At 46.5% G+C, this 115,343-nt stretch carries 96 protein-coding genes, 1 pseudogene, 1 riboswitch and 1 other annotated feature (1 of these 99 cut by a window edge); of the genes and pseudogenes, 31 read left to right on the top strand and 66 right to left on the bottom strand.

Translation table 11 applies throughout. The annotated features are described in order from the left end of the window. Positions 1–102: 102 nt before the first annotated feature. The 3 genes from sdhB to MKY73_RS04260 all read right to left on the bottom strand — a co-directional run bounded on the left by sdhB (position 103) and on the right by MKY73_RS04260 (position 3,795). A complete protein-coding gene (gene sdhB / locus MKY73_RS04270) occupies positions 103–867 on the bottom strand; it encodes a succinate dehydrogenase iron-sulfur subunit (protein ID WP_339237426.1) in 765 nt (254 codons plus the stop codon). A gap of 472 nt (positions 868–1,339) precedes the next feature. Next, positions 1,340–3,082 carry a succinate dehydrogenase flavoprotein subunit gene (gene sdhA, locus MKY73_RS04265; protein ID WP_253440597.1) on the bottom strand — a complete coding sequence of 581 codons (1,743 nt, stop codon included), beginning with the start codon at positions 3,080–3,082 and terminating at the stop codon, positions 1,340–1,342. Between the two features lie 44 nt (positions 3,083–3,126). Beyond that, a complete protein-coding gene (locus MKY73_RS04260) occupies positions 3,127–3,795 on the bottom strand; it encodes a succinate dehydrogenase cytochrome b558 subunit (protein ID WP_315937826.1) in 669 nt (222 codons plus the stop codon). Between the two features lie 295 nt (positions 3,796–4,090). On the opposite strand from MKY73_RS04260, the gene MKY73_RS04255 reads away from it, so the two are divergent. Then, positions 4,091–5,014, top strand: coding sequence for a LysR family transcriptional regulator (locus MKY73_RS04255; protein WP_339237432.1), 924 nt, complete (start codon positions 4,091–4,093; stop codon positions 5,012–5,014). A gap of 59 nt (positions 5,015–5,073) precedes the next feature. Here MKY73_RS04255 and MKY73_RS04250 read toward each other — a convergent pair whose 3' ends face one another. Both MKY73_RS04250 and MKY73_RS04245 read right to left on the bottom strand, forming a co-directional pair. Beyond that, the gene (locus MKY73_RS04250; protein WP_091020848.1) at positions 5,074–5,745 is read right to left on the bottom strand and encodes a TrkA family potassium uptake protein; all 672 of its coding nucleotides are present in this window, start codon (positions 5,743–5,745) and stop codon (positions 5,074–5,076) included. A gap of 49 nt (positions 5,746–5,794) precedes the next feature. Continuing rightward, on the bottom strand, positions 5,795–7,135 hold the full coding sequence (locus MKY73_RS04245) for a TrkH family potassium uptake protein (RefSeq protein WP_339237436.1): 1,341 nt from the start codon (positions 7,133–7,135) through the stop codon (positions 5,795–5,797). Positions 7,136–7,636: 501 nt separating this feature from the next. Between MKY73_RS04245 and MKY73_RS04240 the strand changes: the two genes are divergently transcribed. Then, positions 7,637–9,334 carry a type II CAAX endopeptidase family protein gene (locus tag MKY73_RS04240; RefSeq protein WP_339237439.1) on the top strand — a complete coding sequence of 566 codons (1,698 nt, stop codon included), beginning with the start codon at positions 7,637–7,639 and terminating at the stop codon, positions 9,332–9,334. On the opposite strand, the gene uvrC is transcribed toward MKY73_RS04240, so the two are convergent. Continuing rightward, complete coding sequence (gene uvrC / locus MKY73_RS04235; protein WP_339305819.1) at positions 9,303–11,390, bottom strand: excinuclease ABC subunit UvrC; 2,088 nt, start codon at positions 11,388–11,390, stop codon at positions 9,303–9,305. The genes MKY73_RS04240 and uvrC overlap by 32 nt on opposite strands. Positions 11,391–11,694: 304 nt before the next feature. Further along, a complete protein-coding gene (gene trxA / locus MKY73_RS04230; protein ID WP_036605788.1) occupies positions 11,695–12,012 on the bottom strand; it encodes a thioredoxin in 318 nt (105 codons plus the stop codon). A 265-nt stretch (positions 12,013–12,277) separates the two neighbouring features. On the opposite strand from trxA, the gene MKY73_RS04225 reads away from it, so the two are divergent. Next, positions 12,278–12,433, top strand: a complete 156-nt coding sequence (locus tag MKY73_RS04225; protein WP_017692450.1) for a hypothetical protein — start codon at positions 12,278–12,280, stop codon at positions 12,431–12,433. Positions 12,434–12,557: 124 nt separating this feature from the next. On the opposite strand, the gene dnaI is transcribed toward MKY73_RS04225, so the two are convergent. The 11 genes from dnaI to MKY73_RS04170 all read right to left on the bottom strand — a co-directional run bounded on the left by dnaI (position 12,558) and on the right by MKY73_RS04170 (position 33,920). After that, positions 12,558–13,508 (bottom strand): primosomal protein DnaI, encoded by a 951-nt coding sequence (dnaI, locus tag MKY73_RS04220; protein WP_253440604.1) that lies wholly within the window; start codon positions 13,506–13,508, stop codon positions 12,558–12,560. Between the two features lie 251 nt (positions 13,509–13,759). Then, positions 13,760–16,555, bottom strand: a complete 2,796-nt coding sequence (locus MKY73_RS04215) for an alpha-mannosidase (protein WP_339305817.1) — start codon at positions 16,553–16,555, stop codon at positions 13,760–13,762. Continuing rightward, the gene (locus tag MKY73_RS04210) at positions 16,552–19,731 is read right to left on the bottom strand and encodes a beta-galactosidase (RefSeq protein WP_339305815.1); all 3,180 of its coding nucleotides are present in this window, start codon (positions 19,729–19,731) and stop codon (positions 16,552–16,554) included. The genes MKY73_RS04215 and MKY73_RS04210 overlap by 4 nt, the downstream gene beginning before the upstream one ends. Continuing rightward, entirely contained in the window at positions 19,728–21,047 is a 1,320-nt protein-coding gene (locus MKY73_RS04205) for a glycoside hydrolase family 125 protein (protein ID WP_339257206.1), read from the bottom strand. Before MKY73_RS04205 ends, MKY73_RS04210 begins: the two co-directional genes overlap by 4 nt. 254 nt (positions 21,048–21,301) lie before the next feature. After that, entirely contained in the window at positions 21,302–24,511 is a 3,210-nt protein-coding gene (locus MKY73_RS04200) for an alpha-mannosidase (RefSeq protein ID WP_339305813.1), read from the bottom strand. 4 nt (positions 24,512–24,515) lie between these two features. Next, positions 24,516–26,870, bottom strand: coding sequence for a glycoside hydrolase family 3 N-terminal domain-containing protein (locus tag MKY73_RS04195; protein WP_339308480.1), 2,355 nt, complete (start codon positions 26,868–26,870; stop codon positions 24,516–24,518). Positions 26,871–26,906: 36 nt separating this feature from the next. Next, positions 26,907–27,827: a carbohydrate ABC transporter permease gene (locus MKY73_RS04190; protein WP_062837930.1), complete on the bottom strand. Its 921-nt coding sequence runs from the start codon at positions 27,825–27,827 to the stop codon at positions 26,907–26,909. A gap of 23 nt (positions 27,828–27,850) precedes the next feature. Further along, positions 27,851–28,780, bottom strand: a complete 930-nt coding sequence (locus MKY73_RS04185) for an ABC transporter permease subunit (protein WP_339237455.1) — start codon at positions 28,778–28,780, stop codon at positions 27,851–27,853. A gap of 77 nt (positions 28,781–28,857) precedes the next feature. Continuing rightward, positions 28,858–30,330 (bottom strand): ABC transporter substrate-binding protein, encoded by a 1,473-nt coding sequence (locus MKY73_RS04180; RefSeq protein WP_339305811.1) that lies wholly within the window; start codon positions 30,328–30,330, stop codon positions 28,858–28,860. 280 nt (positions 30,331–30,610) lie between these two features. After that, a complete protein-coding gene (locus MKY73_RS04175; protein WP_339305809.1) occupies positions 30,611–32,131 on the bottom strand; it encodes a response regulator transcription factor in 1,521 nt (506 codons plus the stop codon). Position 32,132: 1 nt separating this feature from the next. Next, positions 32,133–33,920, bottom strand: coding sequence for a sensor histidine kinase (locus MKY73_RS04170; protein WP_339261513.1), 1,788 nt, complete (start codon positions 33,918–33,920; stop codon positions 32,133–32,135). A 254-nt stretch (positions 33,921–34,174) separates the two neighbouring features. Between MKY73_RS04170 and MKY73_RS04165 the strand changes: the two genes are divergently transcribed. Further along, positions 34,175–36,991: an endo-beta-N-acetylglucosaminidase gene (locus MKY73_RS04165; RefSeq protein WP_339305807.1), complete on the top strand. Its 2,817-nt coding sequence runs from the start codon at positions 34,175–34,177 to the stop codon at positions 36,989–36,991. A gap of 144 nt (positions 36,992–37,135) precedes the next feature. Here the strand turns inward: MKY73_RS04165 and MKY73_RS04160 are convergent, their stop codons facing one another. Continuing rightward, the gene (locus MKY73_RS04160) at positions 37,136–38,710 is read right to left on the bottom strand and encodes a class I adenylate-forming enzyme family protein (RefSeq protein ID WP_339305805.1); all 1,575 of its coding nucleotides are present in this window, start codon (positions 38,708–38,710) and stop codon (positions 37,136–37,138) included. Positions 38,711–39,166: 456 nt separating this feature from the next. Here MKY73_RS04160 and MKY73_RS04155 point away from each other — a divergent pair, with 456 nt between their 5' ends. After that, positions 39,167–40,813 (top strand): RNA polymerase sigma factor, encoded by a 1,647-nt coding sequence (locus tag MKY73_RS04155; protein ID WP_339305803.1) that lies wholly within the window; start codon positions 39,167–39,169, stop codon positions 40,811–40,813. Between the two features lie 276 nt (positions 40,814–41,089). Here MKY73_RS04155 and MKY73_RS04150 read toward each other — a convergent pair whose 3' ends face one another. From MKY73_RS04150 to MKY73_RS04140, 3 genes and pseudogenes are all read right to left on the bottom strand, one after another. Continuing rightward, positions 41,090–41,599 carry a helix-turn-helix domain-containing protein gene (locus MKY73_RS04150; protein ID WP_339305801.1) on the bottom strand — a complete coding sequence of 170 codons (510 nt, stop codon included), beginning with the start codon at positions 41,597–41,599 and terminating at the stop codon, positions 41,090–41,092. Between the two features lie 396 nt (positions 41,600–41,995). Further along, positions 41,996–42,613, bottom strand: a pseudogene (locus MKY73_RS04145) (cyanophycinase). A gap of 202 nt (positions 42,614–42,815) precedes the next feature. Beyond that, a complete protein-coding gene (locus MKY73_RS04140; protein WP_339305799.1) occupies positions 42,816–44,042 on the bottom strand; it encodes a sigma-70 family RNA polymerase sigma factor in 1,227 nt (408 codons plus the stop codon). Between the two features lie 284 nt (positions 44,043–44,326). On the opposite strand from MKY73_RS04140, the gene MKY73_RS04135 reads away from it, so the two are divergent. The 3 genes from MKY73_RS04135 to MKY73_RS04125 all read left to right on the top strand — a co-directional run bounded on the left by MKY73_RS04135 (position 44,327) and on the right by MKY73_RS04125 (position 47,325). Beyond that, positions 44,327–45,133 (top strand): hypothetical protein, encoded by an 807-nt coding sequence (locus MKY73_RS04135; RefSeq protein WP_339305797.1) that lies wholly within the window; start codon positions 44,327–44,329, stop codon positions 45,131–45,133. Between the two features lie 226 nt (positions 45,134–45,359). Further along, positions 45,360–46,748, top strand: a complete 1,389-nt coding sequence (locus tag MKY73_RS04130; protein WP_339305795.1) for an N-acetylmuramoyl-L-alanine amidase family protein — start codon at positions 45,360–45,362, stop codon at positions 46,746–46,748. Between the two features lie 31 nt (positions 46,749–46,779). Then, entirely contained in the window at positions 46,780–47,325 is a 546-nt protein-coding gene (locus MKY73_RS04125; protein WP_339305793.1) for a GerMN domain-containing protein, read from the top strand. 120 nt (positions 47,326–47,445) lie between these two features. Here the strand turns inward: MKY73_RS04125 and MKY73_RS04120 are convergent, their stop codons facing one another. Beyond that, the gene (locus tag MKY73_RS04120; protein WP_339305791.1) at positions 47,446–48,981 is read right to left on the bottom strand and encodes a helicase DnaB; all 1,536 of its coding nucleotides are present in this window, start codon (positions 48,979–48,981) and stop codon (positions 47,446–47,448) included. A 385-nt stretch (positions 48,982–49,366) separates the two neighbouring features. Next, on the bottom strand, positions 49,367–49,660 hold the full coding sequence (locus tag MKY73_RS04115; protein ID WP_339237474.1) for a YuiB family protein: 294 nt from the start codon (positions 49,658–49,660) through the stop codon (positions 49,367–49,369). 266 nt (positions 49,661–49,926) lie between these two features. Between MKY73_RS04115 and hemQ the strand changes: the two genes are divergently transcribed. Continuing rightward, positions 49,927–50,673, top strand: a complete 747-nt coding sequence (gene hemQ / locus MKY73_RS04110) for a hydrogen peroxide-dependent heme synthase (protein WP_062837936.1) — start codon at positions 49,927–49,929, stop codon at positions 50,671–50,673. 293 nt (positions 50,674–50,966) lie between these two features. Here the strand turns inward: hemQ and MKY73_RS04105 are convergent, their stop codons facing one another. Both MKY73_RS04105 and MKY73_RS04100 read right to left on the bottom strand, forming a co-directional pair. After that, entirely contained in the window at positions 50,967–51,221 is a 255-nt protein-coding gene (locus MKY73_RS04105; protein ID WP_339305789.1) for a hypothetical protein, read from the bottom strand. After that, positions 51,218–52,411, bottom strand: coding sequence for an NAD(P)/FAD-dependent oxidoreductase (locus tag MKY73_RS04100; protein WP_036605766.1), 1,194 nt, complete (start codon positions 52,409–52,411; stop codon positions 51,218–51,220). Before MKY73_RS04100 ends, MKY73_RS04105 begins: the two co-directional genes overlap by 4 nt. 539 nt (positions 52,412–52,950) lie before the next feature. On the opposite strand from MKY73_RS04100, the gene MKY73_RS04095 reads away from it, so the two are divergent. Next, entirely contained in the window at positions 52,951–53,952 is a 1,002-nt protein-coding gene (locus MKY73_RS04095; RefSeq protein ID WP_339305787.1) for an NAD(P)/FAD-dependent oxidoreductase, read from the top strand. Between the two features lie 80 nt (positions 53,953–54,032). Continuing rightward, positions 54,033–54,284, top strand: coding sequence for a hypothetical protein (locus tag MKY73_RS04090; protein WP_339237478.1), 252 nt, complete (start codon positions 54,033–54,035; stop codon positions 54,282–54,284). A gap of 21 nt (positions 54,285–54,305) precedes the next feature. Here the strand turns inward: MKY73_RS04090 and MKY73_RS04085 are convergent, their stop codons facing one another. Together MKY73_RS04085 and MKY73_RS04080 are read right to left on the bottom strand one after the other, a co-directional pair. Then, positions 54,306–54,449: a sporulation histidine kinase inhibitor Sda gene (locus MKY73_RS04085; RefSeq protein ID WP_017692430.1), complete on the bottom strand. Its 144-nt coding sequence runs from the start codon at positions 54,447–54,449 to the stop codon at positions 54,306–54,308. A gap of 355 nt (positions 54,450–54,804) precedes the next feature. Continuing rightward, on the bottom strand, positions 54,805–55,464 hold the full coding sequence (locus tag MKY73_RS04080; protein WP_339237480.1) for a YheC/YheD family protein: 660 nt from the start codon (positions 55,462–55,464) through the stop codon (positions 54,805–54,807). Positions 55,465–55,701: 237 nt separating this feature from the next. On the opposite strand from MKY73_RS04080, the gene MKY73_RS04075 reads away from it, so the two are divergent. Together MKY73_RS04075 and MKY73_RS04070 are read left to right on the top strand one after the other, a co-directional pair. Next, complete coding sequence (locus tag MKY73_RS04075; RefSeq protein ID WP_062837940.1) at positions 55,702–55,956, top strand: hypothetical protein; 255 nt, start codon at positions 55,702–55,704, stop codon at positions 55,954–55,956. Positions 55,957–55,982: 26 nt separating this feature from the next. Beyond that, positions 55,983–57,512, top strand: a complete 1,530-nt coding sequence (locus MKY73_RS04070; protein WP_339305786.1) for a Ppx/GppA phosphatase family protein — start codon at positions 55,983–55,985, stop codon at positions 57,510–57,512. On the opposite strand, the gene ppk1 is transcribed toward MKY73_RS04070, so the two are convergent. Then, positions 57,472–59,553 carry a polyphosphate kinase 1 gene (ppk1, locus tag MKY73_RS04065; protein WP_339305785.1) on the bottom strand — a complete coding sequence of 694 codons (2,082 nt, stop codon included), beginning with the start codon at positions 59,551–59,553 and terminating at the stop codon, positions 57,472–57,474. The two genes, MKY73_RS04070 and ppk1, sit on opposite strands and share 41 nt — an antisense overlap. A gap of 248 nt (positions 59,554–59,801) precedes the next feature. On the opposite strand from ppk1, the gene MKY73_RS04060 reads away from it, so the two are divergent. The 3 genes from MKY73_RS04060 to MKY73_RS04050 all read left to right on the top strand — a co-directional run bounded on the left by MKY73_RS04060 (position 59,802) and on the right by MKY73_RS04050 (position 62,434). Then, positions 59,802–60,029 carry a hypothetical protein gene (locus tag MKY73_RS04060; RefSeq protein ID WP_017692425.1) on the top strand — a complete coding sequence of 76 codons (228 nt, stop codon included), beginning with the start codon at positions 59,802–59,804 and terminating at the stop codon, positions 60,027–60,029. Between the two features lie 383 nt (positions 60,030–60,412). Next, a complete protein-coding gene (locus MKY73_RS04055; protein ID WP_339308478.1) occupies positions 60,413–61,426 on the top strand; it encodes a glycosyl hydrolase 53 family protein in 1,014 nt (337 codons plus the stop codon). Between the two features lie 513 nt (positions 61,427–61,939). After that, on the top strand, positions 61,940–62,434 hold the full coding sequence (locus tag MKY73_RS04050) for a hypothetical protein (protein ID WP_339305783.1): 495 nt from the start codon (positions 61,940–61,942) through the stop codon (positions 62,432–62,434). Between the two features lie 292 nt (positions 62,435–62,726). Here MKY73_RS04050 and MKY73_RS04045 read toward each other — a convergent pair whose 3' ends face one another. The 8 genes from MKY73_RS04045 to MKY73_RS04010 all read right to left on the bottom strand — a co-directional run bounded on the left by MKY73_RS04045 (position 62,727) and on the right by MKY73_RS04010 (position 72,931). Beyond that, positions 62,727–64,004 carry an MFS transporter gene (locus MKY73_RS04045; RefSeq protein ID WP_339237492.1) on the bottom strand — a complete coding sequence of 426 codons (1,278 nt, stop codon included), beginning with the start codon at positions 64,002–64,004 and terminating at the stop codon, positions 62,727–62,729. A gap of 76 nt (positions 64,005–64,080) precedes the next feature. Further along, the gene (locus tag MKY73_RS04040) at positions 64,081–64,533 is read right to left on the bottom strand and encodes an NUDIX domain-containing protein (protein ID WP_339305782.1); all 453 of its coding nucleotides are present in this window, start codon (positions 64,531–64,533) and stop codon (positions 64,081–64,083) included. 230 nt (positions 64,534–64,763) lie between these two features. Beyond that, the gene (rarD, locus tag MKY73_RS04035) at positions 64,764–65,642 is read right to left on the bottom strand and encodes an EamA family transporter RarD (protein WP_339305781.1); all 879 of its coding nucleotides are present in this window, start codon (positions 65,640–65,642) and stop codon (positions 64,764–64,766) included. Between the two features lie 149 nt (positions 65,643–65,791). Next, entirely contained in the window at positions 65,792–66,370 is a 579-nt protein-coding gene (locus tag MKY73_RS04030) for a hypothetical protein (protein WP_339305780.1), read from the bottom strand. 173 nt (positions 66,371–66,543) lie between these two features. Further along, on the bottom strand, positions 66,544–66,849 hold the full coding sequence (locus MKY73_RS04025) for an effector binding domain-containing protein (RefSeq protein ID WP_339305778.1): 306 nt from the start codon (positions 66,847–66,849) through the stop codon (positions 66,544–66,546). 405 nt (positions 66,850–67,254) lie between these two features. Further along, the gene (locus MKY73_RS04020) at positions 67,255–67,896 is read right to left on the bottom strand and encodes an NAD(P)-dependent oxidoreductase (RefSeq protein ID WP_339305777.1); all 642 of its coding nucleotides are present in this window, start codon (positions 67,894–67,896) and stop codon (positions 67,255–67,257) included. A 291-nt stretch (positions 67,897–68,187) separates the two neighbouring features. Beyond that, on the bottom strand, positions 68,188–72,090 hold the full coding sequence (locus MKY73_RS04015; protein WP_339305776.1) for a carbohydrate binding domain-containing protein: 3,903 nt from the start codon (positions 72,088–72,090) through the stop codon (positions 68,188–68,190). Positions 72,091–72,574: 484 nt separating this feature from the next. After that, positions 72,575–72,931 (bottom strand): iron-sulfur cluster assembly accessory protein, encoded by a 357-nt coding sequence (locus tag MKY73_RS04010; protein ID WP_253440679.1) that lies wholly within the window; start codon positions 72,929–72,931, stop codon positions 72,575–72,577. A gap of 549 nt (positions 72,932–73,480) precedes the next feature. Between MKY73_RS04010 and mqnE the strand changes: the two genes are divergently transcribed. Then, positions 73,481–74,587 (top strand): aminofutalosine synthase MqnE, encoded by a 1,107-nt coding sequence (mqnE, locus tag MKY73_RS04005; RefSeq protein WP_091020813.1) that lies wholly within the window; start codon positions 73,481–73,483, stop codon positions 74,585–74,587. A 237-nt stretch (positions 74,588–74,824) separates the two neighbouring features. Continuing rightward, positions 74,825–75,886: an NAD(P)/FAD-dependent oxidoreductase gene (locus MKY73_RS04000; protein WP_253440680.1), complete on the top strand. Its 1,062-nt coding sequence runs from the start codon at positions 74,825–74,827 to the stop codon at positions 75,884–75,886. Here the strand turns inward: MKY73_RS04000 and MKY73_RS03995 are convergent. Beyond that, on the bottom strand, positions 75,883–76,137 hold the full coding sequence (locus MKY73_RS03995; protein ID WP_339305774.1) for a YuzB family protein: 255 nt from the start codon (positions 76,135–76,137) through the stop codon (positions 75,883–75,885). The two genes, MKY73_RS04000 and MKY73_RS03995, sit on opposite strands and share 4 nt — an antisense overlap. Positions 76,138–76,217: 80 nt before the next feature. On the opposite strand from MKY73_RS03995, the gene MKY73_RS03990 reads away from it, so the two are divergent. Next, a complete protein-coding gene (locus MKY73_RS03990; RefSeq protein WP_062837977.1) occupies positions 76,218–76,463 on the top strand; it encodes a NifU family protein in 246 nt (81 codons plus the stop codon). Between the two features lie 144 nt (positions 76,464–76,607). On the opposite strand, the gene MKY73_RS03985 is transcribed toward MKY73_RS03990, so the two are convergent. Further along, entirely contained in the window at positions 76,608–77,387 is a 780-nt protein-coding gene (locus tag MKY73_RS03985) for an SDR family oxidoreductase (RefSeq protein WP_339237523.1), read from the bottom strand. A 233-nt stretch (positions 77,388–77,620) separates the two neighbouring features. Between MKY73_RS03985 and MKY73_RS03980 the strand changes: the two genes are divergently transcribed. Next, positions 77,621–78,559, top strand: a complete 939-nt coding sequence (locus MKY73_RS03980) for a DUF2167 domain-containing protein (RefSeq protein WP_339305773.1) — start codon at positions 77,621–77,623, stop codon at positions 78,557–78,559. A 178-nt stretch (positions 78,560–78,737) separates the two neighbouring features. Here the strand turns inward: MKY73_RS03980 and MKY73_RS03975 are convergent, their stop codons facing one another. The 6 genes from MKY73_RS03975 to MKY73_RS03950 all read right to left on the bottom strand — a co-directional run bounded on the left by MKY73_RS03975 (position 78,738) and on the right by MKY73_RS03950 (position 84,358). Continuing rightward, positions 78,738–79,577 (bottom strand): MetQ/NlpA family ABC transporter substrate-binding protein, encoded by an 840-nt coding sequence (locus MKY73_RS03975; RefSeq protein WP_339305771.1) that lies wholly within the window; start codon positions 79,575–79,577, stop codon positions 78,738–78,740. Between the two features lie 75 nt (positions 79,578–79,652). Continuing rightward, positions 79,653–80,312 (bottom strand): methionine ABC transporter permease, encoded by a 660-nt coding sequence (locus MKY73_RS03970; protein ID WP_339305769.1) that lies wholly within the window; start codon positions 80,310–80,312, stop codon positions 79,653–79,655. Next, the gene (locus MKY73_RS03965; protein WP_339305768.1) at positions 80,313–81,347 is read right to left on the bottom strand and encodes a methionine ABC transporter ATP-binding protein; all 1,035 of its coding nucleotides are present in this window, start codon (positions 81,345–81,347) and stop codon (positions 80,313–80,315) included. A gap of 126 nt (positions 81,348–81,473) precedes the next feature. Further along, positions 81,474–81,615: riboswitch (SAM riboswitch) on the bottom strand. Between the two features lie 138 nt (positions 81,616–81,753). Further along, positions 81,754–82,470: a Cthe_2314 family HEPN domain-containing protein gene (locus MKY73_RS03960; protein WP_253440686.1), complete on the bottom strand. Its 717-nt coding sequence runs from the start codon at positions 82,468–82,470 to the stop codon at positions 81,754–81,756. Between the two features lie 194 nt (positions 82,471–82,664). Further along, positions 82,665–83,603, bottom strand: coding sequence for a heme A synthase (locus MKY73_RS03955; protein WP_339237535.1), 939 nt, complete (start codon positions 83,601–83,603; stop codon positions 82,665–82,667). 410 nt (positions 83,604–84,013) lie between these two features. Further along, positions 84,014–84,358, bottom strand: coding sequence for a thioredoxin family protein (locus MKY73_RS03950; RefSeq protein WP_017692403.1), 345 nt, complete (start codon positions 84,356–84,358; stop codon positions 84,014–84,016). Positions 84,359–84,500: 142 nt separating this feature from the next. Here MKY73_RS03950 and MKY73_RS03945 point away from each other — a divergent pair, with 142 nt between their 5' ends. Further along, entirely contained in the window at positions 84,501–85,787 is a 1,287-nt protein-coding gene (locus MKY73_RS03945; RefSeq protein WP_339305767.1) for a DUF2515 family protein, read from the top strand. Positions 85,788–86,013: 226 nt separating this feature from the next. Here MKY73_RS03945 and MKY73_RS03940 read toward each other — a convergent pair whose 3' ends face one another. The 11 genes from MKY73_RS03940 to MKY73_RS03890 all read right to left on the bottom strand — a co-directional run bounded on the left by MKY73_RS03940 (position 86,014) and on the right by MKY73_RS03890 (position 99,350). Further along, positions 86,014–87,642, bottom strand: a complete 1,629-nt coding sequence (locus MKY73_RS03940; RefSeq protein ID WP_339305765.1) for a polysaccharide biosynthesis protein — start codon at positions 87,640–87,642, stop codon at positions 86,014–86,016. 61 nt (positions 87,643–87,703) lie between these two features. Beyond that, the gene (locus MKY73_RS03935; RefSeq protein ID WP_047841365.1) at positions 87,704–88,144 is read right to left on the bottom strand and encodes a DUF456 domain-containing protein; all 441 of its coding nucleotides are present in this window, start codon (positions 88,142–88,144) and stop codon (positions 87,704–87,706) included. A 54-nt stretch (positions 88,145–88,198) separates the two neighbouring features. Further along, a complete protein-coding gene (locus tag MKY73_RS03930; RefSeq protein WP_339237542.1) occupies positions 88,199–88,948 on the bottom strand; it encodes a Cof-type HAD-IIB family hydrolase in 750 nt (249 codons plus the stop codon). Between the two features lie 397 nt (positions 88,949–89,345). Beyond that, the gene (locus tag MKY73_RS03925) at positions 89,346–90,218 is read right to left on the bottom strand and encodes a metal ABC transporter permease (protein WP_339305763.1); all 873 of its coding nucleotides are present in this window, start codon (positions 90,216–90,218) and stop codon (positions 89,346–89,348) included. After that, positions 90,218–91,177, bottom strand: coding sequence for a metal ABC transporter permease (locus tag MKY73_RS03920; protein WP_339305761.1), 960 nt, complete (start codon positions 91,175–91,177; stop codon positions 90,218–90,220). Before MKY73_RS03920 ends, MKY73_RS03925 begins: the two co-directional genes overlap by 1 nt. A 3-nt stretch (positions 91,178–91,180) precedes the next feature. Next, positions 91,181–92,002 (bottom strand): metal ABC transporter ATP-binding protein, encoded by an 822-nt coding sequence (locus MKY73_RS03915; RefSeq protein WP_339305759.1) that lies wholly within the window; start codon positions 92,000–92,002, stop codon positions 91,181–91,183. 31 nt (positions 92,003–92,033) lie between these two features. Next, positions 92,034–92,978, bottom strand: coding sequence for a zinc ABC transporter substrate-binding protein (locus MKY73_RS03910; protein WP_339308476.1), 945 nt, complete (start codon positions 92,976–92,978; stop codon positions 92,034–92,036). 237 nt (positions 92,979–93,215) lie between these two features. Beyond that, a complete protein-coding gene (locus MKY73_RS03905) occupies positions 93,216–95,165 on the bottom strand; it encodes a penicillin-binding protein 2 (RefSeq protein ID WP_339308474.1) in 1,950 nt (649 codons plus the stop codon). A 396-nt stretch (positions 95,166–95,561) separates the two neighbouring features. After that, the gene (locus tag MKY73_RS03900) at positions 95,562–97,598 is read right to left on the bottom strand and encodes a penicillin-binding transpeptidase domain-containing protein (protein WP_339305757.1); all 2,037 of its coding nucleotides are present in this window, start codon (positions 97,596–97,598) and stop codon (positions 95,562–95,564) included. 105 nt (positions 97,599–97,703) lie between these two features. Then, on the bottom strand, positions 97,704–98,849 hold the full coding sequence (locus MKY73_RS03895) for a transglutaminase domain-containing protein (protein WP_339305755.1): 1,146 nt from the start codon (positions 98,847–98,849) through the stop codon (positions 97,704–97,706). A gap of 18 nt (positions 98,850–98,867) precedes the next feature. Further along, positions 98,868–99,350: an ATPase gene (locus tag MKY73_RS03890; protein ID WP_339305754.1), complete on the bottom strand. Its 483-nt coding sequence runs from the start codon at positions 99,348–99,350 to the stop codon at positions 98,868–98,870. 188 nt (positions 99,351–99,538) lie between these two features. Between MKY73_RS03890 and MKY73_RS03885 the strand changes: the two genes are divergently transcribed. Both MKY73_RS03885 and MKY73_RS03880 read left to right on the top strand, forming a co-directional pair. Beyond that, positions 99,539–100,714 (top strand): MFS transporter, encoded by a 1,176-nt coding sequence (locus MKY73_RS03885; protein WP_339305752.1) that lies wholly within the window; start codon positions 99,539–99,541, stop codon positions 100,712–100,714. Between the two features lie 520 nt (positions 100,715–101,234). Next, positions 101,235–101,582, top strand: coding sequence for a toprim domain-containing protein (locus MKY73_RS03880; RefSeq protein WP_192135859.1), 348 nt, complete (start codon positions 101,235–101,237; stop codon positions 101,580–101,582). A 79-nt stretch (positions 101,583–101,661) separates the two neighbouring features. On the opposite strand, the gene MKY73_RS03875 is transcribed toward MKY73_RS03880, so the two are convergent. Further along, positions 101,662–102,273: an SCO family protein gene (locus MKY73_RS03875; RefSeq protein ID WP_339305750.1), complete on the bottom strand. Its 612-nt coding sequence runs from the start codon at positions 102,271–102,273 to the stop codon at positions 101,662–101,664. A 423-nt stretch (positions 102,274–102,696) separates the two neighbouring features. Here MKY73_RS03875 and MKY73_RS03870 point away from each other — a divergent pair, with 423 nt between their 5' ends. Beyond that, entirely contained in the window at positions 102,697–103,677 is a 981-nt protein-coding gene (locus tag MKY73_RS03870; protein WP_339305748.1) for a metal-dependent hydrolase, read from the top strand. A gap of 114 nt (positions 103,678–103,791) precedes the next feature. Here MKY73_RS03870 and MKY73_RS03865 read toward each other — a convergent pair whose 3' ends face one another. After that, positions 103,792–104,010, bottom strand: coding sequence for an alpha/beta-type small acid-soluble spore protein (locus MKY73_RS03865; protein WP_024634589.1), 219 nt, complete (start codon positions 104,008–104,010; stop codon positions 103,792–103,794). 120 nt (positions 104,011–104,130) lie between these two features. Between MKY73_RS03865 and MKY73_RS03860 the strand changes: the two genes are divergently transcribed. Next, entirely contained in the window at positions 104,131–104,331 is a 201-nt protein-coding gene (locus tag MKY73_RS03860) for a hypothetical protein (RefSeq protein ID WP_253440716.1), read from the top strand. 115 nt (positions 104,332–104,446) lie between these two features. On the opposite strand, the gene trpS is transcribed toward MKY73_RS03860, so the two are convergent. Further along, positions 104,447–105,439 carry a tryptophan--tRNA ligase gene (trpS, locus tag MKY73_RS03855; RefSeq protein ID WP_339305746.1) on the bottom strand — a complete coding sequence of 331 codons (993 nt, stop codon included), beginning with the start codon at positions 105,437–105,439 and terminating at the stop codon, positions 104,447–104,449. 74 nt (positions 105,440–105,513) lie between these two features. Beyond that, positions 105,514–105,781, bottom strand: a binding site (T-box leader). Positions 105,782–106,026: 245 nt separating this feature from the next. Between trpS and MKY73_RS03850 the strand changes: the two genes are divergently transcribed. After that, on the top strand, positions 106,027–107,001 hold the full coding sequence (locus MKY73_RS03850; RefSeq protein WP_339305745.1) for an aldose 1-epimerase: 975 nt from the start codon (positions 106,027–106,029) through the stop codon (positions 106,999–107,001). 201 nt (positions 107,002–107,202) lie between these two features. Continuing rightward, a complete protein-coding gene (locus MKY73_RS03845) occupies positions 107,203–107,436 on the top strand; it encodes an alpha/beta-type small acid-soluble spore protein (protein WP_017692382.1) in 234 nt (77 codons plus the stop codon). 78 nt (positions 107,437–107,514) lie between these two features. Here MKY73_RS03845 and MKY73_RS03840 read toward each other — a convergent pair whose 3' ends face one another. Together MKY73_RS03840 and MKY73_RS03835 are read right to left on the bottom strand one after the other, a co-directional pair. Then, positions 107,515–107,928 carry an O-methyltransferase gene (locus MKY73_RS03840; protein WP_339308473.1) on the bottom strand — a complete coding sequence of 138 codons (414 nt, stop codon included), beginning with the start codon at positions 107,926–107,928 and terminating at the stop codon, positions 107,515–107,517. 284 nt (positions 107,929–108,212) lie between these two features. Beyond that, entirely contained in the window at positions 108,213–110,012 is a 1,800-nt protein-coding gene (locus MKY73_RS03835; RefSeq protein WP_339305743.1) for a M3 family oligoendopeptidase, read from the bottom strand. Between the two features lie 118 nt (positions 110,013–110,130). Here MKY73_RS03835 and MKY73_RS03830 point away from each other — a divergent pair, with 118 nt between their 5' ends. Further along, positions 110,131–110,301, top strand: a complete 171-nt coding sequence (locus MKY73_RS03830) for a YycC family protein (protein WP_339305741.1) — start codon at positions 110,131–110,133, stop codon at positions 110,299–110,301. Further along, positions 110,298–110,531, top strand: a complete 234-nt coding sequence (locus MKY73_RS03825) for a hypothetical protein (protein ID WP_062324061.1) — start codon at positions 110,298–110,300, stop codon at positions 110,529–110,531. Before MKY73_RS03830 ends, MKY73_RS03825 begins: the two co-directional genes overlap by 4 nt. Before the next feature lie 12 nt (positions 110,532–110,543). On the opposite strand, the gene MKY73_RS03820 is transcribed toward MKY73_RS03825, so the two are convergent. The 3 genes from MKY73_RS03820 to MKY73_RS03810 form a co-directional block, all read right to left on the bottom strand. Further along, the gene (locus tag MKY73_RS03820) at positions 110,544–111,275 is read right to left on the bottom strand and encodes a DUF2225 domain-containing protein (RefSeq protein WP_339237587.1); all 732 of its coding nucleotides are present in this window, start codon (positions 111,273–111,275) and stop codon (positions 110,544–110,546) included. Positions 111,276–111,318: 43 nt separating this feature from the next. Then, positions 111,319–111,696, bottom strand: a complete 378-nt coding sequence (locus MKY73_RS03815) for a globin (RefSeq protein ID WP_036605723.1) — start codon at positions 111,694–111,696, stop codon at positions 111,319–111,321. A gap of 244 nt (positions 111,697–111,940) precedes the next feature. Beyond that, positions 111,941–112,105 carry a hypothetical protein gene (locus MKY73_RS03810; protein WP_253440723.1) on the bottom strand — a complete coding sequence of 55 codons (165 nt, stop codon included), beginning with the start codon at positions 112,103–112,105 and terminating at the stop codon, positions 111,941–111,943. 152 nt (positions 112,106–112,257) lie between these two features. Between MKY73_RS03810 and ylbJ the strand changes: the two genes are divergently transcribed. Next, on the top strand, positions 112,258–113,511 hold the full coding sequence (gene ylbJ, locus MKY73_RS03805; protein ID WP_339305740.1) for a sporulation integral membrane protein YlbJ: 1,254 nt from the start codon (positions 112,258–112,260) through the stop codon (positions 113,509–113,511). A 104-nt stretch (positions 113,512–113,615) separates the two neighbouring features. After that, positions 113,616–114,419: an NAD kinase gene (locus MKY73_RS03800; RefSeq protein WP_036673293.1), complete on the top strand. Its 804-nt coding sequence runs from the start codon at positions 113,616–113,618 to the stop codon at positions 114,417–114,419. 28 nt (positions 114,420–114,447) lie between these two features. On the opposite strand, the gene MKY73_RS03795 is transcribed toward MKY73_RS03800, so the two are convergent. Both MKY73_RS03795 and lipA read right to left on the bottom strand, forming a co-directional pair. Beyond that, positions 114,448–114,867 (bottom strand): YutD family protein, encoded by a 420-nt coding sequence (locus tag MKY73_RS03795; protein ID WP_339305738.1) that lies wholly within the window; start codon positions 114,865–114,867, stop codon positions 114,448–114,450. A 14-nt stretch (positions 114,868–114,881) separates the two neighbouring features. Continuing rightward, on the bottom strand, positions 114,882–115,343 hold the 3' portion of the coding sequence (gene lipA, locus MKY73_RS03790; RefSeq protein ID WP_253440726.1) for a lipoyl synthase. 438 nt of this gene lie beyond the right edge of the window; 462 of the gene's 900 nt are visible here — the last part of the coding sequence; its start codon lies beyond the right edge, outside the window; its stop codon occupies positions 114,882–114,884.

The following is a 115,343-nucleotide window of genomic DNA, read 5'->3' as shown; positions in this document are numbered from 1 at the left end:
TGCTTCAGCACAAAAAGAAGCCGGGATCTCCGGCATGTTGCTGCACGGGACCACGACTTCTACTATGTTGCAGATTACACGTCTGCACCTGTTATGACGAGATTATACACCCAACCAGCGTTTGAACATATGCTTGGTTGTTTGTTTGTTCATTTCCGCAATGGAAGTTGTCAATGGAATGCCTTTTGGACAGGATTGCACGCAGTTCTGTGAGTTACCACAGCCCTCAATGCCTCCGTCTTCCATCAACGCTTCCAGACGATCGTCGGCGTTCATCTCCCCTGTTGGGTGAGCATTGAACAGGCGCACTTGGGACAGTGCTGCTGGACCGATAAAGTCTGTTTTCTCATTAACGTTCGGGCATGCCTCAAGACATACACCACATGTCATACATTTGGACAGCTCGTATGCCCACTGACGCTTCTTCTCAGGCATCCGTGGACCTGGACCGAGGTCATAGGTACCATCGATTGGAATCCATGCTTTTACGCGTTTCAGGGCGCCAAACATCCGGCTACGGTCGATGACCAGGTCACGAACCACCGGGAAGGTCTTCATCGGTTCGATACGAACGGGCTGTTCGAGCTTGTCGATCAGGGCTGCACATGCTTGACGTGGCTTGCCGTTGATAACCATGGAGCAGGCACCACAGACTTCTTCGAGACAGTTGGAATCCCAGCATACAGGAGCAATGGATTTGCCATCTGTATTAACCGGATTACGCTGAATCTCCATCAGGGCGCTGATCACATTCATGTTGGGACGGTACGGTAGCTCAAATTCTTCGTTGTACGAAGATGACTCCGGGCTGTCTTGACGGGTGATGATAAACTTGACGGTTTTGTTGGCTGTAGCTTGTTCCGCCATATCGTTGTCCCCTCCTCTGGTGACGATGATTGTATTGCTGATGCGCAAAATGTTTTGGTGCACGGGAGACGCTTCGTCAGCAGAATGCCCCTCTGATCGCTGTTATCCCCGGATTTTTTTGATCAACCCTTCACAGGGTTAAAATCCGGTGATAAAGGCGAGCGCTTCGCTTCTTCTGGGCATTTCCGCTTCCTCCGCTACGTCGTGCACTGAGTCACTTTGCTGGAAACTGCATTCCACTCATGCTGGATTGACGTAATTTTTAGAATTTCAAGCCTCACAAATATGTTGCTTGTTTGTGAACAGGCTTTTCGTTTTATCTGCTGCGTTGTGCACACAGGGTACCTTTGCTGAGAACCTTCACTCCCTCACGTTGATGACAGTAACTTTGAAGAAGGCTCTGCTTCTCCAAAGTTCTCCTGCCTTCTGTTCAGGTGTTTAACTATTCATTACATGAATAGTATGGTACTTCTTAATCCTTGGAGTAATCCCGGATACGTGGTGGGATCAGGGATACGTCTACTGGTTCGTACGAGATTTTCGGGCCTTCCTTCGACCAGCTTGCGATGGTCGTTTTCAGGAACTCTTCGTCATTACGTTCCGTGAATTCCGGTTTGTAATGCGCGCCGCGGCTTTCGTTACGGAGCAGAGCGCCGAGAGTCATTGCTTCTGCCAGTTCAATCATGTTCCACAATTGACGGGTAAACGCTGCACCCGGATTGTTCCAACCAGAGCTATCGTACATGTTGATTTTGCCATAACGCTCTTTCAATTCCTTGATCTTGCCAATCGTGGCTTCAAGCTTGTCGTTGTAACGTACAACCGTCATGTTGGCTGTCATCCACTCGCCAAGCTCTTTATGAATAACATAGGCATTTTCTGTACCCTGCATTTTCATGATGCCTTCGTATTTATCGCTTTGTTGTTTGGTGTGTTTCTCAAATACGGAAGAAGGGATATCCGCGGACGATTTTTTGAGTCCTTTGATATATTCAGCCGCTTTTGGTCCAGCCACCATACCACCATAGATCGCGGATACCAATGAGTTGGCACCCAGACGGTTTGCACCATGGTATTGATATTCACATTCACCAGCTGCGAACAGCCCCGGAATGTTGGTCATTTGGTTGTAATCTACCCACATGCCGCCCATGGAATAATGGACTGCCGGGAAGATTTTCATTGGGATTTTACGCGGGTCATCGCCCATGAACTTCTCATAGATCTCAATGATTCCGCCCAGTTTAACGTCCAGTTCCTTCGGATCTTTATGAGACAAGTCGAGATAAACCATGTTCTCGCCGTTCACGCCCAGCCCCATATCGACGCAGACGCTGAAGATCTCACGTGTTGCAATATCACGCGGAACCAGGTTTCCGTAGGAAGGATACTTTTCTTCGAGGAAGTACCAAGGCTTGCCATCTTTGTACGTCCAGATCCGTCCACCTTCACCACGCGCGGATTCAGACATGAGACGCAGCTTGTCATCCCCTGGAATGGCTGTTGGGTGAATCTGAATGAACTCCCCGTTAGCGTAATTTACACCTTGCTGATACACTGCACTTGCCGCTGTACCTGTGTTAATGACTGAGTTAGTCGTTTTACCGAAGATGATACCCGGACCACCACTCGCCAGAATAACCGCTTCTGCCGGGAAGGTCTGTACCTTCATCGTTTTCAGATCCTGAGCTACAATCCCGCGACATACGCCTTCATCATCCAAAACGGCCTGCAGGAACTCCCAGTTTTCATATTTCGTAACCAGGCCCGCTGCTTCCCAGCGACGTACCTGCTCGTCTAATGCATAGAGTAATTGTTGTCCTGTTGTCGCTCCGGCAAATGCGGTACGGTGATGCTTCGTGCCCCCGAAACGACGGAAATCAAGCAACCCTTCCGGTGTCCGGTTGAACATTACGCCCATACGGTCCATCAGGTGAATGATGCCAGGTGCTGCTTCGCACATCGCTTTAACCGGAGGTTGGTTCGCAAGGAAGTCACCGCCGTATACCGTATCGTCAAAGTGTACCCATGGGGAGTCACCCTCACCCTTGGTATTTACCGCTCCGTTAATGCCGCCTTGTGCGCATACAGAGTGGGATCGTTTAACAGGAACCAGTGAAAATAAATGAACATGGACTCCGGCTTCAGCCGATTTGATCGCTGCCATCAAGCCCGCGAGACCGCCGCCCACAATAATTACATTCGTTGATGCCATTGATGTTCACTCCCTTATAAGTCAGCATTTAACTCGATAAATGCTTAGATTAGAACTGTTTTTACTACGTCAACCATTGAAGTTACTGCTTGGAAATCCATGCTCCGGAAAGCGAACAAGGAAGCAATAAACATAATGGAGATAATACCGAACAAGCTCATGCATACATAAGAAGACACACGCTGCGCACGCGGACCCACGGTAATCCCCCAGCTAACAAGAAACGACCACAGACCGTTGGCAAAGTGATAGGATGCCGCAACTACACTGATCAGATATAGAATAAATGTTACCGGGTTCATCACGATATCGTGAATAACACCGCCTAGCTGTTCGTGGGTGACTGTACCCAACGCAACCTGCACCCGCGTCTCCCATACATGCCAGATAACGAATACAAACGTAATGACACCACTGACACGCTGCAACGTATAACGCCAGTTGCGCTCATTGCCATAACGTCCCACGTTAGGCTTGGCCTGATATGCAATATACAGACCGTATACACCGTGATAGAACAACGGTAACCAGATAAGGAGCGTTTCCAAAACAATAACCAGTGGCAGACTGTTCAAGAATGCAACAGCACCGTCAAAAGCTTCTTTGCCGCCTTCAACTGCCGAGAAGTTCGTCACCAAATGCTCAACAAAAAACAAACTGAGCGGAATGACGCCAAGCAAGGAGTGCAGCTTTCTGGAGTAAAACCCTTTCATAAAATGTCGATCCCCTTTCGCTAAATACAACGTTTTCATAAATAATTTTACTTATCATGACACGAAACCTTTTCCATGAAAAGGTTCGAAAAATTGTTCCGTTTTCCCCAGGTGTGAACAACTTGTGTCACGCTTCATGTTACTCCTTTTTTTCTTATAAGGGAATTGCAATATAATTATTAAATGTTATAACCTATAGGTATAAGTAGTGAAACATTGGGTTTACAGGCCATACAACATGGAAAACGATTAATCAAGGGCAAGTATCACACTCATGGAAAAGAGGTCATTGTTCATGTTCGAGGAGTTAAATGCATTTGCAGCGGTTGTGGAGCAGTCCAGCCTGAACCGTGCATCCAAGTTACTGAACTTGTCCCAACCCGCACTCTCACGCAAAATATCCAAATTGGAGGATGAACTCGGGGTTGCTCTCTTCCACCGCCGCGGCAAACGACTGGAGTTAACCAGTGTGGGCCAGTTCGCCTATACCTTCGCGGTTGAACAGAAGCAGCAGCAACAGAAATTCCTCACCATGCTCGCCCAGTATAAAGACGAAGAACAGAGCACCATTACACTCGGAGCCAGTCTAACGACGCTTCAAACCACGTTGCCACCTCTCGTCAATGCCTTTATGGAGAAACATCCAAATGCCGAACTGAAACTGTTGACGGGAAAAACACATGAGATTGTCTCGTTTGTGCGTGACAAAAAAGCCGATGTGGGCATTGTTGCCTCCTCCATCAGTGAAGTGGGGCTTAACTGTGTGCCGCTCTTTGATGATCACCTGGAACTGGTTGTGCCGCTCACACACCCCCTGTCCGGTAAGGAAGCCGGGATGGAGCACTTGCAGGATCTGCCGATGATCACGTTCTCCAAAGGTACCTGGTATCGCAAATTGACGGACGACCTCTTCCAGCGCTGTGCCGTAATGCCGGATATTCGCATGGAGATTGATTCCTTCGAAGCGATCATCCGACTTCTGCCTTCCGCCAAAGCTGCTGCACTATTGCCCAAGTCATACCTTCGTCCGCAATTGCTCGCGGACAATGATCTTGTTTCTGTTCATTTGCCACAATTACAGCAGACCCGAAGAACAACCTGCATGATCTATGGGGATAAAGAGGGCCTCAGCGAGACATCCAGACAATGGGTCAAGGAGACGGTTGCACTCTTTACAGCAAAGGCGCCATTGCCCTCACGGAGGACTACGACGCCTTAGCTTTGATCTGAATGAGCCAGGCTCCAACGTCTGGCTTCCATTTTAACTCATGATGATTATCAGCTCTCCTGGCTAATAACCTCTTCTTCAAATCGGTCGATATCTGCATTATTACCAATAATGACCATGATATCCCCCATCTGAAGCGAGTCTAGTGCTGTCGGAGCAATAATGACCCCGGCTTCTTTCTGTAGCGCCACAATGCTGCAACCAAAGCGTACACGTGCATTCAGGGTTGATAATGTTTTGTTGTGCAGACAGGCGGGAACCTTCATCTCGACAATACTGTAATCATTGGATAATTCAATGTAATCCAGCAAGTTCGGGGTAACCAGCTGATGGGCAACCCGAATACCCATATCCCGCTCGGGATAAACCACACGATCAATCCCCAGCTTATCCAGTGCTCTTCCGTGAAGAACGGATATGGCCTTGGCTACGACCGTCTTGACGCCCAGCTCTTTTAACAGAATGGCGGTGAGAATGCTCGTCTGAATATCATCCCCGATGGCTACGATACCACAATCAAAATTGCGAATACCCAGAGAGCGCAACACTTCCTCATCAGTCGCATCGGCTACAACGGCATGGGTAACCAATTCACTCATGTCTTCGACGACTTCTTCATTTTTATCGATACCGAGTACCTCGTAGCCCAGTTCCATTAATTCCTGTGCCAGACTGGAGCCAAAACGCCCAAGCCCAATCACCGCAAACTGCTGTGTTTTCATTGTTCTTCACGAACCCCTTATCCAAATCAAATTCATAACTCACCAAATTTTATCCAATAATCATTTTGCCTTCCGGATACCTGTATAACTCCTTACCCTTTTTCTGCCCAAGTGCATACGCTAATGTAATAGGTCCAAGCCTTCCTGCAAACATCGTAAAACAGATCAGGAGCTTACCCAGAGTGGTCAGCTTCAGCGTCAGTCCGAGCGATAATCCCACGGTGCCAAAGGCTGATGTTGTTTCAAATAGGATCATCATAAAACTGGCTTCTTCTGTGGTGCTCAGCACCATTGTTACGGCTATGATGAACAAGAGCGCCAGTAATGTAATGGTAAGCGCCTTGAAAATCCGTTCCTGTACGAGACGATAGCGGAAAAACACGATATCTTCACGTCCACGCATCATCGCAATGACCGCTCCAGCCATAATCATAAATGTCGTTGTTTTGATCCCGCCTCCGGTAGAGCCCGGTGATGCCCCAATGAACATCAGGATGATCATAAAGAACTGCGTTGCCTGTCTGAGCCCGGCAATGTCTACCGTATTGGCTCCTGCTGTTCGCGGCGTAACGGACTGGAAGAATGAACCGAGAATTTTGCCACCCCAGTTCAGGCCACCGAGTGTCCGCGGATTGCTGAATTCGAATACGAAAATGACAAGTGCACCAAACACAATCAACAATCCAGTCATTAACAGGACAACTTTGGAGTGCAGAGACAGCTTCCGCGTTTTGCGGTAATCCACCAGGTCTGACAGCACCACAAAACCGATACCACCAGAAACAATCAGGAACATCGCTGTAAAATTCACCAGCGGGTCATATACAAACCCAGTGAAACTGCGAAAATCCCCAAACATATCGAATCCGGCATTGTTGAACATAGAGATGGCATGCCAATATCCATAATAGATCGCCTGTCCGACCGGCATGTCAAATGACCAGCGAATCGCAAATAACGTGCCACATATGCCTTCGATAATAAGCGAGTAGATCACAACTTTGCGAATTAGCCGGACAATGCCCTCCATCGTGCTCTGATTCATCGCTTCCTGCAGAATCAGCCGTTCTCTAAGCGAAATCCGCCGTTTGAACGCAATGGCAACCAATGTAGACATCGTCATGAAGCCCAGTCCGCCAATCTGAATCAGGATCGCAATGACAACCTGACCCAGCACTGAAAAATGAGTTCCAGTATCCACCACAACCAAACCCGTGACACAAACGGCCGAAGTTGCTGTAAAGAGCGCATCAATAAACGCAAGACTGTCGCCGCTACGGCTGGATGCCGGAAGCATTAATAGCAATGTGCCTACCAAAATGATGCCAGCAAACCCTAATACAAGAATACGGGGTGGCGATAATCGCATCCATTGAACATTCAGTTTCACTTGAGTATCTTCCACCTCTTCTGCAATGAAAATAACTCCACACCCGTGGAGCCTTCTTCATCTGAAATGCTGTTGCCAAACGTTAAACATGTATGAATCAGATTAAAACGACATATATAATGAAGTTGGAATATATTCTATTCGTTCCCTTGTTGGGCGAAAGACATGCGAATCGTTGCACATTTGCTTCAAAATTATAAGCGCTGCGGCGTTTGTAGACAAAACGGTTTTTGTGTAAATAGCATCGAATTCAGCCAAAAAGGGAAAAACTCAGATATGGCGACGAATGAATCAGATTCTTTCGATCCTTTTCATTCATTTTCAAGGATTTACACCAGTTTTCGTTACATCATTGGCATTCGGTGTATGGCCTGTGCTATGTTAACTTTAATATCCATCTTAGTGCGCGTTCAAAAAGGGCGGTTTTCAGTACCAAGAAGATGGGATGAAGCTAGAAACTTTTTGAACAACCTCTATTAGATTAAGGAGGAACAACATTACATGAATCCCTTAGGGCAGCCTTTGCTACTCAAGGCTAACTTCAAGCGTCTGGGGTTGCTTGCGGCGATTGGCCTGATTCTATTTTTTGTATTTCAGATCTTTCCTGCTACCTCATCGCAAACAACCGAAATTTCGTCCACGTCCTTCATAAGCAAGGAGCAGGCGACGCAAGCCGCACGATCATTCGCAGCTTCTGTGGATGACTATACCTTGCCAAATGATGGTGGAAAACCCTTGGTAACCTACCAGACACATTCCGATATCTACGGGTATATGGCCAAAACCAAACAACTTGATACCTATAACCAGAAATGGGAAACAAGCTATCCTTACGATGTATACCGCGTTCGTTTGCCTGACCAGGACAGAGGCGGTTATCTTCATGTTGACGTACATATGAAAACAGGAAAAGTGGTCGGCTTCAAACGGGAACTGCCTTCTTCCCTCTACACCGCCATTGAGGCGGAGCAGAGCACCGGGAAAGTGACCACATCGCAAGTACTTGCCGAAGGCAATATGTCACTGGACGAGAAAGAACAGTTGGCGGCTGGCGTTCTGACCGAATTCGGTTATGAAGTGCCCACACTTCAACTGGATACTCGCGATGGTGAAGCGGGACTGAAGTATACAGATCCTGCAAAAGTCATTGGAGATTCCAAGCTTGAACTGAATTTTACGTTTGAAGATGGTGCCGTACGATCATTCGATCCTGGCTTCTCGGTCCCTGAATCCCATACCGACTATGTAAAAGCTCAAACGCGCCAAGCCAACTGGATGACGTATGGTGGCTATGCATTCCTGACCTTTGTTCTGGGCGTGCTCGCCATCATCTATAGCATTCTGACCCGAGCACATACGTCCTTCAAACGCGGGATCATTCTCTCGCTGGTGTATTTCGCAGCATCGGTTATTGGTACGCTGAACATGATTCCACTCTTTCAGGCACAAGGGCTCTCCAGCTTCATGTTAGCGTTCCTGATGTTATTGCAGACAGGTATTACGCTGGTCATGAGTGCAACTATCTATCTGTCCCTCGTTGCCGGTGACGGCATGTGGCGTAAAATAGGTCTGAATCCTTGGCCTCGTGCCAAAGAACCGGGATACGGAAAATATGTACTTCACAGTATGTTTGCCGGTTACCTGTGGGCATTCATTCTGTTGGGTGTTCAATCCATCCTGTTCTTCATTCTGGAGCGAAGCATCGGCACATGGTCAACGACGTCAGCAGATCAATCTACATTTAACATGACCTATGCCTGGCTCTTCCCGATCATGGCATGGATGGCCGGTATTGGTGAAGAAGCCGTCTATCGACTGTTCGGCATTCGCATGATGCAGAAGATTGTGCGTAACACGTTTATTGCCTGTCTGATCCCAACGATCATTTGGGCACTTGGACATACGTTATATCCGATCTACCCGGTAATTACTCGGCCCATTGAGCTGATGGTCATTGGATTGCTGTTCAGTCTGATCATGCTGCGTCACGGCTTCATTGCCGTTGTATTCGCCCATGTGATCTTCGACAGCTTACTGATGGGACTCAGCCTGGTCTTTATGGGAGATGCCCTGAATATGGCTGCCGGACTCTTCTGGATTGTACTCCCGGCCATCGTTGGATATCTGGTCTACAAATTCAATCCAAAACAAAAAGAGAAGCCGTATGTTACGACTCCTCATCCCGAAGTGCTGCAATAATCTGATTTGCCAACTTGTCACCAATAGATAGAGGCCGGAAGTCTTCGACGCTGGCCTCTTTTATTTTGCGCAAAGAGCCAAAATGCTTCAACAGCAGTTTACGCCGCTTCTCTCCGATCCCCGGAATGGCATCCAAACGTGATGTCACCATTGATTTGCCACGCTGTTCCCGATGGAACGAGATCGCAAAACGGTGGACCTCTTCCTGTATCCGCTGCAACAGGTAGAATTCCTGACTATCCCGAGGCAGGGAGATGACTTCTGGTGGATTACCGATCATCAACTGTGAAGTCTTATGCTTCGCATCCTTCACCAATCCGCATACCGGAATAAACAGCCCCAGCTCATTTTCCAATATATCGACCGCAGCCGAGATCTGCCCTTTACCACCATCGACCACAATCAGGTCAGGCTGGGTCAGGTTTTCTTTTAATACCCGCTCGTAACGGCGACGAATGACTTCCCGCATGGTTTCATAATCATCCGGTCCTTCAACTGAACGGACCTTGTATTTCCGATATTCCTTCTTATCCGGTTTACCATCCGTAAATACGATCATGGCAGATACCGGGTTCGTACCCTGGATGTTCGAGTTATCAAACGCTTCAATACGGTGAAGCTGATCCAGTCCAATAAAACGTCCCAGTCCTTCAGCAGCTTTGGATGTCCGTTCTTCATTTCGCTCAATCAGGCGGAACTTCTCTTCCAATGCTACACGTGCGTTATCCACAGCCATGGTGATCATCTGGCGTTTCAATCCACGTTGCGGGATAAGCACTTTGATCTCCAACCACTCCTGTAAAGCAGCAGCAACCTGAGTCGGGTCTTCCAGACCTGCTGGGAACTTTTCAATTGAAGCAGTTGTATCTGTTGTAAGAGCATCCTCTTGCATACTGTCAGGCTGTTCACCTTCTGACTCAGTGGAACTTCCATAAGCTGCACGGGTCTCAGCAACCAGTGGCTGGTTAGCGGTACTTTGCTCCGCTTGTTGCGCCTGATCAAATTCTACCGTAACTGCGGCAGGCACCGATCCATCAGCACCAGAACTCGTATCCGTACTGTCATCACCGGTCGGCATATCTTTGGGCATTTCCGGCAACAAAATTTCTTGTGGCAATGCCGGATTATCACTGTAATATTGCGTAACGTAGGACATGAAGTCACTATACGCCTCACCGTAAAACGGGAAAGTGGATACGTGACGTTCAATCATTTTACCCTGACGCATATATAGAATCTGGACACACATCCAGCCTTTATCAATGGCAAACCCAAATACATCCCGGTCTCTGGCATCGGCCATCGTAATTTTCTGTTTTTCCATCATCGCATCGATGGCGATCACCTGGTCGCGCAGTTCCTTGGCCCGTTCAAAATAAAGATCCTCCGCGGCCTCCTGCATCTTGCGCTGCAAGTCCTTCTTGATCTCTTCGTGACCACCGCTTAGAAATGAACCAATCTCTTGTGAAATCTGGTCATACTGCTCCTTCTCCACTTCCTTCACACAAGGGGCAAGACATTGTCCCATGTGATAGTACAGGCACACTTCTTTGGGCATTACACCACATTTGCGCAATGGATACATACGATCAAGCAATTTTTTCGTTTGGTGTGCCGCATACGAGTTCGGATAAGGTCCGAAGTATTTGGCTTTATCTTTCAGCACACGCCGGGTTACTTCCAACCGGGGGTGCTTTTCATTTGTAATTTTAAGATACGGAAATGTCTTGTCATCCTTGAGTAACACGTTGTAACGCGGCATATGTTTCTTGATCAGGTTACACTCCAGAATGAGTGCTTCCATGTTGCTGCCCGTCACGATATATTCGAAATCACGGATTTCGGACACCAGACGCTGAGTCTTTCCGTTATGACTGCCGATAAAATAAGAGCGTACGCGGTTCTTCAGCACTTTGGCCTTACCGACATAGATAATCGTGCCTTCACTGTTCTTCATCAGGTAACATCCAGACATATCTGGCAGCAAAGCGAGCTTGTGCCGAATCTGCACCAATGCCTTCTCCTGATCCTGCAAATCATTCATGAATTGATCCATAATTCGGTGAATCCTCCTTCCCGAAAAAGCTGAAATCCTCACCTTACATGAAATACTCCGATGACAGAATGATCTTTCAATCGCTGTTATCCCCAGATTTTTTCGATTCCCTTTTTTAAAAGGGAAAATCCGGTGATAAAGGCGAACGCTTCGCTTCTACAGCTCATTTCTGTCCTCTCCGTTAACATGTAAATTTCCAGTTTCATTTTATAAAAAATATATACTTTATATTGTCCTATATAAAGGTATTCGACGCAAAACGCCCCCGGTATGTAAACCGGAGGCGTATGTTTAAGCCTGTAACTTATTGGTGTTTTTCAATAATTCCTTTGAGCGCATCTTTCGAGTTCAGACCAACCACTTTATCTACCGGTTGACCATCTTTGAAGAAGATCAAAGTTGGAATGCTCATTACGCCAAAGCGGGAAGCAGATTCCGGATTTTCATCCACGTTAACTTTAGCAATTTTCACTGCATCGCCAACTTCTGTGGACAGCTCTTCCAGGATTGGAGCGAGCATTTTACAAGGACCACACCAAGGCGCCCAGAAATCAACAAGAACCGTTCCTTCGCCTTCTACTTCAGCGTTGAAGGATTGATCGGATACGTTAACAATAGCCATGAAATTGTCCTCCTTATATATACTTACGGTTTTATTTTAACCTGTAACGTCGTGAACGACACTTCCAGTATAACACAGGTACATTAAACTTGTGAATTGAACGCTGCAATGTTCATCTTCCCAACATCAAATCTTCACAATTACAGGATGTGGCATACCCACTGCAAAATCTTTACAAACGCTTTCTTTTCCAAGTATACTAAAATTACTCCGGGTTTGCAGCCGCTTCAGGCCAAGCTGTCATTCCCCATAAGGAGGCAATAACATGGATGCAAATGTGCGGATCAGCGACCCGCGTGAACATGTGAACGAGGAACCCCGCAACGATCTATTTGATCTGATCGCGGGTGTTGCCGGCATGGCCGGCCTGATGACAGTGATCTTTTTCGGTATGGTCATCTTCAAATTCCTCACCGAATAGGTTACTCAGGCTCACGCAGGACCAGAAAAGCCCGGTTTTCGCACAATGCGAAAGCCAGGCTTTTTTTGGGACTACTTATAATGTAAAAAGTACATTTTGCCGATCAGACCAAAAGAATTACCGGTTAACGTTTGCCGCGCTGATTCTCACCCCGAACGGAGATGACATCCACGAATGGACGAATCCGGTCCATGAGACGCTGGCCTTTATTCATTTCCTCGCCATCCCGATTGGTGAAGCTAAGATGTTTTTCAAGCCCATCCAGATTGTAATTGGACGTGTAGAACGTTGGTTTGCGATTCATCCGATAGTTCAGAATAGACCCCATCACATGATCCCGAACCCAAGGGTTCAGATTCTCTGCCCCGATATCATCAAAGATGAGCAGATCACAACTTTTCAGAACATCCGTCATTTCCTTCAGCTTCTGCCCTTCACTGATCATGGATTTCAGATCCTCCACAAAGTCAGGCATGTAGATAATGACACCCGTGTGGCCTGCCACCGCCAGTTCATGCAGCAGATAACACATCAAAAACGTCTTGCCTGTTCCGAATGTCCCTTCCAGGAACAGTCCTTGCGGAGATAATCCGTTCTCCTTGGTCTCCCTAATATAACGAAGCACCTGATTCACTGCCGGAGCACGCATCCGATCCTTGCCCATGATCTCCACATCGTTATATCCGGCACTTAGCGCACGCTCATCCACATAGAAACTGCGAATGCGTTGCTTAATGATATGTTCATTTTGCCGGGCGACATGTTTGGAACAAGGTGCTTTTATATCTATAATTTCGGGTTTACCGTTAAAATGTTCTACTTCCAGTTTGCAAAAGTGGCCCTGAAAATCGTTAGGACAGTTGTCGAGTCCCGGACAATTCGCACAGTTCTTTGAGTCTTTGGCGTACTGAAACAGCTTGCTCAGATCGGTCATGAGCTGTGCATCTTGCAGTTCAGGATGACCTGCACGGAATTCGCGTACGTACGGATTTTCCATCAATTCCGCCGCAATCCGCCGCGATTGCTCACGAAAGGCAGGGTTCAGCTGCTGAAGCAGTCCTCCCAAGGATTCCATGGCTTCAAGCCCCCTTAATGTTTCAATATAGAATGAACAATTGAAGTGCTCCCTAGCCATGTTGATGGCATAGGAACTTTCAATCGTTTGCAATTCTACTGTTCATTCTATAGAAAAACAACCAATAACTCAACAGATACATCTGGTAAATAGCGTCCCTCTTCCACCACCATAGGTAATACCTGATTCATCGCATACTAGTAGTCCTGTACCTTTTAGTGCATGTCCAGAAATCTGTTTTTCAACCTCGATTAGCGGCGCAAGCCGACAGTGATGATCTCACATGAATCAGCCTGTATGTTCCATTCCTTACTGGCAAATGATAATGTTGATGCCTCTTCTATGCTGTGGGTATGGAGCCTTTCGCCCTCTTCCTCCAATATGTTGCTCTTATATGCCAATTCGAATGGTTGTGGATTTGCTTGCGATGCAGCAAGCTTCAAGTTAACGGACTCGGTGATCATATTGTACCAACGGAGCATCACATCACCGGAGTCTTCATTCACCTTGAGTGAAGAAAAAGCCAAGCCGTCTCCTTGCCATGCCAATGGTGTGCTGCTAGGTGGCAGATAACCGGGATGTACTTCCGTCTGTGCCAATGTCCATGGAACTTGGAACTGGTAGGCCTCCTTATATGCACCTGACGCTGCAACATTGCCATCGTGAGGAATAACCTCGATCTGAAATGTATGTTCACCAAGGCATTGTGCTTCCGGTGTCGGGAACAATCCCCAGTCTCCAAGTTCGCCCACAGCACGAAGCAACGTAACGGCGATGGTGTTTCGTCCATCCTGAAGAACTTCATATTCGTTCAGACCCAGATTGGCTACGACCAATCCCGCATCTTTTTCACTCACATCCACAAAACTCTGTTGATGTTGTGTATTGCTTGGATTTTGCCACTCCGGTGCAGGTGTGTTATCACGTGTCGCAATTTCAAACATGGAGTCCACATGATGAACAGCAGATACAAGATCTGTTGGGAAGAGTGCGCGCACCCGATGATCCTTCGCCTGATTGTTGAAGGTGGTTTCCATTTGCACTCCTTTTCCACTACGGCTTAATGATATAACCGTACGGATCTGGAGAGGAATCATTTTAGTTGAACGCTGGGCTTTGCGATGTGGATAATAAATCAGTTCTCTCTGTTCCTTGTCCAGCGTTTCATCCGCTGACTCCGGTATTTCCCAATGATGAATCACTTCGAACGAGGCCGAGTAGGATGTATCCTCAAGAACCCGAATCTCTGCTTGAAGGTCGCGTGTTGTTCGCGCCACTTCGTTCTCTGGCTGCTTGAACATGTATTCATTGCCGATATCGCCCACATTTTCGTACACGCCAAGGTCTTTGTAAGTCCGGCCTGTCCGTTTATCCGTGAGGGTGAATGAACCATTGTTCGCTATCGTGACGATCATATGTTGATTTTCCATGCCACGTTCACCACGCAACAAGGTAGTCGTTTGTGATGGAATACCACTCGTTGCGGCATCCGCAAAGTTGACCAATGCATACGTCTTCAGACCAAATGCAGCTACATTCTCTGTTTCAAAACGAATACGAACACGCCGACAGCTATACGGCTGGCGGAAGCGATCATCCGGCAGATCATAGCCGAATTGCAGACCCAGATCTTCCACCGTACATGGAATCGGTGTACCCTCTTCATCTACAAGGATACGATCTGACAGGTCAATAGCTTTCATCTGCACCGCCATCTCTTCGAGCGTATATCCTTCCCGGAAATATAACCGAGCCGCATCCAGTTCCATCTGAACCACACCGCTGCGTTCCCAGCCCGTTGTATTAAATACCACAACAGGTCGAGCACTTTCGCCATAACGTGCAAAGATGGAGGTATCCACAGCTGTGGCAATCTGATTGGTGCTGTCCTCAATTAATGCTTCTGCCACATGGCGGCTCTTATCAAATCGCGTCACCATCTCACGATGCACCTCATCCACACTGCATCCACAGATGCTGTCATGCGGGTGATTCTGCATAAGCGTTTTCCAGGCATATGTCAGCTGATCATGTGGATAGGCATGTCCAAGCAGGTAGGCGCAGGATGCCAGGGGTTCAGCCACCTTTTCCAGCATGGTCTGGCCTAACTGGTTCATCTGTTTCAGATACACACGAGCCGAGGCAGTGTTCACCAGGGTCCCCCAGCCATCGGTACGCTGGCTGCGCAGTTCTCCTTTGACCGTGGACAACTCATGTTCAGCCGATGCTCTCAGGGCAGTGAGATAATCCGGAAAGTTCGAGTGAACGAACTCGATATCGGGATATAATTGCTCAGCCATACGAATCGCTTCTGGCAGGTCTCGCTGAATCGGCTGGTGATCACATCCGTTCATGTATAACAACTCATTCGTGGATGCATATTTCTCCGCGTCGGCAAGCTTGGTTTCCCAGAATTTTCGGGCTGAAGCCTCATCTACTGGAACTTCATTCCCGTTGGAATACCAGTTGGCAAACAATACGCCGAGCACTTTCGATCCGTCTGGCCCTTCCCACATCAGCTCCGAGAAGCTTGATTCATATCCGGCATCCGATACCGTATTGTTGAAGCCCGTAGGCTTCACACCCCGGCCAAAGAACACATTATCAATACCCGATTGCTGCATCAGCTGCGGGGTCTGTCCGACCAATCCGAATGTATCGGGAAAATAACCAATTTTCGAAGGGGTACCATAACGCTTGGCGTCCTTATGTCCAACCTGCATGTTGCGCACATTGGCTTCTCCACTCGTCAGAAATGCATCCTGCAAAATGTACCACGGCCCAATCACTATCCGCCCATTGCGGATATGCTTCTCCAGTCGTTCCTTCTGCTCCGGGCGAACCTGAAGATAGTCATCGATAATTATCGTTTGTCCATCCAAATAAAAGCTTTTATAGTCTGATCCTTCATCCAGCTGATCCAACAGTGAATCGACGAGCTGAACGAGCCGCATATGATGCTTCTCATACGGCAAGTACCATTCCCGATCCCAGTGGGTATGCGAAATAATGTGCGCTCTCTTCGACTTGTTTGTCCGGTTGATCATCGTGTTACGCCACCTCTTTCCTCATGTTGTACAATCTCAACCTCATCCGGGCGATACACGCCATTCAGCATTCCGAAAGCATCTGTGGCAAATAACACGGAACGATTTTTCTCCAATTGGAACGCATACGATACACCTGTACGTCGATCTCTCACATGAACTTCATGGTTCAAGGCAAACTCCGATACGAATACATACAGATTTCCTTTTGGAAAACTCAGCTTCCGTCCGTAGATTCCAGCGATATCCCCACCGGATATCCATTCCAGCTCCTGTTCGACGCCCGAAATTTCAGTGGCATAACGATACAAGTCAGCAAGTGGTTCATCCCGTCCGTTTAACTCGAGCGGTAGTGGGGTCCAGATTAATTTCCCTTTACCCAAAGGCAAAACGGTTACTTCATCTGGTGTACCCTTATCCCCATGAAGCAACGTCTCCTTCGCCACCTCGGCGATCCGACGTCGTCCATAGGTCACCCGGTGATTCACGCCGTTAATATTCAGCAGCTCTTCCCGCTGCACGTTACCCAGACTGCGTTGGCCGACGATATGATCTGCCCGGTCACTTGCTTTCCAGTACGCATCCAATCCCAGTGGCCCTGTAATGAGCAGGCTTGTGCCTTCCTTCTCTGCAAACGTGAGCAATTGATGCAGTGCGTCGCTGTCCATATTATGTGGACTCGGCACGATAACCAGCTTCGGTGGCTGCTGCTCCAACGCTTCCAGATGATATTCGGATAACGCACGGAATGGCAGTTTCAGATCATAAGACATTACACGGGTCAGCTTCGTTGTGGCATCATAGGCCAAGGCACGATTGGAGAAATCATTGGAATACGGGAACACCACTGCAATATCCTCCAGCTCACGGTCTTCAAAGAGATCACGAATGCCATGCATGAATCGGCCAAAATCATAAGACACATCCGCCTCCGGCTTCTCCGTGCCATCTGCACGCAGCGCTCCGATATGAGACTCATTAGCATTATCCATATAGAAGTTCGTGTTCCAGATCCATTGCACTGCTCCTGCGCCGCCTGTCGAAAAAGCATAGGCGTACTTGCGTTCGAGAATGCCGCGAAGCTCTTCTTCCGTACGTTTGGCTCGTCCATCCGGGGTTTCCACATACATGATGCCCGTCTCCTGAATGAGATTGGGCTTATGTGGCGTTTTGGCGAAAATGCCGTCCCAGATCAGATCATCGTTTAACCACCAGGAATGCACTGTTGTATAATCCACTTCACCTTCATAGAAGAACGGCGAAGGACGCTGCGCACCAAGGGCTTCATCTTGCCCCACAGTGACCAGATGATCGGGAACTAGATCCTTGATCGTACCTACAAGCTCTCTTGCCCAAACATTGTGCATCTCCATGGAGAAGAGACAATAATCGAGCCAGCGTGTTCCTTTTTTGGCCTTGTGCATGTCCTGTACATCAAAATTAATCTCTTCCGGCTCAGGGATGAACGCGGCTGCAAAGTCGGGAAGTTGCTTCGGTGACATGTTCCATGCCTCCTGCAATGCTTCTATCGTCTCATGGCGCTGCTGAAGCCACTCGACAAAGGCTTTCAGTTCATACGTATCCTTCGCCGAGCGTGGGCCAGCCGAGAAGATACGCACCGGATCAAACATCGACGGCTCATTAATCAGATCCCAATCCACATGTGTTGTATGCGTGTGACGACTAACGATGCTGCGGATGAAACGTTTCTGTGCTTCGACACTTTGCGGGTCCAAATACGGATTCGTCCCTTCCCATGTCTCCGGTGTAAAGGAGAAGAAGGTAAACGTGACCTGCAAGCCATGCCGCTTCGCTGTTAACAGGAAAGCATCAATGGCACGCAGCACGTCCTCAGCCATGTGACCGTCCACCTGCATCATATTGCGATAAGCGGTCCAGATTCCCGTCCGAATCCAGTTGATCCCGGCTTTCGCCATCTGTGCCATGTCGCGATCCCAGACATCCGCGTTCGGCAGAAACAGAAATTTCCGTGCCACATCCGAGGTCATGTAGGTCATACCCACAACAGGGAGAGGTCGTCCATCTTTCACAAAATAATCTCTGCTGCGGGTAATTACTTCCCCTTCTGCCAGCAATACGGCATCCTGTCCCCAGAAGCCTTGCCGAAGGATTCGAACTTCCCCATCAGGTGCCTGTGCACGGCACACAATCCGATACAATCCACTTTCAATGGAAACCGGGAGAAGTATGCGTTCGAAACGTTGTTCACCTGAAAGTTCCATCTCCAGTCGATGGCTCCATACCTTTTCTGCCATGCCATTAACGCGATTCTCATGCTCCACTGTTATGTCGAATGTCCACAGCTCAGATGCTGTACGCCTTTTGCCTGTACGCTGTACAATCTGGCCTTGAAGTGTGAGTACTGCCCGCTCATCTGGCTCATACGAGGCATAATTCGTTTTCAGAGATAACTCGGTTACACCTTGCGCACAGAACTGTGCCCACTTCACGATCTCGGCAGCACCATCCTGCTCCCAGAATGAAGGGGTCAACGGTAGATGTACAAACATCCAGCGCGAACCAACGAAAGTCCCGCGGGAGTTTTCCCATAGGACGATTGGGGCAGCAATGCTGCGATCATCCTTGTTGATCCCGCGAAGCAAAGAGTGAATCTGTGTACTCATCGTGCCTGCAGAACCCATCTGGTGTGGCAAATCACTGTTTTTGGTCGTATGCGGAACCAGATTCCATGTATCTGAAATCTCGAAAAGTCCTTCTTTGCCGGCCAGAAGCGGGATCTGTTCAGATGAAGTGAATGATTGCACACCGTCAGCAGATACGTTTAACGCCTCATGAATATAGAGCTCCTGGTGATAGGCGGTCTGCTCGGACTCTACAACCCATGTCCCATTCTCATATCGAACCGGACGTTTGAAAGGCGCACCACCAACACTGATCAAGCTTCCACCCTGATGCAGATAAGCTGCAATCTCCGTCCAGGCGGACTTGGGGAAATAGGGTGCATGCAGATTGATGAAACATCCTTCACCAGCCGTCGCTTTCAACGCCTCTGCAAGTTCATCAGCGTTTACAACAGTAATCTCTTCGACTGCTTCCCACGTATCCAGAGCCTCCTGAGTTGGCAAAGCACCAGTTACGGCAAACGCAGGGTCAGCGAAGATAATCAGCTTTTGATCCTTAGGTTGGATACTCATAATAGGCCATCCTTCATGGATGTATAGACCAACTGGGAGAACAGGCTGTTGGACCATGCAAACCATTTTCGTGTAAAGATCGTTGGATCATCGGCGTGGAAGCCTTCATGCATATATCCGGTATCTGCATCTGTCGCTTCGAGCATGCGGATAATCTCCAGTTTCTCCTCGGCAGACTGCGCAGTCAGTCCCTGCATGGACAATCCCATATGCCAGATATAATTCGGCGGGGTGTGCGGGCTACCGATCCCTTTGGCAACCTTGCCCTCATAGTAGAATGGATTCTCTTTGCTCAGAGCAAAGCGGCGCGTATTCTGATAGATTGGATCATCCGCTGTGACATAACCCAGATAGGGGATGGACATGAGTCCCGGTGTACCTGCATCGTCCATGAGACAGTGGTTGCCATAACCGTCCGTCTCGTACGCATAGATCGGTCCAAATTCCGGATGACGATAAATACCATACAGCTGAATGCCATGATCCACGTCCTGCTCCAGATCCTTCAATTCCTGCAAAAGTTCCATATCCCGGAACACCCACTCGGCAAACTCCTGCATCTGACGCAGAGCAACAACCGCAAACATGTTGCCAGGAATGTTGTAGTGGAAGTCACACGCATCATCACTGGAACGGAAACCGGACCAGATCATACCTGTGTAGTTGACTGGCATGCCTTTTCCGTGATTACGCAAGGAATCTGTCGGGATACCGTTATTGCGAGTGAAGCGATACGGAGATTGTTCCATATGATGCTGTTCGACTTTGAACAGATCCACAATTTTACGCATCGCTGCCTTGAAACTGGAATCAAAAATGTCAGTCAGCTCGGTTTCCTTCCAATACAGATAGGCCAGGCGCACAACGAAGCATAATGAGTCAATCTCGAATTTGCGTTCCCACACCCAAGGTGACATGTCGGTCTCGTCCGTGGTGTTCCAGTGCCAGTCATTGGCCGTCTCATTGAAGGCATTGGCATATGGATCGATATGAACATACTGGATATGACGTTTGATCAGCCCGCCGATGATGCGTTGCAGGTCCTCGTCTTCTTTTGCAAACGGAATGTAGTGTACCACCTGCTCCACCGAATCACGCAGCCAGGAAGCCGGAATATCTCCCGTGATGACAAAAGTGGTACCGTCCTCCATCAACTTGGTGGTTGTTTCGATGGTATTGGGGAAGCAGTTTTTGAATAATTGTAGCAGCTTTGGCCTGTGAGCCAGTTTCTGTTCTGCTTCTTCGAGCACGGCCTGAATGGATTGTGGCAAAGCAACAGGCGGCATGGGTATTTTGGGTAATCTAAACTGTTCCATGGATGAGTGCAACTCCTTAAACAAATTGAATGGTGTAGCTATAAAAGATAAACCCATTGACTGGACACTCGGACACTACGATTGCAGTACCATTTTCCGATCGCTGTTATCCCCAGATTTTTTGATTCCCTTTTTTAAAGGGTAAAATCCGGGGATAAAGGCGAACGCTTCGCTTCTCCATCTGGTTCTGCACTCTCCGTTATGTGTACATGTTTAAGTTCATCTTATATAGCTCAAAAATATTTCAAAAAGGTTTACCGCAGTAGCACGGTTTGTATTTGGTAGGGTTTAAAAGATAGTGTAATCTGGCCGTTGGTGTGGGCCAGTGGTTGGATTGGTTCTTCCAGTGCGTTGGAGTGATAGGCTTGCTCGAACGCATGTGGCCATTGCAATGTGATGTTTTCGCGTTTGCCTGACGACTCATAAAAACGCAGCACGGTGCCGTGTCCATCCTCTGCCAGTTTGACGGTATCCAGAATGACATGCTGGCTTTCGAAGTTAATCCATGAGCCAGTTGCTGGACGTGGGTGTGTAACAGTTACTGTTGCATCTGCGGTTGCTCCAGACTCTGCGCTTAGTTGTGATTGATCCTTCTGTTGCGCCTGTTCCATCGGTTGTGCTTGTTGGGGCTGTTGTGTTTGCTCTACTTGTTGCACGACCACTTCCGTGTTCAGTTCAGCTGCCTGACGTACGGTGTGTGCGTTTCTCCAGTCTCCGTCATGCGGGTACAGGGAATATGTGAATTCATGTTCTCCCAGATCAGCTGTGCGGTCAGGCCATTTTGGGGCACGCAACAAGGACAAACGAATCGTGCTGCCTTGCACGTCATAACCGTATTTGCAATCATTGAGCAAGCTCACGCCGTATCCATATTCGGATACATCCGCGAAGCGATGTCCACAGACCTCATACTGGGCTTGTTCCCAACTTGTGTTGCGATGTGTTGTACGTTCCAGTGCGCCAAATGGAATCTCAAATGTCGCTTTGGAGGTCACCACATCAATAGGGAATCCAACTTTCAGAAGCTTGTGATCTTCATTCCAGTTCACCTGTGTCTGGAAGTCGATTCGCCGTGAGTCATGATAAAAGACGATATCTTGTGTGATCATCGATTGATGAAGTTTCCAGCGGAAGCGCAGGACATCCTTCGTTGTACCTGCCAGCACCAGCTTTTTCTCCAACAGCTCCACTTCACCAGCAATCTGTTCCTCATAACGACTGTCGATATCCCATGCATCCCAGAGTGTCGGACGGTCATGGAAGAAATGAAGCTGATTGCCTCGTTCACCCGGCTTCAGCATCTCGCGCTCCGCGGTCTTATCCCACAGACGGGTGATCTCCCCGCGTTCGTTGAAGTGTATATGATAAAGAGCGGTATCCCATGTATCATTAAAGGTTGGTTGTGCGGCAAGGTTAGTCATTTCCCGTACATTCGTTTCCCTTGTGTTTTCCCGTACCAGCCAGATCGTTTTATATCCAAACGCCGGAATGTCTGTCACGAGAATAGACATGCTGCCATCCTCCCGATCCATCCGCAGGCGTTGGCCTTCTTCATCGACGCCATAGCGATCCAAGCCATCCTGCACAGAAAGTTGAACGACTGCACTCCGTTTCCAGCCCAGGCTGTTGAATACAACATAGGCTACTGAACCTTCTGGTCCCTCGGTGTTGATCCCCGTTGTCAATGCTGTAATGCCTTGATGCAATCCGGTTCTACCTAATTCAAATACCTGTACATATTCCTCATTCGAAGTCACGTAGGACTCCGTAATCGCCGATCCCGGTATAATATCGTGGAATTGATTTAGCAAAATCAGCTTCCAACCATCATGCAGTGCCGCACGCACTTCAGCTTCTGCATCAGCCTCCATATCCGGTTGAGCGAGTGTATTCCATAGCTCAGCTTCTCGATACAGAACCTCCGCTTTCCGATTGTTGCGCTTATTGCGCGCATGTGTCGTGTAGGTTCCCCGATGTAATTCCAGATACAGATCACCATGCCACTTCGGAAGTACAGGTTGCTCCTTTTCAATTCCGGCAAAGAAAGCTCCGGCTGTGCTATAACGGCTTGCAGGCTGTCCAACCATCAGTTCTGCGCGATCCATATACTCCAGCATCTCGCGTGTTACCCCGCCGCCACCATCTCCGTGTCCATATAGAAGCATATGCTCCGGATGGGCTGCTTTCTCACGGTAGGACTGCCAGTGATCGTGGATATCTTTTGGCAAGGTGTTCTCATTAACACCATGATTGAGGTAAGACAGAATGGGTGTGCCGTCAATCCCCACCCAGTGAAACAGATCATATGGAAACACATTGGTGTCATTCCATCCGAGCTTCGTGGTCATGAAATACTCCACATTGCCATGCTTCAAAATCTGCGGCAGTGAGGCACAGTACCCGAATGTATCTGGCAGCCATTCAATCTGTGATGTCTTGCCGAATTCCTCCATATAGAAACGCTGACCATACAACATCTGGCGAATCAGGGACTCCCCGCTCGGAATGTTCAAATCCGGCTCAACCCACATGCCGCCAACCAGTTCCCAACGTCCTTCAGCAATCCGCTGCTTCACGCGTGCGTACAATTCGGGATCATGTTCCTTCAGGAATGCATATAACAAGGGTTGGCTCTGGGAATAAACATAGTCCGGATATTCATTCATAAGTGCATCCACGGTGGAAAAGGTACGACTCGTCTTGCGCACCGTCTCACGAACAGGCCACAACCACGCAATATCAATGTGGGACTGTCCCACCATATGCTCCAGACCCTCCGCGTTACCGCCAATCTCACGTACATGATGCTTCAGATTATGCTCAATCTGTCGAATACCTTCTCCCTGCTGAATCTCTTCTGCCGACATGCCTACAAATTGATCCATTGCACGATACAACAGTTCTAGTAGACGTACCCGCCTGAAGTCACTTTCTGGCAGCAGCACAGCCGAATCACGCACAATAATGACGGTGTACATGAGACTGCGAACGGCTTCATTTGGTCTTACCAGCAGGCTCGTAATCGATGTGATCGGCGGCTGAATAACCGCCTGTTGATTCAAGGGGTCCACAGGTTCAGGTACTGGATCGAACATCTCAATCTCAAGTTCTGGGTTGGTCCCGACTTTGGACGGATCAAGTGTGACGTAGGTATGATTGCGGTCCAATCCCTGGTAGGAGTGTCCATTCACCCGCAGTAAACCTTCTCCCCCCGTTTCAAATACAAGCCCATAAGGCGCTTGCTGCCATGTAGCAGGGATCTCCAATCGTGTTCTGAAGAAATACGTCGTCCCCTGTTTGCTCGGAAAACGCTCATAATCTTGCCCTTCCGGGTACTCACCCTGATCCTCATACTGTCCTGGAACATTGTAATAAGCACGGGTAATGTCCCAGCTGCGCAGCTGCAATTGCTCCAGCCACTGATGTTCGGACAACTCGCGAATCAATCGTCTGATACGTTCCACAGTCTTACGCCTCCCTTACGGTCAGTTCGGTCATATGCGTATCGTTTACGCTGCTGCCGATATGAATATGGAATTGTCCTGGTTCAACGACAGGCTTCAAATCACGACCAATATACTGCAACTGCTCCGCTCCGATTCGGAACTCCACGGTCTGTGTCTCTCCAGGCTCCAGGTTCACTTTCGCAAACCCCTTCAGTTCCTTGGCGGGACGAGTCAGTGAGCTAACCACGTCCGAGATGTACATCTGTACAACTTCTGCACCTGCATAAGGGCCGGTGTTGGTCACATTCACAGACACCGTGACTGAATCCCCCGCTGTCATGGATGCATCACTCAGCTGCGGTTCACTGTACTCAAATGTGGTATAACTCAGTCCGTATCCAAATGCATAACGTGGCTCCAAATCCTCTTCGAGGTAACGCTTGCCTCGGGAACGCTTGCCGTTGTAATAGATCGGTAATTGGCCGACATGCTTCGGAATGGAGATCGTCAATTTGCCTGACGGATTCACATCACCGAATAGAATATCTGCAATGGCATGTCCGCCCTCTTGACCCGGATACCACGCCTCCAGAATTGCATCGGCATGTTCATCCACCCAAGGTTCCGTGATGGGACGACCATTAATGTAGACAACGACAAGCTTCTTGCCGAGCTTGTGAATCTCCTGAATGAGTTCCAACTGTACTCCGGCAAGACCCAGCGTCATCCGGTCAATCCCTTCACCGCACTCCATATCGTTCCATGAGTGATCCGATACATTGGAAGCGCCCGTCTTCAGATCAATTGTTCCTTCTCCAAAGTCACGCGCACTGGAGCCGCCAACCACCATAATGACGGTATCTGCCTGACTGGCAACTTCGATAGCCCGCTCAAATCCTTCTTTTGAATCACCTTTAATCCGGCATCCTGGTGCATAGAGAACCTGATCTACACTGCTGCCATCAGTCACAAAACCAACAGAACTCTTCTCCGTTTGCACATCCATACGATTAGCCAGCTTACTGCGAATGCCATCCAGTACCGTCGCCACTTTCGACTTCGGTTGCGGAGACGTGTAATCACCCAGCTGATTGTAGGCCTGATCGGCATTGGGGCCAATGACGGCAATCCGGCCCAAATTCCCTATCGATAAAGGCAGCGTGTCGGCCTCATTTTTGAGAAGCACAACGCCTTCTGCCGCCAACTGGCGTGCGAGCTGAACATGCTGCTCACTGCCAATCACTTCTGCTGCCCGATCAGCATCCACATAAGGCTGTTCGAATAAGCCCAATTTGAACTTCAACCCCAGCACGCGAGAGACAGCCTGATCCAGAACCTGCACATCAAGCTTGCCTTCTGCCACCGCCTGCACCAGATATTGCCCGAACATCTCACCGGACATTTCCATATCGATGCCTGCCTCAATCGCCTGCACCGATGCATCCAGTCCATCCGTCGCGACATCATGCCCACTAGCCAACATGTTGATCGCGCCACAATCCGTAATAACCAGACCATCAAAGCCCCAATCTTTACGCAAAACATCTTCCAGCAGTTCGGTATTTACCGTACAAGGTGTGCCATCAATTTCGTTATACGCCGGCATGATGGAAGCTGCACCTGCTTCTACAGCTTTACGGAATGGATACAGATCCACTTCCAGCAGTTCACGCCAGCCCATATGTACAGGCCCTGCATTGCGTCCACCTTCCGAGCTGCCGTAACCGACAAAATGTTTTAGCGTAGCAGCAACTGCATCCTCCCGATCCAGACTTTCACCTTGAAGTCCTTCCACGGAAGCAACTGCCAGTTCTCCAATGAGAAACGGATCTTCACCGAAACATTCCTCCGTACGCCCCCAGCGCGGATCACGCACAACATCCAGTACCGGCGAATAGGTGACTGCACCGCCTTGGGCACGTGTCTCCTTTGCTACCGCTTGGCACATCTCCCGGTATAAATCCACATTCCATGTGCTCCCCAGTAAAAGGGGAACGGGATAGACCGTCCCGTCAATGGCCATATGACCATGTGAGCACTCCTCCCCAATCAGGATGGGAATGCCCAGTCTGGAATGCTCTACCGCATAACGTTGAATCAGGTTAACCGCCTCAGCGCCTTCTCTCGCAGATAGTCCATTTTCCAGTGTAACGCCAGTCCAGGGATCTGCCCGAAGTGCACCATAGAGGGAGCCAATGCCGCCATTCTCCACTTGCTGCTTAAAGGATTCATTTAATGTGATGTTCCCCTGATCATTCGTATAGGTCTGCCAGCCAAATGGCTGCGTAAGTTGGCCTACCTTTTCTTCTGTAGTCATCAGGCTCAGCAGGTGTTGTACCCGTTCCTCTACGGATTTACTCTGGTCCTTGTAAGTCATCAATCTGCATCTCTCCAATCCTATAGCAAGATCCGTTTATTCTTTGACTGCGCCCACCGTCAGACCCTGTACGAAGTAACGTTGGAAGAACGGATAAGCGAATATAATCGGCAACGTGGCAAGCACAACCATCGCCATTCGGGATGTATCCTGCGGAATGGACTGCATGGCTGCCAGACTCATCGAACTGTTAGCAGAGTTCTGCTGGATGAACTGGATACTCGACTCAATCCGCATCAGCATCGATTGCAGGGGTACCAGATTGGGATTATCGATGTATAACAGCGCATTGAACCAATCATTCCAGTAACCGAGTGTACTGAACAACCCGATGGTTGCCAGTCCCGGCAAGGAGAGTGGAATTACGATTTTCATAAAGGTATAGAATTCTCCGGCACCATCAATTTTCGCCGATTCAATGACTGCATCCGGCACACTGGTGGAGTAGAATGTACGCAGGATCATGATGTAGAAGGCATTCATCGCCAGCGGCAGAATCAGTGCCCATAACGTATCTTTCAGTCCAAGCAGCTGGGATACAACCATATAGGTTGGAATCATCCCGCCGTTAAACAACATGGTCAGAATCGCAAAGATGGAGAAAAATCTCCGATATCTGAAGCTCTTTCGGGAGATCGCATACGCATATAGCGACATGAGAATCAGACTGATGATGGTACCAAGTACCGTCACCAAAATGGTAACTCCATACGCCCGCAGCAGCGTATCCCCGCTCTGCCAGACAAACTGATATGCCGCGAGACTCCATTCTGCCGGAATCAGACGATATCCATCACGGGCCAGTGCTTTCTCGTCCGTAAACGAGATGATGACTACAAATATAAAAGGAAATACACAGATCAGAGCGAATAGACCGGCGATGATGTTCATGATTACGTTCCAGCCGCTGGATACGTGGTGGAAGTCGCGTTTTTTAACAAGCCCTGCTTGAGCCATGGTGGTTCACTCCTTTCCCTGTCCTAGAATAGGCTGCTGTCTTTATCTACTTTGCGCACAACATAGTTGGAAATAATAACGAGTACAAAGCCTACGACGGATTGATACAATCCCGCAGCTGTGCTCATGCCAATTTCACCACTTGTTTTCAATCCACGATATACGTACGTATCAATAACATTGGTAACGGAATAGAGCGTACCCGAATCCCTTGGCACCTGATAGAACAGTCCAAAGTCGGCATAGAAAATGCGGCCTACGGCCAGCAAGGTCATGATTGTAATGATGGGTGATAATAACGGAATCGTAATATTGCGAATTTGCTGCCATTTGCTTGCCCCATCGATCATGGCTGCTTCGTAGAGCGATTTATCAATCCCCAGAATGGAAGCCAGATAGACAACGCTGCTATAACCAATCGTTTTCCATAACGCTACGAATACGAGAATATACGGCCAATATTTTGCCTCGGAGTACCACTGAATCGGTTCCATCCCGAACCAGCCGATAATCTGATTCAACATCCCGCGGTCCATGCTCAAGAAGCTGAAAGCGAAGTAACCAACGATAACCCAGGATAGAAAATACGGCAGAAACATGCCGGTTTGATACAGTTTGGCGAGTCGTTTGTTAACCAGTTCCGAGAGCAGGATTGCCAGTGCCACAGCGAATACCAGTCCCAGGAAGATGATGGCGATGTTATAAAAGAGGGTGTTGCGTGTAATGAGCCATGCATCACTTGTGCTGAACAGGAATTTGAAATTGTCCCAGCCTACCCATTCGCTCTTCATCAGACTTGCCCAGAACCCCTCACGGCTGAACCGATATTCCTTAAAGGCAGCCACTGTACCCACAAGAGGCAAGTAGGAGAAGAAGAAGAACCAGATGGCGCCTGGCAGCACCATGAACAGCATGACCCGGTTTCTAATCAGGTTTTTCAAAAATGTAGTCATTGTGGAGTTCCTCCTTCAGGCTTGAATGAAAAAGGACCGGACGCGATAAGCAGCCGCCCGATCCTTACGATGTACTGTTACTTGTTTTCCGCTCTCCAGGCATCCAGCTGGCTTTGGGCTTCCGCCATTACTTTCTCCAGTCCGGCTTGATTGAACTTCTCAATCACTTGATCCAGATTGGCTGCCGGGTCCAGTGTACCTGTCATCAGTGCTGCCCAATACTGCTCTTTCACGTTCTGTACCGCCGTCAGTTCAGCAGATACATTGCTTGAATCAAAGTTAAAGCTGAGGATCGGGGAATTGGTACCTTCAGCGTTAAACTTCTTGAACTCATCCCATTTGTTGTCCGGGTCATTGCTGTTCAGATAGAGCAGCATGTTATTCCCAAGGGAGTATGAAGGCATATCGTAGTTTTTCGATTCAGGCAGATTTTCCATATGCGTGTCATCCACTTTTTTGTAGTGTGTGCCCTCGATACCGGAGTCCACCATATTGCGCAGCACAGGATCTGTATTCAGCAGGTTCAGGAACTCCATCGCTTTTTCTGGATATTCCGAGTTAGCCGAGATCGCCATAATGGAACCTTGTACAGATGTATTCGTTATAATGGCGTCACTTGCAGGTGTTGAAACAACTTGATAACCGTAACTTGCAGACCATTGGTTGTCCGCGAGCGGCTGTGTCTGTGCACGATCCAGGAACCAGTTGCCCGATGTTGTCAGGTCGTTCGTGGAACCTGTTGTAGCTGCTTCTGCCGATACATAACCGGCTTTGTAATATTTGTGCATCGTCGTAAGTGCTTCTTTCATTTCAGGTGTTTCCAATATGTTCACGAGCTTATAGTCCGTTGTATCCAGCTTGATTGCCATCGGCAGATTCTGAATGACATAGTCATACGGCACGTAAGGAACATAGTTTTTATCCATGGCAAAAGGTGTTACACTTGCCTCGTTTTCCTTGATCGTTTTCAGCAAAGGCTCCAGACTGTCTAACGTACGGACACCAGAGGTGTCCAGCTTGTATTTATCAACCAGCATTTGGTTAAAGCGCCATACCTCTTGTTGAGGCAGCTCTTTGTTGGCTGGAATTCCGTAATTGTGTCCGTCTACCTTCGAACCGCTGAGGAATGCAGGATCAATGGTCTTGGTGAGATCCTGACCGTATTCAGCAAGCAGGTCATCCAGTTCAAGGAATGCACCTTTTCTGGCATTTTGTACATAATCGAATCCACCGGAAGAGGTGAACAGAATGTCCATTGGCTCACCGGATGCTACGTTAACCTGCATCTTCTGCGGGTAGTCACCCCAGTCAACCATCTTCATCGTTACCGTGGCATTAATTTTCTCTTTGGTATACTTGCTGACTTCTTCCATCACTTTGTTGACGTCTTTCTGAGGGGTACCGATGGTATACCAGATCAACTCTACCGCGTCGTCTCCAGCTCCCCCGGATTCCGAAGCATCTTTGCTTCCTCCACAGGCACTAAGAACAAGTGTAACGGCCATTAACAATGCAAGAACGAGTGAGAAGCGTTTTCTTTGTTTACTCATTTCTTTGATCCTCCCTTTTCGTGTTCCCTTAGGCACTACTTACTAACTGCTTTAACCTTATCGAATGAAAGCATTTACAAAAAGAAGATAAACTTAAGTTTTCGAGGTACAAATTAAAGAGAAATCGTCCTTGGACAACTATTTTGTACCTGTTTAAATAAATCGCTTACATGAAAGAGACATGCCGGGTAACATATGGCATGCTCTTCATGCTGCCATTCCTGTTCCCGATATGTCTCTTGGATCTCCGTCCGTACAGTTGAATCTCCCCGTCACCGAATTAACCAAACACCTTGAAATCCGTCGGTGAAATTCCCACATATTTGCGGAACTGTTTATAGAAATACCCTGTCTCCCAATACCCCACATTTCGGGCGATCTCATGTACCTTCAGATTGGTATTCCGCAGCTGTTCCTTCGCACGTTCAATCCGGTATTTATTGATGTATTCGGCAAACGTTTCTCCAGTCTCCTTATGGAACAATTGTCCCAAATACACCGGATGCAGATGATAGTGGGCACCCAGCAGCTTCAGGGAAAGTTCTTCTGCGTAGTGTTTGTCGATATGCTGAAGGACTTGGTTCACAATTGGATTCTTCATATCCTGCAATAGGGATTGAATCGTCTGCGCCGCAACTTGCTGAAGCGCCCGCACGAGTTCATCAAAAGTGCCACTGTCCAGCACAAGTTGAAGCCCTTGTTGGTATATGGCAGACTCATCCGAGTGTTTGATGCTCTCCAGTTCCATTTTGAAGCGAATCACCACTTCCAATGCGGTATTCTGTAGCTCCCCAGGTGTAAGTCCATTGCGATGCTGTTCAAAATCCATACGAATCCGTTCCGCAAGTTGTTCTGTATTCCGGGACAGAATCAGTTTCGTGTAATCCCTCCAGTCAATGAAGAAGGACGCTGCCGAGTTGCCGCAACGATCCAGGATGGCATGGTCGATGACTTTCAGATCGGGATAGATCATCACGTATTGGAGCGCCTTTTTTGCCTCTTCATAACTGGCCGGCGCATGGTAAATCCCCTTCATCAACCTGCCCGCCCCAATACGTACCGCAGGATGTGTTACTGAGATGGCATCGGATAAAGCCTGAAGGCCCTCCACTAACTTCTGTTCCTCATCCTCGTTACCGTCGACATTGGCAACAATGACGAGATCACCATCGATGTCATGAAAGACATTCAGATGGGACTTGTCCTTCAGCATCTCCTCCACACGTTCAAACATGCCGAATGTTTGCCCTTTGTCTTTGTCACGCAATATAGCGACAGCCACATCCGAGGCTTCCAGAGAAAGGTTCATAAACCGGGCACGTTCCTCAAATTCGGTAGCTGCAATCTGTCCCGTAAGCCATCGATGAAGAATGTTATCTTTCAGAATCTGAATGCCATACGCATCATCGGCTTGAGGTGTCACTGTATGATCCAGCTTGGACGCTGTATTGCTCAGCGTGGATTCCAGTTCCTCCACATTAATCGGTTTGAGCAAATAGTTTTCGATCCCCAGCTGCATGCCTTCCTTCAGATATTCGAACTCATTGAAACCACTCAGGATAATGACTTTCATCTCAGGTTGCACTCGCCTTGCTTCCCGAATCAGGTCAAGACCATTCATGAGTGGCATGGATATATCCGTGATCAGGATGTCCACAGGCTGAGAGGAGAGCGCTTGTAACGCTGCCTGCCCATTACCTGCATGGCTCACAATTTCCATACCAAATGAAGACCAATCCACAATATCGTATAACCCTTCAATGATGAACGGCTCATCGTCTACAATAAACACCTTGTACATGTTAAACTCCCGTCCCTTCTGTATGTGGATAACGCACCCTGATCCGTGTTCCCTCACCGAGGGTGCTCTCTATGGTGATACCGAACTCCGGCCCATACAGGAAGCGCAATCGACTATGAACACTGCGCAGTCCGAACATCTGACCAGACTCTTCTGGACGTTCCAGTTCTTCAAGGATCTCCGTCAGACGTGCAGGATCAATGCCTTTGCCATTATCTTTGATCTCCACCTGCATGACATTATCCGTCTCTTCCACAACAATCGATAATCGGTTATCCGAACGTTCCGTCTGAATGCCGTGCACGACATAATTCTCAATGATGGGTTGCAGCGAAAGTTTGACCACAGGGTGTTGATAATAAGCAGCATCGATCTGGATTGTATATATGAAAATATCCTTGTAGCGGATTCGGAATAACTCCAGATACAAGCGGCATGCTTCCATCTCATCCTTCAGCGTGTAATTCTTCTTCTGCTGTACCAGGCTCTTGAACAATACGGATAGGCTATAGATCATCTCGCCGACATCTCTCGCCCCCTGGGATATGGCCCTCATTCGAATCACTTCAAGCGTATTGTAGAGAAAGTGAGGATTGATACGTGCCTGTAACGCGACCAGTTCGGTCTCCTTCTGTTTGATCTCGGCTTTGTAGACGCGTTCAATGTAAAGATTCAGCTCATCCAGCATGTCGTTGAAGCTATGCGAGATCTGCCCCAGTTCATCATCGCGTGCATCGTCAATGCGAGCTGTCAGGTTGCCGTATTTTACTTTTTGGGTAAAGCGAATGATTCGACGGGTTCGTTTGGCAAAGTTAATAATGAAAAATGCCGGAACCAACACGGCAAACAGAATACACACGATACTGATGGAGATGATGGTATTACGAATCCCCGCATAGGTCTCAGCCATCTCTTCCACCGGAACAGTACCAATAACCACATAACCCTGATCCGCGGAGACAAACTTGTTCACATACATGTTCTGCTCCTTTTTCATCGAATCCATATCCGTCTGATCAAACAGGGAATCGGCCACATTCACGTAAGGGTACTTTTTCCCGTAATACTGATTGTTGGAGTCGAACAGAACTGTTCCTTTGGCTGATAACACCACGATTTCTCCCTTCAGGTTACTCTCGTAGTTATCCAGTGCATTCCCGATTCCCTCCGAGTCAAAAAACACCAGAAACTGCCCCAGATTACGAAGCGTCTGTGTATTATTTATCGGTACGCGGATCGAATAGAGCGCAGGGTCCCATTGATTGATCTCTTTGCGAATCCAGTAATTGGGTGCACTGATATTCGGCGTTTCCATCGCCATCACGTCCGGTATATAGGAATGAGCTACATTGGTGTCCAGCTTGCGGAACTGCTTGTGTTGATTAAAGGCAGACAGATCCTGCTGCTCAGCGCTATACAACATGAGTTGGTTAATCTGCGAATTACGATCCATAATGTTCTGAAAATGTTTCAACACATCGGCCGAATAGTCGTCCTGATTGGCGTAATATCCATTCGTCATGTGCTGAACATATTCAGCGTAGGAGTGGTTCATCAGATACGTAATGTTGGCGGAGAGTGCCTCATTCTGATGCATGTCCCTCACCATGTTTTGTACTGATTCATACTGCTGATGAATATAACGATCCACATGTTCCATCGCTGCTTTCTGGATCGCCAGTTCCCGGCGAATCGTAGAGTCGGACACCGTTAAAAAGATGATATAAGACAATGTAATGATCGTGACAATCGATATCATCGAGAAGGTCAGGAGCATTTTCATAAACATATTATTTTTGAAGAAATTATTGTAAACGCTAACAATTTTCAAGTCGCATGTTCCCTCCGATGCTGTTTTCCTAACTTGAATTATATCATCAGGCTTCTGACATTAACTTGTCACCTGTAACTTTTCTTTAGTTTGTACTCGCGTTTCTTTAATTTCACCCTATTTAAAAACGCTTTCATCCACTATCGTTAACCATAAGTTTAGCTTTGTGTAAAAGAATGCCAACCATTCATTCCACTTGAAGGAGGAACATCATGACACGCAAACTCAAACCGAAAGGCATCATTCCCAAGGTCACTGCCATGGTATTGACTACGGCATTGCTTGGACAAGTTGTTGCGTCATCCGTTTATGCAGGAGACACGCTCCCTTACACAGGTGAAAGCGCCAAAGGGGTGAATCAGCCCTATCAGCACGGGTATACCTCAGCCCAGATTCTGAACTGGACACCTGAAAGTGACATTCATGGTGATCTGCTTCGTGCCCATGTCCCCTTGCAGCCCCGTAATGAACCGTTCGCTGCCACGCAGGCTTATCCTGAGCTCAGTCCAGACACCCAGCTATTTACGATGAGTGGCGATTACGGCAATGCATTCTTCGATAGCACACCTTATACCAATGAATTCAGCCAATATCTCTTTAATTATTGGCAGTATACAGACTACTACAGCTATTGGCATGGCATGGCTTCTGCCGGAGTACCGGAGGAATTATACGATCCCAGTAAGGAGTGGACGGAGAAATACTTCGAGTTTGGCATTTTGAATATCCCGAATCCGGCCTATACCAACGCAGCCCACAAAAATGGCGTCAAGTCCATTGCCAACATCTTTTTCTCGGACAATGACCGTGGCCCTCAGACCTATAAACAAATGCTGATTCAGGATGAAAACGGCAATTTCCCTGTAGCCGAGAAACTTGCCGAGATGGCAGAATACTACAACTACGATGGATACTTCTTCAATCAGGAAGAGGTTGCCCGGGGTGTAGCCCCTGAGGATATCGCTTCCTACAAGAAATTCATGAAATATCTAAGAGATCAAGGCCTGTACGTTCAGTGGTATGATTCCACCATCAATACAACAGGCAAGATTCAATACCAGAACCAATTTAACGGCCTTAATAGCCCCTTTGTACAGGATTCCGTTCTCGGCAGAGTCTCGGATTCCATCTTCCTGAACTACGTATGGAACCACAAGATGCTACGCGATTCCCGCGACCATGCCCTCAGTCTGGGACTTGATCCACTGGAAACCGTATTTGCAGGTGTTGAAGGTGGTCATGACAGATTCGGCCGCTGGAAGCAATCCTACGACCTGCGCCATAACCTGGATGAGAACGGTCAGCCCATGAATAGTATCGCGACGCTGGGTGCAGATTTCACCCACAATGCCCTGGATGAAGAGATGGGTGATGGCAGCACCAATCACCGAGCCGAGGATGAGTATCAATGGATGACCTTTGTTCGCGATCGTGCTTGGTGGTCTGGTCCAAATCAGGACCCTACGGATGCGCGTCGTAACGCTTCTGCCAATCTGTCGGATGTGTATGCTTCTGGCGCAAACTGGGATGGGATTGCTGCATATCTTACCGAGCGATCCGTCATCAACGGCTCGAATTTTGCGACAAACTTCAATACAGGTCACGGCCTGAAATATTATGAAGACGGCGCTGTATCGAACGACAAGGAATGGTCCAATATCAACATTCAGGATATCCCTGTTACCTGGCAATGGTGGATGGATAGCGAAGGCGACAAGCTGAGTGTCGATTTTGATTATGGCCCATCTTATGAGAAAGGCGCAAGGTACAACTACGATTCCATTGGCGCATTCCAGGGCGGCAGCTCACTCGTGGTAAACGGTACACTGAACGCGGAGAACTTCCTGCGCCTGTACAAGACCAACCTGTCCGTCAACGGACAATCCACACTGGAGCTGACGTATAACAAACCGTCCACCAGCGATGCTTCTTCTCTGCATGTTGGTTTAATCTTCGAAGATGATCCGTCTAACGTGGTCAACGTAAATGTGCCTAATTCAGGCCAGCATACGAAAGGCTGGAAGACAGCTACATTGGATCTGAGTGCATATCAAGGAAAGACGATTGCCGCTATGGGATTATCTTTTGACCCGAACGGTAAAATCATTGAGAACTATCAGATGAATATTGGTGAGATTCGTATGTTCGACGGTTCTGCGGCTGTACCGGATGCACCTACCGGATTCCATATTGCCAAAGCACTGACCAACACCAATGAACTGGTTGTTGCATGGGACATGAAGGACTATTCAGAGGTCAAACAATACAATTTGTATGAAAATGGTGCCTATGTTGGCGGTGTGTATGATTCCACTTTTTATATTAAATCGCTAAAACAGCCTTCTGGAGAAATGTCCATACGTGCTGTTGGTGCAGATGGTACCGAAAGTGAAGCAACCGTCCTGCCTTATGATCTGAATGCAGCCGTTCAGAATATTGATGTGAAATTCAAAAAGAATGGCGATGCCATTGTAAGCTGGAACAACCCGAAGAAAGCAAAAGATACAGGTAAAGACAAAGATAAGAATACGGATAAAGATAAAAATAAAGACAAAGGTAAAGGCAACGAGTCCATTCAGCTCACACTAGAAACCGAATACACGAAAGAACCTTTTAGCAAGTCACTTCAAGTCAAAAAAGGAAAACAATCTGCCCTCCTGACTGGACTTCCGACCAATGGTGAGCATTATGTGCTGAATATCGCCATTGGCGGGCAGAATCCGGTTACCCATACCGGACAACTCGCAGATCTTCAGATTACACCATACGCCAAGGATAAGGTCACGGTAAAAGATGGGAAATATACACTTGCCCTGCCGGATCTGGAGGATTGGTACAAGATCTATGTATATGAAAATGGGGTGGCACGCGAGTTCGGCGTCACTTACGTTTCGCAGAAATTCCCGTATATCATTCGGGGAAGAACAAAGCTGAGTGAACTGACCTTCACACCAGCGTCCAGCAACAGCTCTTTGAAGCTGATCATTGAGGATTATGCAGGCAATCAGGCCACTACGATTTTGAGGTAATTATAATTTCGTGCACGCCTGTATGCTAGTTGAGATACGTACAGCCCTTTACTTCCCAAAGGAAGTTGAAGGGCTGTTTGTTCCTATAGGAACGCGCCCACCAGCTGAACATTCATTGCTTTTGAACCAACGTATTTCTTTTGATTACACTCCGTTGGACAACATTAAGGATAGATACTTGCGTAACTGCTTTTTATCTATTTTATCCACGGCCGTTCTGGGCAAAGTATCCACAACGAACAGTTGAGTCGGCCATTTGTACGGAGCAAGATATGGCTCACAAAAAGCTCGTAACTGTGTCAGATCCAAGCTGTCACCTTCCCGTAATACTATGAAAGCAACGAGTTCCTCTCCTTCGTCAGGAAGAGGAAGTCCGATTACGGCCGCCTCGCTTACTGCCTCATGAGTCATAATGACATGCTCCACTTCGGCACAGAACACATTGGAACCGCCCACAATGACCATATCCTTCAAGCGATCAAACAAATACAGGTAACCTTCTTCATCCAGGCAACCGACATCCCCAGTTCGAATCCAGCCATTTTGCATGGTCTCGGCAGAAGCCTCCAATTGACGCCAATATCCCATCATGATCTGTGCACCTCGAACAACGATTTCTCCAGCTTCACCCGTCATTGTCTCACTTCCGTCCGTATCTAATATCCGAACTTCGAAGGCCTGCTCACCCTGAACAGCCAGGTCGGCTGGACGACCTACGGATCGAAGGCGATGAGAATTCCCCATATGCTGAGCAGGAAAAAGACGGCTTATGGACATCCCGCATTCTGCTTGTGAGTAGTTATTCACAATAGTAGCATCAGGAAATTGCGATACAACCTCCTGTAGTGTATCCGGGGAAATAATGGACCCTCCGCAGCCAAGAAGCGTTAGGCTCTTCAAGTTTCTCACTCCTACGGCTGCCTCGCGGGTAAAATCCCGAAGCAGTTGGCCTACGGTACTGAGTTGCGTAATCTGATCACGTTCAACAGTTTCCATAATGCGGTGTACATCCGCCGGGTATTCATCTAGGAATACAAGACAGCCCCCAGCAGCCATGGTCGCCCACAACTGGAACTGACCCACCAGATGGGATAAGTTAAGCACCAACACACGACGACTGAGATCATGACCGAAGCCTGCAGAAGGCGTAAGTTGATTCCAAGCAGCCATACCACGATGCGAATGCATGACCCCTTTGGGTCGACCGGTTGTCCCACCCGTATAAATCAGGACTGCCGTATCGTCTACACTTGGTTTGAGTTGGTCTTTTGGAAAGAACTCAGGTTCATGCTGCAAAAGAGCAGCGAGCGAACTGTTATTCGTCCCTTCTTCTTCTGTCGTGAACAGTTTTGGACGATACCCAAGAAGCTTTACCGTGGCGATCGCTGCGTTAGCATGTTGGTCATCATGAATAATCATATGTGGTTCTGCATCCTGTAATATGGCAGCGAGTTCAGGCACTGTTAGCATAGGAGACGGTACGAGCGGTATCGCACCGATCCCAACTGCTGCATAAAACGCAACAACGAGCTGGGGATCTGGATCACCTAAAAGGGCAAAGCGATCACCAGCCCGGAGTCCTTCAACATATAGAGCATGACTCAGTCTTTCAACTTGACCGTTAAGCTCCCCATAACTCATCGTTTGCCCATGTCGCATTAACGCAGGTTGCTCAGGGTACAGACTTGCTGCAATTGGCAATCGTTCGGATAGAAGCAAGCAATTACCCCCAACATTTATATTTCCATTTTCTCCGTTAAGAAAACTATGGAATAAAAAGAGAGTAGCATATATCTGGAATAATAAGTAATCACTATCCCCTATTAAAATCATAAATTCTTCTGATATTACATTTCTATCAACCCTGGTTAAGTACGGAACGAAGGCGTACCCCAAGTACCCGAAGAAGAACTTTGGCTCGTGCTCTCTAGTTTGTGTCCTCCCATAGTTGGACGAAAAAAAGTTTCTTTATATACTAAAAGTGAGAACTTTACATCTAAAGTAATCTTCAACTTGTTTAACTCTTTTCCAATGACCTACTTATGATGTTTGTAATTATACGTGCATGAGTGATCCGGTAGGACGTCCAATTTTTTAAAAAATAATCCCAACCTTTATTTCGCCTGGCACACTATATAATTGTCAGGAATTACAGATGCAACTATGGAGGAAACAATGGATTCAATCAGTACAAACGGAAAAGAAGCCGCAGAAGCGATTCGGAGCTATGTGAAACCGATTTTCGGTTTTGCGTTAAACCGGGTCAAGCACCGGGCCGAAGCGGAGGATCTGGCTCAGGAGATTATGCTGCAGTTGTTAAAATCCTTCTCTGGGCTGCGGGACATTAGAAGCCTTGACGCTTACGTCTGGACGGTTGCTCGATACACTTGGGTGAATTGGTTGAAAAAGCGCGAGCACGCTCCCCAAGTGATCGAAATCAACGGTATGTCTGAACTGTCTGCCGCCCCTTCCCGGGAGCCGCTTGACCGGTTGCTGGCAACCGAAGCTTCACGCGAGCTGCGCCGAGAAGTCGCGTTTCTGTCCGACATTCATCGTCGAATCGTGGTGATGCACTACTACGACGAGCTTAAAATCGGCGATATCGCGATTGCTCTGGACATTCCTGTAGGCACGGTGAAGTGGCATTTGAGCGAGGCTAAAAAGAAGTTACGGAAAGGGATGAAACGTATGCGTGCAACAGGAACTTTAAGTGTCAATCCGGTCAGCATGGGGGAAATGGGCCATTCGGGTTCAGCCGGCAGACTGGGCGAAACCAACGATTTTCTTGGACGCGCCTTGGCGCAAAATATCGTTTACGCGGCTTATCACAAGGCGCGTACCGTACATCAAATCGCGGAGGAGCTCGGAATGCCGCCGTCTTTGCTGGAAGGCGAAGTTCAACATTTGGCCGATTACAATTTTCTCATCCAAACCTCTCCCGGCAAATATCAAAGCAATACCATCATCTGGGACCTCTTCGAGTTGGCCGTAGCCGGTCATCAATTCTGGCAAGATTGCGCCGCCGAAGTGGCCGATGTTCATTTCGACGCGTTAATGGAAGTTCGCCGGCAAGTCGAGGATAGCGGAGTGTACGTTCCAGACGGCGACTATAACTTCCTGCTCTGGACCTTGCTGCCCAAGAACATCGAGGAGCAATCTTGGCGGAGCATGCCGGCTGGTGAAAACTTCGATGCGGTCGCACCAATACGAAAGGACGGAGGTCAATATATTGCCTATGCGGCGTTAAATCGGAGCCACTATGCCGATCCGGGTTTTGATATGAGTAGTTACGTCACCTTCGGTCCGTCGCTTCGCTACGTCGAAGACTCTCCTTTATACTTGTGGCAATTCAATACGTACTGGAGCGACCGCCAGATGGATTGGCGTTTCCTGGAATATCGGAATGTCGAGATTTGTCACGCGTTCCAACAAGGGGAACTGCCCGACAACGAAGAGAACGCTGAGCAATATTCGTTCCTGCTGGAGAAGGGGTACATCCGCAAGACGAAGGAGGGGTACAAGTTCAATGCGGTTTGGATGGACTCTCCGCAAACGTTGGAGCGGTTGAACAAAGCAATGCCGGATTTGTCCGCTCTGTATGCGCCTGCTGTCGGCAAGCTCTACGACAAAATGCTCAACCTGTTCTTGCAAAATCAGCCGAAGCATCTGGAGCCGCAGCTTGCTTACATGGTGAGAGGCAACACCGGCGGAGGCCGGCTTGTCGCTTATATTTTGAAGCATTTGACCGATAACGGGAAGCTGAAACCACCGTTGCCGCACCAGCAGAAGACGATTTCAACCTGGATGGGACCGGTCAAGTAAGTCGGTTCGGAGGTGTATACGAAGAATAGTCATTCCCGGGCAGTGGCCATTTTTACACAAAACTCTGTCTGTCAAACGAAGTGATTAGGACATCTCTATTTCACCAGGCCTCCTCCTGAACGTATGGAAATGATTAAAAACTACCCATGACGCATGTGCGTCATGGGTAGTTTTTAATCGCAATCGTATCAGCCAGAATTATCCTCTACCTTACGTTTTTTATCTTTCATGTTGTCATTAAGCTAACGTTTCCCGTTGATTAAGAAGAGTCAAACTTTATGGTTCTGTATTTTCAGTACCTTCAGAAAAAATAAAAGTTACCTCTAAATCATTATCGCCTCTAATTTCATCTATAGCTTTTGAAATCATATGGGAGTACCTCTGATATAACCAGTCTGTGGCAAACGGATCTTGACCTGAAATAATGAGAGTGTTGTCAATTTGAATTGCTGTAGTACTTGTAAACCACCTATCAAAGCTTGGCTGAGAGATTTGGTCTTTTATTTTTTCTAGAACTGATTTCCAAATGTCATCCTTGTTATTAAGTATATTCGTTTTACTTGTATGAGCACCATTCTCTTCTGGAGTTAGGAAATAATCGACTGTATTATTAAATATCTTAGCTAATCGAACTAATATATCAATATCAGGTAAACTTATACCTCTCTCCCACTTTGAAACAGCCTGATGACTAACTTTTAAAACCTCACCAAGTTGTGTTTGCGTCATGGATAACTCTTTACGGTTTCTTGCTATAATCTCCCCGACCCGCTTAATATTTATCATTGGTTCACCTCCTAAAATGAATAGTAATTCAGGAACTTATTTATGTATATCAAATTGTGGTTGAAAAATACTCTTCAAATTGCAACTTATAGTTTCATTAAACTAGCCTGCCCGTTAGCTTAATGAGGAACTCATCATCCTAACATAATTTTCGTCTTCTCTACTTTCTGTAAAGGTATACCAATAAGGATCGTTAGCATTTGTGCATCGATCCCTATTGTCAGTCCGTTAGTTGAAATAAGCAACTGATCCCTTTGATACCCTGCCGAATATAAGTCCTAGGGATATTAAGCTTGCATCTTTTTACAAACAGTATTCCAATCATTGAAAGGAGACCTGTCTTGATTTTATACATCATAAGGAATCACTTATGTAACTCACAGCCACTCTCCCTAATTAGAGCGTCTCAACCAACTTCTGAATCTTGGAGTGGGAAATTAAATATACAGGACCTATTATTTCTATTTTGCCGTCCTTTACACGTATAGCACTCTCCTGTAATCCCGCATAAACATCAATATCCTCGGACAAGGGGAGCAGGTAGCCTTGAACCAGCGCATCGTAGTCGAGTCTGGCATGAGATTCGTAGGCAAAATGTCCAAAGCCTATACCATCATAAATTGTATTTGTTTCAACCTTATGGCCAGCGTTTTTCGAGGATAACCATTTTGCTGCCATGTTTAACGCACCAGCGCTGGCCCCCAGGATAACGGCATTGCTATTCTTAATCGCATTCGATAATTCATAATCCAACAAAAAATCGTTCTGCAATACAGGATCTCCACCGCATAAAAAAATGACAGAAGCGTTCTGAATGAATCGCTGAGCATCTTCTTTCTGCATGCGGTAATCAATGAAATGATATTCATCAAAAATAATGTTAGCCTGATTCAACCAAGTCCATTCAGTAATCTCATCCATGTTAATTGGCTCATCTTTATAACCAGACGGATCAGCACTAATCATGACAAGTGATTTTCTGTCTTGTATATCCTACTGCAAACAATGGACCAGTTTCTCTGGGAAAAAATGATTAAACCAACTGAAATATGTCGAACCTCAATCTTTCGAATTTCCCAATCAATACTTCTGTAATCCTCTTTTTATATGCAGTATACAAAATAATCCAATTTATTAATAGAGTACATTTACCATAGCTATAACACGTTAAAAAAAGCCCGGTCCTTCCCCCGGGCAACATACACTTTTGTATGGGTTACTTACTTATAAATTCCACCATCTTCTGATGCAATTCCTCCTCAGAACATTGAAAAATGCCATTAAAATCCTGAGGGTTACGGATCAATTTGTTTAATTGGTCTATTCCATATTGTTGAACAACAAACTCTACGAATAGGAACGAAAACTGAAAACCCTTCATCGTTTCGAAATCCCAGGTATCATTGTCTAATTGTTCGAACGTTGGGATCTCTAAATTTTGGATAGCTTCTTCTGTCGTACCTTCAATAAAGTCCTGAGTCATGCCCTTGGCTTCATATCCACCAATCCCTTGCCTTATCCATTTTGGAGCCTTCGGATTGATTTCACTTATAAGCCACATGGTGAACAAATGAACCGTACCTTTAAGAATCGATTGATAGGTATGCTCCGGTCCTGGATTTAGTGGAGAGACAATTTTAAGAATACTTCCTTCATAGGTACCCATGAACCAATTCGGAGCATCTGCTTCTCCGACCGCTTGGTGAAACGATGGAATATCAGGATATACTTCAATCGTTACTTTTCGCGATGGATGATAATTGTACTTTAGCGAGATTCGTTCAATATGTTCACTTAGTTCATTGAACAAATCATGGTGTACTTTATTATTGGGCTGATTGTTCAATCCCTTGCTTTCACCCTTATTAACAATTGAAATCAAGTCTTCAATAGACATAATCGTAACGCCTCCCCATTCTTTCATTTCCTGCTTAAGTTTTTCCAAAGCTCTGTAGAGTCTGTTCTTTACCGCACTTTCACGCATCCCTACGATCTTAGAAATTTCAAGCAATGTGCAGTCCACAAAAAAGCGTAATGCAATGATTTCTTGGTCGGTCTCATTTAACTTTTCCAGCGCAACTCCGATATCAATTCGAAAATCAACATATTTCGTAAATTCAAGGGAGATCGATTGTGATTCATATCCCGTAAAATCAAACGGCGTTTCTTTTTTACGCGATAACCTTCGATATTCGTTTTTCACTGTATTCTGAGCAATCTTGAATATCCACGTAAATAAATTTGATCTGCCTTTGAATCGGTGAAGATTCTCGACAGCTTTTAAAAACACCTGTTGAGTCAAATCATCTGCAACCATCGGATTCAATTTCAGCGAAAAGTACGTGCAAATCCTTTGACGATACAGCTCATAGGTGCTTTCAAAGTTAGTGATACTTTCCTGTTTATCCGGATAAACAGGTTTTGTGTCATGAGCTCCTGACATGGTGAGAACCTCCTCTTGATTTACAATGAATTAGACACCAGAGAGAGTCAGAAAGCCACATAAAATAAAAAAATATGTATTCGTCCTTTTAGGCTTGTTATTTACAGGACTAATCAGCCGTTTTAAAACCTCACTTCAAATCATCTCTAAAATTTCATATCTTTACAAATTAATCATGATAAGCAAAGATTGGAGTAGCCTACGAGCCATTTGTTTTCATCTGTCACAACGATCTGGAGGAAATCACATCAGGTAACCGCCTCCCAACTGAAGGAGTGATAATCATGAAATACATCCATGCTTTTTTATCAAGCATCATTGTTTTAGGTAGCTTAGGCACGTTATCCACTGCATCATCTTCGTTTCATACTTCTGATGAAGTAGCACACATTGCTGCTAAAACAACTTCTGTGAACGCTTCGACATACCAGAATATACCTAAGTTCAAAAAAACGATAGCCTCAAACAAAATGGTCTGGAAAGGTGACAACACCACTATAACTGCAAATACTGTAGAGCAGGATGCTGCTGCCGACTTTGAACACAACATGATTGACACGATCACAGTTGCTCATGGTAAACAAAAACACATCCTGCATACGGAAGACTTTGGAGTGAAATTAATCGATATCACAAGTGTTGCTGAATCTCCATCTAATAGCTGGATTGCTATCCGAGCAGAAAAAACTGCCGGCAGCAATCTTATTCTTGTGAACGTTAAAACAGGAAAGTACATCATCTTAAACGAACGTCTTGAAAACGCAGGTAAACAAGATGTCGAAACCATTACATCTTATAATTGGTCACCAAAAGAAGACATCATTGCATTTGCTTATGGAAATACGGAGAAGAGCATTTTAGCAATATACGATACAAAGAAAGACCGTTTAGTTCATCTCCCTCGGGCTACCAACTATGTTAGCACAGGTTTAATTTTATGGCATAAGGACGGAAAAAGTATGGATTACATTAGTGAGTATCCTTCAGATCAATGGATTCTTTTCAGATACGATACCACAAGCAAAAAAGTTAAACCTGTAAAAAAAATGACTCGGAAAGAATCTCAGCAGTGGTTTAAATTAGATAAATAACATCATTATTTAACTCCCTTCCCTTGTCCCCTACCTACTGACAACAGTTCTCTTGTCCATATTTTGTAGTAAACCGATTTCTTTTACGACTTTCATGTCGTTTGTAGCGTTCATATTAGTGAACAGAATATTATAGTACATTTGGGTTTTCATCAAAGAAACAGGAGGTGATTGGTTTTCCCCTGTTAGAAGTCTAGTGCTACGCAAATTATAACCGAGGTGTAAAATGAAGAAATTTATCATCCTGTTACTATTCAGTACGCTGCTACTCTTGCTAATTCCCATGCACACCCATGCAGCTACGAATCAAACTAAAATTATTTTAGATGGCCAGGAGCTAGTTTTACCCCATGATATTGAAGTCGTTAATGTACGAAACAATATTATGATTCCGATTCGGGTAGTCGCTGAGAATTTAAAATTCAACGTGAAGTGGGATCAAAAAACACAAAATGTAAATATCGAACAAGCTTCCAATGCAATTTCCTTGACCGTTGGGAAGGATCAAGCTACAGTCCAGAACAACACCGTCCAACTTAATATTTCTCCACAAATGATCAAGAATACGGTTTTTGTTCCCCTACGTTTTGTTAGTGAAGAGATGGGTCTGAGAGTGGGCTGGAATAACAAAGACAAGATTGTTACGCTAACCAGCAATAATGGTTCACAACCAGCTTCACCCTCTCATGGAAATGATGCAGGCACTAACCTGGTTCATGATATAACGTATGCCAATAATCAACTCGTCGTCTCATTGGACCGTGAAGTTGCTCCAGTCATATCCACACTTAAAAATCCCGAACGAATTATTTTGGATTTCCCATCCACCAATTTCGGAAATATGGGACAGGTCCCCTCTGGAGGATCCATGGGAAGACTGGATGTTAACGAATTCCCAAGTGTTACTGATATACGTTATTCTCTTTTCAAAAATGATCCTCCTCAGGTTCGAATTGTAATCGAATTAAACAATATAAATTCGGTGAATTACACACAACAGACAATCGCCGGCAAATTTATCCTTGATCTAAGTATGGCTAATGAACCTGCACCTGCACCTCCTGTGAACAGCGGCAAAAAAATAGTTGTTATTGATCCGGGACATGGAGGAAGTGATCCAGGTACAATAAGTTTTACCAAAAAGCAGGAGAAGCATTTTGCCCTTGCTTTAGGGCTAAAAGTGCAGGCTCTTTTGGAAAAGGAACCTGACATCGAACTAATAATGACTCGGGAAACAGATATCTACCCTACACGACCGGAACGTGTCAAACTTGCCAACGATCTCAATGCAGATGTGTTTGTATCTATACACGGTAACAGCGTCCCTGCTGCTCCTCAGATATCGGGAACGGAAACGTATTATTACCAACGGGAGAGCAGTAAAGCACTAGCGACCCTCATTCATAAAAATCTGATCGATGCCTTGGGATTTAAAGATCGTGGCGTTAAGAACGGAAACTACCAGGTCATTCGAGAAACTACAATGTCTGCCGTTCTTCTAGAAATCGGATTCTTAAGCAACCAGATGGAAGAAGAGGCCATGATGTCAGAAAGCAATCAAAATAAAGCAGCACAGGCCATTGTGGATGGGATAAAAGAGTATTTGAAGCTATAGGGCAGTGAATAATTCAAGAGGATGTGCTTCTATGAAAAAAAGAATCTATGTGGCTATCGCAATATGTGCAATAAGCATACTAGCGATAGGGTGCGGTAGCAAACCTACTTCTACTGGTCCAGTGCAGGGTTCCGATCCTGTAAATACGACACCAGCGCCAACAGCTAACCCAAGCGAAGAAAATGGAGAATCTCAAGAAATTGAGGTTTTTTACGCAGATGATCAATTATTACAAGTAGAGCAACGTAAGAAGGAAATTACATTCAAAGATGACTCCGAAAAATACAGTAAGACGTATGCAGCACTTCAAAGTAGTGATCAAACCGAACTAATTCCATTGTGGAGTAATATTGAACTCCTTTCTGCTGCTTTTGATCAAGGGAAATTAACGCTGGATGTGCATATTCCGGATGAAGCAAGATTAGGGTCTGGCGGAGAGCTTTTAGCGATCGATGCTTTGAAAGGAACCTTTTTTCAGTTTGACGAAGTAACCAGTATTGATTTGCTTGTTGATGGAGATGCAACTGACAGTTTAATGGGTCATGTAGAATTAGAACATCCACTAACCCGTGAATAGATCCATCCGATGGAACATACAAAGCATGATTTAAAAATAAGAGCCATTCGCATTAATACGTTGCGAATGGCTCTTATTCCTTCGGTAAAAGTGGACTTGCACTTCTTCTTGGTCAGGGAGTTATGAAGTTCCTTTTTGTTTACTCGCCTGCATCTGCTGGGCAAATCTCATCATCTCTTCGAACTCTTCCTCAGATACGGCATCCCCATCGTTGCTTATGTCTTGTACAATCGGAATTTCGGGCTTAGCTTTGGTTCCTTTGCCGTATGTACGGGTACGGGTTCCAGCTGCACCAGCAGCCTGTTTACCTTTGACCTTGGCCTGATCACGGATATATTGAACTGCTTTCTCATATGAGTTCACCTGTTTAAGCAACATGTTGGAGGCAATGGCCTCAACGAAGTTACGGTTAATCCGCTGCTCTCCGCCAGATACAAGTAATGCCATCAGATAATGAATCAATACATTGATGACTTCACCAGGTAACTTGTAGCTCAGATCAATTTTCTCAAAAATATCAATCAGATTGTCTGGTACTGCACCTGGGAAAAACGTCTGCAACAGGCGGGTATACGGCTCGTTACGCAACATCATATTGTATTGATGAATATCACACTTCGTCATGAATTGCGGGGGTACTTCGACGTAATACTCCATCTGTACCCCATGCTCAACAGGTGGTTCACCGGAGTCTTCTTTCCGCTCTGGCTCCTCCATATGCTGCCTCAGTGCCACAACCTTGGCTGCCTGTACAGTCTGTTGCTCATGGCGCTTCTTCGTCTGTCTGAACTGCATGCTCGCTTTATGCTGAAGATCATCCAGAATCAGCTGGCCCTGTGGAGTGAAGATATCATCTTCATCCAACAGACGGCATACATCCTGCACACTAAGATTGAACTTGTTCACTACGTAATTCACAATGCCCAGTTGTTCATGATCGAACCGCAACTGCTCTACATGACGGCGATTGACCGACTCGCGCGGGAAACGCAAAATAATGTCGGCATAGTTCAAACTGTTTTCTTCCGCTGCATCGTTCGTGCCTGTCCGCTGGGCTGTGGTTGATACTTCCGACAATGCTTGCTCCAACTCGTAATCAATCACATGGGTATTCAATTCAAATATATCGTAAAAGGGAACGGAAATATTCTCTTTGTTGGCTGCCGGATATGGCGCGTCCCCGTTTTCCACTGCAGAGAAACCCGAACGCAGGGAAAGGACGGCGAATTTGCCTATCTTGTCACGAAGCAGCAGTGTCAAATGCTGTGTCCGGAAAAACTCTACCGGAGAGAGCGGCGGTTGCAGCTCATATTCGTAGATGTAATCATCATTCTCCGGTATATATAGCCGTGAAGTCTGAAGTAGTCCCACCGCTTCAAGCTTGGATGCCTGCTCCACCAGATATTTACGCCCTTTCTCGCTTGGCTCCAGGCCAAGCGTCATGAACAGCCTTCGTTGCTGCTCCAGCGGCGAATAACCGACCTGTTCACCGGGAAGATGCTGAAACAACAGCCGATACAAGCCAACCGCAAAAGCACCTACCATGGGCTGATATGCTCCTGTAAGCATACGGTCATCCAGGGCGCTAAGTCCAAACTCCCTGTATACGCAGTAGCGATGATGTTCAGTATAATGGTGCAGATTCTTCATGCGCATAGCCTGATCTCCTTCTCCCCAAATGTGTGTTTATCTATTCTATCATAAATGTCTGATCCTCAAATGTTCAAAAACAGGTAAAAAGAGGGCCTGTTCTCGCTCCGTTTCGTCCTAGGTCGACATCATTCACGTTTTCGCCGAATTCAGCAAATTTCTAAAATAAAAATGTCGAGTGCCGCTAGAATACTATAAAAGCTGTAGCCGCAGAATACAAGGGATTCTCTAAAGAGAATGTTCTCCAAATGTATATGAAGTACAAGTGTACAATAAACCTTCTGATATAAGTGAACAGCAAAAAAGCCTTCCCTTTGTACTCGTAAGCGTTTACGACAAAGACAAGACTTTTACGCGATTACAGTGGCATGTGTTACCTCGTTCCAACAATCTAAAACATTTTGTACCCACCCAAACGTAACTTCTGGATCGTCCAGCCACTGATTACCGCACCAGCCAGTCCAGCGATGCCCGTCATATAGTCCACAAGCTGGAAAGAACTCAGATGTGACATCAGAGACGACGAATGATCCCATAGAGAGTATACAACAACAGGCAGAATTACAATGATGAACAGATAGGAAGGAAACCAGGTGGTCTTCATCAGCATGTTCAGAATGAAACCGATACCAAACATCATAACGAAAAATAATACCATTAATACCAACACAGGTATAAATTGCATCGGGCGACATTCACCTCTTCTTTCACACTTTCGGGTTTCACTTCTGGATAGTAGTTAGTGTACCGCAAAAAATGTGGCGAAGCAACGAACTTTCTGGACAAATTTCCCTATATTTATGTACTGTTCATTTGCCCTTCTCCTTCATGTTGGGATACAATGTAAACGATAAAGCACTCACCCGTCCCTTAGTGCGTGTTCAAAAAGTAAACTTTTGAACAACCTCTTATAGGGATTTGGAAATATACCTTGCAGGAGGAACACAACCAATGAACGAAGCCGCATCAACACTGGAGGGCTGGTATGCCCTGCATGATTTTCGCTCGATTAACTGGGCCGCCTGGAAAGCAGCAGATGATGAAGAACGTGCTGTAGCACTGGACGAGCTTCAGGAATTCTGGAAAGAATGGAAAGAAGTCGAGGACTCATCCAAAGGAAGTACCGTTGTATATACGGTTGTAGGTCAAAAAGCCGATCTCGTCATGATGCACCTGCGTGAAACGCTGGAAGATCTGAAGGCTGTTGAGAACGCGTTTAACAAAACGATGTTTGCCCAGTACACAACGAAGTCTTATTCTTACGTCAGTGTAGTGGAACTGAGCAACTACCTTGGCAAAGAAGGCGAAGACCCAATGCAGAATCCGGAGATTATCGCCCGTCTGAAACCTGTTCTGCCACAGCGGCAATACATCTGCTTCTATCCGATGAACAAAAAACGTGAGCTGAATGACAACTGGTACATGCTGTCCATGGATGAGCGTCGTACGATGATGCGCAGTCACGGCATGATTGGTCGCAGCTATGCGGGTAAAGTAAAACAGATTATTACCGGCTCTGTCGGTTTCGACGATTGGGAATGGGGCGTAACGCTGTTTGCGGATGATGCACTTCAGTTCAAGAAACTCGTCTATGAGATGCGTTTCGATGAAGTTAGCGCCCGTTATGGCGAATTCGGTTCGTTCTATGTGGGAAGTCTGTTGAACGAAGGAACTTTGGAAGACATGCTTAAGCTGTAAAATAGTACACCATACACAAAAGCACCGCGACATCTCCTGTAAAGGATATTGTCAGCGGTGCTTTATTATCTATGAATATTCTACTACCTCAAGCTTGATTTAGATCTATATTGTTTGAACTATTTATTTACACAAAAACGGAAAGGACAGAAAAAACCTGAAAAAGCGAAGCGTTCGCCTAAAAGCTTTCTGAAAGAAAGCTGCATCGGAAGCATATGCTATCACCGGATTTTCCCTTTAACAAAAGGGAATCAAAAAAATCTGGGGATAACAGCGATTGAAAGGTTATGTCTCTAATCCTCGTCCTCTTCATCAACAGCTTTCAGTGATTCGAGGAATTCGGCTGTTGCCCGGTCACGGTCACGACCCTTCTCTTTAAGCCGCTCAATCGCGGGCATAATGAGAATATCCACTTCTTTCTGCACGATGTAGGCCAGATCATATTGATCCTGTTCCTCCAGATAACAACCGACCTGCATCAGGGCGTTGTACCGATCCAGTTCGTCACGCGTTAATAACCCCCGGACCTGAACACTGCAATGTCTCATCCAAAAAACCGCCCTTTCTTCAGGACTAGCGGAATACCACCAATAATGAACAGATAACGCAGATCAACCAGCTTCTTCAATTGAGCCGCTTTCCAGCCCTTGTACTTCTTGCCGCCTACAACAGCAATCGCTTCACCTTTACCCAATGAGGCAACCGTGCCTTTGCTCGTAAATACAAAAGGCTGTGGCTGTTTCTTGCGAATGGATGCCACGACGTTCTTCGCGCAGTTCACACCCTGCTGCATCGCAATCTGGGCTGTTGGCGGATAAGGCCGTCCTTCCGCGTTGAAGACAAGTGAATTATCACCAATGACATAAACATGTTCATGTCCAGGGGCACGCAGATAATCATCTACCTTCACACGTCCACGCATCACTTCAAGACCTGCCTGTTCCAGCAGTGAGTTACCACGAATACCACCGGTCCACACCACTGTGGCAGCATCGAGCTTTTCTCCCTCTCCCACAATAACCCCATCCGGGAGACATTGCTTGATTGGAACACCGATTTTGAAGGTGACGCCCTTCTTCTTCAGCACGTTCATCGCATGTTCAACCAGTTCCGGGTCAAATCCAGGCAAGGCCGAAGGCGCTGCTTCTACATTATAGATGTGCACATGTTTTGGATTCACGTCGAATTCCTTGCACAGTTGTGGAATACGATCTGCAAGTTCAGCTACGAATTCAACACCACTGAAACCTGCTCCACCTACAACAAAACGAATACGATTTCGTTTGTTATCGTTTTTGTACATCGCAAATTGATATTCGATGTGTTCTCGGATCAGTCTAACCGAGTTAATGCTGCGGATTGTCATGGCGTGATCCAGCATACCTGGAATACCGAAGGTCTCAGGCTCACCGCCTAGTCCAATAATCAGGTAATCATAGGATAACGTGCCGTCCTCCAGAATAATCTTCCGATCCTGCAGACGAATCTCCTTCACGGAAGACTTGACCAGATCAATCTTGAACTCATCAATCAGCTTCGATATAGGGACTCTTGCATGCTCAATGGTATCCGTGCCGGCTGCCGGCATATGTAGATGTGTAGTAATATAATGATAATCATGCCGGTTCACCAATGTGACGTCGGCCTCGTTATAGTTCAATTCCTTCTGCAGCCGCTGGGCTGTCAGAATCCCGCCATAGCCCGCGCCGAGGATGACGATTTTGGGAATACTGCTCATGTCTATACCCCTTCCGGTTTCACTTGCATCAGCCCAATCTTGGTTGAGATGCAAAATGCACATACTTACAAATATTGATGAGGTCTTGCCCATTATGACGACAAATGTTAACTTCGCGAATTTATTTAAACGTTTGCATCAATTTCATAGCTCATTCCATTGATTCGTTTGCACGCAAGTTAGCGATTCAAGTTGTGAAATTAACCACAAGATTCTACAAAACACGGGATCTGTGCTCATATTACATATTGACTCTAAATTAGACAAAAAAACACATAGTACAGGTCAAGGATATCTGTATTTGTAGCAAAGATCAAGGTTTTTTTTGTTATTTTTCATAACCTTTCATTTCCAATTTCATCCTATTCTCATCTGATCTTCATCAATTATTCTCAGATTCGTGATACAGCTAACTTTGCAACCCTGAATACACCGTTTATAATAGGAAAGACAGTTCAGCACCCATGCCGGTTATGATCCGTAGCCTGCACATTTTTCCTGTTAACTACCTATTAAAATATGAAAGGTGTTGTTGATTCTTGACTGCACAGAATTCCAGTCATGATATGACTGATTTACTTATTATCGGTGGAGGCCCTGCGGGTCTGTTCGCCGCATTTTACGGTGGGATGCGTCAGGCATCCGTTACACTGGTTGAAAGTATGCCACAGCTTGGCGGACAACTTGCCGCTCTTTACCCGGAGAAATACATCTATGATGTCGCCGGATTCCCGAAAGTTACAGCTCAGGAACTGGTGAATAACCTGATTGAGCAAATGAGTCATTTTAACCCGAACATCCGCCTTGAAGAAAAGGTTGTATCGGTGGAGAAAAAGGATGAGCAACATTTCATCGTGAAGACGGATGAGAATGAATATCATGCCAAAGCTGTCATCATTACAGCTGGTGTAGGTGCATTCGAACCACGTCGCCTGGAGCTTGAAGGTGCTGCCAAGTTCGAGAAGAGCAACCTGCACTACTTTATCAGTGATCTGAATGCCTTCGCGGGCAAAAAAGTACTGATCAGCGGCGGCGGTGACTCCGCGGTAGACTGGGCACTCATGCTCGAGCCCATCGCTGAGCAAGTGACGCTGATCCATCGCCGGGACAAGTTCCGTGCGCATGAGCACAGTGTCGAAAATCTGATGAATTCCAAGGTGAATGTCGTTACACCGACCGAAATCACGGAACTTCATGGGGATGACACCATTACCAAGGTAACCCTTGCCCATGTAAAAACCAAAGAAACTCAGGAAATCGAAGTGGATGACGTAATTGTTAACTTCGGATTTGTCTCTTCTCTCGGACCCATTGCCGAGTGGGGCATCGAAATTGACAGCAATTCCATCGTTGTGGATTCCCGCATGGAAACATCCATTCCTGGAATCTTCGCTGCCGGTGATATCACCACATACCCGGGTAAACTGAAGCTGATCGCTGTCGGATTTGGCGAAGCTCCAACAGCCGTCAACAATGCGAAAGTATACTTCGATCCAGACGCCAAGTTGTCCCCAGGACACAGCAGTAACATGAAACGCTAGTTTCGCTGTATTAACTAACATATATTGATACAAAAAAGGGTATCTTACTCCTGAATGAATCCAGATCAGGAGGGATACCCTTGTCTTATATATGCCCGCTGTGTAACGGTCTGGTTGTACCGGAGCAGGCTTGCCCCCACTGCCTTCAGGGACTGTTAGAATGCGGCAAATTGGACGACTACACCGGACCATACAGCCCCTACGTATTCCAATCTTCCTCTGACACGGCAGACGAAGTCGAAAACGTTTGCAATCATGTGTTGTACTGTCCACATTGTCAGACGAGCACGCCATGGCCTGTCTCACTATGGGACTTGTCCGGAAACCTGTAACATTGCCTGCAATGAGGATCTCTAGTGAAGAATGGCAGATACGTCGGTACCCAGTTTGCGCTTATGGATTTCTGCCAACAGCAGTGCGATGAAATCTCGTTCGAGATTCAACTCAATCGCTTTATGGTAGGAATCCAACAACATCTCATCGGATAACATAGCCATTTCCCGCCACAACCTTTCCTTTTTTTTCCTCAAAACTATCATATCAGAGTTTCATATAGAGAACAAGCGTTCTTGTTATCCACAACGTTATGTGGAAATCCTGTGCATAGTTTGTTGATAAATGGAAAAAATGTAGAGTAATCAACGTGTATAGTGTGGACAATATTTATGCACAGGCATGTTGTACTACGGTCAGAACGTTTATCTGCGTATTTTTTTTGGAATAAATTCATAGTTTCAAGACTTGTTGCGAGTAAATTACCCGGTAATGTAAAATTTCAAACCTTTTTCATACTGTTTTCTTCTATATATTATCGGTTTTTCTTGGATTTTCTTGAGCTTTCCCATTCATTTTCTATTGGGGTCTCGTATTCACTTCCAGAATCCAGATCTTGCCTGAATAATCCAGTCCATAATCGAATCCAAGCTGACCAACACCAGGGAACTGACGTTCCATAATGTATGTGCATGTCAGTGTAAGTGAACGCATCTCCCTGCGTTTGTGTCGACCAGATATATGGGGCAGGGATAAACCGAGAGCTTGCCTTCCTGATAACATGGTGCCACCCTTACTCAGATTCGTTACACAGAGCCCGGGACGAGCGAGTCGTCCAACCAAGGAACGGAATACCCAGCCTCGGTCTGTTTTGACAACTTTGACTCTGTAATCAACAGGTCTCCCTTGAATCGTTGCCAGATGAATGCCTTGCTGAATCAAGTACCTGCGTCTAGCCTTTACACGCACCAGAGAGCGATACATCTGGCTGAAACTGGCGAAAGAACGTGTCGTTTTCATATGGGTGTATCGATAAGCCCCACCGCTCGCCGATACCCGAATAACACCATAGCCTCCGCCACCTACAATAGGTTTGACGTACACCATTCCATAACGACTGAGCATGTGCAGCAGATTCCCTGAGTTGAACGCCTTGGTCTGTGGAATATGGACAGCAGCTACGGGGTATTTCATCAGTGCCGCTGTCTTCCGCCACTTGCTTGCAAGCTGTCTCGACATGGGTTGATCTCCTTCCCTAGAACAATAGTCCTTCCTTATACATACTCAACAGTAGCCTTGCTTTCTTGGATGTCTGTCCACGGCAGGGGCCCCTTTTCCATGAAACTTGTCCCAGGGTGATGGCGGAAACGGGAACAAGCGCCCGGTTTGCTTTTCAAACAAGTCAATCTGTCGTATGCTACTAAGGAACGGCTTGGAAGGGCTTAAATACGAGGATCTAAGGAGCGTTTAGAACAAATGGAAGCATTTTTCAAATCACTTTATGGCGTAGCCTATTTTGCAATGTCGATCGTTCTGGTAGCCGTTACGGTACTTCTCTTTGTCACAGGTATTCGACTGTTTATTCAAAAGCGCAATCGCGGCTTTGCCGTGAGTTGTCTTATATTTGCCTGTTTCATCGTCTTTATCATTGTTGTTATGTTAACTACGCCCTTCTCTGCCACACCGCCGGGTTCACCGGAAGCCATGGCTGCCCTTCTTCACTTCGGGTAGTTGAACCTCTGTAGAAGGAGATGCTTATGACACGTACTAATGAAACCATAGGAATTATTGATATCGGCTCGAACTCCATTCGTCTGGTTATCTATGAACTGGATCAGGATGCAGCCTATCGCATCATTCATGAAGACAAATACGCTGCTCGTCTGAGCAGCGTTGTTGAACCGGATGGAACCATCCTACGTCATTCTCTGGATAAAGCCATCACCATCTTGCGTCAATTCAAAGCGACCTGTGAAGCGTATCAGACCAAACTGATCCGTGCAGCAGCTACGGCAGCCATTCGTAATGCAAGCAATGTTCTGCAGATTATCGAATGGCTGGAGACAGAGACGGGTCTTACCATTGAATGTGTATCCGGCGATCGGGAGGCCTATTATGGTTTCCTTGGTGTCACTCAATCCATTGATCTGGCAGACGGTTACGTCGTAGATATTGGAGGTGGCAGCACGGAAATCACAGTCTTTCGGGATCGGAAGAGGTTACATAGCATTTCCCTTCCCATTGGTGCAGTGAATTCACATGCCCGTTATGGGGGGGAAGATCAGTGGACCGAAGCGAATGCAAATGCGCTGTGTAACGAAGTCATTGAAGCTCTCCGTGGACAGGATTGGATTCGTGAGCATCCAGACCTGCCACTCATCGGACTTGGCGGCACCATGCGTACACTCGCCAAAGTGGAACAGAAACGTACCCAGTATTCGCTGCCCGTCACTCATCATTATGAGATCAGCGAGCAAGCAATGGAGAACATCGCTCGCTCCCTGCCACATCTCACTTCGGCACAACGCAAAAAGGTGCCAGGGCTCGCTAAAGATCGCGCAGATATCATTGTGCCCGGTGTACTGATCCTGCGAACCGTCTTCCAGTTAATACAGGGAGATCGTTATGTGGTTAGTGGTGCAGGTCTGCGAGACGGGTTGCTGCGTGATTACTTGGCTGGAGGTAAGCCGGTCGTTCCGGACGCGCTGAAGGACAGCATCCGCAACTTTATCCATTTTGGTCCGCCTATTCCAGAGAAACGTCTGCAACGGATTCATCAGGATGCGGTTACCCTGTATACTGCACTAGAAGGTACTGCTCCTGATGAAGCAGATGCCCGAATCCTCTATGCTTCCTCCATGTTACATATGGCAGGCAAGCAGATTAACTATTTCCGTTATGCACAACACTCGGCCTATTGGATTATGAATGCAAGCATCTATGGACTTTCTCACCGGGAGACGATCCTTAGTGCCAGTGCGGCCGATTATCATCCCAAAAAAAGAACGCCCCAGCTGCTGAATAAGCACCGGGACATTCTGAAAAACTCGGATGAGCGACATGCTCATCGTATAGGATCTTTGCTGCGCGTAGCCGAAGCGATTAATCGATCCGAGAGCATCGCTGCGATTGAAGCAACCAAAGAAAACGACTCGCTGCAGGTGCAGTTCACCTGTACAGCCGAGCCGTTACTGGAACTTGATGGCCTGGAAGAGGCCGTCAAGGATCTAAAGGAAGCCTGGGGAATTACGTTATCGTACTCCATTCAGCAGGTTTCCAAGGGATAATTCCCATAGCCTCCGTCTGACTTCTCAGCGGGGGCTTTTCATTTTTTACAAATACATAATTGCCACCAGGCATAAGCTCTCTGGCTTTGACATTATCCTTCAGGGACAGATTAAGAATATCGACCAGCATCTTCTTCAGCTCTGGATCGAAAACGGGACACATCAGTTCAATTCTTCGATTGAGGTTACGTGTCATCCAGTCTGCACTGGAGATGAATACATCCGGGTTGCCGCTATTTTCAAAATAAAACAACCGTGAATGCTCCAGAAAACGATCCACAATGCTAATGACCCGAATATTCTCACTGAGCCCCTCGACCCCCGGACGCAGGCAGCATACGCCACGTACGATCAGATCAATCTGCACACCGGCCTGAGAAGCCTCGTACAACTCATCAATCATATCCTGATGGGATAAGGAATTGATCTTGGCAATGATTCTGGAAGGTTTGCCTTTCAGCGCGTGTTCCGTCTCTCGACGAATCAGTGCGAACAACTCTTCCTTCATACCATCCGGAGCTACACGGAACGCCTGCAATGCCTTCGGACCGGAATATCCGGTAATCTCATTGAACAACTCGGAGGCATCTTCCCCAATAATCGGATTGGAGGTGAACAGACCTACGTCCGTATACACTTTGGCTGTACTCTCATTGTAGTTACCGGTTCCTACATGAACATATCGTCTCAACCCCTGCTGTTCCCGGCGTACGACAAGAATGATTTTGGCATGTGTCTTGAGTCCAACCAGTCCATAAACCACGTGACAACCGGCCTTCTCCAGTTTACGTGCCCAAGCAATGTTACGCTCCTCATCAAACCGGGCTTTCAGTTCCACTACCACCGTGACCTGCTTACCACTCTCAGCCGCAAGTGCAAGTGCCGGAATAAGGCGTGAATCGCCATTGACCCGATATAGTGTCATCTTGATGGCCAGAACTCTTGGATCTTCCGAAGCCTCCAATATAAAATCAGTGACCGGTTCAAACGATTCATACGGATGATGCACCAGTACATCGCGTTTGCGCAGCAGCTCAAAGTGACTTTCTCTTGGCAGAAACTCCGGTGGATAGACTGGCTTTACCGGACTGTATTTCAGATGTGAGAAACTTTCCAGACTGTCCACGAATCCAGCCAGAAAACTCAGATCGAGTGGTCCATCAATCTCGTACACCGGGTCCTGGATTTCGAATTCCTCCTGCAAATCCAATAAGGCATCCGGACGAAAATCCTTGCAGACCTCCAGTCGAACAGGAGCACCTCTGCGTCTGCGCCGTAATTCTTTTTCAATCGCTTCAAGCAGATCTTCCGCTTCCTCTTCATTAATGAACAGATCCGCATTGCGGGTCACCCGGAATTCCTGTGCAGCAAGCGAGATATAACCGCTGAAGAGTGTATGAATATGATGTTTGATGAGGTCTTCAATCAGGATGAACGTTTTCTTTTTGCTATTCGCCCGAATGGGAGCCTGAACTACCCGCGGAAGATTGGAAGGTACCTGGACAATGGCCATAAACGGCTCGCCCTCTTGCTCCCCTTCCTTCTGCAGCATTACGGACAGATAGACCGACTTGTTGTGCACCAATGGGAACGGACGACTCTGGTCAATCGCCATCGGTGTGAGTACCGGGAAAATAATATCATGAAAGTACTGGTCCATTGCGCGCTGTTGTGTCACATTAAGATCTGTATATTCCTGAATGTTTACGCCTTTTTTGGCGAGTAGACGAATCAGTTCACGATACGTTTTATATTGTTCGGCGACCATGCCCCCGGTTCGTTTGATCAATCTGCGGTACAATCCCGAAGGCGTGTATCCTGTAAAATCCTTTTGCGTGAATCCCGCCTTGATCTTCTCTTTCGTCTCTGCCACCCTTACACTGACGAACTCATCCAGATTACTAGCGACAATACCGAGAAATCTCATGCGTTCCAGCAGAGGCGTTGTTGGATCCTGGGCCTCCTGAAGTACGCGCCGATTAAATTCAACCCAACTCAAATCACGATTAACGTAGTTGCCTGTTTTGACGTCTCTATGCATGTATGGCCTCCGAATGTGTTGCATATCTATTCTTCGTTAGAAGTTCTCCTATAATTGTACTATTCGTAATCAACATCAAGCGTCAGCGCAGTGTAAACGCTACGTAAAATTTATGTAAATGATACCTCATGGCCGCAACTTTTTCCATCCCTTTACAAAGGTCAATAGACAGAGTAAAGTGAAGTACAGTGTGATTTGGTCCGGTTGCTAGTTCTCATTCCAAATATATCTGATTAAAGGAGTATATAATGAAATCCAACAAACCTAGAACGTTACAAAAAAATATAGAATTTTTCACGGCGGCACTATCGCAATGTATGGTAAGCGCATGGCAGGAAGACCCGGCTGGCGTCTATTGTGAGGTCGGTTGTGGCATTGTAGAGCGGATCAGTGAAGACAGTGTACGCATCCGAAACAATGACGGAACGAAGAGTCATTATGCACGAGATATCACGATGTTCCAGACTGAAAAATAATTTTGCATCAATACGTAAAAAAGACTAGCTTTCCGAAACAAGGTGTTGTATACTCTTGCCACAAGGAAAGGAGGTGCGTCAACATTTCTAATGTCATGTTGAACGTGTCCCTTACCCGATCCACTAGCTCAAATTAAATGAGTCTGGTGGAGGCGCGGGATACGGATCAATGTTTCAAAAAGCGCCACGGGTAGAAAAGCCGTCTTCGGACGGCTTTTTGTTTTGTCTTTTTCTGTAGAGAGGTTGAGAAAACACCCAAAATATTGGAAATAGACCCTTTAGCAGTGTAAACCAGGATGGCTATAATGAAGATGCAACTCAACCCAAATCCGAGGAGGCATCTTGTAATGTTCAGAAATGTAAGGGGTTTCAAGACATCCATCATGTTGGCTTTTGTTTTGTTATTCACCTCCATCCTGTTGCCCGCAGGTCAGCATGCCAGCGCAGCACCAAGTTTCGCCAAAGGAGCCGACATCAGTTGGGTTCCCGGAATGGAAGCCCAAGGCTACAAATGGAAAGATAAAAACGGGGTACAGCGCGACATCATTGATATTTTGAAAAACGACTATCAAATCAACTCCGTTCGCATTCGTGTATTCGTTAATCCGTCGAATGATTATGGGAACGGTTACATGAATAAGGATCGTGCCGCTGCACTCGCACAACGTGCCAAGAATGCCGGCATGAGTGTAATGCTCACCCTGCACTACAGCGATTCCTGGGCAGACCCTGGTCAACAGACCAAACCAGCTGCCTGGAAAAACTACACGTTCCAACAGCTCATGGATGCGGTATGGAATCACACACGTGATGTCATGACGGCGATGCAAAGCAAAGGCGTTACCCCGGACTGGGTACAGATCGGGAATGAAACAAGCAACGGCATGTTATGGGAAGATGGTAAAGCATCCACCAACATGAAAAACTATGCATGGCTGGTGAACACAGGCCATAACGCAGTGAAATCCCTGAGCAGCGGCACTAAAACCATTGTGCATCTGGCCGGTGGAGATGATAACGCCCTGTATGTATGGAATATTGGTGGTCTGATCAATAACGGAGCTAACTTTGACATGATCGCCATGTCCCTCTATCCTTCCGCTTCCGGCTGGAACACCGCTGTTACAAATACGGTAAACAACGCCAAGGATATGATCAACCGTTATGGTAAAGAGATCATCATCTCCGAAATTGGCATGGACAATAATCAGGCTGCAGCTGGTAAAAGTTTTGTTGCCGCGATGAAAAACCAAATCCGCAATTTGCCGAATGGCAAAGGTAGAGGTGTATTCTACTGGGAGCCTCAGGCTACACCAGGATACAACGGCGGCTATGGCAAAGGCGCATGGCAGTCCAACATGATGCCAACGGCGGTCATGGAAGGATTTATTGACTAGGTACGGTGGGTAGAAATGTTTTGGTGGGCAGCGTGGTAGGCGTTCCGGTGGAGGATCGTTCTTATGATCGCTGTTGTATCCTATTTTCTTGAACAACTTTTTATAAGTTGAAATTAGGATACAAAGGCGCAGTGTATGCTTACGATGTAGCTTTCTTGCAGAAAGCTTTTAGCTTCGCTTCTTCAGAATCGATTTCTCCCCCTCCACTACGTTGCTGCTCCTTGAGAAACTTCTAAAACCGTGTGTAGGCAAATGGATTAAGTAGTAAGGTAAAACAAGGGCTGAAGGCGCTATTCCCGGTGGGAGTGGCGCCTTTTTGTGATGAAGGGCGTTAAGGGTGCAGCGTGGTAGGCGTTCCTGGGGCAAATCGGGCACTTCTCAAGCGGGTTGCGGTCAATCGAGAGGTGCACTACTCGGGCTGGAGACTGATGTTCTTTTGGCTTACATATGAATATAATAAGTATATTGAGATAACACATAGGATCAACTTCTTATTGGAGCGGGGGAAAATGGATGAGTTTTTTAAAAGGGATGGGGCAGTTGGCTGGGGAAGTTACCGGGAAAGTATTGGGAGGCAGTGTGCGGGTTGTGGGTGAACTTGCAGGAAGTCCTTTTATCAAAGAAATTGGGAACGGCGTAGAGAAAGCTACGATCAATACAGGAAAAACCGTTGGGCAACTGGCTAGCGGGACATATGATCTGGCCAGTGGTGCAATTCGAAAAGACGATACCGCCATAGACGCAGGGCTTGCCGATATTGGAGGTGCCGTAACCACTACTGCAAAAGGTGTAGCGATATCAGCCAAGTATGTATATAACAGTGGTAAAGATGTTGTTGTGGGCATGAAAGAGGAAGATAAGGACAGAGTCAAACTTGGTGCCAAGAATCTTTTAGCTGCTGCTGCGGTAACAACACTCGCTGTCGGTGTCATTGATGCAGTTGATGGGCCTGAAGGTATGGAAGAGGTGGATATTTCGGAGTCTGTGGTTTCCACGGATATCAGCTAAACCTTTCTTACTGGCCCCGAGATATAAGCGGCATACCAGCCGCTGTCTTAATACGACCATGGCCCACCGTTTAGAAAAAAAAACGCATATTGTTTGGCTACATACTAAAAAACTGATTCCAAATATCAATATCTTAGAATCAGCTTTTTACGACATTCCGTATTATTCTCGAAAATTCATACATGTCGAATCCGCTGGACCTGGATTCCATTTATCAAATAATCTCATAATTCATACTAGTTACTTATTTATAAAATTTCGTTTATAGAAAAGTTTTATCTAATCCCCTCAACTAATCCACCGTAGCTTCAGAAGTGGCCTTGTGCCGAAAAGCCTGGTAATTCAGCAACCCCACAACGATGGCTAATATAGTCAATCCGGACGCAAACAGGTAGAGGTTCACAATGCCTATATATTCGGCGAGCACAGCCATACCGAGCAAGGAAATGCAAAATATCAAATGCATAAGAGATGCCTGGGCAGACAATACCTTGGGCAGCAAATGTTTGGTCACTCCACTCTGAATCAAGGCACGGCGATTAATCATGGAAAGCTCTGCGAACGGCCCCATCAGCATAACGAATATGAGAGCAATGAAAGGCTCTGTGTTCAGTGCATAAAATGCAGTCAGTACGCCATAACCGGCCATACCAATCATCATCACGGCGAAATAACGGTTGCCAATCCTTCGTGCCAGAGCAATCACCAGCAAGCCTCCAGCTATGGTTCCAGCAAAATAAGCAGCATTGATGAATCCCCACCATTGCTCCCCTTGTCCCAGTGCGACTTGAACAAAAGCCAAGGTAAAGGCACCTACCCAGATTGAACCGCCAAGCATGTCGATCATATCCATAAACGTAAGCACTCGTAGACGAGGAACATTCCATATTATTTTCCAGCCTTCGGTTAAGGTATGCCACCTGCTTGTTTTAAGTATAGGCAAGACATCAGAAGATATGTGCAACTCCTTTGCTCCAGTTTGCTTCTCCGTTGGTTCATAGACCCCAAGCGTAAATGCCGCAGCCAAACCATAAATAACTGCTGTTAACAGTAGCGTCGGGCTAGCCCCAATCAAGGCGACCACAACACCGCTTAGACCCCAACCTGCAAACTGTACAACCTGATCACTGACACTCATAAGTCCGTTCGCCTTAAGAAGACCTTGCTCGTGTGTCACGAGACGTGGAATAAGGGCATTCCGAGCCGGCGTTGTCCAGCCGTCGAGAAAGGACATGACAAATACAAGTGAAAATACGAACACCAGGGATGCCGCCTCTCCGGTGAGCTTCAAATAAATAGCCAGCCAAGCGAACAGCAGAAATTGCCCTGTTTGTGACAGCAGAAGAAGCCTCGACAACTTGAAACGTTGAATCAGCAAAGGGGCAATCAGACTGCTGAGCATCTGTGCCCCGCTGCGCATCAGCGGCAAAAGTGCCGCTGATATAAGCGAATCGGTCCGGTTAAGCACCATTACCGTAAGTGCCATAATATATAGTACATCGGCTGCATTCGCAGCCGTTTGCGTGGTCCAGAGAAAATAGAAAGGACGCGTTAAATAGGATGATTTCATGAACAATCGCCCACCGTTTCATAGCAAGTAAGGAAACAAAATTACAGTCTATCGAAAACCATTTCTATAAGCCATGTTACAGCTGGTCGTGGAATAGATTTAAGGAATATTCTTTTTGGGAGACTACATGTTCCATAATTTGTCGCATGACTCCCGGATCTCGTAACTTTAGCAAGTTCGGATTCAACAAATCCTCAGGAACTACCCACATCGAATCCATGATCTCCGTTGTATCTAATCGAAGAGAACTACCAACAATTGTACCCTTGAAGTGGAATAAAACAACTTGACGATTGGTACTGCTAATAAAATTGTAAACCCCTGTAGTAGCTGTAAGTCTAACATCAAAACCTGTTTCTTCCTTGACTTCTCTTCGTGCTGCTTCCAAAATATCTTCACCATGTTCGACTCTACCTGAAGGGAAATTCCATGTGTGTCTAACCGATTCCTTGTTTTCCTTAATTATAAGTATCTTATCGTTATGTATTATAGAAACACTCACAACCATTACAATCCCGTTTTGTGTCATTCGTTCGGACCCCCATAGCTGAAAATAGTCACTTCATCAATTAGAACATACGTTCCTGTTTTTGTAAATAAATAATTCATATCTCATTACACTGAGCTGCACGTTTGGTTAAACCAAAGCATAAAAGCAGCCGACCTCATTGATCGACCGCCTTCTTGTGTGTTCGAATTCCTTTCCATCCTTTGGAGTGAACGCCATTAGAACTTCATATGTTACAAGGATACCTATGTTCAGCTTACCTTAGCAAGTCGCGTGGCACGCATCGATGCGGTTGCATATACGATAAGCGCAATCCAGATCAGTGCGAAACCAACGAGCAGAACTGGCGAGACCGTTTCCTTGAACACAAACACGCTTAGAATCAGCATGATTGTCGGCCCAATATACTGTACAAATCCGAGTGTGGACAACGACATCCGAGCTGCCGCCCGTGCAAAGAACAACAGCGGCAGCGCCGTCACCACGCCGGCTAGAAGTAATTCGATGAACATGGGTGCAGGCAGCGTCCAAGCCGTTGCTTTTCCCACTATGGCCAAGTAGATCCAGTAGCCGAGTGCAATGGGCAGAACTACAGCGGTCTCCGAAAATAAGCCCACAGAAGCGTCTTGCTTAATCTTCTTCTTCGCCAGACCGTACAAACCGAACGACACAGCCAAGGAAATCGCAACCCATGGGAAACGCCCGTAGTCGATGGCAATGATAAGCACCGCGACACCAGCGATGGCAATCGCGAGCCATTGTCCACGGTTTGGCTTTTCATGAAGGAAGACAACCGCCAGCAGCACATTCAGTAACGGGTTCAAATAATAGCCCAGACTTGTCTCAACGACATGACCGTTGTTAACTGCCCAGATGAAAATCAGCCAATTAATAGCAATTAATAGTCCACTCGCAGTAAGGGACAGCAGGGTCGAACGACTGGTCAAAATGCGCTTCATGTCACCCCAACGACGTTGGACCGCAACGAAAATCCCCATAAAGACAAATGACCAGACGACCCGGTGCGATAAAATCTCACCTGCCGGTACATTTTCAAACAACTTCCAATACAGCGGGAGAACCCCCCACATGATATACGCAATGATTGCGTTGATTAATCCATTATTCATAACGATATCCCCTCTTATTGCTCTAATGTCTCAACGGATTATACGCCTCCATCCTCGTTTTAGTAAAGGGGTAATAGGTACTGCTGGAAGCCACGCTCTCGTTCAACTGACTTTTCTTTGAGCAAAAGTTTCACTTTAATACAGCGAGATTATACTTTGCCCTTTTTCTTTCTTACAATCATAAAGAGGATAAAAATCGCTGCTAATACGACTATACCTACGATATACATATCAATATCTTGCTCAAACACAAACCACATTTTGTGCTCTAAGTTTACTTGTTGTTTGGGTGGATATCCTTCCCCGAATAGTTCAGTTGCTTGATTGATATTGTTCATTTCGATGGTCGAACTGCACGGACTACTGCTTAACTCGCCATTCGCCTCACTAAAGTAGATTAAGTATTTGTTGCTTTCCTTGAAATCAAACCCCCAAGTATAGTTCGTTGCGATCATTAGTTGAGAGTCAACTTCAGTATTCCAACTCCTCTCAGCTTCCACTAAAATATATCTGAATTTCTCTTTTGTGCCCGTAAACCCCTCTTGCTTTAAGTCCACCTTTATTTGCTTTACTTCTCCATAAACAGCACCCGTATTTCTTTCTAACTCTTCTTGGGGACTTCCCGATTCGGCACATGACAAAGCGTTAATATCTTGCGCATTTGAGATACAAAACACGACAGAGAAACAAATTATTAACGCAAGTATACGAATCCTCAGTTTTCCCACCTTCTTCTCATGAAATTATTTGTACATCTGTATTGACCTGTTTAAAAGGGATAATGTTGCATTTTCCCTGGCTTTTAGGCTAACGAAAAAAAGAAGCAACCAATCGGACACCGATGGTTACTCCATTTAACTCTATAAAGTTATTATTCAATAATAATCTAAATGAAATAAAACTAGGATATTTTTCTTACAGCAAACCATAACTCAACAAAATTCAGTCCATCTTTACCACCAGTAATTTCAAATTCCATTCCATCGACCTGTTCATATCCTGTCGTAGGAAGCCATTCAGAAAAGAATCTTCGATATAAAGATTGAATGGTTTCATCGAATTTATCCCATGGAAAGGGATCAGACGAAAAGATCGCCCACGTATGTGCTGGTATTGTTATATTTGTGTAACCATTGGCTTTACTTGTCTCACCTTTAAATGCACACAACATGTATGGGAAAGTATTCTCTCCCGTATGTCTGTCCATTCTTATTTTTCGGATAGAGAGAATGGATGGGAATTTGATTCATCGCATTTTTAACGTTTGGATATTGGGATAACCCTGAACCACTCGATTCACTAATCATTAAAACCACAAAGATCAATAGTATAACTCCATTAGAATACATCTTCACAACTGTTCACTCCCTCATACTTTTGAACTCGCAGAAATTCCAATGAAGAGAAGATGGTTTTCATATAACCACATTCCAATTCCATATTTAGAATAATATAACATAGATTTAAAGGCATAGTTGGACATTGAACGATAATAATCTAAACCTGCCTAACCTTTATTGCAGAACATCCCTCTTCGATAACCTAAAAAAAACAGACACCGATCTGTGAAGATCAGCGTCCGTTTATATGTTCCATATTATATTTAAAACTGTTATTTCACTTCGCCAACAACGGTAAAGCGCTCGTTTTGGTGTTGTGGATTCTCGATCTCATCCACCAAAGCAATCGCATAGTCAGCATAGCTGATGTAGCTGTTTCCTTCACTGTTCACGAGAATAACGTCGTTACCTGCTTGATATTTGCCTGTGCGTACACCTTCTGGATTAAAGAATCCAGCCGGGCTCAGGAATGTCCATTGGATACCTGAGGATGCTTGCAGATCCAGCAAGTTTTGGCCTTGGTTCGTTGCAGTTGCTTTGTAAGCATCAGGGAATCCAGGGGATTCAAAGACACGCAATGTTTTGGACTCATCTGTGAACAGGCTTCCTGCTCCACCTACGACGATCAGACGAGTATTTGGGGCATCCTTCAGGATGTTGATCAACGCTTGTCCTACTTCCACATGCAGGTTCTCTTTCCCCGCTGGGGCACCAAAAGCATTTACAACCACATCAAACGTTTTAAGATCTTCAGCTGTAAGATCGAATACATCTTTCTCCAGCGTATTCAGGCTTTTATCTTCCAATTTGGATGCATTACGAACGATTGCCGTCACTTTATGCCCTCTGTCTGCTGCTTCTTTCAAAATCACACTTCCTGCTTTGCCTGTTGCACCAATGATTGCAATGTTCATCGTAATCTCTCCTTTAAATTATCGATATTGTTTATGTTTGAACTTCATGTTGTAACTATAATAGTTACAAATAAGTTTGTCAACTAGTACTCGCCTTCTCTCTTTACCTCTCCGAAAAAGATTGTGCATTTGGAATGGGCTTTATTCTGACTACGTTGCTCATCCCATCTATAATTAAGTAAAGCCCTGTTCACTTATTAGCTGAACAAGGCTCTCCAAACTACGACTATGAATCCAGGCATCGTGAAGTCTATATCGATGTGTGATTAATAAAATATCCGCTCTGACACGTTATGCGCTCAGAGGTCCCCAACTTAACAGTGACGCATTCTTAAATTGAATGGAATGAAATGCTGTCGGGATCTCGATGACATCCGTACTGGTTACATTTCCTGGTGCTCCAGAAGTTATTATACCTGCATGGTATGTGCTCACGCCCAAAGGGAAGATGTAATTTCGTCCTCCGTTGTTGTCCCACGTGCCGCTGCGATTGTTAAATACCGCTTCCAGGCCCGCAGCTGTACCCACATCAATGGTTATCTTGTTATACCCTGCTAGCTCGGAGGATGGAATAGCAACTCCTGGTGGCGTCGTCCATGTGCCGCCTGTCGGGCGGTAATGGATATTAGGTTGAGCGTAACCCTGCTTGTAGTAGATGGTTACACTATTGCTTATCGGTGCAGCATCGGTTGTTACACTCAATTCGGCACTTGCATCCGATTTGTTCTGTGCTGCATCAAAGGCCCTGACTGTATAAACATAAGTCGTTGATGCCTTCAGGCTATTATCCGTAAATGCAGGTGCAGCACTCGTTCCGATTTTAACACCGTCACGGAATATTTCGTATCCGAGTACGCCTACACTATCCGTCGACGGAGTCCAAGCTAACGCTACACGATCAGCCGCTTTGGAGGTAACTGTCAGATCCGTTGGCACGCTTGGTGGAGTTACATCCACTTGAGGTGCTCCTGGAGTGACGACTCCTGCATTGTAGGTACTCGCCCCTAATGGAAACTGATAATTCTTGCCCCCATTGTTATCCCACGTACCACTACCATTGTTGAATACAGCTTCCAGCCCCGTCGCTGTACCCACGTTGATTGTCATCTTAGTGTACCCCGGCATCTCAGCTGCTGGCATCTTCACACCCGGAGATGTCGTCCATGTACCACCCGTCGGACGATAGTGAATATACGGTGTGGCATATCCTAGTTTGTAATAGACCGTTACGATATTGCCCTCTTTTGTTTTCACTGTAAGGGGTTCGCTGGCTGGTGAGACATTGCCTGCCGCGTCTACCGCCTTGATCGTATACACGTAATTCGTTGCCGGTGCAAGGGATTCATCCGTGTACGTAAGTTTTGTGGATTCCCCCACTTTACTGTCATCCCGATAGATCTCATACCTTGCTACACCGTAATTATCCTGACTGGCCGACCATCCGAGTGTCACGGAGGATGAAGTTGAATTTTGCACAACTACATTTGCCGGTGCGGATGGTGGTTCGTTATCTGCCGCTAAAGTTTGCACTTGTACAGGCGAACTGACGGTGGAGACGTTATTCGCCTTGTCTCTGGCCTTGATACTGTAAGCATAGGTTTTCTCGGGCTCAAGTCCCGTATCGGTGTATTCTGTCGTCTGGGAACTTCCCACTTTGGTTCCATCACGATAAATGTCATAACCTTCTACACCCACGTTATCTGTAGAGGCAGTCCATTGCAGCGTGACACTGCGATCCGTCACACGTACAGCCTTGACACCTGTCGGTGCCGACGGCGGTGTCTGATCGACCACCAGGAACGGGTGCGTGCCCTGGATTGTTCCATTCGCATCCTCCACAATTTTACCGGAGGCGTCCTTTTTATATTTTCCTGTACCCACATATACCGTCTGGATCTCACTGCGGGTAACGTTGCCATTGGTATCAACAGCCTCAATATAATAATCCACCAGTTGATCCCGGAAATCGTTGAAATACGTGTAATACATATCCCCGATCTCCTGAGCCGGTACACGTTTGAACATATCTGTGCTGCTTGGCTGCCAGGCCACACCGTTCATATCCGATTTAAGATCACGTTTCGTCATCGGATATTCTTGCCAGCTACTCACTTTTGTCGGATCGATGTTGGATACCCCTTTGGCCTTGAGCCCAGCAGGATCGTACACACGGAAGGTGTTGTCCTTGGCATCTGCCAGCTTATCCCGATGAGTCCGTACCTTCACCTTAATATCATTCACACCGTTAACATCATAAGCATAGGTATAAATGCCGAACGTATTGTCAAAATAATGAAGTGTCCATCCTTCCGCCTTGCTGACATTGGCGCTTCCAGGATTATATGGATAACGCTGCGGCCACCATATCGATGGTCCGGTACGGTCCTTCGCGAGTTGACTACTTACATAAGGCTTGGAAAAGAAGAGCGACTGATTGAAAGATAACGTCGGCTTTACCCCATCATCCACATTCTCATCATAATAACCAAACCCGGAATCCAGTGCAGGCAGGAGGAAATACCAACTTAACTCTGCCGGGTTCGCACCTCCCTTATAATTATTAGCAGGATCTCCTTTTACCGGGTAAGCCATCATCCAAGGATTAAGCTGATTGCCCTCATAAGTGATCTCACGGTCTAGTGCCGTCGTTGGCTTCCAATGGTTCGGATTGCTGTCCAGCCAAATCTGTTCAGCTGTCTTGGCATAATTCAGCGCAGCTTGCTCAAGCGCAAAATTACGCTCCAGATAATGGTATCCATATTCAAACGATACGGTCATCCCTTCCTGTACACCATCGAGATTTTTCTTCGGCTCCAGATTAAGGCCTGTAGCCTTGTTGAACGCTTCAAACTGCCCTTTCCAGATTCCAAATGGAAGACGCCAGTGATACCATGTCGGATCTGATGAGGAGTCCCGCGTATCGATCCACGAACCGTCTTGAACATGCACTATATCGTCGGCTTTTGGTGTGTTAGTCCGCAAGTATTCATTGATACTCTCTCCCTTCACACCCGGCTGAGCATAAGTCACATTTCCTGCATTGCGCCAAGTATCCTCTGATCCTGCACGTCCTGAAGAATTATCCCCATCATGAGCAATCACGAAGAACTGCTTCTGATCAACCATTCCTTCAAAAGGCTTCAGCGCATCTGCCTTGACTGAACCCTGATACCCTTCTTCCCACGACTCTGCCTGGGCCACAGGGATACCAACAATCTTCTTCTCAGCACCAGTTTCAGGATTCACATGACGCACCCAATGAGGCGTAGAAGCAAATGGATATTTGTTATGAACCACCTGTTTCTCATTGAACATGGGAGAAGATACCCACGAACCCACATTGCTCGTATTCTGCAAATCCGCTCGGTTTGGCGGTGACACCATCGTATCTTTGCCCGGATCGTTCAGTAGCGGATAGTCCTGGAGAGTTCGCGAAAAATGATTATTTCCAATTACGGACCACTCAATGCCGAGTTGATCCAAGACCGGGATAATCCGTTCCGAGAAACCCAGCTCGGTGGGGAAAAAACCTTTGGACGATTTAAAGCTGTCTCCCAGAAAAAAAGGTTGTGCCAGCACAGCATTCTGGTAGATCAAATCCTTTAGCAAATATTCGTTGCCAGCCAATGGCCCCATGGAATGGTGTCCTGAGAAGTGAATGAGATCCATCGTCCGTTCTCCATTCGTTGTTTTGAGGTTATTGTAAGCATTCTTCCATGGCGCACCCCAATCTTTATTGTTGTAACCGTTTACATTATTGGTAAACATAAAACTGTTCACATTGTTCAATACCGACCCTGACATGGTTACCTGCATCCCTGCAGCAGGGTGGTTGTTCCTCAGGTCACCAGCAACTTGCCATGGCCAGTTCAGATAAGCACCTGTCTTTGCATGGTGACTATAATACGCCACGAGATCATCATGTGGCATAGGCGCTCCCCCGGGTAAAAAGTATGGATATCCTGCCGGAGGGTTATTTTTCAGATCGATGACTTGCCCATCATATGTGTAGCGGATTGGGGACCCTACAGGTGCAGAAGCATACTTGGATGTGTCGTAGTAGGCCCAGAAATTGGGCATATGGTTATGATACACATGAGAAGCCGAAATTTCGGCATAAGCCGCTGTATTTTGGGTAGAAATAATCATCGATAATACCAACAGGAATGCGCCGAGCTTGCGCTTAAGATCCATGTTCTTCCTCCCTTATTTGCTCCCCTATGGGAAACAAGAATTCTCGTTATTTGCCTAAGCACTCTAACCCATTTAACGTTTTAGCATGTTCTGGACTCAAAACACTTTAATTCGTATCTCTACAACTCCCCCTCCTTCCCTCTACCCTGTTGTTTCGTGTTCTGTGCTGTTTGAATTTAGTGTTTTTTGTGCAAACGTTTGTACAAAAGAGGATATCCTAGAGATTTCATTAGGTTACCTGAACTGTAAAACCGCTTTTTTAGCAGGAATACTGTGCCCTTATTATTGCAAACGTTTGCACAAATAATATACTTGCTATTGGAACAAAATGTCAATACTGAAGATACGTGATTTTATACCCTCTATATCTTGGAATCGGTAAATTAGAGAACGCAGCTCCCCTGCCATAATGTCAAAAAAAAACACAATCCCAAGCGAATGTCCTTCGCTGGAACTGTGCCTTATCATTGCAATCAATTTTATATTAACAATCCTTATCCGGCACACCCGCATCTTCCTTCGTACGGAAAGAAGATCCACAGCCACAAGTGGCTACCGCGTTCGGGTTATGAATGGTGAACCCACCCGACATACCGGACTCTTCAAAATCAATTTCAAGTCCATTCAGATATTTCAGGTTTTCCTTCTCGACTACAACCTTCATGTTCTGAATATCCATATACAGGTCCTCATCGGACTCTTTATCATCAAAGCCCATGGCGTACGAAAATCCGGTGCAACCGCCCGGTGCTACGCCAAGACGCAGGAACATACCAGGTGTCTCTTGCTGTGCAAGCATCTCTTTCAATCTGTCAGCAGCCGTTTCGCTGATGTTAATCATGCCAGGTCACTCTCCTTTTTCATATAAAATCATGTTCAAAAAGTTAGGCTGAATCCCATATTCGATGCTGAGATGCCGCTAGGCATCCTTCGTAATCAAAAGCGTACTTTTTGAACAACCTTTCATTAACTCTTCTTTAAATTATACTCCACCCCGTCAAGGGTCTCAAGTCATGTTTGCCTCTTTCCGCGTTCCCCCTATACTCCTTTTTCTTCCCAGTGTATTGAACCCCTGGGACACGAGGTTTATAATGAATAGGTGGTCGCACTGAAATGTCGTTATTTTGTCATGACTTATGCAGACGATGGTCATAATTGGAGTTGTAATTTTTTTCACATTTCGAGACTGCAACGCAGTCCCCAATGCATATATGAGTCAACAGACTCCATTTTTTGAAAAAATTTAGCTTTCATATGCAGCACACGCTGCACCGGGTAAATAAGAGTTAGTCCAACTAAGAAGGCGGCAGTTGACCGCATCTTTTCTATGTAGTTCTGTATGCAGATCCTACACACGACTCAAATCCGGTTAAGAACAGGAGGAAACAATATGTCTACATTGGTAACACCGTTCACAGACAAAAGAATGGCTGAAATCGTCGAGAAAGTGCAGAACGGCGTAAGGCTGAGCGTAGAAGACGGCGTATATCTGTATGAAACAGATGATCTGCTGACTTTGGGCCAGCTGGCCAATGAGGCCAACCTGCGGAAGAATGGCAAGAAAGTATATTTCATCGAGAACATGAGTCTTTACTTTACAAACGTATGCGAAGCCCACTGCGCTTTTTGTAATTTCCGCAAAGACCAGGGTGAAGAAGGCTCTTATACATTATCCGGTCAGGAAATGATCGATTATGTGGAACAGCATATTCATCCGGGCGTACGTGAGTTCCATATCGTAGGCGGACATAACAACCATGTTCCTTTTCAATATTATGTCGATTCCCTGCGCGCTTTAAACGAGAAATATCCGGATGTTACACTGAAAGCTTACACTGCAGCCGAGATTGATTTCTTCACCCGAATTAGCGGACTCAGCATCAGAGAAGTTCTGCAAGAGCTGCAAAAAGCAGGTCTGAAAACATTGACTGGTGGCGGCGCTGAGATTCTGTCCGATGAATATCGCAAAAAAATGCGTGTAGACAAAGCCAACGTGGACCGTTATCTTGAGGTGCACCGCACAGCTCATGAGCTCGGCATGCGTACACATACGACGATGTTGTATGGATCGATCGAATCCTATGAGGATCGCGTTAACCATATGGTGCAGATTCGTGAATTGCAAGACGAGACCAACGGATTTATGGTCTTTATCCCTCTTTCCATGCAGCCAAAAAGTAAAAACGCGAGCATTATGCGTCGTAACTCGGCTTATGAGGATCTCAAAACAATTGCGATTAGCCGTCTGATGCTGGATAACATCGATCATATCAAAGCATACTTCATTAACATCGGCCCACAGCTGACTCAAGTCGCTCTTGGTTTCGGTGCTTCGGATGCACACGGTACGATCGTTCGGGAACGGATTAGTCATGCGGCAGGTGCACTCACACCTGAAGGCCTTACACGCAAAGAGCTTATATGGCTCATTAAGGGTGCAGGACGTATTCCGGTAGAACGTGATACGTTCTACAATGAAATTCAAGTGTACGAATAAGATATAAATACAAAATACAATCAATATTGCACCCGCACCACTCCAGAACGCAGCTTTCATGATAGGGAGACGTTTGAATTCGAGTGGTGCAAACTGCTGAATAATATCTTTAATTTTCAATGCCTACTTTTCAACTAATCAAATCCTAACAAAAGGAGCAGCTATGTTTTTTTGCATAGCTGCTCCACAGTTTACAGCCCCATTTCAGTGGGACTGATGCAGAAAGGAAGCCGAGTCATGAAAAATTTTGTCATTCTTGGAGGCGGTTATGGCGGCCTCACCATCATCAAGGAACTTCTGGAAGGTAAGATTCCATCCGATACACAGATTATTTTGGTGGACCGCAGCCCCTTTCAGGGATTAAAGACCGAATATTACGCACTCGCAGCAGGAACCGTATCCGATTATGACCTGCGTATCCAATTTCCAGTGAACGATAAAGTCACTTACCGTTATGGAGAAGTTACTTCAATTGACCTGGAACAGCGTCAGATTGAATTTGAAGGCCAAGACCCGCTTGAATACGATAAACTTGTTATTGGACTGGGTTGTACAGACCGTTTCCACAACACACCAGGCGCTGAAGACTACAGCTGTACCATTCAGAGCTTTAGCAAAACACGCGAGACTTACCTGCGACTTAATGAAGTCAAAGCCTATGGCAATGTGCACATTGTAGGCGGTGGATTAAGTGGTGTCGAGATGGCAGCCGAACTTCGTGAGAGCAGACCGGATCTGAACATCAGCATTCTGGATCGTGGTGAACGTGTATTATCCGCTTTCCCGCAACGTCTGTCCGTGTATGTACATGAATGGTTTAACGAACATCAGGTAGAGACACGTGGACATATCGCCATTTCGCGTGTTGAGCCCAATGCCATCTATAACCGGGATGAACAGATTCTAACGGATGCTGTCGTCTGGACGGCAGGCATTCAGCCTGTAAAAGTGGTACAGGATCTGGACGTGACCAAAGACCCTCAAGGTCGTGTCGTCCTGAATGAATACTACCAAATCCCGGAATATACCGATGTATATGTGGTTGGTGACTGTGCCAGTGTACCGTATGCACCTAGCGGTCAAGCTGCGGAAGTACAGGGTGAGCAGATCGCCCATATTCAGCATGCCCTCTGGAAAGGCGAAAAGCCCAATCCACATCCACTCAAGCTTCGTGGCACACTGGGTGCACTCGGCAAGAAGTCCGGGTTTGGGCTGATGGGCAAAACGTCCATGATGGGACGTGTACCTCGTATTTTGAAAAGTGGTGTGCTCTGGATGTCCAAGCGCCATCTCGGTTAGTCGAGATCGAGCTCATCCCAGACATCGGCTTCGGCAATTTTGGCCAGAATGGCGTCATATAGATCTTCCACTTTGTCCGTGATGACTACCTCACCATTCACCAGTGCAAATGGAGTCATAGAACATTGGCCGCAGTTGGTGAGGCAGCCGTATTCAATCACGTCATAGTCTGGATTTTCTTCCAGTTGATCCATGACTTCATCTGTGCCAAAATGCATATTGTTGGCACAAAATTCAATAATCGGTCTCATGTAGGTTCACCTGCTTTGTTTGACCATTTTAATTTATGGCCATTTGTAATATAATATAATAAGGAAAGGAGTTGAAAAATATGAGCGAAAACGCACAAGACACCATGTATGATGAGGTATCTGATGTTCTTGACAAGCTTCGTCCGTTCCTGCAACGCGATGGCGGTGACGTGGAACTGGTTGACGTGGAAGACGGCATCATTAAGCTGAAACTGGTCGGTGCCTGCGGCAGTTGCCCAAGCTCCACCATTACCTTAAAAGCCGGGATTGAACGTGCCCTTCTCGAAGAAGTTGAGGGTGTACAAGAAGTCGTACAAGTATTCTAATCAATCCTTCACGAAATAAACCTCAAGAGCCTTTCGCTTCGCATGAAGCGGAGGGCTCTTTTTTTGTGCGCATATTCAGCCTGTCCATTTCATCTGTCCCTAGACCAGCATCAACTTCTTCAACGTCCAGTCCTATAACTCACCTTAAGTATCCTCACGCTGTATGGTCGGACGAATCGGATCAAGCCCTCCAGATACATCCATAATGTTACCTGTTATAAAATCAGAATGATCAAGGCATAGATACGTAATCACTCGTGCGATATCTTCACCGCTGCCAGGACGTCCTCTTGGCGTTTCCTCGTCGGTGATGCCTGCCATTTCATCAATCGTTTTCTCTTTGTTGGCACCGCGAATATCTCCCGGGCATACCATGTTGACCGTAATTCCATAAGGAGCTTCCTCAACAGCGAGTGTCTTTGTAAAAGAGACCAGACCTACCTTGGCAGCCGCATATACGGCGCGATGTGGCCAAGATCTCGCCTCTCCAGCATGACTGAAGCCAAAATGGATAATACGTCCCCATTGCTTGCGTCTCATCTCTGGCAATACACGCTGATCCAGCAACATCGGTCCCAGCAGATTTCCCTGCACGAGCATCTGGACCTCGGCTTCAGAATAATCCGCAAATAATCGTCGTTCACGGACAAATGGACCCGCGTTATTCACCAAAATATCAATGCTGCCCAGGTTGTCTTCCACCTGTTCAACCAATGAAGAGATATCTTCTACCTTCGATATATCCGCCTGGATAGCAATGCACCGCACACCCTTGGCTGTAATCTGAGCCCTTAAAGCCTCAGCTTCTGCTCTGCTGTGTACATAGTTGAGGGCAATATGACACCCCTGATCCGCCAGACTGAGGGCCGTCATTTTACCAAGACCTTTGGCACTTCCCGTTATGAGGGCAATCTTTCCCTTCACGTTCATCCCCCTCTTCAAAGAGCAGTCACTATCCAGTATAAAAGATTTATCGTCCTCCTACAACTCGCTTATCCACAAGGGATTATCCACCTTTAATTCCAAATATATCTTGATCGGAATCGAATACCTATGGTACTGTCGAGGATATAACCCGAAAGGACCTCTACTTGAATATGAAGAACAAACGATGGATATCATTTCTTACACTTTTAATGGTGAGTTTATTCACAGTCTTGAGTAGCTCACAGGTATCAGCAGAAAGTGAGACGTATCAATCACCCGATGAGTATGATTGGATTATTGGCCCCGCATCTGTAACGCTCGATGGCAAAGCCACACTGAAAGTCCCTGAAAGTCATTCCTTTCTGGATAAGGCCAACACCCAACGCTCAATACTTAACAGCGGTGGAAAGCCTAACGGGAATGAAATTGGAAGCCTAACCAGCAATAGTGAATACGGCTCGTGGTATGTTGTATTTGAATACGTGAAGACAGGTCATATTCATGATGATGATCAAAATTTGAATGGCGAAGAACTGTTAAGCAGTTATATCCGAGGAACAGAAGAAGAGAACAGAGAGCTCGATCCCGAATACAGAACGTACATAACAGGTTGGGAAATTGAACCAGCATACGATAAGACCAAACATCAGTTGGTCTACTCCCTAGGTTTCAAGAATGCTGATCAGCAAGCCATGGTGAATTACAATGTAAAACTCCTGACACGCGAAGGGTACATCACAGCCATTCTGGTTATTGATACGGCCAACTTTCAACAGAGCCGCCAGGCATTCGAGGAAACCGTCCTTAATCAACTTCACATCAATGCAGGACATACCTACGAGGAATATAATGCATCGACTGACAAAACTTCGACCATAGGGCTCAACAGCCTTCTAATGGGCGGAATCGGGTATACGGCTTCCCAGAAATTCAGTGCTCTTCTTTTGCTCAAAAAAGGATGGGCCTTGATCCTGGTTGTTGTCCTTGGACTAATCGGTTGGATCAGATACAAAATCAAAAGCTCAAATGCAGAAGAAGAAACACTATCTCCCTCCGAGAGGACGTACCTGCAGGAAGCAGATGAACAACAGTATGCTGATCAAAATGAATTATCTTACTACCGCCAATCTGGACATCACTCCAATGCTGATACATCAGAGAAACTTTGACCTATGTTGTGACTTATGTTGATCCATGCTTCAGCATAGACTTAGGGAGTGGCTGTTCAAAAATTGCACCTCGCTACAAGCGCTAATAACGCAAAAAGAGGATGTCCTTCCGTCATATTCATGACTTATGGGACATCCTCTTCTTATCAGCTCACGTCAACTCATACATATCGTTAAATTATTCAGTTGCAGCTTCAACTGCACCTTTATAACGCTCTTTGATAAATGTTTTCACTTCTTCGGAGTGCAGGGCAGCAGCCAGTTTCTGAATTGCATCGGAATCCTTGTTGTCCTCACGGGAAACGAGGATGTTCGCGTATGGGTTACCTTGCAGATCTTCGATCAGCAAAGCATCATTCGCCGGATTCAGGTTCGCTTCAAGCGCATAGTTGGCGTTGATGAATACCAGATCCGCTTCATCCAATTGACGAGGCATCATGGCTGCATCCAGCTCGATGATATTCAGGTTCTTCGGATTGGCTGTGATATCTTGAATTGTAGATGTGATATTTGTATTGTCTTTCAGCGTAATAATGCCTTCCTTCGCGAGCAACAACAGTGCACGTCCACCATTGGATGGGTCATTTGGAATGGCTACTTTTGCGCCATCAGCTAATTCATCCAAAGATTTAATCTTTTTGGAGTATCCGCCAAAAGGTTCAACATGAACAGGTGTTACAGCAACGAGGTTGAATCCACGTTCTTTATTCTCTGTGTCCAAGTAAGGCTGGTGCTGGAAGAAGTTTGCATCCAATTTTTTATCAGCAAGTTGCTGGTTGGGTTGTACATAATCATTGAACGTAACGACTTGCAGACGAATGCCTTGTGCTTCCAGTTCAGGTTTGATGCTTTCCAGAATCTCTGCGTGTGGTGTAGGTGAAGCTCCCACTTTCAATTCAACCGTGCGTGGTGCACCTGCTGAATTGTCTGCACCGCTATCGGCATCCTTGTTGTTCCCGCAAGCTGCGAGAACTGCAATCAACATAAGACTAAGTAGAGCGAATGACCATTTTTTCATGTGTAAAACCCCTTCTCTAATCATTTTTTTCATGTGGCGTTCGAATGACTGCACAGCCATCATGTTATCTATGTGTTATTTCCTGGTGAAAAATGTGACCAAGCGATCTCCAGCCATCTGGAGAATTTGCACGAGAATGACCATAAACACAACGGAAATGATCATAACCTCATATTGATAACGGAAGTATCCATAGTTAATTGCCAGCGTTCCCAGTCCTCCACCACCAACCATGCCCGCCATTGCCGTATAAGAGACGAGCGTAACGATGGTAATGGTAATCCCAGCGAGCAGACCAGGCAGTGCCTCAGGCAACAACACCCGTCTTACAATCTGTCCGGTCGATGCGCCCATGGCCTGAGCTGCTTCTATAACCCCACGATCCACTTCACGCAAAGTAGTTTCCACTAATCGGGCGAAGTAAGGAGCGGCTGAAATAACCAAAGGAGGTATAACACCTAACACACCTGTAGCTGTACCGACGAGTGAACGAGTAAATGGAATAAGAGCAACAATCAAAATGATAAATGGAACTGATCGCAAAATATTTACAATCAAGGACAATATAATGTACACCGTCCGTGACTTGATCGAAGCAGATCGGGCTGTCATAAACAGCAGAACTCCGAGTGGTAAACCAAAGATAACGGTGAATAGGCCTGATACACCCAAAATTTGCAGTGTCTCTATGGAAGCTTTACCAACCTCTTCCCAACGAACTGTTGAAAAATCCATCTAACGAAGCACCTCCACATCAAGTCCGTCAGCGGTCAATTCGGATATCGTCCGATCAATCGCATTGGAATCACCTTCGAACCGAACGGTCAGTTGTCCATAAGGAACCTGTTTAATCGTAGAGATCGTTCCTTGCAGGATGGCAAAATCCACACCCGTCTTACGAACCGTTCTGGACAAAATCGCTTCATATGTTTTGTTCCCCAGAAAGGATATCTTCACAAGTTTCGAAGCAACACCTGCCTGCAATTCAATGCCTGCATTCGCCAGAGCGGTCTCTTCCAGAGCCAGTCCAGCTTCATGGTCACGCATCATGAAGTCCCGCGTAATCGCATGCTGCGGTTTCAGGAACACTTCGGTTACAGGTCCCTGTTCCACAATGCCACCTTGATGAATGACAGCCACCTTGTCACATATGTTTTGAATGACATGCATCTCATGTGTAATCAGCACAATCGTAAGGTTGTACTTTTCGTTAATGTCGAGCAATAACTTCAGAATTGAATTTGTCGTCTGCGGATCAAGTGCTGAAGTAGCCTCATCACATAGAAGTACATTCGGATCACTCGCAAGTGCTCTCGCAATCCCCACACGTTGTTTCTGTCCACCTGACAATTGAGCTGGATATTTGTTGCTATGGTTCTCCAGACCAACGAGATTGAGCATTTCCTTCACTTTGCGATCAATGGCATCCTTGGGTGTATCCACAAGCTTTAGAGGAAAAGCCACATTATCATATACCGTTGCAGAGGATAACAGATTGAAGTGTTGAAAAATCATCCCGATCTTGCGTCTCTGTTGCTGCAATTCGGTTTTGCTCAGTTCAGTCAGATTGATCCCGTCAACCCATACTTCACCCTCCGTAGGCCGCTCCAGCAAATTAATACAGCGAATCAGTGTACTTTTACCCGCTCCGGAATGCCCAATAACGCCGTAGATTTCACCCTTTTGGATGTTCAAATTCAACTCGGATAACGCTGTTGTAGACTTTTTTCCTTTGCCGTACGTTTTGGTTAATCCTTTTAATTCAATCAATCGCACTTGCCCCTTTCCAACCACCTACATGTATCTTTACCCGATCTAAAGGAAAACTCCCCTTAAAGTACAAAAAAAGAGCCCTTTGCAGAAACAAAGAGGGCTCTTCACGTGAAAGAATATACCTTCTCATCTGCCAAAATCGTGCCTTGCACCATTTTGTAGGAATTAGCACCTAACATTTATAACGAATGATACATGTATCATGTCATTACAAATCGGTTGCCGGGCTTCATCGGGCCTGTCCCTCCGCCGCTCTCGATAAGAAATATGTTATTGTAGGATTTTATAAGTTCATGTAGTTCATGCTTTATAATGTGAATGTAACTTTTGAGAAATATCAGTTCTTTCTTCGTCATTGTAACACTCTAATTGAAACTCAGTATATTCCAAGTATTCCGATTTGTCAAAGGGAATTATTTCTTTGCCATATTTTATTGATATAACGATAAGAGGCTGTTAACGTTTCACAGACCATATCCACGCCCTGACGCATTTCCTGCACATGCTGATTCAGATCCTCCAACTTTACTTTACCTTGCAAGGTCTGGTGTAACTGCCACAGGTCATCGTGCATTTCTGAGTTCATGTAGTGAATTTCCATATTACGTCGTTTGCGCAGCTTGCTCATCGGCTCCCGGTATGAGTCCTTGATCTGAATTAATTTCAACGCAAGATCATGATGCTCCCTCGCATAATCGAACTGCCTTAACACCGTAAAATAAGAAAAATGCGCTTTTGTATTTGAAGTATTCAACTGGAATATTTCATTCAATACGGTACCGACTTTATCCAGAATGGCAAAGCAGCGGATGAAGCCATCTTTGTAGAAATACACATATCGGGCATACTCGGCTTTTTCAGTCGGCGTCATGTCGTCCGTTGAGCCTGCAACGACCTTTTTGCGAAAATGAGCTGCAGCGAAGCTGCTTTGCTCCAGTTCATCCAGTGAGGAGATGAGTCCCTGAGTCCACACATACAGTTTCCGATAGTCATGCGTGGGATCATGATCCACATGCATTTGCCGCTGAAAGAGCTCAAGTGTATGCGCCATGGAGTCCATCGCTTCCTTCAATTTACCTTCGTTTATACGCGGTTTTTCCCCCAACAACGTTCGCAGCATATTTAACCTCCTCTTTTCCGAATCAACAAGAATTCATCACCGTAAAACTTCATCCATTCCGTGTAATTGCTGCTTGCCATAGGTTGCCCTGATCCCCCTGACATCAAACAAAGTCCACCTGTCCAATGATGTACATCACTGGATGGTGGACTTTCATATTAGGCCGAGTACCTTCAAGAGAACTGTATCTGTATCTAGAACCGATTAACCGGTCGATGCAGCTTGTACACCAGGAAACTCATATACGTCAAAACCCCGAACAATATGGCGATATCCAGCATATGAGCGAGCGCTACGAACATGTATACTTCCGGGCGGTTCATTGTCACCATCATGAAAATACCAATAACGACTTGCATCAGGATGAGAACAACGGATACCACGCCAAGGGTACGCATTTCCTTGTTGTCTGGATGATTACGGTAAGCGAAATGACCCAGAATTGCAATAACAATGACGAGCGACGCTGCTGCTGCACGGTGAGCAAAAGCAACCGCTACCCCTCCTGAAAGCTCAGGAATAATCTGCCCGTTACAGAGCGGAAATCCGGAACATCCGCCAGCAGAATTCGTGTGGCTCACAAATGCACCTGTGTATACCACGAGATATGTGTAAATGGTGGAGAACCAGACCAGATTCCTGAATTTTTTGCTCACCCGAGGGTATTTATTCAGTCGCTCCAATCCGCCATCTTTTGCCTCCTGCCTTATGCCCAGCGCCATCATCAGGGAACTGGCAAAAGCAATCAGTGCAAAGCCGAAATGCAGTGCCATGACTGCTGAAGATTGGGAGAAGACAACAGCAAAAGCCCCCATAATTCCCTGCACGATAACAAATACCAGGGTTAAGAAAGAGAACAATTGCAGGTCACGACGTGACTTGCCAAACAGCAGAAAAGCAACAAACGAGGCAATGGACAACAATCCAGCCAGTGCGCTTACAGCGCGATGGGAATATTCAATAAGTGAAGCCACAGTATGTGCCGGAACGAGTTTCCCGTTACATAAAGGCCATTCCGTTCCGCAACCAAGGCCCGATTCCGTTTTGGTTACGATGCCTCCACCAAAAGTGGCCAGAAACATGACAAGACAGGTTAATACGGTTAACCATTTAAACAAAGTTAAGTGTTTCAATTTTTTCTCACCCGCTGTTGGTTTAAGATGGCGAAGAATATTCTCCGCTTGTTTCGATACTTTGACACTTATTTCACAACTAAATTCATTATACCGGATAAAATGTTCATTGACGCCCGCGCTTTGTGACAAAATGTTAACGTCTGATGAAATAATGACCCATAGGTCACTGGGGATATGTAATTGAGGGATATGCCAGTTGAATTGTGTCTTAAACTGAATCCTAAACACACAAACGCCATTTCCCTATTTCAAGAGAAATGGCATTTTTTTTAGTATACCCTTTTACGACATGAACCTGTCATACTTTTATATAAGTTCTTTCAACATTTACACAATAACAGCGATCGGAAGGTTATTCTGTCATCGGAGTGTCTGTGTGAATATTCATCATTTGAACTTATATAACATCATTTATGAATCGTGTTGTACACCTCAACTGCGCGATCCAGGAACTGCTCAATCTCTTCTCTCGACTTGCGCAGCTTGTTCACGTACCGTACGAGTTCGCGCCCATCTGTATACGCCACAAAGCTCGGAATGCCAAGAATATTCTGCTCTTCACTGACCGTTCCAACCTGATCCACGTCGACCTCAATCAAAGTCAGTTCACGTGCATATTTCTCTTCAACCTCAGGCATAAACGGATCGATGTATTTGCAGTCACCACACCAGTCTGCCTTGAATACGGCAATCGTCAAACGTGGGGATTGGATGGCTACATCAAAAGCCGGTTTGGAAGTAATCTGTTCCATTCGGTTCATCTCCCTTTCTGTACCTTGTCTTATCCTAAGTGAAGCAAATTGGCGAGTGGAAGTCAAATAATCAGCGCATACTTAGAATAAACCACATAGTCTGTGAATTTAAACCCAGAACATCATGAAAGGGTGTCACATCATGACTTCCACCCGAACCGATTCTTCCAGTGAACAGCATCACGGGTCCCTACTGCAGATGGTTCGTTCCATTCCGGGAGCTGCCCGGGAAATCTGGCGTGGTAAACAAGCGGCTTGGCAAGCTTCAGCACAGCTTCGTCACCCTTTGCGTAACATCGCGTGGGATACCGATACGGCAGCTGCCTTGCAGTCTGAGGTGGAGCGTTTGCTGCCTGCCAGCAACAAATCATTTGCACGCACGGATCAGGTTCAAAGCGCACTCGTCTGCGAAGAAGATTGCATCATTCTGGAAGAGATAAAAACACTGACCCAGGAGCACAATCGGAGTAATATCACCCGCACGGCAGCCTATCTGGAATGTTATGAGCAATATCCTGAACTGCATTGGGCACTGCTGGCCCATATGGTCTCTCGCAACGGTGGATATCATATGACAGATCTTCAGAGTGATTTGATGCATAATCTGCAGAATCAGAGCGATCGCGAGCATATGTATCGGCTGCTGGAGCGATGCAATGCACTCATTTTCCAGGATGCCTATCCCCAGCTTCAGCTGTATATGCACAGTCGCCGGATTGGACGAAGCTGTTTTCATCTCTTGTCGCACTTTCACGTATCGGCGTTCATGACGCCGTTTTGGGAACGCTTTTGGCTGGAACGGTGCAGCTCACTGCTCAGTGTAGCATTAATTATTAATGAGCAGAACTATATCGAGAGCCGGGTGGTGCAGCATCCTTATTTTCAAAAAGAAGTACTCTCCAAACCCGCATTCCATCTGCACAATCTGGCGGGGCTTAATCATATCGTCTTTCCTCTTGGGCGGGGAGCAGGACTCGCAGGGCGCGTTATTGAACATTTTGGCAAGCTGGATGAGCGGATCTTGTTTGGCAAAGGCCTATATGCTCTGTTGTTTGGGATGGAGCAAGTCCACACACAAGTGTTGGCATTCGCACGTTCGGTTCCCCATCGTGGCTCGCGGGCTGAGTATTGGCCTGGCCTGTTTACCGATCGTGAAGATGAGGCTGGTGATCATGCATTATATGCTCAGGCGTTACTTGACGAAGAATGGCTTCCAGAAGGGCAACGATTATACAGTCCTGAACTGCTCTCCGTATGGGGAGATACGCCTTATGAACCGATCACCAGACATGACTGGCTACAGACTCGGGATTGTCTCGGTTATCTGACAGCACCACGTCGGCCCTGGCTGTTTGAGATGAGTCACGAACACCGGTATGGCATGCTGAAAACAGCACTGGCTCATGATGCGAAAGCCATCACACACTAATGCTGAGGATCTGATGTGGCAGGCAAAGCTAAGCTGGATGATTGAATTTCCCAATGTACCGCTAATTCTCGCTTGCTGGGCTAATATTCAACGCAGTCACGCAGCTCGCCTTAGCGATATAAAAAGCCCTGTCCGCTTAACAGCAGACAGAGCTTTTATCCATGAACTTTTATCATTTATCCGATGTTCACAACATATTGGAGCTTGAATGATGCTCCGTGTATTCTTAACCTCTTTGCCCGGCTCCACGTTGAAGACGCATAAGTGGACGGAGAATTTTTTGCAGAATACGGGGGTAACTGCCCAGCTCGTCCTTGCGTAATACACGCAGCACAACCATGAGAACCAGATACACCACCACAACAAGCACACCAACCACAAGGCAGGTAAGCAAGAAGGATACACGCGCTGGCAGGAACAGTCCAAAGATCGTATTCCCAATCCAGTTCGTTGCAAATCCTACACCTGCTGCAAGCAACACTGTAATGATAAACCCTTTCCAACGATCTCCCATGATGGAGAAATCAACGATTTTGCGAAGGACCCGCAGATTCAGGTACGTGATGACCAGGAAACAAAGGGCCGTTGCAATAATGATGCCGTAAATGCCAAAGATCGGCGCCAGAATCAGACTTGCGATCAGTTTGACTACAACACCTGCTGCCACACTAATCATCGTAATCCGTGGTTTCCCTACCCCAAGCAAAATGGAGTTGGTGGTCATCATTGTAATCTGGAAAATAGTACCGAATGTCAGCAAGGCAATAATCGGCGTTCCATCCAGATTGGTAAACAGCAATCCGTTGACCGAATATGCTGCCGCACAAAGTGCAATGACAATCGGCATACCTGTCAGAATCGAAATACGCATCGCAAGTGTAACCTGACTCTTCAGATGCGCTTCATCCTTGCGGGCAAATGCTGCCGATATGACTGGCACCAACGATTGACTTAAAGCGATCGCCAGAATCGGAGGGATACCCGCAATACTTTGGGCCTTAGCACCCAAGATCGCAAGAACGCCCGTCGCTTCTTCGAGTCCAATCTGGCCACTGAGCAGCGGAACCACAAGGGATGAATCGATGAAGTTAATGGCTGGAACTGCAAGTGAGGACAGCACAATGGGAATAGACAGCTTGAAGATATCGCTGTAGATACCTCGCATCGGTAGCTGCTTTGCAGGCTCGTAATTCAATTGGGCCGCACGGTCGCTACGACGCAGCTTCAAGGTGAAGTATAGCATGACACCAAAGGCACCCACACTTCCCAATACCCCACCAAATGAGGCACCCGCAGCAATCGTTTGGTCATCGTAATTCCATTGCAGCATGACATAAGCCACGATAATGGCTGTACCTACACGGGCGAACTGTTCCACAATCTGCGAAATGCCACCCGCTGTCATGTTGCCTCTTCCCTGGAAATATCCACGCATCATTGCAATGGCCGGGAACAGCAGCAAGGCTGGAGCCAAGGCGCGAATGGCGCTGACCGATGCCGGTACTTTGGAGACATACGTGGCATAATAAGGTGCAGCGAACCACAATAAAGCAGACATGACTACCCCGGCGACAGCCGCAAAGATCAGGGCTGCACGATAGATCTGTTGAGCTTCACCCGCGCGTCCGAGCGCATAGCGTTCCGATACCATTTTGCTAAGTGTACTCGGTATGCCCGCCGTTGCTACAGTTAACAGCATTAAATATACCGTATTGGAGATGGTAAACGATGCGTTACCGACATCTCCGAGGATATGCTCCAGTGGCACCCGTTGAACCAACCCGAGTACTCTCGCGATTAGCGCAGCGGCTGCCAGAATGAGCGTACCCCTAATGAATGTTTCTTTCTTAGACAAACGAATTCCCCTTCTTTCCTCCACACCGGACGTGCATCCCGTTGAAGCTAATCCTGAACGTTTAGGCGAATCTTACCACCCAGATAATAAAGAGAACAATCATGACGATTTGCAAAATAATTTTCATCACCGTACTCGTAAATAGTCCCACGACGGAACCAAATCCAACTTTCGATGCTTTGGAAGGTGAAGACCCTCCGATCAGTTCCCCGATAAAAGCACCGATAAATGGTCCCAACACCAGTCCGAATGCCGGAATGACAAATGGGCCAATGATAACACCAATGGTACTCAGCGTGGTCGATAACTTGGAGCCACCGAACTTCTTCACACCCCATGCGCTGACGACATAATCAGCCACAAACAACACAACCACAATCAGAATCTGGATGATCCAGAACCATACACCGAACGGATCAAAGCTGAAGAACCAGCCGTAGACCAGAAACGCGAAGAAAATCGCTACAGCACCAGGCAGTATGGGATATACCGTTCCGGCCATCCCCACTGCAAACAGCAGCACAATTAAAATCCAGGCAACGGTTGCGAGCAAAGGTTACTCCCCCTTCAAAATATGTTCACGAATCACTTCGACGATGCCGTCTTCATTGTTACTCGCTACGATCAGATCAGCCGCTTCCTTCACCTGCTCTTGCGCATTACCCATAGCTACACCCAAACCTACCGCCTCAATGACAGCCAGATCGTTCAAGCTGTCTCCGACAGCAACAACTTCGGACATCTCGATGCCCAGCAGCTTGCAGACTTCCGCTACACCACTAGCTTTGGATATACCTGCAGGGTTGATCTCAATATTAACGGGTGAGGAATTCGTCATTTGCAGACCACCCATTTGTTGCAGTTCCATCATGATCTGGTGACGAACTTCATCCACTTCGGTATTGAAGCCGAATTTCAACCATTCCAGACCTTCAATATTGTCCGTCCAACGGTCACGATTGAACAGCTCTTCCACGGAGTATGCCCAGTACCAGCTGTTATATTTCTCACCGATCTCCTGCATTCTGCGAATCAATGCCGGGTCCATCAGATGACGCATATGCAGATCATGCGGAGCTTTCCAGACCTCACTGCCGTTAACAGTAACCATCGGTGTCTCCAGCCCAAGTTGCACCGCATAAGGCATCGCGTGGAAAACGGCTCTTCCCGTGGATAGGCACACATGTACACCCCGACGAATGGCAATCTGAATCCACTTGGCGGTCTCCTGCGTAATTTCATGATTATCATTAAGCAATGTTCCATCCATATCCAATGCAAGCAATTTGTATTTCAGTTCACTCATACAGTAGTTCCTCCTAGGTTGTCTCTCTCCAAGTTGAACTCATGGATATCCATTCAGGCATTAAAGGGAGCCCTTTCCGTTCCACAATGGTTCTCCAGATCAACTTAAAGGTTCTCTTTATCTATTGGTAAACATTCTTTCACAACAAGATCGCCCGGCTTCCGTAAAAACGGACGCTCCGGACGTCACAGCTAACGACATTTTACCACAGATCATCTGTATGCAACAAAATAACCCGTAATCAGCAGGATGACGCTACAATATCATTTTATATTACATTTCTTATATCCGGTTGCCCTTTGTAAAGTCATACGTCCAGACACGCAAAAAACCGCCTGCATTGCAGACGGCTTCTTGTAATTTTGTTTATTCACCTATAATTCACTTTAACCTTCAATTACCGTGCTGCGAATTTGCGACGAGCGTAACGGAATACAATGCCATGTTTTGGGGACAGCAGCAGTGCGAGAACAAACAAAACCCCAGCAAATGCCACCATGCAGCCCGCGATGGAAGCATCCAGGGCGTATGCCATGATGTAACCTCCAACCGAGGAAGCTGCTCCGATCAAAACGGCATACAGAATCATTTTACCCAGACGATCTGTGAGCAGGTACGCCGTCGCCGCAGGCACAATCAGCATGCCCACCACGAGGATTGAACCCACACTTTCAAATGAAGCTACGGATGTCATGGAAACGAGTCCCATGAGCAGATAGTGGAACAGCACTACTGGAATGCCACAGGCAGCAGCCAGCGCCGGATCGAAGGCACACAACTTGAACTGTTTGTAGAACAGCCCAATGACGACGAGGATAACGAGTAACGTGATACCAAGCATCCAGACTGCCCTCGGCCCCACATCAGTGCCCCCAAGGGTTAGCGTATCCCACTGTACATAAGCGATCTCACCGAACAAGACACAGTCCAGATCCAGATCGATGTGCTGAGCGTTTAGACTAATCAGAATGACACCTACGGCGAAGAGTGCTGTGAACACAATTCCGATCGAGGCATCAGACGAGAGTCCACCTGCCTGTAAACTCTGTATGAAGAACACCGTAAGTAATCCAAACACCGTTGCACCGAGCAGCATCCACAACGAATCTCTGGAACCGCTCCACAGGAAAGCAATCGCAATACCAGGGAGAACCGCATGGCTGATCGCATCACCGACCAGAGCCATTCGCCGCAGAATCAGAAAACAACCGAGGATGGCGCAGGCAGAAGAAACCAGTACGGCCGTCAAGATAATCCAAAACGTTGCCATTACATCTCCCCCCGTTCCTGCTGATTCCGCTGTGTGGCGAGAGTCTGAAGTGTAGCCCGCTCTTCACGCATATATGCGGACTTCGCCTGAATACTGCGTAACCGCCTGGCTAATAATCCACGACGCGGTGCGAGCAAGGCTGATCCGGCAAACAACGCCGTAGCCGCAAGAACAGTTACAGGACCTGTCGGCAGATTAGGAACAAGCGTGCTGAAGATGGTTCCTGTCGCTCCACTCAATGCACCAAATATGCCTGCCAACACCACCATCAGTGCGAGTGAGTCGGTCCAGCAACGTGCCGCTGCTGCCGGAGTTACCAGCAAGGCTGCAACAAGCACCACACCAACCGCCTGAATCCCGGCCACCACCGCGATTACCGTCAAGAGCAGAATAAGCTGCTCCAACATGGCAACTGGCAGTCCCATACCTCGTGCAAATCCCGGGTCAAAACTCACCAGTTTGAATTCCTTGAACCAGGCCAGACAGGCAATCAGCAATACGAGACATACACCACCCATGACATACACATCCGTCATGACCATGGATGCCGCCTGCCCAAACAAATATTTATCAAGTCCGCTTTGACTTCCGCTCGCTCCATGCTGGATGCGCGTCAGCATCACTACACCAATCCCGAAAAATACGGTCAATACAATGCCCATCGCCGCATCCTGTTTGATCCGGGAGTAGCGTGTAATCCACGAAATTCCGAAGGTAGCGACAATACCGGCCACCAGAGCACCGAACAGGAATAAACCTACGGACTTCGTTTCCGTCAACATAAATGCAATACAGATCCCAGGCAGCGCAGCATGGGCAAGGGTGTCCCCCATCAGACTCTGCTTGCGAAGGAAGGTGAAGGAGCCAATAATTCCACTGCTGAATCCAAGCAGCAGACAGCCAAGCAATATCCAACGGGTATTGGGGTCGGACAAGATGGCAATGATCCAGTTCCACATGTACTACACCTTGCCTTTCTCCGTCCGGCTTCCGATCATGGCAATCCGGCCTCCGTACGTCTCTTGCAGTGTATCCGGTACAAATACTTCACTTGTCGGCCCACCTGCCACCAGTCGTCCATTAAGCAACAGCACATGGTCGAAGTACTCCTCAACTGTTGCCAGATCATGGTGAACAACCAGTACCGTCTTACCTTGTTTCTTCAACTGTTCCAACAGGGAAATGATCGCTTTCTCCGTGGTTGCATCCACACCTGCAAACGGCTCATCCATGAAATACAGATCTGCGTCTTGCACGAGTGCCCGCGCCAGAAAGACACGCTGCTGCTGTCCACCGGACAACTGACTGATCTGACGGTACATGTAATCGCCCATGCCAACTTGTTCCAGGCAGTGTGCTGCCAGGTCTCTCTCCTTTTTCCCCGGACGACGGAACCAGCCCAGATGACCATACCGTCCCATCATCACTACATCGAGTGCATGCGTAGGGAAATCCCAGTCGACCGATTCCCGTTGGGGTACATATCCAATACGACGCCGTTGTTCCCGGTAAGATTGTCCGAAGATCCGTACCTCACCGTGCATCTTCGGTACCAGTCCCAGAACGGCTTTGATCAGGGTCGATTTCCCTGCACCATTCGGTCCGAGAATTCCGATAAGCTGCCCTTCCGGGATGTCGAAGGAAACGCTGCTAAGCACCGGCTTTTTGTGATACGCAACGGCCAAATCCCTCACACTAAGAGGAGCTGATGTAGGCAGCGTTCCCTGCAAGTGGCTGTTGTTCAGATTCGAAGGGGTTTGTTGCGATAAAATAGTATCATTCATAATCCTGTAACTCCTCTCTTCATAGGATTCATTATTTCAAGGCTTCTACAATCGTCTCAACATTGTGGCGAATCATACCGATATATGTGCCTTCTTCCGTTCCTTCAGCCCCCATGGCATCCGAGAACAGTTCTCCACCAATGCTGACCGTATGCCCTTTTTGAGCCGCTCCGGCAATAATGGCTTCCATCGCTTTGGCAGGCACACTCGATTCAACAAAAACGGCTTTGATCTGGTTATCCACGAGATAATCTCTCAGTTCGCTAACATCTTTTGCACCGTATTCGGCTGCTGTACTAATGCCCTGAAGCCCCATCACTTTCATGCCATAAGCCTGACCGAAATATCCAAATGCATCATGTGCCGTGACCAATACCCGGCTTGCTTCTGGAATCTCCAGAATCTTCTCACGTACCTCGGTATCCAGATCTTTGAGCTTCGCCAGGTATGTCTCTGCCTGAGCCTTGTATTCTTCCGCATGATCCGGGTCCGCCTCCACGAGCGTATCGCGCACGGCCTCTGCCGCATGCATCCAGTGGCTGACGTTAAACCAGACGTGTGGGTCATATTCCGTGCCGCCTGTGTCTTTGCCTGAGTGTAACTCCTCGACTGGAATGGTCTCTGTAACAGCTGTAACCAGCTTGCTTGAGGACATTTTCTCCAAAATGTCTGTCATTTTGCCTTCGAGATGCAGTCCATTATAAAAAATGACTTTTGCTTGTTCCAGCTTGCGAATATCACCTTGGGATGCCTTGTACAAGTGGGGGTCAACGCCCGGGCCCATGAGCCCGGTAACCTCAACATATGCTCCGCCTACCTCACGTGCTACGTCAGCGATCATGCCCGTTGTAGCGGTTACTTGCAGCTTGCCGTTGTTGCTCGTCTCCGCATCACTTGAACATGCTGAAAGTACGACAACCAGCACCAGAGCCGCTAGCGTGATGACTCCCCTCTGAATACTCCTCATCTTCACCATTAACAATTCAATCGTCCCCTTTCCCTCTCCTAAAAGTATTGTCCACATCTAATTTTGTTGTACAAGGTATTAAGTTTTAATCAAGACTAATAATGTTTCCCTTGTGCAAATTTTATCCGAAGCCAAAAAAAAAGGCAAGGGATTATTTCCCCTGCCTGTCCAAATGTACATTTAATTCACTTCATGAACCGTTTGGTTACGATGTTAAAAGAGCTGATTCCCGCGATGTTCTTTGCGTTACTCTTTGTCTTTTGCTTCGTCTTTTTTCCCTTTTGGTGTTCCGTCAAGACCGTACACTTCATCGTATGCATCGAAGATTTTCCGTGCAATCGGCGACGCACTGACTGACCCGAACCCACCTTCAGGTACAACGACAGCTACAGCAAGCTTTGGATTATCTCGTGGTGCAAAGGCGATAAATACACCATTCTCTTTTTTGTTCGGTCCGGTCCCCTGCTCTGATGTTCCTGTTTTCCGAGCAAAATCGTAAGGGAAACCATCAAATGAACTTACTTTAGTAACCATACCTTTATGAACTTCATTCCAGTGCGCATCGGCAAAATCAACTTTATTGAGCACTTTAGGTTTGATTTCCTTCACTACATTGCCGTCCGCGTCACGGATTTCCTTCACTAAGTGAGGCTCCATCCGTTTCCCTTTATTGGCAAGCATCGTCGTGTATTGTGCGAGTTGCATAGTAGTGTACTTCGCTTGTTGTCCAAACGATGCAAATGCCAAACGTGTTAGAGCTGATTCGTCTTTATTATTATATTCTAGCCTACCCAGAAATTCATTAGGCAGATCTACACCAGTGGACACACCCAAGCCAAATTCCTTCATGTGTTTGTCCCAGATATCAATTCCTTTATCCGAGCCATATTTACTTAACAAACGTTTACCTACCATATCGATCATAAACGCATTGGAGGATTTCTCGATCGCTCTTCTCGCCGTAATAGAACCATTATAAGCAGAATGTGAGTTCTTTACTTGTCGTCCATCTTTCCCCAGAATGGCATATCCCTGATCATGATAGGTCTGTCCTGCTGTAAATAATCCCTCTTTTAATCCAATCAGCACACTTAGCGGTTTGATTACTGATCCAAGAAGTACTACGGATTCCGCACGACTAGGCTTGGCATCATTCGGTGGGAACGACTCGGTGGTTCCGTTTCGAAACACATACTTGATTTTGTCATAATCCCAATCGTTCGGATCATAATCCGGCATACTCGCCATCGCTACCACATTTCCCGTATCCACTTCCATGGCTACTGCATATCCAGTAATCGCCTTCGGGAGTCTGCGCAGTTCGTCCGTAATCGCCTCTTGTGCAGCCATCTGAATTTCCTTGTTGATGGTGGAAACCAGACTGTAGCCTTTCTCCGGTGGAGTCTGTAGCATCGTTCCATCCGGCAGATTACGTGCGTCAATATCAATGGACTGATATCCGCTTCGTCCACGGAGTTCTTCCTGATATTGCAGCTCGAGCCCATCAAAGCCAACCTTCTCCTCCTCATGGTACACAAGACCAGGATCACGTTGGTTACTTGCCCCCTCGCGGATGGCTTTATATTTGGCAATGGAATCTGGTGCCCGTTTAAACTCTCGTGTGTAACCCACAATCTGAACTGCTACACCATCCGGGTCATATTTCCGTATGTTTTCTTCCAGCACCATAACGCCCGGATACTTCGCTTTTTTCTCCATGAAAAAGGCAATTTCTTTGGTCGATAGATCAGACTTCACCAGCCTCGGCACATATCCAAACGTTTTCTGGTAGTCCAGATCCAATCGTTTGATGATTTCTTCCGCGTCCGGCTGCTCTTTGTCTCCTGGATTAAACTGCTTAAACACAGCCGCCAGATCATGAGCCAGTTCCTCTGCTTCCTGTCTACGTTCATCATTCCGATAATCCTCATATAACAGCACATACAGGGACTGTACAGGTTCGGAATAAGCGAGCGCGACTTCCCCTGTCGCATCATAGATGGGACCGCGAACAGGTGCAAGTGGAATATCTTTGGTATTACGACTCGTTTCCATATACGTCAGTTCAGGACCCTCCACAAACTGCACAAAGGCTAATCTGAAAATAAGGATACTGAATATGACAAATGCCGCGAAAAAAAACAGATTCAGCCTTGCGGTGGAAGGCTTGTTGACGGGTGTATCTTCCTCAGTCATGGGTTTCTTCCTCAATCGGTTAAACATGTTTTAAGCCTCTCCCGTTCCTCTATAAAAATAAAATATTTAATCCGTTTTGTGAACGTGTTCAATCCCCTATTTAATCCTATCTCATACAAGTCTACCAAAGGTTAGCTGTCACGTCTTTCAAATTTTGGTTACATTTTCGTAAACAGAAACGTACACTACCCAATCTATTGATTTCAATGTAAACACTGACATATCAACGTTTGTCCCCTTCTCCGGATCGCGTTTACCCTTCCCTTATATAAACGTGGTACAGCTCATATGGTTACATATTAATGCAACTAAATAGTTCACTCTTACGATCCATTCTCCTTGTAAAAACAAAAGAGAGGACCCTCTAAGGGTCCTCTCTGTAACCAGCGCCGCACATCACTGTGTGCCTGATTCCGATTCTGAATCTTTATTTTTGTCCTTTTTCGGTACACCATCAAGACCGAATTCCTCGTCATAGGCATCGAAGATCGCACGTGCAACCGGAGCCGCACTACTCGAACCAAAGCCCCCTTCGGGAATAACCACAGCGACAGCAAGCTTCGGATTATTACGTGGAGCATAGGCGATAAACACCCCGTTATCCACCAGTTTGCCACCTACTACCTGTGTCGATGTTCCTGTTTTTCTGGCAAAGTCATAAGGGAATCCACTAAATGCCGAAACTTCGGTGGCCATGCCTCGTTGCACTTCATTCCAGTATGCATCGTTAAACTCCACCGTGCTAAGTACCTTCGGTTTTATTTTCTCCACTACGTTGCCTTCCGAATCACGGAACTCTCGAACCAGTTGTGGCTCCATCCGTTTTCCTTTATTCGCCAGCATCGTCGTGTACTGAGCAAGCTGCATCGTTGTATATTTCCCTTGCTGACCAAAGGAACCATACACGAGACGAGTCAGCGAGCTTTCCGTCTCGTTCATGTAATCCCGTATGCCCAAGAACTCATTCGGCAAATCAACCCCTGTAGATATCCCAAGGCCGAACTGCTTCATGTATTCATCCCATTTCTCAATTCCAGTCGCACCGTATTTCGAGTACAACTTCTTCCCGATCTCATCAATCATGAATACGTTCGAGGAATGACGAATCGCATCACGAGGATACATTGCACCATACACATGCCCTGATGAGTTCTGCACTCTGCGGTTGTCTCCACCAAAGGTCGTTGAACCTCTATCCGAATAAACCGTATTGGTGGTGAAGAAACCTTCTTTCAAACCGATCAAGACACTAAGCGGTTTGATGGTGGAGCCGAGTAGCACGATTGATTCAGCTCGCTTTTTAGAGTCATCCGGAGGGAATGAACGAATCGTACCATTTTGATACACATACTTGATATCATCATACTGATCATTTGTGATACTGCCTGTTCTCCAGATGTTGGTATCATAATCGGGCATACTGGCAGCAGATATGATTTTTCCCGTATCCACTTCCATCGCAACTGCAAATCCCGTCTTTGCATTTGGATGCAATCGACCAGAAACCGGGTTCCGATGAAGCCAACTCAACTGATCCAGAATGGCCTGTTCTGTTTTCACCTGAACGTTCTTGTTAATGCTGGAAATCAGGTCGTAACCTTTCTCCGGCGGGGTAGAACCAGCCACACCTTCAGGCAAGTTACGCAAATCCACATCAACGGATGTATATCCGCTTTTGCCGCGGAGGGCATCCTGATATTGCAGCTCAAGTCCATCAAAACCTACAAATTCATTTTCCGTATAAACCAAGCCCGGGTCCGTTTGCGTTTTGTTGGCCTCGTCCACTTCTTTGTATTTATTCAAGGTTTTCGAACTTTTAAATTTCTTCAGATAACCGATCGTCTGAACTGCTACCGTATCCGGATCATAGAACCGTACACTCTCCTCGACGATCTGAATACCTTTGAACTCGTCCTTGTGCTGAAGGAAATAAGCGACTTCTCCCTCGGACAGATCACTCTTGATCAAACGTGGCATAAAACCGTTCGCTTTGCGGGAGTTCAAGTCCATCTCTTCAATGATCTGTTCCACTGTAAGTGACTCTGAATCCTTCGATTTGTACTGTTCAAACACATCATGCAACCGGGTTGCAATATCCTGCACTTCCCCTATGTTAGGACTTGGTTTCCCATCCACATCCCCATAATTCTTATACAGAGTCAGGTATAGAGACTGAATGGGCTTGGAGTAAGCCAATTTCACCTCACCAGTAGAATCATAGATCGTACCTCTGACAGGAGGAAGCGGTACATCCTTCGTAATGTTACTTGCTTCTTCCTGACTGAGTTCAGGCCCTTCGACAAATTGCAAAAATGCCAAACGTACAATAATAACGCTAAAAATAACAAAGGAAGCGAAGAAAAATACGTTCATTCGGTAACTGAATCGCCGTTTGTCTGTAAGTTCATCCTTCTCATTGGAATGCTTTTTCATCCATCCTACCTCTTTCATGACTTGATGCATACCGCTCAAACTGATTCTTTCCGGCATGATAACCTGGCAACGTCGTCATATTCCGGACCCATGTCCGTAGTAATGTTAAGCTGATTGATCCTTCAGATGGGTGTCGGCAAAATTCGGAGGATTGAACCAGTCTCCACTGATCGCCCATGTCGGGTCAAGCGGAACCCAGCTCTCGGAATCGCTTAAATACACTTCATTCCATGCATGCGGACCGTATCCGCCCTGACCGTTATACCCAAGTCCTGTAACCACTTTGACTTCAAGCCCTTGTGAACGGGCCATCACAGCATAGAGACGGGCATAATCAATACATACACCTTTGCGTGTATCAAATGTATTCTGCGGATTCTGTTCATGCCATATGCCCTTTTGTTCATAGTCATCCACTTTACCATAGTCATACTGAATACGTGAACCTACCCAGTCGTATAACGCTCTTGCTTTGGCTTCATCCGTCGATTGGCCTTTGACAATTTCTTTCGCGGCAGATTCAATATCCGTCGGAATATTATGGTCAATGACTTCATATTTGCGTTGCAGGATGCCGCCCAGTTCCTTCTGCACAGCCTGCGTGAATACGGGTAGCTTGTCCTTGATAAACGTACCAGACAACGGTTCAATTACCGATTTGGCCCCTTGCATATAGATTGGAGATGCCTCCACATATCGGCTGAACATGCTCCCGGGGTAAAGACTGACAATCATGAACAAGACCGCAATGACAATCATTCCACGGACGGAGCCTATGATGGTGCCAATGATTGCACCCGTCAGCCGACTAAGCATACCTTTCGGCGCACTTTCCTCGGCTGACCTCTGCCTGCTGCTGAAAATAAATGAAGAGAGCAATCCGAGAACCAATCGGATGAGTCCATAACTCAGTACAAATAATACAGCGAACCGCATCAGTGGAAAATCTGCGATCGCCGTCACCAACGTATAATACATCTGTTCCCACCGGTTCAACTCACGGTTAGGCATGGCTGAAGCATACTCAGACAACCACTGCTGTACATATGGTGCAAGCCATAACGTTAAACCGATCGACAACAGAATACCAATAACCGCCATAATGCCATCCATCAGGAACCCGAAGAGTCTGCCTGCTGAACGAGAAGCCCCTCTGGACCAACCCTGTATTAAAGAAGCAGCCACAATCAGCAGCAGCATAATCGTGATGCCATTCAATTCCTTCAGGCTGTCCAGCCAATTCTGCAGCACGTACCGATTCCCCCTTTACTACGATGCTGGTGCTGTTTTGTTCTCCCGTGCCTGTTCGACAAACGTACGTATCGTTTCATTGTCGAGTTTCCATTCGCCAAGTGAAATGCCGCGGAAGGTCACATCGACTTTATCCGATTGTGTTCTGCCTTTAATCTCTACATTGGGACTTGTGATAGTGAACGCTCCATCCTGTCCTTTGACGTATGTCGCTTTGGAAGCTTCCTTAAGCATCATGCTGGTTGCTTCTTTCTTCAATGTGTCCATCGTACTGGATTGCACGTCTGTCACTGTTTGTTTGATCTGATCAATGGAGATGCCACTGTATATCAGTAGAGCCGCAATAATGATGATGGCAATCAACCATTTCAATACGGTTTTGACCACATTCAGAACAAAGAACAATATGATCAATGCAACCACGATCACCAACCAGTTCTGCATCAAAAACTCTTTGATTACTTCTATGTTCATGATTACACCTTCCGTATTAGAATTCATTTGTAACACTCCCGAATATTATACATGATTTCCGAAGCTGCTGTCAGCTAAGCCCTCTCCCTTGAAAATAAACGGTCTAAGTTCGTCCCGCCAGGCGTACAAGTAGTACCATAAGGTTCTGCTGGCGAACGGAAACACGTTCAAGACCTGTAGTTTGCACATGCATCGTTTAACAAGGAGGGGCTTATGTGAAAACGGCCATCTGGCTATACCTGTTTTTGTTCCTTGCTGTATTTGATCTGCACGCCCAGTATCCCATTCTGACCCCTTTTGCCATCTCGCTGGGAGCTGCCCCTACTTTTATTGGCTGGATGATGGGTATCTATTCCTTAACGCATCTTCCTGGCAATCTCATTGCCGGAACACAAATCGATAAACATGGAAGTCGCCGCTACATTGTATTCAGTCTGCTTGGGGCAGGAATCATCCTGCTCCTGCAAGCCTATGTCCACACCCCTTGGCAACTGCTGGCACTGCGTTCCATCAGCGGTTTTGTGCTGGCCTTCCTGTCTCCTGCATGTCTCGCCCTGCTTGCCCAGTTATCCAGTGATCCGGTGAAGCAGGGGAAGTATATGTCAGGACACGGGGTAGTACATACCCTCGCGTCTGTGGTATCTCCCGCAGCCGGGGCGATCATTGTGGGTTCCATGGGATTCTCTGCTACATTCTCAGGTTTGGGTTACTTGCTCATTCTCACAGGTGTGATTGCTTTCATGACCATGCCTCGTGGCATCGTCAAGCAGCATGAGAGAGTGACTGAACCTGCCAAACCTGACGTTTCACCAGTAGATGCCAAAAGTGCATTCCTGCCGGTGTCCTGGCGCTATTTTGCCCTGCCTCTGGTTATTGCTTGTGCTCAAGGGATTCTCTTCTTCGAGCTGCCCCTGCGGGGAGGAGGGCAATCATCCATCATGTCTACCGGGTTGTTATTTTCCATTATCAGTATTGGAGCGCTCTTCACACTGAGCATGTTATTTCTTAACCGGTATTCCCCCAAGCTGCGTCTGGTTGCGGGTGTGCTGCTGATGTCCTTGTGTTTTTTTGCAATGGCCGCCATTCCGCAAATTCCGTTGTCTACCGTATTATTTGTACTCGGGATGTCCAAAGGCATTATCTTTCCAGCTATGGCTACCCTATTTATCCGTCTGAGCGGTGGAAGCAGGTTAGGCCGCATTTTCTCGTTGCAATCCATCGCCACTTCCATCGGCTCATTTATCGGCCCCATCACGGCTGGACAACTCCGTGTCGGGTTATCGCCCTATTTCATCGCCTTTGTTTTGTTAATGATAGGTATGCTGCTGCTTCCATACTATACATCCAGACGCGAAGCTTCCCTCGCCGATCCGAAAAGTATATTCAATTAAATTTCGATCAGCCTCTCTCTACTTACGTTATGACATCAGTTCGGCCTGTATTTTCATTAGCTTTGCATCATTCCCCCATTTACAGCTAAACTATATAAAATGGACTACCGTTTTACACACGAACAGAACGGCCTAAAAGGCATAAGCGCTGTCTTCAAGATTTCAACTTTTTCTTAAATATCATCATTAGGTATGGACGATCATTGGAAGTAGTGAAGGGGACGGAATCGATTTTGAAGAAGCGGTAGCGTTCGCCTTTGTCTCCACATTTCAACCTATAAAAAATCAATCAGAAATTTGGAGACAACAGCGATCGAAGAAACGATCCGTAACCGTAACGGCCACAATTGATCAGATTTATTTCCTGATGTAAATGAAAAAGAATTTTGAAATCCCAGGTGCTCCTGTCCGCGTGGTGAACAGTGTAAAGAAAGGAGTCCATCTTATATAATCCGTCGATTTTCGCTGCAACATTTCCCGGGGAATGTCGACATAAGCTCTCGAACAAGAGGTGAATATCATGCCTATTCATGTCATTGTGGAAGGTAAGAATGATCGAAGCAAACTGAAACGTCTGGTTGGACCCGAAATCAACATTTTATGCACGTTTGGAACGCTTAATTCACTTAAGCTGGAGACATTACGTAAACAAGTCGGATATGATGAAGTTTATTTATTTATGGATAATGACAGTTCCGGCAAAAAAATTAGAGGTGTGCTTCGGGATGCATTCCCGGATGCAGTACAGATGTATACACGACGAGGATATGCGGGTGTGGAAGGAACACCTGATGAGTATATCATTGCCCAGCTGGAGAAAGCCGGGTTAGAGACATACATCCAATACCCTGAACATCCTTCCTTTTAAAAGAAATGCCAAAAGGCTGCCTTAGGTTGATATTCAACCTGAAGGCAGCCTTTACAATTACAATAAGATTATCCGATGATTATTCCTTGATCAGATTGCGAATATCCTCAGCAATTACAGCAGGCACAACGTCCTCTGTATTAAACGCATTATATACTTTGCGCAGCTGGTTATTCTGATCCACCAAGCCAATCATATTCATATGGGCAAAATCGTCCTTATTCTCCCCTTCAATCAGGATCTGGAATGAATCCCTGGCGAACTGTTTTGTTTTGTCCATATCCCCTCGCAAGAAGTACCATCCGGAATAATCCGCATGGAAGCGATCCGCAAACGTCTTAATCTTCTCTCTCGTATCGACTTTGGGGTCGAATGAAATGGATACAAACGAGACATCTTTACCAAAGGTGTCGTCCTCTTTCAACAGATCCTGCACCTGGGATAACGTAAACGTCGTAATAGGGCAGACATCCGGACAGCTGGTGAAATAAAAGTAGAACAAACGGACTTTCCCTTGAGTATCCTCCAGGGATACCGTACTGCCATCTACATTTTCCATGGAAAAGGATTGGATCTCGCGAATCTCGGGTAATTTCTCCTTACTGGCAAATAATGTGCCCCACATCAGATACACAACCATAATCAGTGCGAGCCCGAGTAGTATCCAGGTCCATATGTACTTTTTCAGCATCTTCCTCGTCCCTTCTGTATCTTCTCTTATGAATACGCATACATAAGTAAATCCAAAATCACAATTGTTTCGCTTCATCCATCTACTGTGACATATGTACTCCAAGAAACCTACTTTTTATGAGATTCTATATTATTGTAACGGTTTGTCGTAACAATGCCCATACATATTTATGGAACAAGCTGACCTCGTATACTCTGATGAAATTTCTATCTGTTTCCGATATAAAGTTTATCATAAGAAATGCCAAAATAGTTTGACAAACCACGTACATTTATTGGGTATGGACCAAGTTATTATCATAACTTTGAAATTAGGGATGTTTTGCATCCGGACAGACGGATATTATACACTATATATGGGTATCACCTAGATAGAGAAGTAATATGCCTTAGAACGATACACCACACAAAGGAGACGTTTATGGATACCTCTACACATTTTGTCATGGGGATTGGTCTAGCTGGTCTGGCTTATGTCGATCCTGTTGTCGCAACGAGTCCAATGCTTGCAGCTGCGGTAATGGTTGGCACGATCGCTGGCTCCCAGGCCCCTGACATCGATACTGCGTTACGTCTCAAAAGCAACTCACTTTACATTCGGAATCATCGGGGCTTGTCACACTCTCTGCCATTTCTCCTGTTATGGGTTCTGCTCATCACCGGCGTCATTGCCCTGATATTCCCTGGTGTCCCCATTGGACACGTCGCTACCTGGACTGCTGTAGCCGTAGGCTTTCACGTATTCACAGATCTGTTCAACACCTATGGAACCCAAGCCGCCCGGCCTTTTACGGAACGCTGGATCGCCTGGAACATCATTCATATTTTTGATCCGTTTCTATTCACTACGCATGTCGTAGCTATCTTGTTATGGGCCTTTGATCTGATCGCCCCTGCACCACTCTTCGTTACGCTGTACAGTTTGACCGGTATATATTATATATGGCGAACGATTGCTCGTGCACAAGCGGTCAGAAAAGTCAGACGTCTAGATAATAGCCCAGAACAGGCTAAATACATCGTCATTCCAACGATATCCTGGAATCGCTGGCATGTGGTTAAACGAGTTGAGGACGGCAGTTATGTGATCGGTAAAATGGATGGTTCTAACCTGGTATGGAGTCTGCACGCCTCGTCTTCTACTCATGCGGCCGTTGCTGCTTCACGCAAATCACCGGAAGTCAGTGCTTTCCTCTATTTCACCTCTTATGCGGTGGCAGAAGTGGAAGAACTGCCTGCCGGTTACAAGGTCCGCTGGGCAGATGTACGTTATCGACACCGAAAACAATATCCATTTGTCGCTGTAATTGTGATGGACCGGAATTTTGAAACGATTGATACGTATGTAGGCTGGTTAAGCGATGAGAAGATGGATAAAAAACTTTTATCCGCACGCCCTTGACGAAGTGAGCATGGCAAGGCACAATCAGTTATAGGAACTGATACGCGAGAAAGCCCGGAGCGTTTCCGCCCCGGGCTTTCTGTTTATTCTTTTATTGCTGTTGGTTAAGATAAATTATTTGCCAGACCCAGCCAGAGACTGCTCAGCGATTTGTACCAGACGTTTGGTGATATATCCACCCAAAGATCCTGTTTCACGGGAAGTGTAGTTACCATAGTAACCATCTTGCGGGATAGTTACACCCAGTTCCTGTGCAGCCTCCATTTTCAATTGTTGCAATGCAGAATTTGCTTGAGGTACCACCAAGTTGTTAGAACGAGATCCTTGAGCCATATTTATAATCTCCCTTCAATCTGTGTCTGTAATGTCATTGCAAGCTTGCAAGATTATTATGGCTCGTAGGCTTCAGGTTATACGGAATTTTACTAAATTTGTAGATGGAGGTTTTTCCCAATGAGCAAAGGTTTATCCTTATGGTTCGCATTTTCATCCATTATCTTGTTAACGGTTACAGCAATCACAATCTCTTACTCCGGTTGGCTTGCTACGCTCCTGTTCGTCCTGTCCATTGCCAACATTGGCTGGGGCTTTGTCATTCGTGCCAAAAAAGAACGGCAGGAAGTTCGCTCGGCTACCTCAGAGCCCACTTCTTGAGCAGGTCATTTTCTAACGCAAGTTTGAACGTATTAATAAAGAGGAGCCCTTAATAGGACTCCTCTTTATTTATGTTAACTATTCATTTCTTTAACTATCATTTTGTTCAGCAGCACTACATTTTACGTCTAGGAACAAACCCCATACGTTCTTTCACTGCACTCAGCGTTTGAGAAGCAACCTCTTCTGCACGACGAGCTGACGTATCCAGTACATCAGCCAATTCGCCAGACTCTCGAATCTCATTATATCGTTGTTGCAGCGGTTCAATCACAGACACAACCACTTCAGCCAGTTCTTTTTTGAACGGACCGTACATTTTGCCTTCATAACGCTCAGCTACTTCCTTAAGCGTCATACCCGCACATTCCGCGTAGATACTCATGAGGTTACTAACTTCCGGTTTGTTTGCCGGATCATAGACAACTTCACGTCCCGAATCTGTAGTGGCACGGCTGATCTTTTTGCGAATGACATCCGGCGGATCCAGCAGGGCAATATAGCTGCCAGCATTAGGGTTACTTTTACTCATCTTCGAAGAGGCATCATCAAGTGACATTACCCGTGCACCTACCTGTGGGATATACGGATCTGGAATGGTGAAGTACTCCCCATAACGGTGGTTAAAACGCCCAGCCAGATCACGTGTCAGCTCCAGATGCTGCTTCTGGTCTTCACCTACAGGTACAAGATCAGCATTGTATAACAAAATATCAGCCGCCATTAATGATGGATACACGAACAGTCCGGCACCAACGGAATCTTTACCGGATGATTTATCCTTAAACTGAGTCATGCGTTCAAGCTCACCCATGGAGGTCAGCGTCGTCATCAACCAGCCCAATTCTGCGTGCTGCGGTACATGGGATTGCAGAAATACGTTAGATTTCGAAGGATCAATACCTGCTGCAAGAAACAGCGCAGCTACCGCTTCCGATTGTTCACGCAAAGCTGCTGGCTCCTGAGCCACGGTGATTGCATGAAGATCAACTACCATGAAATGACATTGATAGTCATGCTGGAGTTTTACAAAATTTTTGATTGCACCAATATAGTTGCCCAATGTGAGCTTACCGCTTGGTTGAATACCTGAAAGTACTGTTTTCATTGCACATAACGCCTCCCTGATTGTATATAAAAAGATCCTGCCATTCTCTGCGAACGCAAAAAGGCCCCACATCCGCAAGGGACGTGAGACCGTGGTGCCACCCTTATTCGCTTTTCTTCCATTGCCCCTGACCCTCAATCAAGTCAAGCTGAAGAAATGCCTTCATTGTTCCGTAACGTGGATTATACGGCAGACTCTAGTGAGGCAAGCCCGTCTCCAGCTTAACCTGTTCAAATCCACACTCAAGGGTCCATTCGGTTAAGAGCTCACACCGGTTCGCATCTACCACCGGCTTTCTGAAGAGGATTCTCTTGGCCTACTTATCCCTGTCATTGATTTTAAGTCTTCAATTTAAATAAATGCTTTCAGAGTTCCATCTTAATGCGCAAAGGCGCGAATGTCAAAATGAGTTGAACTTTTTTACCCGAGACATCAAAATCTGTTATGATGGAATTGCTTATCCTAAAGCCTGCTTCACACAAAGCAGCGCAGGAAATAGCTGGCATGTACACAATGACACGCCTGCATCAGTATAATGATCAACAACTGCTTGCAGACAGATTTCAAGTGGGAAAAGGAGCATCGATATGAAACAAGTGACCAAAGGCCAATGGAATGGTTACGACACGTATATCCTACATAGCCGTGAATTGGAAATCACCCTGCTGCCACGTCTTGGAAATAACATTATTTCTATTCGGGATTTAGTGCAGGACAGGGATATCGTCCGCCGTCCGGATGAAGACGATCTTGCCTTTTATCTGCAGAAGCCGTACCATTTTGGCGTTCCTCTCCTGATTCCACCAGGACGCATTCATCGGGGACAATTCGAATATGAAGGTGTCCGTTACCAGTTCGATCAGAACACGGCAAATGACAACCATATTCACGGTCTCCACCGTACCCAATCCTGGTGTGTCAGTGATATCGAGGAAGATGAAGACGGATGTGCAATTACAACCGAATTATTGACTGAAAATGAAGAACACTGGATGGCTCAATTCCCAATTCCTCTGAAACTTGAGATGACGTTCAGTCTGCAAAACGCTGTATTTAGCCAGCGTCTGCGAGTCACCAATCTGAGCTCAACGCCTGCTCCTTTTGGGATGGGCTATCATACATGGTTTTTGTTAGACGGCAAACCTGCCGATTGGACACTGCAACTTCCTGTTTCCGGAATCTACGGTCAGAATGAAGAACAACTACCAACAGGTGAGCTGGAATCCCTGGGTGAATGGTCTGCTCTTAACGAAGGCATCAACTTGCAGGGACGTAACTGGGATACCCTGTTGAAAGCTACCGAAGGTGAACCGGCTGCGGCTTACTTACGGAGGCAAGATGGATATACGCTGAAATATTCAGCAGATGAAGCATTTTTCAAACACTGGGTTCTCTTTACCAAAGGTGAATCCGATCAGTTCTTGTGCATTGAACCGTACACTTGGCTCCCGGATGCACCTAATTTGGATTTATCGGATGAACAGACGGGATTGATTCGCCTGGAACCGGAACAGCCTGTTGAGCTATCTACACGTATTGAGGTTATACCTCCTACAGACTAAGTGAGCTAATCATCATCTATACTGTTTACGCTTATCACCATATATTTCGTACCTTGTACAACTTGCCGACCCACATTGGGTCGGCTTTTTTATGTGATCCGCGCACCAATAATTAACCATATATTCCCTTACGTCATATCATGTATATTTCCTTATTCTCTAACCATACTAACATCACCAACCCATAAGGAGGTGACACATATGTACGGAGGTCAAAACCAAGGTAGCGGTAGCCGCTCCAACAACCTGGTCGTTCCCCAAGCAACTGCAGCATTGCAACAATTGAAAATTGAAGCTGCACAAGAGCTGGGTGTAACTATTCCACAAGATGGTTACTACGGTAACTATACTTCCCGTGAGACAGGTTCTCTGGGTGGATACATCACTAAACGTCTGGTGCAAATCGCTGAGCAGCAATTATCGGGTCGTTCGTAAGCTCGTAATTATTGCTTGAGCTAAGCAGAATCCAAAAGCGGCCTTCTTCGGAAGTGCCGCTTTCTCTTGTGTAACGAATTATGAGGTCGACTCCATATCAGAATCCTTGTATGTATTGATTCTAGGGTAACGAATCATGAGACTCGCCATATTGTAATTGGACTCCATTGTTGCATCTACCAGAATCATACCTTGTCTTACTGTGAAGTCGTACGATATTTCGCCATGTGTCCAATTGCGTTTGAATTTCAAAGTTTCCAGTGCCATCGCCCGGAAAGAAGTTCTCTGGGTCTCGTTTAACCCCTTCTCGTCCAAATCCATCTGCCCATCCCGTCCAGTTATCGGATTATGTCGAATACCAAACTTCCCAATTACGTTGTTTCGTATTTGCACAAAAACTACTCCTGAATCTAACCCTGACAACTCATGATCAAGCTCTTTAAATACTAAATCTAACTGACGTGCTAATGAAAGCTGGTCGATTTTCATAATAACACTCCTCCTACATGCTTATAGTCCTATGTGATAAGGACTTACGACTCATTATATGACATCATTTGCGCATGTTCAACAAACAACGGCAAACTTGGGTATTTTTAACTATAATTTGCACAATTAATTGCCATTCTTCTTCCTTAAAGTGAGTTTTTTCGTTCATTTGCGACAAAATATTTGAGAATCAAAAATAAGGATTCTGTACAAAAAAAGGCTGCAATCCTGTGTTTGTTAACACGGAATTGCAGCCTTTCATATATATACATCCTATTATATTCAACCTATTTTTGGGGTGCTGTCATCTGCAAAAACTGTTCAATATCGGCAATAACCAAGTCCGCAGCATTTTGCCAGAATTCCGGTTGTGTCAGGTCTGTACCCAGATGTTTTTGAGCAAGTTCTTCGACTGTCATACGCCCTGTATCTCGTAACAAATCATCATATTTATCTGCAAATGCTGTTCCTTCTTGCTGTGCTCTCGCATAGATTCCCGCACTGAACATGTACCCAAACGTGTATGGGAAGTTATAGAATGGTACACCTGTCAGATAGAAATGCAGTTTGGATGCCCAGAAATGTGGATGATCTGATGCAAGTACACCACAGAACGCTTCCTGCTGAGCATCCACCATTAATTTGGATAGTTCATCCGCGTTAACCAGGCCTTTTTTGCGTTGTTCATAGAAACGATTCTCAAACAGGAACCGGGCATGGATATTCATAAAGAAAGCCACACTTCGCTGTATCTTGTCTTCCAACAAAGCCAGCTTCTCTTGCTCATCTGTTGCCGCCTGCACAAGGGCATCTGCTACAATCAATTCAGCAAACGTAGACGCTGTCTCAGCCACATTCATCGCGTAACGTTGATTCAACGCAGGCAACTCTTCCATAATGTGTTGATGATATCCATGACCAAGTTCATGCGCAAGAGTCGACACATTGGATGGTGTCCCGGAGAAGGTCATGAAAATTCGGGTTGCTTTGCTAAGTGGCAAAGACGTACAGAATCCACCTGGACGTTTGCCTGGGCGGTCTTCTGCTTCGATCCAGCGTTTCTCAAAAGCCATCTCTGCAAACGAGGAGAGCTTAGGACTGAACTTGGCAAACTGTTCAACAATATTGATAGCTGCCTCATCGTAAGTGATTTTGCCACTCGACTTACCTACAGGGGCGTCTACATCGCTCCAACTGAGCTTGTCTACCCCGAGCAGTTCTGCCTTGCGCTCCAGATATTGAACAAGTGCAGGTTTGGCACCATTAATTACATCCCACATCGTATCCAGTGTCTGACGGGACATCCGGTTGATAGCCAGAGGTTCCTTGAGGATATCATGCCAGCCACGTTTCTCATATAACTTCAGACGGAATCCTGCGAGGTGGTTCAGCGTGTCTGCGCAGAAATCTTCGACATCCGTCCAAGCCTGTTCCCAGTTTGCAAATACCGTCTCGCGTACATTTCGATCACTATCGCTCAGTTTGTTGGCAGCTTGTCCTGCTGACAGCATGACCGTTTCCCCATTTTGCTCAAATGGAATGTTCACCTTGCTGACAATCGTGTTATAGAATTTGCCCCAACCATGGTAACCATCCACACCCAGATCCAGTGCAAGACCTTCAAGTTCCGGCGACAGCTTCTCACGAGCGAGCGTGCGACTCTCGTTCAGTACAAATGCAAGCGGCTGAATATCCTCCCGAGCAATCCAGACGTCCCACACCGAATCTGACGTCTGACTGAGTGTATTATCGAACTTCGATTTGCTACCGTTCAGCATCGCAGCAATAGAACTGATGGCCCCCTGAAGCTGGGTTGCCTTCTTGTCCTTCTGGTTTTGCGATGAGAGGCAGGATACAAACGCAGAACCTTCCGATATGCGGACATAACAGCTTTGCAGCAATTCCAAAATGGGATCAAAAGCTGTCGTCTCTTCTAATGAAGTCGGTGCAGGTGTTTCGTTCAACAGTTGTTGCAGTTTACGTACATCCTCTTCCAGTTCAATCAGATACGCAGCGAACGTCTCGGAGGAAGAACCTCCACTAAAAATGGACTCCAGATCCCATACGGGGTGTAATGGCGTTTTCATTTAATAAGGCACCTCTCTCTATAAATTGGATGGTTAGGATTGAATTAAAAACTGGTTTTCTGTTCACTGTATCTCTATACTAGAGAAATACTTATAGTAACTTTCAGGAGGTAAACGTATGAAACCTTTACAAGTATCGGCTGATACAGCCGTCAAATTAGCAGAATCCTTGGGCGTACCTTTGGAACATCTGATGCACATGCCCCAACATATCCTAATGCAGAAGATTGCGGAACTCTCCAAACAAGAAGCCTCCAAACCTTCCGCACCAGAAGGCGAACAAGAATGATTCCCTTTGAGAACAGCTGGCCTTACGATATTGTGATGGGAGACATCTATGTACAGCAATGTCCCTATTGTCATGCAAGCAATGTGCTGCTCCCTCTCAAACCGAAAGAGCTTGTGCGCATCCGCGAAGGCAAAAAGAAATTACTCGTCTTTCCCTGCTGTAATACCAGCATGACCGTGATCGACAATGACAGTGACTATTTGTTATCCAGCCGTCCTGTCCGTAACTAAGGTAAGATCAACCTAGAGGGGGCTGCGCTTCGCAGCCTCTTTGTCTGCTTCAAGCATCTCTTCAGGCAGCTCCATCTTACCGGAGATCATCTGTTCACGCAGCACGGCCCATTGTTCCCTTGAAGCACGAATCATGGCCGCATCGGTGATCCGCTTGTCATGAATGACCTTGCTGAACCATTGCACTGCTTCATTAAACCGTCCTACCCTGCGGTTCAATTCCCCGAGCAAATACAACAGTTTGGCTTCATTGCCACCCGTTCCCTCCCGTTCGAACACCTTCACATAAGCTTCAAGGCTAAATTCGAGAAAACGATGTTCCTGTGCATGGTCCTCCATATAACGATACAACCAAGCTATATGATGTAACAGACCAGCGACGACACGGTCTTTCTCCTGGATAACCTGTGCACACAGCAAGGCAAGCTTGTACGTAGCCAGCGCCTGGTCCAGTGTCCGAGCTCCGCTATAGTCACGTTTTACCCAGCGATTACCGATCTGTTCCTTAAAAGCCTTGCGTTGAGCATCATTCAAATGCTCCGTTGCGTTCTCCGTGGAAGCAAACCCGCACTGTGGACAGATGCGAACCACATAAAAATCCGGATTCTCTAGCTTGTAGTAAGCACAAAAATCTGAATCTGTCCGGTAGGGCCTTTTCAAACTCGGTCTTACCCGTGAAGTGTCATACTCGGTTTCGCAATAATGACAAGTCACTTTCACCTTATATAGCGGCTCTAATTCCAATCTATTCCATCCCTCTCCCGTACGCTTATAATCATATTCGGAACTACGGTGTATTCACAAAATGATGTGCAGGGCCGGATAAACGCTGCAGGATAAACGAGTGCAAGGGCTCCTCCACACCGATCTGTGTTAAGGCTTGATCCATACATGCAAGCCAAGCCTCAGCCCGTTCAACGGTCACTTCAAAATGCATATGACGGGCACGCATCATCGGATGTCCGAACGCCTCGGAAAACAGCCCTGGTCCTCCAAAAAACTGAGACAAAAACATATACTGCTTGTCGATAACCGGCTGAATATCTTCCGGGAAAAGCGGAGCCAGTTGCTCGTTCTGCTGAACGATTGGATAGAAGGCCTCGACCAGTGCACGAACACCTTTTTCACCGCCAAGATTGTCATAAATACTCAAACTGGGATTCATTCGTCTGATTCCCCTTTCTGATGTCGAATTTTGCCATATATTACACGTTCCGTGAACATTGTGAAAACAGTAACAATATTCAGGCCACAGAAGGCTTTATCTCCATTCTATCAAAAAAAACCAAAAAGTCCTATATAACATGAAATTATCAGGACGCATTCCCTGCCATCTGTATATAGGACCTTCTTCGGAACCTAACACAAAAAAAGCGCCAACCACATAGGTTGGCGCACTAGATATTCCATTAGTAACTCCGCCAGTCCTCTTCCTCAGAGCGTACCAGCGAGGCACGTATCACATATACAAAAGCACAGACCAGGATTCCGGTGACAAGACTCATGATCATCACTCCATCCGATTTGAATTCCACCTTGGAGACAATTAGGTGACGTTCAGGCGTTTTTCTCATTTTAGCACACATCACTCAAAAACACAGCCACTTTTGCAAGCGCTTTCTACGTATAATTTTGTACTGTTTGTCCACTTTTTTTCATATATTGATGGCAATAGCATCACAGATTTCCGCACACCGACCATTCCAAAAGTAAAGGAGAAGAATTCATGGCTGCTTCACAACGACTCACCCATGTCCTGGTCACACTCGCTCTCCTGATCCTTTGTGTGTTAATGGTCTTGTATCCAGCGGAAACCTGGCATGCAGGTGTACGCGGACTGTCCATCTGGTGGGACGTATTGTTTCCCTCCCTTTTTCCTTTTTTGGTGCTGTCCGAGCTGCTGCTCGGCTTTGGCATTGTTCATTTTCTGGGTACCTTACTGAATCCACTGATGCGTCCATTGTTTCGTGTTCCCGGAAGCGGTGGTTTTGTATTTGCAGTGAGTTGTGCATCCGGTTATCCTACAGGGGCGAAACTGACCGCACAGTTATGGGAACAAAAGCTGGTGACCCGGGAAGAAGGAGAACGGCTCGTTGCCTTCACCACATCCTCCGATCCGATCTTCATGATTGGAGCCGTATCGGTTGGGTTCTTCCATAATGTCGCCATTGCTCCGCTATTGGTTGCAAGTCATTACGCTGCAGCTTTTCTGGTGGGTATGCTCATGCGTTTTCACGGGGGTACAGCGAAAGGCCCACAGCCAGACATCTCTTCTGCATCTCCATCGGAGCAAATACCTAGAAACAGACTGGTCCGGGCCATCTATGCAATGCATGAGGCAAGAAAGGCTGACGGACGGGTATTCGGTGAACTGCTGCGTCACGCCGTCTCCTCATCCCTTCGCCTTATTATTATCGTAGGAGGGCTGGTTGTATTCTTCTCGGTCATAATGGAGTTGCTTGTACAGACCGGTTGGCTTGGCGGATTATACGGCATAACCGAGCAACTGCTTCGATATAGCGGACTTCCTCCATCCTTATCTCCTAGCATGGTCGGGGGGCTATTTGAAGTCACACTGGGGGCCAAAGAGGCCGGAGGTGTCAGCACTTCCATTCCACTGATATATAAAGTGGCGGCAGCAGCCTTTGTTCTCTCCTGGGGCGGATTATCCGTCCATGCACAGATTATGAGTATTCTTAGCAACACCCCCATGAGATATGGTCCCTTTTTATTTGCCAGAGCGATTCATGCGCTAATCGCACCTGTGCTGGTCCTGCTATTGTGGACCCCCATGATGGGGCGTTCCGCTTCACCCGTTCTCATGGATAATGGTTTCATCCCAACGTTATCGACCTATGCACCGGACTGGGGACTGATCGTCCTGACGGGGGTCATTGTTTTTGCGAGTATCATTATGTTGTTGTTATTGCTTACGATATTAAGTTATATCTTCAAGCCAAGACGACATGTCAAAAAATAAGTCGCTCATTCATCTATATTTAACTGAATATGCTTCCAAACGTTGTGTTCTTCCGCGGAATTGATTATCATCGGTAGTATAATGACCACAAAGGAGCTTTCATCTTGAGATACTATGTTCAAGACCGCGGAGACCAGTTATCGATTGATCTCAGTCAGCAGTTTCATGCGCTGGCGAAGGAAGAAGGGTTCAAGCTGGATGCAGAATCGCCGGAGATTGTCATCTCCATCGGGGGCGATGGTACGATGCTGCAGGCATTTCACAATTTCATCGACCGTATTCCGGATATTGCTTTTGTTGGGGTTCATACAGGCCATCTCGGCTTTTATGCCGATTGGAAGAAGGAAGAATTACGGGAATTAGTCAGGCTGATGAGTGGCAAGGGAGATCCGGAGCGGCTCAAACCACGCATTGTCCAATATCCGCTGTTGGAGCTTGAGATTCGGAAAAAGTCGGGGAATTCCTCTTACATCGCTCTTAATGAATTTACGTTAAAAGGTGTGGACGGTACCGTCGTGGCCCAGGTCGATATTAACGACGTGACATTCGAGATGTTCCGCGGCGATGGAATCTGTGTATCCACGCCTTCAGGCAGCACGGCATACAACAAGGCCCTTGGTGGCGCCATGGTTCATCCGACCATCGAGGCCATTCAGATTGCGGAGATTGCTTCAATTAATAACCGGGTCTATCGGACACTTGGTTCACCGGTTATTTTGCCCAAGCATCATCATTGTGATATTTTCTCCCGCAAGGATCAGCGGTTATTGATGACGATTGATCATGTGAATGTGATGGTGGAGGATCTGATATCCGTCCGTTGTCAGGTATCCAGTCACAAGGTCAGTTTCGCGCGTTTCCGTCCTTATCCATTCTGGAACCGGGTTCGCACGGCATTTCTTGACTAAAATAAAGACACCAAAAAAGCGGTCCTTCTCAGGAACCGCTTTTTGCTTTGGCTTGAGGCTGATCTTTGCTCTTCTGGAGCACAAAATACGCACAGCCAAAGTTACAATATTCATTGATATAGTCCACCATACTGGCGATCGTGGAATCCTTCGTCGCTTTCGGATGATTATCACGGTAAAAACCTTTTAATCTTAACTGGCTATAACCCCAGTCTCCGATAATATAATCATAACGCTCCAGCACCTCACTGTAACGATCACGGAAGACCTCTGGATTCCAGCCCTCTTTGTGGTTCTGGACGATTTCATAGTTTTTGCCGCCGACCTGTACAATGACCGGTTCTTTGGGCTTTTCTTCAACCGATTCAACAACAGATTCCTGAACCGGCTCCTGGATCTGCTCCTGGAGTTGGTCCTGAATCTGTTCTGTGCTTTTTTCTTCTTCCAATCCGGTATCCTCCATCACGCGTGTGTTGCCGCCTGTTCAGCATGTTTGGTGGCCGATTTCACCTGTTCATGCGCATGGTAGGAGCTGCGTACCATCGGGCCGGACTCGACGTGGCTGAACCCACGTTTTAATCCTTCCTGTTTCAATGCAGCGAACTCCTCTGGCGGATAATACTTTTCAACATACAGATGTTTCTCGGATGGCTGCAAATATTGACCAATCGTCATAATATCACAGTCTACCGCACGAAGATCATCCATTGTTGATAAAATTTCATTATATTCCTCACCTACACCAAGCATAATGCTTGATTTCGTTGGGATGTTAGGTTGCATTTCTTTGGCACGAGCAAGCAATTCAAGTGAACGTTTATATTTTGCCTTGGCACGCACTTTGTCTGACAACCGCTCAACCGTCTCAATATTGTGATTCAGAATGTCCGGTTTGGCATCCATTACAATCTGCAAAGATTCCCG

It is taken from the genome of Paenibacillus sp. FSL R5-0519, assembly GCF_037974275.1.
Taxonomy (GTDB): Bacteria; Bacillota; Bacilli; order Paenibacillales; family Paenibacillaceae; genus Paenibacillus.
Note: the sequence above shows the minus strand (reverse complement) of the source record. Positions and strands in the feature narration are given on the sequence as shown.

What these genes read in the sequence shown, in the direction of transcription:
- sdhB (WP_339237426.1), bottom strand. Translation starts at nt 867, where the DNA reads ATGGCGGAACAAGCTACAGCCAACAAAACCGTCAAGTTTATCATCACC.
- sdhA (WP_253440597.1), bottom strand. Translation starts at nt 3,082, where the DNA reads ATGGCATCAACGAATGTAATTATTGTGGGCGGCGGTCTCGCGGGCTTG.
- MKY73_RS04260 (WP_315937826.1), bottom strand. Translation starts at nt 3,795, where the DNA reads ATGAAAGGGTTTTACTCCAGAAAGCTGCACTCCTTGCTTGGCGTCATT.
- MKY73_RS04255 (WP_339237432.1), top strand. Translation starts at nt 4,091, where the DNA reads ATGTTCGAGGAGTTAAATGCATTTGCAGCGGTTGTGGAGCAGTCCAGC.
- MKY73_RS04250 (WP_091020848.1), bottom strand. Translation starts at nt 5,745, where the DNA reads ATGAAAACACAGCAGTTTGCGGTGATTGGGCTTGGGCGTTTTGGCTCC.
- MKY73_RS04240 (WP_339237439.1), top strand. Translation starts at nt 7,637, where the DNA reads ATGAATCCCTTAGGGCAGCCTTTGCTACTCAAGGCTAACTTCAAGCGT.
- uvrC (WP_339305819.1), bottom strand. Translation starts at nt 11,390, where the DNA reads ATGGATCAATTCATGAATGATTTGCAGGATCAGGAGAAGGCATTGGTG.
- trxA (WP_036605788.1), bottom strand. Translation starts at nt 12,012, where the DNA reads ATGGCTATTGTTAACGTATCCGATCAATCCTTCAACGCTGAAGTAGAA.
- MKY73_RS04225 (WP_017692450.1), top strand. Translation starts at nt 12,278, where the DNA reads ATGGATGCAAATGTGCGGATCAGCGACCCGCGTGAACATGTGAACGAG.
- dnaI (WP_253440604.1), bottom strand. Translation starts at nt 13,508, where the DNA reads ATGGAATCCTTGGGAGGACTGCTTCAGCAGCTGAACCCTGCCTTTCGT.
- MKY73_RS04215 (WP_339305817.1), bottom strand. Translation starts at nt 16,555, where the DNA reads ATGATCAACCGGACAAACAAGTCGAAGAGAGCGCACATTATTTCGCAT.
- MKY73_RS04210 (WP_339305815.1), bottom strand. Translation starts at nt 19,731, where the DNA reads ATGAGTATCCAACCTAAGGATCAAAAGCTGATTATCTTCGCTGACCCT.
- MKY73_RS04205 (WP_339257206.1), bottom strand. Translation starts at nt 21,047, where the DNA reads ATGGAACAGTTTAGATTACCCAAAATACCCATGCCGCCTGTTGCTTTG.
- MKY73_RS04195 (WP_339308480.1), bottom strand. Translation starts at nt 26,870, where the DNA reads ATGACTTACAAGGACCAGAGTAAATCCGTAGAGGAACGGGTACAACAC.
- MKY73_RS04190 (WP_062837930.1), bottom strand. Translation starts at nt 27,827, where the DNA reads ATGGCTCAAGCAGGGCTTGTTAAAAAACGCGACTTCCACCACGTATCC.
- MKY73_RS04185 (WP_339237455.1), bottom strand. Translation starts at nt 28,780, where the DNA reads ATGACTACATTTTTGAAAAACCTGATTAGAAACCGGGTCATGCTGTTC.
- MKY73_RS04180 (WP_339305811.1), bottom strand. Translation starts at nt 30,330, where the DNA reads ATGAGTAAACAAAGAAAACGCTTCTCACTCGTTCTTGCATTGTTAATG.
- MKY73_RS04175 (WP_339305809.1), bottom strand. Translation starts at nt 32,131, where the DNA reads ATGTACAAGGTGTTTATTGTAGACGATGAGCCGTTCATCATTGAAGGG.
- MKY73_RS04170 (WP_339261513.1), bottom strand. Translation starts at nt 33,920, where the DNA reads ATGTTTATGAAAATGCTCCTGACCTTCTCGATGATATCGATTGTCACG.
- MKY73_RS04165 (WP_339305807.1), top strand. Translation starts at nt 34,175, where the DNA reads ATGACACGCAAACTCAAACCGAAAGGCATCATTCCCAAGGTCACTGCC.
- MKY73_RS04155 (WP_339305803.1), top strand. Translation starts at nt 39,167, where the DNA reads ATGGATTCAATCAGTACAAACGGAAAAGAAGCCGCAGAAGCGATTCGG.
- MKY73_RS04150 (WP_339305801.1), bottom strand. Translation starts at nt 41,599, where the DNA reads ATGATAAATATTAAGCGGGTCGGGGAGATTATAGCAAGAAACCGTAAA.
- MKY73_RS04140 (WP_339305799.1), bottom strand. Translation starts at nt 44,042, where the DNA reads ATGTCAGGAGCTCATGACACAAAACCTGTTTATCCGGATAAACAGGAA.
- MKY73_RS04135 (WP_339305797.1), top strand. Translation starts at nt 44,327, where the DNA reads ATGAAATACATCCATGCTTTTTTATCAAGCATCATTGTTTTAGGTAGC.
- MKY73_RS04130 (WP_339305795.1), top strand. Translation starts at nt 45,360, where the DNA reads ATGAAGAAATTTATCATCCTGTTACTATTCAGTACGCTGCTACTCTTG.
- MKY73_RS04125 (WP_339305793.1), top strand. Translation starts at nt 46,780, where the DNA reads ATGAAAAAAAGAATCTATGTGGCTATCGCAATATGTGCAATAAGCATA.
- MKY73_RS04120 (WP_339305791.1), bottom strand. Translation starts at nt 48,981, where the DNA reads ATGCGCATGAAGAATCTGCACCATTATACTGAACATCATCGCTACTGC.
- MKY73_RS04115 (WP_339237474.1), bottom strand. Translation starts at nt 49,660, where the DNA reads ATGCAATTTATACCTGTGTTGGTATTAATGGTATTATTTTTCGTTATG.
- hemQ (WP_062837936.1), top strand. Translation starts at nt 49,927, where the DNA reads ATGAACGAAGCCGCATCAACACTGGAGGGCTGGTATGCCCTGCATGAT.
- MKY73_RS04105 (WP_339305789.1), bottom strand. Translation starts at nt 51,221, where the DNA reads ATGAGACATTGCAGTGTTCAGGTCCGGGGGTTATTAACGCGTGACGAA.
- MKY73_RS04100 (WP_036605766.1), bottom strand. Translation starts at nt 52,411, where the DNA reads ATGAGCAGTATTCCCAAAATCGTCATCCTCGGCGCGGGCTATGGCGGG.
- MKY73_RS04085 (WP_017692430.1), bottom strand. Translation starts at nt 54,449, where the DNA reads ATGGCTATGTTATCCGATGAGATGTTGTTGGATTCCTACCATAAAGCG.
- MKY73_RS04080 (WP_339237480.1), bottom strand. Translation starts at nt 55,464, where the DNA reads ATGTCGAGACAGCTTGCAAGCAAGTGGCGGAAGACAGCGGCACTGATG.
- MKY73_RS04075 (WP_062837940.1), top strand. Translation starts at nt 55,702, where the DNA reads ATGGAAGCATTTTTCAAATCACTTTATGGCGTAGCCTATTTTGCAATG.
- MKY73_RS04070 (WP_339305786.1), top strand. Translation starts at nt 55,983, where the DNA reads ATGACACGTACTAATGAAACCATAGGAATTATTGATATCGGCTCGAAC.
- ppk1 (WP_339305785.1), bottom strand. Translation starts at nt 59,553, where the DNA reads ATGCATAGAGACGTCAAAACAGGCAACTACGTTAATCGTGATTTGAGT.
- MKY73_RS04060 (WP_017692425.1), top strand. Translation starts at nt 59,802, where the DNA reads ATGAAATCCAACAAACCTAGAACGTTACAAAAAAATATAGAATTTTTC.
- MKY73_RS04055 (WP_339308478.1), top strand. Translation starts at nt 60,413, where the DNA reads ATGTTGGCTTTTGTTTTGTTATTCACCTCCATCCTGTTGCCCGCAGGT.
- MKY73_RS04050 (WP_339305783.1), top strand. Translation starts at nt 61,940, where the DNA reads ATGAGTTTTTTAAAAGGGATGGGGCAGTTGGCTGGGGAAGTTACCGGG.
- MKY73_RS04045 (WP_339237492.1), bottom strand. Translation starts at nt 64,004, where the DNA reads ATGAAATCATCCTATTTAACGCGTCCTTTCTATTTTCTCTGGACCACG.
- MKY73_RS04040 (WP_339305782.1), bottom strand. Translation starts at nt 64,533, where the DNA reads ATGACACAAAACGGGATTGTAATGGTTGTGAGTGTTTCTATAATACAT.
- rarD (WP_339305781.1), bottom strand. Translation starts at nt 65,642, where the DNA reads ATGAATAATGGATTAATCAACGCAATCATTGCGTATATCATGTGGGGG.
- MKY73_RS04025 (WP_339305778.1), bottom strand. Translation starts at nt 66,849, where the DNA reads ATGGACAGACATACGGGAGAGAATACTTTCCCATACATGTTGTGTGCA.
- MKY73_RS04020 (WP_339305777.1), bottom strand. Translation starts at nt 67,896, where the DNA reads ATGAACATTGCAATCATTGGTGCAACAGGCAAAGCAGGAAGTGTGATT.
- MKY73_RS04015 (WP_339305776.1), bottom strand. Translation starts at nt 72,090, where the DNA reads ATGGATCTTAAGCGCAAGCTCGGCGCATTCCTGTTGGTATTATCGATG.
- MKY73_RS04010 (WP_253440679.1), bottom strand. Translation starts at nt 72,931, where the DNA reads ATGATTAACATCAGCGAAACGGCTGCTGACAGATTGAAAGAGATGCTT.
- mqnE (WP_091020813.1), top strand. Translation starts at nt 73,481, where the DNA reads ATGTCTACATTGGTAACACCGTTCACAGACAAAAGAATGGCTGAAATC.
- MKY73_RS04000 (WP_253440680.1), top strand. Translation starts at nt 74,825, where the DNA reads ATGAAAAATTTTGTCATTCTTGGAGGCGGTTATGGCGGCCTCACCATC.
- MKY73_RS03995 (WP_339305774.1), bottom strand. Translation starts at nt 76,137, where the DNA reads ATGAGACCGATTATTGAATTTTGTGCCAACAATATGCATTTTGGCACA.
- MKY73_RS03990 (WP_062837977.1), top strand. Translation starts at nt 76,218, where the DNA reads ATGAGCGAAAACGCACAAGACACCATGTATGATGAGGTATCTGATGTT.
- MKY73_RS03975 (WP_339305771.1), bottom strand. Translation starts at nt 79,577, where the DNA reads ATGAAAAAATGGTCATTCGCTCTACTTAGTCTTATGTTGATTGCAGTT.
- MKY73_RS03970 (WP_339305769.1), bottom strand. Translation starts at nt 80,312, where the DNA reads ATGGATTTTTCAACAGTTCGTTGGGAAGAGGTTGGTAAAGCTTCCATA.
- MKY73_RS03960 (WP_253440686.1), bottom strand. Translation starts at nt 82,470, where the DNA reads ATGCTGCGAACGTTGTTGGGGGAAAAACCGCGTATAAACGAAGGTAAA.
- MKY73_RS03950 (WP_017692403.1), bottom strand. Translation starts at nt 84,358, where the DNA reads ATGGAACAGATTACTTCCAAACCGGCTTTTGATGTAGCCATCCAATCC.
- MKY73_RS03945 (WP_339305767.1), top strand. Translation starts at nt 84,501, where the DNA reads ATGACTTCCACCCGAACCGATTCTTCCAGTGAACAGCATCACGGGTCC.
- MKY73_RS03935 (WP_047841365.1), bottom strand. Translation starts at nt 88,144, where the DNA reads ATGGCCGGAACGGTATATCCCATACTGCCTGGTGCTGTAGCGATTTTC.
- MKY73_RS03930 (WP_339237542.1), bottom strand. Translation starts at nt 88,948, where the DNA reads ATGAGTGAACTGAAATACAAATTGCTTGCATTGGATATGGATGGAACA.
- MKY73_RS03925 (WP_339305763.1), bottom strand. Translation starts at nt 90,218, where the DNA reads ATGGCAACGTTTTGGATTATCTTGACGGCCGTACTGGTTTCTTCTGCC.
- MKY73_RS03920 (WP_339305761.1), bottom strand. Translation starts at nt 91,177, where the DNA reads ATGTGGAACTGGATCATTGCCATCTTGTCCGACCCCAATACCCGTTGG.
- MKY73_RS03915 (WP_339305759.1), bottom strand. Translation starts at nt 92,002, where the DNA reads ATGAATGATACTATTTTATCGCAACAAACCCCTTCGAATCTGAACAAC.
- MKY73_RS03910 (WP_339308476.1), bottom strand. Translation starts at nt 92,978, where the DNA reads ATGGTGAAGATGAGGAGTATTCAGAGGGGAGTCATCACGCTAGCGGCT.
- MKY73_RS03905 (WP_339308474.1), bottom strand. Translation starts at nt 95,165, where the DNA reads ATGACTGAGGAAGATACACCCGTCAACAAGCCTTCCACCGCAAGGCTG.
- MKY73_RS03900 (WP_339305757.1), bottom strand. Translation starts at nt 97,598, where the DNA reads ATGAAAAAGCATTCCAATGAGAAGGATGAACTTACAGACAAACGGCGA.
- MKY73_RS03890 (WP_339305754.1), bottom strand. Translation starts at nt 99,350, where the DNA reads ATGAATTCTAATACGGAAGGTGTAATCATGAACATAGAAGTAATCAAA.
- MKY73_RS03880 (WP_192135859.1), top strand. Translation starts at nt 101,235, where the DNA reads ATGCCTATTCATGTCATTGTGGAAGGTAAGAATGATCGAAGCAAACTG.
- MKY73_RS03875 (WP_339305750.1), bottom strand. Translation starts at nt 102,273, where the DNA reads ATGCTGAAAAAGTACATATGGACCTGGATACTACTCGGGCTCGCACTG.
- MKY73_RS03870 (WP_339305748.1), top strand. Translation starts at nt 102,697, where the DNA reads ATGGATACCTCTACACATTTTGTCATGGGGATTGGTCTAGCTGGTCTG.
- MKY73_RS03865 (WP_024634589.1), bottom strand. Translation starts at nt 104,010, where the DNA reads ATGGCTCAAGGATCTCGTTCTAACAACTTGGTGGTACCTCAAGCAAAT.
- MKY73_RS03860 (WP_253440716.1), top strand. Translation starts at nt 104,131, where the DNA reads ATGAGCAAAGGTTTATCCTTATGGTTCGCATTTTCATCCATTATCTTG.
- trpS (WP_339305746.1), bottom strand. Translation starts at nt 105,439, where the DNA reads ATGAAAACAGTACTTTCAGGTATTCAACCAAGCGGTAAGCTCACATTG.
- MKY73_RS03850 (WP_339305745.1), top strand. Translation starts at nt 106,027, where the DNA reads ATGAAACAAGTGACCAAAGGCCAATGGAATGGTTACGACACGTATATC.
- MKY73_RS03845 (WP_017692382.1), top strand. Translation starts at nt 107,203, where the DNA reads ATGTACGGAGGTCAAAACCAAGGTAGCGGTAGCCGCTCCAACAACCTG.
- MKY73_RS03835 (WP_339305743.1), bottom strand. Translation starts at nt 110,012, where the DNA reads ATGAAAACGCCATTACACCCCGTATGGGATCTGGAGTCCATTTTTAGT.
- MKY73_RS03830 (WP_339305741.1), top strand. Translation starts at nt 110,131, where the DNA reads ATGAAACCTTTACAAGTATCGGCTGATACAGCCGTCAAATTAGCAGAA.
- MKY73_RS03825 (WP_062324061.1), top strand. Translation starts at nt 110,298, where the DNA reads ATGATTCCCTTTGAGAACAGCTGGCCTTACGATATTGTGATGGGAGAC.
- MKY73_RS03815 (WP_036605723.1), bottom strand. Translation starts at nt 111,696, where the DNA reads ATGAATCCCAGTTTGAGTATTTATGACAATCTTGGCGGTGAAAAAGGT.
- MKY73_RS03810 (WP_253440723.1), bottom strand. Translation starts at nt 112,105, where the DNA reads ATGAGAAAAACGCCTGAACGTCACCTAATTGTCTCCAAGGTGGAATTC.
- ylbJ (WP_339305740.1), top strand. Translation starts at nt 112,258, where the DNA reads ATGGCTGCTTCACAACGACTCACCCATGTCCTGGTCACACTCGCTCTC.